Genomic DNA, 115,343 nt, shown 5'->3' on the forward strand with positions numbered 1-115,343 from the left:
AAAAGGAGCTAGATGATGAGGCCCTGCGGGTGGCGACCCGTCAGCTACCTGTCGTTGGTGGTGCGGACGCTCGTGAGCGGGCGTGATTCCGGGCACCGGCTAGGTGATACTCAAGAAATTTGCAGAATCATCACCTACTATGGGTAAGTGCTTATTCCGCTGTAGGCCTATAGGGCCTCTGGCTTATTGCCCTCGTGATGGAGGGCAAAAGAAGGGCGCAACACTCGGTAGTATATTCTCAATAAAGAATATAAATTTTTTCACAGAATCAGGATCAATGGACACCAAAGACCTCTCCCCGGCATACTTCACCTCCCTGGCAGCCCTTTTTGCAGGTGCTTTAATGGTGGGTACGAGTTCCACCTGGGTTTCGGTGCTGGGCTGGGTTGTACTGCTGGCGGGTCTAGGCCTGAATATTTTTGCCACCCTGGTGATGGTGCAGCGCCTCAAAGGTGGGCCCCTGCCCGCTATGATTGCCGGTGTGGACACAGATGCCCAGGTAGAGTATGAGGAAGAAGAGGCGTCCGTTGACACCTACCTCTATGAGCCCGAGGCCATTACCGAGTCCCAGCCCCTGGTGGCTGCCGCAACGCCCACTGCTAGTGCCGGTGATGTCGCTAGCGATGATCGTATCTTCCGCTCCCGCGCCCCGCGCCCGCACGTCCGCTAGAACCACAGAAGAGGCCCCCATGGATACCCGTTTTCTTCTTTCCCCCGCTTATCTGGTGTCAGTTGCTGCCCTGATTGTTGGTGCGATTCTCAGCGGCACAACCCTGATGGTGATTGGCTGGATTATCTTCATTATCGGCCTGGCCCTCAACGCCCTGGCCCTGGTGGTACTGGCTAACCGTGAACAGCTGTATAAGGCACAGCGGGTTGGGGTTATTCCGAAGGCACAGAAGGCTGATTCTGCTGATCAGCAGTAAAATCTAAAATTTTTTTCTCTGCCTAGCGGCAGAGCAAAGACAAGGGGCGGACGCTTACAAGCGTCCGCCCCTCTATGTATCTTCTAGGCTCTTACCCGCCTGCGCTCGGGGTGGGCAACCTTACCGAGAACACTGCGGGAAAAGTGGGCCAGGGCCCGTGCGATGTCGGGGTCTAGCCCCTCAAAGACCGTGCGCTGGACTTCGCGGGTGTAGACCGGGGTGGCTTCTCTGAAGACCTGCCGCCCCTGTGGGGTAATCAGCACGCCCTTGCCCCGTTTATCGCTGGGAACAGAGACTTTAGTAACCCAGCCGTTTTTCTCTAACACGTCAATTTGGTAGGTCAGCCGCGAGGCCGAGACATTGGTGGCGCGAGCTAAATCGCGCATGCGCACTACGCAATCTTCGTTGGTGGAATCTGTCTGTGGGGAATCTAAGATTGCTGCCAGAATCCTGTAGTCTGCCAGCTTAATCTTCACCTCTTCTTTCAAGCATCTATCGAGATGCAGATTAAGGGTTTCTAATGTGTTGGTATAGATCTTCTACAGATTTTCCTGTTCTTTGGTGAAGCGAGCCGGTGTGGGGGCTGTTCCCATAGAACCTCCTCTCCTCTCTACCGGGTGGGCAGGTGTGGTTCAGGAGACTTTACTCAGAAAATCTCTATTTGGTGCTAGCCTAACGCGCAGTGTCACCTGTATGGAATATATGTGGGAAATATTAAGACGGGTTAACGGGTCTGTGGGCCTTCACCAGCTAGGACTCCCTTTTGATTGCGCGGCAAAGAGGGTGATGATTTAGACATCTTAAAGAACAGGCGGGAGGGCATATACCCTCCCGCCTATGCGGTGTGCTTATGACGAGGCCTAGGAACCCGGCATATTCCTTTTAAGTAATTCCTCGAAAGGGGTCACGGTTAAAGCCTCTAAGCCCGGTGCCTTGTAGGCTGGCGCAGGCGCCTTCCTGCCCCGCTCTTCCTCAAGAATCCCGAAGAAGGAGCCGGCGTTGGCGTCCTGAACTGCCTGCTGCTTGGCCTCGTCTGCCCCGCTTTCGCGGGTCTGCTGGGGCGTCTGCTGCGAACCCTGCCCGACAGGCGCTGCCCCGAGCGTCCAGAGGAGCAGCTGGGCGAACTCGGTGGTGGCCTTAGCAACGCGCGGAGCCAGATTGGTGTCGGAGCCAAAATCATCGGTAGCGGCAAAGACGCCTGAGGGGGCTACGGTTGCCTTGAGGTAGCTAAAGAGCGGACGCATGGCCGTCTCCAGCATGAGGGAATGGCGGGCGGTACCGCCGGTGGCAGCAATCAACACGGGCTTGCCGGCTAAAGAGCCGTCCTCCACCAGGTCCCAGAAGCTCTTAAAAAGCCCCGAGTAGCTGGCCATAAAGACCGGGGTGACTGCGATAATTGCGTCAGCATCGCGCACCCGATCCAGGGCAGTAGCCAGCGTTCCCAGGGGGAAGCCGGTGAGGTAGTGGTTGGTGATGTCCTTGGCTAAAGAGCGCAGGGAGATATGGGTGAAGTTTGCCTCAACTCCGGCTTGGCCCAGGGCTTGCCCGGTTGCCTCGCTCAGGTTCTCTCTCACCCAGCAGGGCGGTGGTGGACGGCTCGCCCAAACTCGCTGTGACAACAACAATTGACGGGGTGCTCACGACTCTTCCTCCCTACTTGCCCTGCTCAGCCAGGTGGGCTGCGTAGCGGGGGTGGACGGGAGCCTCGGGTACACCGGCGGGGCGCAGCTTAGCGAACTCTTCGCGCAGGACGGGCACAACCTGCTCACCCAGCATGTCGATCTGGTTCAGAACTTCCTTGAGGGGCAGGCCTGCATGGTCTACCAGGAAGAGCTGACGCTGGTAGTCACCAGCGTAGTCTCGGAAGGAGAGGGTCTTCTCAATGACCTGCTGGGGGGAGCCCACAGTCAGCGGGGTCTGGTCGGCAAAATCTTCCAGGGAGGGGCCGCCTCCATAGACGGGAGCGTTATCGAAGTAGGGGCGGAACTTGGTGACAGCGTCCTGGGAGTTTTTGCTCATGAAGACCTGCCCGCCCAGGCCCACAATGGCCTGCTCGGCGCTGCCGTGGCCGTAGTGTTCGTAGCGCTCGCGGTAGAGGTTGATCATCTGGGCGGTGTGCTCCTTGTTCCAGAAGATGTTGTTGTGGAAGAAGCCGTCCCCGTAGTAGGCTGCCTGCTCGGCAATCTCTGGGGTGCGGATGGAGCCGTGCCAGGCGAAGGGAGCGGTGCCGTCTAGGGGCTGCGGGGTGACGGTGAAGGAGTTGAGAGGGGTGCGGAAGTTACCGGACCAATTGACCACCTGCTCGCTCCAGAGCTTACGCAGCAGAGCGTAGTTTTCGATGGCAAGGTTGACACCCTGGCGGATGTCTTTGCCGAACCAGGGGTAGACGGGGCCGGTGTTGCCGCGGCCCAGCATGAGGTCCATGCGGCCGTCGGTCAGGTGCTGCAGTGTGCCGTAGTCTTCGGCGATGCGCACGGGGTCGGTGGTGGTAATCAGGGTGGTGGAGGTTGACAGCAGGATGTTCTTGGTCTGGGCTGCGATGTAGGCCAGGGTGGTGGTCGGTGAGGACGCGATGAAGGGCGGGTTGTGGTGCTGGCCGACGGCAAAGACGTCCAGGCCAACCTCGTCAGCCTTCTTGGCGATTTCAACGATGGCCTTTTGGCGCTCGTATTCGCTGGGGGTCTTGCCGGTGGTGGGGTCCATGGTGACGTCGCCGACGGAGAAAATACCGAACTGCATGGTGGTTACCTTTCGAGGTGATGTGTTGTTTTGATGGTTTTAATCTACCTCTAAAAACTTTCCTTGTAAAGTAACTTGCGGTCGGTGTGTTGCGTGGGTGGGGGATGTAAAAATTTTCTATGTAAATTATTCTGACTTGTATTTTGTGTAAAAGAGAGTAGTGTGAGGGGTATAAGAAGTACATTAATGAATTATATGAAGGGTTTAGTCATGGAAACCATCTCAACCTCCCAGCAACTAACCGACGCCCTCTCGTCCGGCACCAGCGTCCTTAATATCTCCGGCCGTATCACCGGCATGCCCTCCCTCAAACTTCCCGAGGGAGTCACCCTGCGCGGCGTCACCGACGACGCCGAGCTGGCTTTCGGTGCCAAGGGGCTTCAACTCACCGCTAACAACACCGTCTCCCACCTCAAAATCTCAACCTCGGTTCAAGAACTCGCCATCTTCAACTCCGACGACGTGGAAGACTTCGGAACCCTACGCCTAGAAGATGTACGCACGGTAGGGCAGGTCTTCCTCACCGCCGCTGGCTCTAACCGGACAGGCCGCTTCGAAGCTGACGGCGTGCACGTCATCGCCGCTGACCTGCGCGGACGCACCCTGCGCCCCCATGCCTACGGCGTCGATGCCCTACAGGGCGGCTTCACCGCCTGGAACCTGCAAAAGGACGAGGACGTCGTTATCACCGCAGAACTGCTGAACATCTCCGCGGGAACCGAAGATACCCCCGTCCGCGGTTCTGGCGTGTTCGTGGGCGGTCAAGGCACCGAGGACGGCACCCCGGCAGGAGGCACCCTCGTTATCTCAGAGCTGACCACCGGTGATATCTACACCGACGGCGGCATCGCCCCCGGCACCCCCGACCTGATCTCTGGCGGTGTCTTCCTCATCTACGGCGGTATCGCTGAGAAGGTCGTCAATCGGGGGTCCACCACCACCTACGGGCAGAACGACATGGTGCTCGATAACTGGGGCCAAGCCACCGAATGGATCTCGGAAGGTCGCGTCACCTCCCACGGGCCTTCCGGCATCGGCTTCGTCAACTTCGGTGGTATCGACACCCTCGACATCCGCCAGCCCATTCTCACCACAGGTAAGGGCGCTCGCGGTTTCAACCTCTACGACGGCTACCTTAAGAAGGCTATCTTTGACTCCATCGCCACTACCGGTGACGGCTCCATCGGTATTCAGGTCTCCAAGCCGCTTCCGTCGCTGACCGTTAAGCGCGACCTCACCACCGTCGGTGGTGAGGGACTGAGCCTGGTACGGGGTGTGCAGGTCACCCTGCAGGCTATTGCCCTATCCATCAAGGACGGCGGCGAGCTCGACTCCGTCGAAGTTGGCGGCGAAATTTCCACCAGTGGCGATAATGTACCTGCCATTGAATCAGCTGGCTCGGTCAAGGCGTTTGCTGCCACCGCCGTCCGCGCAACGGGTGCCGGGGCGGACGCCGTCCGCTACCGTGCTGGATCCCTGCCTCTAGACGGCCTTTCCCTCTACGCCCGTGACGGTCAAACTGCCGCCGAAATCTAAAGCAGCCCTCACCGCCCTATTCTTTCTCTCATGACCCTAGGGATTATCTCGGGGTGAAGAGAAAAAGAATAGGGTGTTCTTTGTGACGGCGAAGGGGCCATCTCGTGTCTTCTTGTCCACAGGCATCTGACGAGTGAAAATAAGGGTTATCCACAGGCCCATCTAGGGTCACTTGAAGCCCTCGCACCTTTTTGCCACAGTAACGGCATGGAACTCAACCTCTCACACATCTGTTCAGCGATGCACACTCACCGCGAACTCAAAGAAGCAGGCATGAGCAACAACCTCATCAGTGCGAAGCACCGTAGAGGTGAGCTTATACGTCTGACCCGCGGGGTCTATCTCAATGGCGATATCGCACGACACTGCACAGGCAGTGACCGGGCCAAAGCTGTGACGGTAGCCCTTCAGAAAACCCGCCCCACAGCCGTAGTGAGTCATCAGTCAGCCGCTCTGCTGTGGGGTGCGCCGCTGATGACCCTACCTTCTAAAGTGCACCTCTCCCTCTTGGGTATCAATAAGTCGGGGCACCCGCAAACAATCTTGCATAGCCATAAGGTGAAAGAATGTTCCCTGGCCACTGATTTAGGTGGAGTCAAAGTCACGGATCCGCTAACGACCGTCGTAGACTGCGGAAAAACTATGCCCCTGCAAGAGTCGCTAGCTATAGCAGATTTCTTTTTAAAACACGGGAATCTTGAACTCGATACTGCACGGGAAGAGATTGAACAGATTACGGGACGAGGTTCCCAGAAATTACGTGTTGTGGCTGCCCTGATGAGCCCGCTGAGCGAATCACCTCTTGAATCTTTTGCCAGACTTCGCCTCTATCAGGGAGGTGTCGAACAGCCTGTTCAGCAGTTTGAAATTATTACCCCATCCGGGCGCCTGTATCGTGCTGATTTTGCCTGGCCTCACCTCAAGCTGCTTCTTGAGGTGGATGGTCTGCATAAGTATTACGGAGCCTACCGGGCAACCGATGAGCAGTTACGCAATGATGCGCTGAGGCAACGGGAATTAGAACTGGCGGGGTGGACGGTTATTCGCGCCACCTGGGGTGATCTGGCGCAGCGCCCGGAACTGTTGATCTCAAGGTTGCGTCACCTTGGCGTCCGGGTAGCCAGCCAATGACCCTACTCTTTCTCTCATGACCCTAGGGATTATCTCGGGGTGAAGAGAAAAAGAATAGGGCGGACGCCGCTAGGAGGTGCCGTACTGGTCCCGGGCCAGGCGGGCGATATGAATCGTCAGATAGGTCAGCTCATCATCGGTCAGGTTCTGCTCCAGATGCATCTCAAGCACCAGCTTCACCTTCACCGCCGTAGCGAAGGCGCGGGGGTGGGCGTCCTTCAAACTCTCAAGGAGCAGAGGGACGCTTGTGCTGGCGTCCGCGGTCTGGGCAGCGCCCGCGCGCACAAAGAGATAGCGCAGGTGCGTGACGAAACGGGCAGCGCTCATCAGCGACCGGTCCACCGGGCCGCCAAAGCCGGCCCCAATCACCTCAAAAATCTGGGCAAAGACCTCGGTCATGCGGTAGGTGCCGCCCATATCTTCCGAGGCAAACTGCGAATTAACCAGGTGCATAGCTAACGGGATCGCCTCAATCTCGGGCAGCTCAACACCCAAGCGCTCCTTGACCAGCTCCAGGGCACGGCGCCCAAACCGCACCTCCTGCGGGTACAGCTGAGACACCTCAAGAGCCAGCGGGTAATCCACCGCCAGCCCCTCCCGGGCCCGCACCACCGCATAGCTGATATGGTCAGCCACCGGCACGATAAAGGAATGAGAAATCGTAATGCCCTCGGCCTTGACCAAGAACTCAAGCTCGGTTGCCAGGCCCAGAATCTCCGATGGAATCTTAGCCAGCGACCCCGCCAAATGCTCATCGGGGGTGCCGTGCTCCGGCACGAAGGTCTGCTCAATGAGGGTGGGATCAACCATGTCGCCCTTACGCTTACCAAACGCTAAGCCGCGACCGATAACCACCATCTGCTCGCCCGTATAGGCCTGAGCCAGAGCCACATTGTTGTTATAAATACGTGAAATGCGCAACGTGACCCCCTTTCGTCTCAGGTATAAAACGCGCGAATATCCTTATCAGTCTACCGACCCACCGCCAACTACGGGATTACCTACCCGCAACCTGCCCAATAAACAGGAGTAAACTAAACCCTTTCGTACAAATAGAGAATTACCCGAACCTATGAACTCAGCACCCACCAAATCATCACCGCTCATCAGCATCGTGGTCACAGCCCTCATGCTGTTCTCCATGTTCTTCGGCGCAGGCAACCTCATCTTCCCCGCCATGCTCGGTGCAGAAGCCGGTGAAAACTTCACCCCCGCCATCACAGGCTTCCTGGTGACCGGCGTCCTCATGCCCATCTTGGCCGTTATCGCGCTCGCCGTCACCGGCCGCGACCTGCAAGATTTGGCGGCCCGCGGCGGAAAAATCTTCGCCCTCATCTTCCCTCCCCTGGTCTACCTCTCCATCGGTGCCCTCTACGCCCTGCCGCGTACCGGTACCGTCAGCTATGCCATGGCCGTAGACCCCTACCTGTCGGTGGACGGCATGGTGCCCACCCTCATCTTCTCTGCCGTCTTCTTTGGCATCTCCTACCTGCTGGCTATGAACCCCACCGGTATCGTCGACACCCTGGGCAAGTATCTGACTCCCGCCCTGGTGATCCTGCTGGGTGTGCTGGTCGTGATGAGCTTTATTACCCTGCGCACTCCCTCGGCTGCACCGACTGAAGACTACGCCACCGGCGCTTTTGCCACCGGCTTCGTCAACGGCTACATGACCATGGATTCCCTGGCAGCTCTTGCCTTCGGCATCATCGTGATTGCCTCCCTGCGTGAAAAAGGGGTGACCGGACGCAGCGAGATGCTCCGCAGCGTCGCCTTGGCCGGCGGTATTGCCGGCGTGCTTCTGGGTGCGGTCTACCTGGGCCTGGGCTATATTGGCGAGCACATCGCGGACGGCCAGGGATACAAGGACGGCGCAGCCCTGCTCACCGACGCCGCAGCCCAGACCATGGGCGGCCCCGGAGCCGTCGTCTTCGGCCTCATCGTGCTGCTAGCCTGCCTGACCACCTCGGTGGGCCTCATCGGCGCGACCAGCTCTTTCTTCAACAAGCTGGTGCCCTCGGTCTCCTACCGCACCTGGGCTATCATCTTCACCCTGATTGCCTTCGCGTTGGCGTCCTTCGGCCTTGAAGGGCTGATGGGCTTCGCTATCCCCATTATCACCACCCTCTACCCTCCGGCCCTGACCCTGGTCGTCCTCACTCTCATTGAGGCCGCCCTGCGCGCCCCCTGGATGAACCTCACCCACCGCTTCGCCCTGCTGGTCTCGGTGATTTGGGCCCTGCTCATGACCCTCAACTCCCAGGGTCTTGGTTCAAACGTGATCGAGCCCCTCATCAGCTGGGCCCCCGCCCACGCCTACGACCTGGGCTGGTTCGTACCCACTCTGGTTGCCACCCTCATCGGCGCCGCCATCGACCTGGTACAGCACCGCCGCACGTCCGCCCGCTAAGCCGGGCACCGCCCCTGTATGAGGGCAAAAAGAAAGGGTCTTGCTCCCGCATCTGCGGAGCAAGACCCTTTGCTGTAGAGAGGCCCGCGCTGAGGGGAACCACAACCATCAACGCGAGCCCGTCTAACGAGTTGCGAGGTGGTTCATTCAACTCAAATTTAGAAAGCCTCTAGGCAACCCGTCATAAAGTTTCTTCAAAAATAAACAATTGACAGCCTCAGCAAAACTCTACCCGATGAAGCTAAGGAAATAAACCTGCGGTGCTCATAAAGGCAGGTCTTTGTGAAACATTACATCTCTATGTCATTATCACGTTACCAACCAGCCTCTCACCTGTTGCTACGAGTACATCTACGCATACCTTGCCCCGCCTCACACCCGGATAAGAATCACCTGTGAAAACAGCCCCAAAGCCCCCAAATAGCGGTTAAGGTACCCCTAAACTTCCGCGGTTGGCTACCCTTAGAAGTATGAGCAGCACAGCAACCGATATCGCCAAGAACCTTCCGGCCCTTGAACACCCCGACGGGTCGCCGATTCGCGCCCTCGTGGTAGACGATGAGCGCATGCTCGAAGAGCTGGTCAGTGTGGCACTCAAAATGATTGGCTGGGAGGTTAAATCAGCGGGTGAGGGCCCCGCAGCCCTGGCTATCGCTCGCGACTGGCGCCCCGACGTCCTCGTGCTCGACATCATGATGCCCGGATTCGACGGTGTTGAGCTGCTCTCCCGCATCCGCAAGCTCTACCCCGAGGTGCCCTGCCTCTTCCTCACAGCCAAGGACTCCGTGGACGACCGCATCGTCGGCCTGGCAGCCGGCGCCGCCGACTACGTTACTAAGCCCTTCTCCATGGAAGAGGTCATCATCCGCCTGCACCGCCTGGTGCAGCGCTCCGGCGTAGCAGCAGCTAACGACGCTGAACTCGTAGTCGGCGACCTGGTGCTCAACCAGGACACCCGCGAAGTCACCCGAGGTGGCGAAGAAATCCAGCTCACCGCAACCCAATTCGATCTGCTGCGCTACCTCATGGAAAACGCTAAGCGCGTGGTCTCTAAGGCCCAGATTCTCGATAACGTCTGGAACTACGACTTCGGCGGCCAGGCCAACATTGTGGAACTCTACATCTCCTACCTGCGCAAAAAGATTGATGCGGGCCGTGAGCCCATGATTCATACCGTGCGCGGCGCAGGCTACGTCATTAAACCCGCCAACCAGTAGGACCCATGGCAGCACCTTCACAGTCTGCGGGCAGTCCTGCGCCCGCTTCGGGGCAGGAGCAGGCCCAGGACGCAGTCCCCACCGGGCTGCGCACCGCCCCCCACCTGCGCACCAAGCTCATCGCCATTCTGGTGACCATGCTGGGTATCGCCTGCCTGATTATTGGCGTTTCGAGCTACATTGCCCTCTCTAGCTCTCTCATGGACCGGGCTTACGGGCAGCTCGACGAAGCCGCCCACCGAGCGGTTTCTTTCAAACCCGGTGGTCCTGCCGGGCAAAGCAGTAGCACCGAGGTAGACGGCTGCCAGCAGTTCAACGGCCGCACCACCCTCGACGCCCCCGGCCAAGGGCCCGGTACTCTGAGCCTGTGCACCGCCAACGGCCAGACCGTGGTGGCTGGTCTACTTGACTCGGTTGGCTCCACCCAGACCCTCAGCGATGCCGACCAGCAGACCCTGCTGGCGCTCTCCACCTCTAACGGAACCGTTGAAGTAGACCTTGAGGTGGGCGAATACCTGGTTGTCATGCAGGATAACCCGGTCAGCGAGGGCGTCATCGTCACCGGCGTACCCCTGGCAGAAACCCACCGCACCCTCGCTGTGCTGGTAGCTGTGATCGCTGCCGGTTCGGTTGCCGTGATGATTGGTGCTGGTGTGCTGGGCTCCTGGATTATCCGCCGCACCATGCAACCCCTTGAGCGGGTCTCGCAGGTCGCAGCGGGTGTCGCCCATATGGACCTGGCCCTCGAAACCCTGCCCGAGGCAACCCGCGTGCAACCCGCGGACGCCCACCCCGGCGACGAGGTAGGAGCGGTTGGGTATGCCCTCAACCAGCTCCTAGACAACGTGCAGTCGGCTCTTGAAGCGCGCTCGCGCACCGAAGAGCAGATGCGGGTCTTCGGTGCGGACGCCTCCCACGAGCTGCGGACGCCCCTGGCGGCTATCAAGGGGTATGCCGATATGATTCGCTGGACCGAAACCCTCACCGACCAGGGTAAGACGTCGCTAGAGCGCGTGAACTCGCAGACCGAACGCATGTCGCGCCTGGTCGAAGACCTGCTTCTGCTGGCCCGCCTCGACGAAGGGCGCGAGCCTGAGATGACCGAAGTGGATCTGACCGAACTGCTGGTAGAAAACGTCATGGACCTGCAGGTTGCAGCCCCCTCTCATATCTGGCAACTCAACCTGCCCGAGGACGTGGTGGAGGTGCGCGGCGACCGCTCCCAGCTGCAGCAGGTGCTGTTGAACCTGCTCTCGAACGCCCGGAAGCATACGGACGAGGGCACCACGGTGACCGCCTCCCTGTCGATTTCTGCCAGCGGCCGCGAGGCCATCATGAGCGTGAGCGATAACGGCCCCGGCATTGACCCCGAGTTCAAGAGCAAGATTTTTGACCGCTTTACGCGGGCGGACGCTGCCCGCTCCGGCTCCGATGGCACCACCGGCCTGGGGCTTCCCATCGCCAAGGCCATTGTGGAAGCCCACGGAGGTTCTATCGATGTAGTCTCCCGCCCGGGGCGTACCGAGTTTACGGTGCGTTTGCCCCTGCTGGGGGCGTAGGCTGGGGGGATGACCCCTACATTCCGCGCTACCTGGCTCGTCTTTCTGGGTGGTGGAGCAGGTGCCCTGGTGCGGGCCCTGCTCCTGGCTGCCTTTCCCGTCTCTGGCACCCTACCCGTGACCGTGCTGGTGGTGAACTGGGTGGGAGCCTTCCTGTTGGCTCTGTTGACGGGCGCCCTGCTTGCCGCTGCCCCGGGAGGGGCTTTATCAGCTCGTGCTGAGGAGCTCCGTCTTACGCTGGGTACCGGCTTTCTGGGTGGGTTCACCACCTACTCCACCTTGGCCCTCGCTCTGGCTCAGCTGACCTTGGGCGGGTACTGGGGGGTGGCTGCCGCCTATGCCCTGCTCTCGCTGGTTGGCGGCTACCTGTTGGCCTGGGCTGGTTGGCAGCTCGGGGGCAGATGGGGGGAGGATCGGACGCCCGCCCCACGCCGGTAGGCCAGCTCGTGGAACGGGGGAGTAAGGCATGGTCTACCTCTTAGTCTTTATCGCCGGTGGCGCAGGCGCTGCCCTGCGCCTGTGGGTTGATGCCTGGGTTAAGGCCCTCGTGTCAAGGCTCTGGCAAGTGTCTATGCCGTTTGGGACATTCTTTATTAATGTCACTGGGTCCTTTCTTCTGGGCTGCCTTACCGGCCTTCTTGCTGCTCATAGCAGGCCCATTCCCGGTGCGGAAACTTTTGTAATTACAGAAAATCTCACCCTCATTCTGGGAGTGGGCTTTTTAGGTGGCTACACCACCTTCTCCACCGCCCTGCTCGAAACCCTACGAGCCTCCGGTAAGCTGGCCACCGTCGTCCTTGCCCTCGGCCAACTATTTGCCGCAACCGCTGCCGCCGCGGCCGGGCTGACCTTGACCGCCCTCATCTAGTCTCTCGTTATTCTTCTCTGTTATGACCCAGCTAAACCCGGTACACTCAATCACTCAGATTCTTGTTGATATATAAGGCTATGCGGTACTACTTCTACTTCTCGATTCCCGTGCTCCAGCAGGCGCTTTCCCTCTGGGCCCTGCTCATGGTGTTTATCGTGCCCGCCCTCTGGTGGTTTGGCCGCCACCTGCCCACCCGCAGGCTCCTGCGCCGCATAGCTGCCACGGGCGTCCTGGTGCTCTACGCTACCGGGGTCATCGCCTACACCTTCCTACCCCTGCCCGATAACGACGTCTTTGTCTGCCCCGACGGCTGGGGCAGCACCTACCCCCGCTTTTCTTTGGGCTGGAGCATGGAGTTCGCCGTCGCCGCCAACGACAGCCTGCTCGGCGCCCTTTTCTCCACCTACGTGCTGCAGATGCTGCTGAACGTGCTGCTCTTTGTGCCCTTTGGCCTGCTGGCCCGCTGGCGCTGGGGGGCTAGTTTTCGCACCGTGCTCTTTGCTGCCTTTGGCACTTCGCTCGCGATCGAGCTGACCCAGCTGACCGGTATCTGGGGTTACTACGACTGCGCTATCCGAACCTTTGACGCCGAAGACATCTTCAACAACACCCTGGGTGCCGTACTGGGCTGGGGTGCCCTCGCCGTGTGGCAACACCGCCATACCCTGCCGGGGCAGCTGCGTCGCCTCTTCGGGCGCTAGTGGGGCGGGTGCGTCCGCCCTTTTGATCCCCGCGGACGCCCGCCCGGTAGCTTCCCTGTCTTAGTGGGTGAACGCGCCGGTGGGGGCTTGGTCACAGCTCTTGGAAAAGAGGGCGATAAACCGCTTAAGTGTTAGGGCACTTTTACTCCTAAGCCTTGCCGCCAAAAACCCAATCATTCACACTTAAACCCAAGTGAAGCAAACTATGGGCTGAAGGATCCGGCACCTGCCGGGGCATACTGGCCCCCGACACTTGCGGAGAAACACGTGAACACTATCAGCCCCTACCTGGCCGAATTCTTGGGCACCATGATTATGGTGACCATCGGCTGCGGCGTCATTGCCACCGTCGAACTACGCCGTTCCAAGGGCCACGGCGACAACTTCTTCACCATCGCCTTCGGTTGGGGCTTTGCCGTCACCTTCGGTGTCTACGCCTCCCACGCCTACTCCGGCGGCCACCTCAACCCCGCCGTCTCTATCGGCCTGGCCGCCTACGGAGAGTTCGACTGGGCCATGGTGCCCGGCTACATCATCGCCCAGGTCGCCGGTGCCATGGTGGGTGCGGGCTTCGTCTTCCTCAACTACCTGCCCCACTGGAAAGCCACCGCAGACCGTAAAATCAAGCTCGGTGTTTTTGCCACCGTGCCCGCCATTCACAACTACTTCACCAACGCTCTCTCCGAAATTATCGGCACCTTCCTGCTGGTCTTCTCAGCCCTCTATGTGGGCGTGAACTTCACCCCCGTCCTTGAGGGTTCAGAGCTGGCGCTCAACCTGAACCATGTGCTCAAGCCCCTGGCCTTTGGCTTCCTGGTCACTGTGCTGGTGATTGGTCTGGGTGGCCAGACCGGCTTTGCCCTCAACCCTGCCCGCGACTTTGGCCCCCGCCTCATGCACGCCCTGCTGCCTATTCACGGTAAGGGGAGCTCCCGCTGGTACTACGCCTGGGTGCCGGTGTGCGCTCCCATCGCCGGTGGCATGATGGGTGGGTCCTTCTTCAGGCTCTACTACGACGGCCAGTTCTCTATCTTCCAGGTGGTCGGCGTCGTGCTGGCTCTGGCCGTGCTCGGGTTTGGCCTGTGGGCTAACAAGCACATGTACCGGTCTAAGTCGGCTGAGGTGCTGCCCCAGAGCGAGGACACCGAGGCTACTGCCGCGTCCGCTGCTGCCACCTACGTGCCCACCGGCAAAATCCCGGTCGTGCAGAAGAGGGCCTTCTGGGAGTAACCCACTCGGTGCTGTGCAGACTTCTTGGGCTGTGTGCAGGGTTTTCTCTGCACACAGCCCAAGAAGTCTGCACCGACCCTATCTAGGCGCGGTCTTGCAGATCGCTCCAGGGCTGGGTGCGGCTCACTAGATGGAGTTTGACGGTGTAGCCCGCACCCAGTTCGCTGGTGAGAGTCTCGCGCAGTCTCTCCCCCAACTGCCGCCAGACCCGGGTTGTGGGGCTGGTGGGGTCTTCTGGGTCCATGTCCATGTCCATGTCCATGTCCAGATCTTCCCAGAGATTAGCCCATTCGCTCAGCAGCTGCCGGGTTTCCAGGGCCAGCTCAAGATCTTCGGCCAGACCTTTCCCGTCTGCGTACCAGAGAGGGAAGAATTCTCCCCAGTCATTGGCAAGGGCCAGGTGCACGGTCTGCGAATGCGGCCCGATACGCCACTGGGTTACCGGGGGTAGGCCGGGCTCCTCGTAGAGATCCCTGTGAATCGCCCGCACCAGGGGTTCTAGGGAAGAGGCGGCGCGGACGTCCGCCACCTCGTACTTGCCCCTGGTAAAGGGGAGGTTTTCCTGGGCCCCTACCAGCGGGAAGCCGTAGACAATATCCCAGTTGCCGCTGCGCTGAACATACAGGGTCATGCTGTTGAGCCAACTCAGCTTCAGCACCCAGCAATCGGTATCGGTGCTGGCCACACGACGCAGGGTGGCGGGCCGGTAGCCCTGTTGTGCCTGGGAGTAGTCCCTATAGAACCCTTCGGGCCACAGGCTCTCAGGCCGTGCCCTGCTGGCGGTTGCTGCCAGGTCCCGCACATTGTCACAGGAGGGGCGGACGGGTACGAAACCCCACCAGCGCAGCGGAGAGGCGGGCAGGGCTAGGGTTAGATCGACCTCTGATACCGTCTGGGTGGCAGAGGTGAGATAGGGCAGGTTGCTACAGCGGGTCACCACCCCGGGCGTGAGCCGGGGCCAGGTCGCCGGGTAGGGCTGGTTGCCCAGTTCTCGGTCAATCAGGGCTCGGACGCCCCGGCAAAAGCCAGCGAGAAGCTCCAGCTCCTCGGTGAGTTCATCACCCGTAACGGCAGGTTGAAAGACGCCCGGGCTGGTTTCGGTTAGGACGGGGAGCCCCTCCCCGCTGAGTAGGGGAGCCGACGAAGCGGTAATCTGCCAGGTGCCGGCGTCCGCGTACTCTCCGTGCCCAGCGCGATAGAGGGCGCTGACCTGCACCCCCGCCACGGTGTCGGGGCGGTAGGTGACGGTAATCTTCCCCCGGCCGGGCGGCTGGGGCAGGTGCTGTTCCACCTCTCCCTGAAGATAGACCAGGAGGGAGGGCTCACCCGCCCGCTCAAGGCTGACGGGAACCGTCAGAATACCGGCCAGGGCCGGGTGTAGGCCCGGCGCCGACGGGTAGGGAATAAAGTGATATGGGGCACTCATAAGGCCCAGTCTAGATACCCGGCCCTATTCCTGGCTAGCCCACTCCAGCACCTTGAGCATGAAGCGGTCGCAGGCCTCAATCTGGGCCAGCTCAATCCACTCATTGGGGGTGTGAGCCTGGGCGATATCGCCGGGACCGCACACCACCGCCTGCACCCCGCCATAGAGGGCAAACTGGCCAGCCTCAGTACCGTAGGTAACCTTCTGGGCCTCCACAGAACCGGGGCGCCCCGCCCACTCGTTGGCCAGGGCAATAATCTCAGCACCGTCAGCAGTACCCAGGGCAGGGACGGCAGCCAGAAGCTCATGGGTAATACCCACGGCATCCACAAACTCGCCGGGCGCAGCGCCAGCCAGGGCCTCAGCGTCCGCCGCCCGCGCCTTGAGGGCAGGAAGAAGATCATCGGCAATCTTGGCCTCCACCTGGGCTACTACCTCGTCGGTAGTCATCTGGGGAACCGTGCGGAAATCATACTCCAGCACCACGTGCTCACCCACAATGTTGTACTGAATACCACCGCGGACAAAGTTCACCCCGCCGGTGGAATAGGGCACCACGAACCCCTCATCAAAGGGACCCTCAGCTCGCCAGGTACCGGCCAACTGCTCAAAGAAAGTAATAAATTCCGCCGCCGGTGCCAGGGCGTTAACCCCGTGAGGGCCCAGGGAGGCATGCTTGGCGATACCCTTGAAAGTCACCCGGCCGCGGTGGGCACCCTTATGGGCAGAAATAACCTGCATCATGGACGGCTCACCAATCACCGCAAAATCAGGGTTAATACCGCGGGCCTTAAAATCTCTGACCATGGCAGGCGCACCCACACAGCCAATTTCCTCATCGTAGGAAAAAGCGAAATGAACGGGCCTAGCCAGCTCCGCTTCACGCAACTGGGGCAGCAGCCACATAGCCGACCCAATAAAAGACTTCATATCCGACGCCCCGCGCCCGTATAGCTTGCCGTCCTTCACCAGGGGCGTGAAAGGGTCAGTGACCGTCCAGGCCTGGCCCTCAACCGGCACTACGTCCGTATGCCCCGACAGCACCACACCGCCGTCCGTACCACCATCAGCGGCGGGCACGGTCACGAAGAGGTTGGCGCGCTCGCCGTCCTCGCTGTAGGTGTAGTGCGGGGTCAGGCCGTGAGCCTCAAACTCAGCCGCCAGCAGGTCGAGCACGGGGCGGTTGCTGGTCTGGCTGATGGACTGCGCGGCAATAAGCTTTTCAATCCAGGGAAGAGATGCAGGGAGTGTCATAGCACCAGTCTAAAACCCCGGGCCTGCCGGGGACGCTAGATTACAGGGCTGAATGGTCGCCCAAGCCGTGGAAACGGCGAGCGTGGTAAACGGTGGGGGCTGCGTTGGCGTCGTGGCGGATGAAGTCGGTGACCTCAGCGGTAAAGACCACGGCAGGGCCCGCATTGAGGGTACCCAGGGGGCGGATGCGCAGCACCCGGCTTACCCCGTGCAGCAGGGGCTCGCCGGTGGGCAGGCGGTCCCAGGTGGAGGTATCGCCAAACTTATCGGCCTTGCTGACCGAGAAAAGCTTGGCGACCTCGATGTTATCGGCACCAATCAGGTGAATCAGGAAAGAGTCAGCGTCGATGATGCGGGCAGCCGAACCGGTGCGATCCTTGAAAGAAAAAGACACGATGGGAGGCTCAGCAGAAACCGACGACAGGGACGAGATGGTCAGGCCACCCGGCAGCCCGTCGGAGCCCTCAGCGGTGATGATGGCAACGCCGGCTGCCTGGGCGCCGAAAGCCTCGCAGAAAAGTTCGGTGGCGGTCTTCTCGCTGATATTTACCTGGGTGGTCATGGTCGGTTTTCCTTTGTGCGGCTGCTTGGGGACTACAGCGCTGGGAGCGCTTGGTCTTCAGCCTAGGACTTCAGATGCACCAAACCCTAGCCTTTCTCACATATTGCCCCTATGAGTAGAACTGTGACACTGTTACGTGCGCGGGCTGTAACAAAGAGTAGAAGCCGTAGCAGGTTAAGCAGGCAGGTGCTCGCTACCTGCTCCCGGTACAGCCGGACGCGCCCGCCCCGCCTTCGTGCGTGAAGGCGGGGCGGGCGCGTCCTTGCGGGCTCTTGTAGTACTACTTCTTCTTATTGAGCTGGGCTGCCTGGGCGCCGAACTTCTCAAGCAGCTCGGGCATATCCATGGGTGCGGTGACTACCTCAATGAAAACCAGCTTGTCACGGTTCTCCTTAGCCACCCGGCAGGCCTCGTCGAACTCGCGAACCGTAGCAGCGCGTAGCGTGACCGTGTTAGAGTCTGTGCCGCCGAAGGCCGCCGGAATCTTCGACCAGTCGTAGGCGGTGATGTCGTTGTACTGGGCCTCGACGCCGTGAATAGACCGCTCAATCGTGTAGCCATCGTTGTTAATCAAGAAGACCACCGGGTTCACGCCCTCGCGGATGATGGTGCCAATCTCCTGAATCGTCAGCTGGGCTGAGCCGTCACCCACCATCAGCACACCGCGGGAATCAGTATCGGCCATAGCCGCGCCCAGCAGGGCCGGAATAGAGTAGCCAATCGAACCCCACAGGGGCATGCCGATAAAGCGAGAATCGCGTGGGAACTTACGGGTTGCCATGCCGAAGAAAGAAGTGCCCATATCGACCACAACAGTGTTCTTCTCATCCAGGTTTGATGAAAGTACCTTCCACAGCACATCCTGCGTGAGGGCATCGTCGGTGATATCGGGCAGAGGTTCCTCGCTGGTGGGAGCCTCAAAGGGAGTGCCCTTGAGGCCCAGCTCCAGGGACACTTCCTTAACGATGTTCAGAGCGCTGGCCATGGTCAGCGGGGCGTAGTGGCGCTCGGCGATGCTGGTGCTCTCTGCCCCGATGTTAATAACCCGGCCAAAGTCTATCTGATGTGAATATATGCCGGTTGTGGTATCTGTAAATTCCACGCCAGCACAGACCAAAACCTCGGCGTCTTCTACCACTGAGCGGGTGTGCTCAGCCGATAGACCACCCACGTAAATTCCTGCAAAGTTAGGTTCGGTCTCATTGAGCACAGCTTTGCCCCACATGAGGGACGCAAAAGGGAACTTGGTCTCGGTAACCAGGGCGCGGACGTCCTGCACCGCCCCCAGGCGCTCAGCCATGATGTCTGCCAGCACCGTCACGCTCTTACCGCGCATAAAGTCGGTGACGGCCTCCTTAAAGAGGGTTTCGATGTCAGGAGAAGAAACGTGGCTATCCACATCAAGCGGACACGACGGCGGGGTAGCCGGCATGGTGGACACATCAACCGGCAGCATCAGGTAGCCCGGCTTGCGGTGGATGACGGCGGTGCGGATGACGCGGTCAATATCGGTGGCGGCGGTCGCCGGGTGCAGGGCCGCAACCGCAGCAGACACCTCGGACGCCATACGCATAAAGTGCTTGAAATCGCCATCGCCCAGGGTGTGGTGCATACGCAGATGGGAATTCTGAGCTGAGAGGCTGGGGGCACCCACAATGTGAATCACGGGTACGTTCTCGGCATAGGAACCAGCGGTCGCGTTAATGGCCGACAGCTCGCCCACCCCATAGGTTGTTACTAGGGCGCCTAGCCCCTTAACACGGGCATAGCCGTCCGCCGCATAGCCGGCGTTGAGCTCATTAGCGTTGCCCACCCAATCAAGCTTCTCATGCGCCAATACGTCGTCGAGGAAGAAGAGGTTAAAGTCCCCGGGCACACCGAAAACCTTATCAACGCCCAGCTCAGCCAGGCGATCGAGAATGTAATTACCAACTGTGTAGGTCATCATTGACTCCTTAGGAAGGTAGGAAAGCACAGCAGGTTTGTGACCTGTATCATTCATTTCTAGTCTAAAAGGGCGAACCCACCCCGGTTTGGGCGGTCAGTGTCACCACCTGGGGCGAGGGTGCATGAATCATGTTTGGAGGACTGCGCAAAGACACATGGGAAATAATGCGTGACCATCATGATTTCCCGGACTCGTACATGCTGCCCACTCGCCTCCTCAACCTGCTGCTACCTACTGTGCAGAGTTATGAACGCAGCCCTCTTCTCGTATCATCGAGAGAACTAGTTCATGGGTTGTCCTGTTTCACCTGTTGACCGGTAGAGCTTTCAGATGGTTGTATGCACCTCTCAATACAAATGGTTTGGGTAGAGGCGAGAGACTATAAACTAGAGTGCGATACAAAATGTGTAGGGCTAGACCATGTGATGTGGCAACCTGCTAGATGAAAAGAAAAGGGGTTCCTATGGGCGGCTGGGAAAACGTTACTACCCCCTTCGTGGTGTGTATTTTTATGGTTCTAGCACCAGGTCTTATGGTGGCGGTAGGTGCTCGTCAAAGAGGTATTCATGCGATAGGGCTTGCAGCGCCCCTGTCTATAGGTATTCTTGCCATAGCATCGATTGTTGCCCCCCTGATGGGTCTTTCATGGTCTTATGGGGTGGTTTTTGGCTTTGCTTTATTTTTTGCCCTTCTTTTTTGGGTGTTGACTGCATGTTTGTATAGAACAGAAGCATGGTTCAACGCTAGGTTTGCCCGGCAAGCTGGGAGTGCCGTAGAAGGTACCCGCCAACGATGGTGGTCACCTGGCGACCATTGGTGGTACATCTCAGTTGGTCTTGGCGTGTGGCTCATTATGGCAACCATGACCAGGGCTATTCGCACTCCTGAGTCGATTGGTCAGTCTTATGATGAAATTTTCCACCTGAATCTCGTTCGTTACTTTGTAGATACAGGCAACGCTTCATCGCTGGGGGCAACGGGGGTTACATCTGGTGATGAACCCGGGTCATTTTATCCCGCTGTATGGCATGCGCTCGTGGCTTTAGTCTTCCAGGCAACAGACGGGACCACCATCCCTATGGCGGTCAACGTTACCGCAGTTATAGTGGGAGCAGTCGTGTGGCCACTGTCTATGATGTACCTTGTCTACACCACTGTTTCGCTGAACCGAATGGCTGTTTTGACTGTCGGAATTTTTTCAGCCTCGCTACCAGCTTTCCCCCTGCTTCTCGTGCATTGGGGAATTCTGTACCCGAATAGCCTGGGAATCGCTTTGATTCCAGTCGGGATTGCCCTAACCGCTCAAGTTTTCCGGGTTTCACATAAGTTTTATGTGGGTGTTCCTCAAGGGCTTGCCCTGGGCCTTATGGTGGTCTTGGGGATAGCGGTAGCTCATCCCAGTGCCATGATGTCGATGTTAGCTATGATCACACCCATTGTTGTAGTTCGTATAGCCCTGCAAGTAAGAAATATTATCGATAGCGTAACCTCTCCATGGGTAGGAGGACTTCAAGTAGCTGGTCTTACTGGTTTGCTTATTGTTATCTGGATTTTGTGGGGAATTATCAGGCCCGCTCCTTACCTTAGCTGGGAGCCGCAGGCCAGTAGCGCACAGGCAGTCGGTGAATTTTTAACGAACGGCGTAATGGGTATGAATGCCTACTGGGTAACCAGTATCTTCATGCTTCTCGGTGTTTTCTTTGTGGTAAGAAACCGTGACCGCTCCCTATGGCTTGTTGGAGCATGGGCTGTAGTTGCCTATTTCTACGTTGTGGGACGGTACCTGCCTTACGATGAAGGTAGGAACGATATCACTGGTGTTTGGTATAACGATGTTTATCGAATCGCTGCACTTACACCTATTATGGCAGTGCTACTTGCAGCTCTCGGTGTTTCCCAAGTTTCTGATTTCCTAGTGCAGAAGATTAAAAAAATTGATTCTATTCTGCCTAAACTTCAACCAGTCCTTCAAAACCTTATTGCTCTGGCTCTTACCGGATTCCTTATTTTCCAGCTAGGTTCTAGTACACAGAACGCAAAGCCGTACCTCGACTATGTTGAGAAAGTGTCTAAATACTATGACCCTGAACTTAACAGCTGGCGGATTAGTTTAGATGAGCTTCAGGTGCTGGACTATGTAAAAGAAAATGTTCCCCAAGACAGTACTATTGTGGTTGATCCTGGTACAGGTGGTGCTTACGCCTATGCTCTTGCAGACCGAAAAGTAACAGCTGCCCATATGTTCCGGAATGAAAGCGACAATCAACATCTGCTGAACCTTTATTTTGATGACGTAGCAAACCACCCTGAGGTATGTGAGGCTGTGCGTGAAGAGAACGCCTACTACGCTCTTGACTTCGGTGAGGTTGGGCGCGAAGGTGAAAGTAATGGTATTGATCATTTGGCAAATCAGCCTGGGTATTCCGAGGTTTATCGGGTAGGGGATGCAGCCTTGTACCGGATTGATGTATGCGACTAGGAATTTATATTGCTACGGAGCGGGCTTTTTATAGCACTGGCACTGGCCTGTTAGACTGGGTAGGCATATAGCCTTGGGGTTTACCCGTGGGGCACTGTTTGACGAGGAGACAATCACTTTATGCCTCAGACACCGGCACCTGACGCAGAACTACGCACACTCATCATCATGCCAGCGTGGAATGAAGAAGAGGTTATTGGAGGCACTATTACGGAGCTCTACCGTATGATGCCTGAGGTTGATTTGTTGGTCGTCAACGATGGGTCGACGGACCGCACTTCAGAGATCGCCCGTCAAGCTGGTGCTTTTGTCATCGACCTTCCGTACAATATGGGGATTGGTGGTGCCCTTCGCACAGGCTATAAGTATGCCCGTCGCATGAATTATGACCGGGCGATTCAGGTAGACGCTGATGGGCAGCATGACCCGAAGGGCATTCGGACTGTTTTAGCTGGCCTGGACGACGGAACAGATATTTCCATCGGGTCCCGGTTCGCTGAGGCAACTAACTACAAGGTCAGCGGCCCCCGAAAATGGGCTATGGTCGTCCTTGCCTTCCTCTTCACCAAAATCTCTGGTGAGAAATTCACCGACGCAACCAGTGGTTTTCGTGCTGCTAACCGTAGGGCTATTGAGCAGTACTGTGAACATCTACCTGCAGAGTATCTAGGAGACTGCATTGATGCTTGCGTTATGGCAATTCGTGCAGGTTTGAGCGTCAAACAAGTTCCTGTGGAGATGCGTGAGCGCCAGGCGGGCACTCCTTCATCAAACCCGTGGAAATCGGCTATTTATCTCGTCCGTTCGTTCTTTTCCTTTGCAATGTCGATGACCCGCACGAAGACCATGGTGGGAGGCAAATAAAAATGTCAGCTAATTCATACATATTTTTTCTGGTTTTTGCTGCTGTTATTGTCTTGCTTGTTCTTGCCCAGGTGCGAAGCCAAAACATGAAGGAAAAGTATGCAGTGCTCTGGCTTATTGTCTCTGCAATTATTATTATTCTGGTAATTTTTCCGCGCCTGCTCCTCTTCTTTGCAGATCTTATCGGTATTGAATCTCCAGTAAACCTGCTGTTCTTGCTGTCGATTATCATGCTCATAGGGGTCAGTCTGCACCTGACAGCTGCCCTATCCAAGATGGGCGAAGATATTCGTATCCTTGCTGAAGAGGTAGCGATTTTGCGAGCCCAATTTGATGAGCAGCATGCAGATTCTGTAACTAAGCAATCTGTTCGCTCCCGCGACACTGACTCTCTTGAGGGGTAGCTGAGTGAACATCGCCTTTGTGGTCAATAACTACCCCCCTAAACGAGGTGGGGTGGAACAGCACGTCCATGCGCTAGGCACCCACTTGGTGCGACAGGGGCACCGCGTCACAGTAATTACTCTTGACGATACCCCCGGTAGGTCTGTTGAAGACGGTATTACCGTGTACAGGCTTAAAGAATATTTACGCGTTGAAGGTATTGTGGGATTTGCTTCCCCTGTCGGCCTATATAAGGCACTCCGGGTTCTCAAGAAAGAAAAAATTGACGTTATTTCTGTTCATACGCGTTTTTTCAGTATGAGCTGGTGGGGCGTCGTCTTGGGACGCCTCTTGAATATCCCGGTGGTGCATACAGAACACGGTTCGGGCTTTGTTGTCTCGGAGAAGGCTGTTATTCGCCTAGCAAGTCAGCTGGTAGACCGTACATTAGGTGTGCTGACACTCCGTGCAGCTTCTAAGGTGTTGGGTGTTTCTCAGCCCTCCTGCGATTTTGTTAAAAAGCTTTCAGGTGTAGACGCTGAGGTTTTTTATAACGTTTCTCCCCTGCCTATGGCTGCCCCTGAAGATGTTGTCTTCCAGCGGAAAAAGCTTGTCTTTTTAGCCCGTGTAGTTGAGGTGAAGGGCTGGCGGGCCTTTCTCGAAACTGTCCAGCAACTCCATGCAGAAGATGCTGAGATTACCGGTGTAGTGCTGGGTGCTGGGGTTGATTTAGAGAAGGCTAAAGCGTATGCCGCTGAGCTGGGTATTTCTGACGCAGTAGATTTCAAGGGCTTCGTCGATCACGCAACTGTAGCTCGCGAGCTTCGCGGCGCTACCCTGGTCAACCCCACTGTGGCGGCCGAGGGCTTCCAAACCACCATTATCGACGCCTACGTTTCGCAGGCGGCCATCGTTACCTACGATGTATCGAGCGCGAGGGTACTTAAGGACGCAGGTGCGCGGGTTCATATTGTTGAGCAGCAGGGTGTGCCCCAGCTGGCAGCAGCCGTACGTGCTGAGCTCGCCCAGGGTCCGCAGGCACACCCCGTAGAACACCTCCAGCAGTGGGGATGGGCTAGCCAGGGTAAGACCTATGAGCGAATCATTCAGACTTTTAGGCATAAGATTCACGAGGAGTTGTAGTGGAGAAGATAGAGGGAACCCTTGCCGTTATTGTTCGTAGCGGGGAACTTAATCGGTGGGTAGATGAAGCTATGAAGTCTGCCCTCCAGAGTGACGGTATTGATTTAAAGGTTGTTCTAGTTCTGAACGGACCTAACATCAGCCTTGATGCTACTCAAATACAGTCTGAGGAAGAACAGTACCCGTGGCTTACTGATAGCAGAGTTTTGGTGTTGCGCTTTAATCATTATCTGGGGATGAGCGGTTCAATCATTGAAGGTATTAAATATGTCAATACTGAATACATCGCTAATCTCGATGGTGATGATATTGCTCTGCCCCATCGTTTTGCAGAACAGCTAGAGTACCTCCAGTCTCATCCAGATTGTGTTCTAGTGGGAGCGCGTGCTCATATGATTGACGAGAACGATCAGCAAATCGGTGATTTGAAGTCTGTGGTATCGGATGACGTGCGTAAGAGCCTCTTCTTGTTTAACCCAATCCCTCATTCATCCGTCATGTTCCGTAAGTCCGCATATGACAAGATTGGGGGGCATACTCCCGGGCTAGACCAGTGTGAAGACTATGATTTAACCCTAAGAATCGGTACCTTGGGAAAAGTTGCTGTGTTGCCTGAATTCTTGGTGTTGTACAGAGTCCATACCTCCAATTTAAGCAAGGGTGCTTCACCTCGAGGGCCTCATGTGGATTGTGTAACTCGTGGCCGCCGCCAGCTCGCGAAGACTCTTGGCGTTCCCGCCGTCCTGGCATTACCCCCGCACTTGCTGTGGCGCAGTGTCCAGTTTGTGCGGGCGTCCGGGCTTATCCGCCCCCTGCACGAGTACTTCACCTACTTCAAACGTTCTTAAAACATCGAGGGGCAGCTCAGCTGCCCCTCACGTTGTATGCACTGTTAGATGACTGGTGCGGACGTCTGTGTTCGGCTCAGTACCTCCATGCCGGCAAGGTGCGCTGCCGCACCGATGACCGGGCTAGCCATCAAGGCCACAATGGTTTTAGTTTCAAGATCTAACGGTAGCAGCAGACAGCCAAAAGCAACCACAACGGTAACTACCCAGCCTGCAAGGTAGATGCGGTGGGCGCCCATCGCCAGGGCCGCCGTGCCTGACAGTGTTGTCACCGCTAGAAGGGCCGCGGCAAAAGTGAGAGCCGCGAGGAAAGCCCCGTCGAGCTGCCCGGCATACTTCTCGTAGATTTCATCGAAAAGCCAGGGACCCAGCAGATAAGCTGCTCCGGCTCCTACTGCCCCCAGAGCTAGCAAAGCCCCTACAGGTTTAAGCAGGGCAGCGGTAGGGCGCTGGGCATGGGCCAGGAAATAAGACACCGCGACACCCTGAAAAGCTTGCAGGGGCATCATGATGGGTGCGCGAGTGATGGAGATACCCAAAATAATCGCGGCCAGAAGTGCATCGGACTCTGTTTCGGCCTTCGAACTTGTTGCTTCCAAGAAGATAGGAAAGCCTGTAGACATAGCAGCCATAGCTACCGCGGTCCCCACAGCTAAAAGCATGCTCCGGTACGCCGCGCCTGGGCGTCCTACCAGACGCAAACGAGTCGCTGAGCGTACCCGGGGTGAGAAAGCCACAAAAATGAGCCAGAGGAAGGCCGTTGCCAAGAAAGAGAGCTGAAAGGCAAGCAGGCTGCCCCCAACCACAGATACAAGCAGGGTACACAGGAAACAGAAAATACCGCCGGTTGAAATCAACAGGGCATATTCTGTCCAGGAACGGGTGCCGGCCATCGCCCCAATGCAGTAGACGTGGCAGGCATATACAGCCGTCACCAGGGTAATCAGAAGTACTGTTCTCCAGTCCCCTGCTGGTAGAACGGTGCCGAGCCACACCGGTGTAAGAGCTGCAAAAATGAGAGCACAGGTGAGACCCACCCAGGTCGCTACCACGAGCGGGTTGTAGGTTCTCTGACTGGGGACAGAAGCAGAATTACCCTTGCTCAAATGATGGGAGCCGATGAGGCGCGCTGACTCTTGTTGAACCCCCAGCAAAGTCGCGAACACCAAAGAAGTAAGAGACCAAAAAACCAAAAAATCTTTGTTGTCTTCGACCGTTAAAGATCGGGCAGCTAGCCAGGTCACCAAGAAAGTAGTACCCGCGCTAATAATGGATGAAGCCGTAATAAAAAGCGACTGGCCGCGACTAATCACAGCTTCGGTATGTTCTTCGCTCACGGAATCTCTTCTTCTATGACGATAAGGAAAGTATCTCTAGCTTATCGGTCTTGCCACTCCGGAGGGCATTCTAGGGCATGCCGTATGATGGTTTTGTGCCACACGCTTTGCACCGTTACCCCTGTACTCTCAATCGCTGCAATTGCGTCTAAAGAGAAGGCATAGCTTGGAAGAGGAGGTTGCTACCTTACCGGTTAGCGTTTCGGAGACCTAACCGGTGCCTGTGGTAGACTGCCCAAGTTGCCCAGCCACCGGGTAACCACCACACCACAGAAAAGCAACATAGATGAATCGAACCAGCCACAGACATAAGCCCTTGGGTAGCTTCATTGAACAACCCAAATTCAGACCAGAAGTGCAGGGGCTCCGGTCCCTGGCAGTCCTTCTCGTGGTTATGTACCACGTCTGGTTCGGTAAAGTGTCTGGCGGTGTCGATGTCTTCCTCTTCATCTCAGCCTTCCTGCTCTCGCTGTCGTCCTTACGTAAGATTCAGGATGGCAAGCCCCTCAAGGTCGTCAGCTACTGGCTCCACGTCTTCCAGCGCCTACTGCCAGCGGCTGCAACTGTCATTCTGGCTACCCTGGTCGCCGCCTATTTCGTCATTGCTCCCTCACGCTGGGCATCCCTTTTAGCTGACGCCAAAGCAGCGCTCTTCTACTTCCTCAACTGGCGCCTGGCTTTCAACTCGGTGGACTACTACGCCCAAGACGCCACCCTCAAAACCCCCTTCCAGCATTTCTGGTCCCTCTCCATGCAGGGCCAAATCTTTATTCTCTGGCCCCTGCTGTTTGCTTTCGTAGCCTTCCTGGTGGGTTATCTGCGTCTGAAGGTTCTCCCCACCGCCCTATTTGTTTTTGGTACGGTCTTCGTTACCTCTCTTACCTTCTCCATTATCGAGACCTCTACCAACCAGTCCTTTGCCTACTTCGACACCCGCACCCGCCTCTGGGAGTTCGCAGCCGGCACCCTGCTCGCCATGCTCGTACTAGTCTGGCGAGTGCCGTCCTGGTTGAAGGTACCCATGGGTTGGGTGGGCGTTATCGGCCTTGTCACCTGCGGTTGGCTCCTGCCTGTTGAGCGTGCCTTCCCCGGTTACCTGGCCCTCTGGCCCCTGCTATCGGGTGCTTTCGTCATCGCAGCGGGTCAAACTGGCTCCCGCCTGGGCGTAGACCGCCTTCTCTCAGCTAAACCTCTACAGAAGATGGGGGCAATCTCCTACTGCCTCTACCTGGTGCACTGGCCCATTCTCATCCTGTACACCACCGCTATTGGGGAGCCTAAAGCTGGCTGGCTTGACGGAACCCTGGTTATTCTCTCCTCTATCGCGGTAGCGTGGCTCCTGCACAACCTTGTTGAAAAGCCTCTACGAGCCTGGGAAAAGAAACCCAGCCGCCACGCCCTGCGCCACGCAATGCTCAGCGGTACCCCGTGGAGTCGAAAAAAACAGAATGTCCGGGGCAACTGGAAGCGCCCGGTGGCTGTCATCGCAGTATGTTTTACTCTGGTCGGTGGCTTGGCTGTAGGAGCTACACGATGGTTGGATGCACAAATCAACGTGTGGGCGCATAACGCTTCTCTTGCAGGGACTTCCCAATTTCCTGGTGCACTGGCTATAGGTGAGACTAAAAGATACCAGAACCCTCCAATCCCTGTTATCCGTAATCAAGGGTGGGTCGATACCTCTATCGGTGAACAGTGCAACTCCTACCCCGGTATGGAAAACTCAAGCCTCAACAACCCAGAGGCTGAGGAGTACTGCTATGTGATGCAAGCAAAGAGAAGCCCTGATGCACCTACTTTTGTATTTGCAGGTGATTCGCATAGCCAGCAGTCACTGCCCTTATTTGAAGAAGTAATCCCTGACGATGCCACGGTGATTCTAATGATTAAACCTTGGTGCCGTTTGACTGTCCCAGAAGAAAGCTACTCAACTGCGGGACCTGCAGCTGATGCTGCCTGCCAAAACTACAATGCCCGAGCTCTTGAAGAAATTCAACAGTTGAAGCCCACCTATCTTGCAGTAATCTCTACTCGACCTCAAGATGGTATCCCTGATGAGCAGCCAGTCAAAGGAATTGATGGTGTAGCAAGTCTTGTAGAATCCTACGGAGGAAAAATCATATCTGTTCGTGATAACCCTCGTTTTGTTCAGAATATGTTTGAATGCTCTCAGCGTGAAAATACCTCGAGTTGCAGTGTTCCACGGTCACAGGTATTAGCATCTACGGATCCTGCCCAGCCCATTTTTGATCGTTTCTCTAACGTCTACGAAGTGGATTTATCAAATTATTTTTGCCCTGAGGGATACTGCGTTCCTGTAATAGGAAATGTGGCACTATACATGGATAATAACCACCTCACAGCGCAGTATGGTAAGACCCTTTCGAGCGCAGTGGTACAACAACTTGAAGTCCAGGGCTGGGACCCCTCAGCCGTCAACCCCACAGGCTAGCAACCACCATACGGAATACGGGTGCCCCGGCTTTGACCAGCCGGGGCGCCCGCGCATACGCTCAGGATACTACCGTACGCACACACGCCGGGCAGGTGTAGCCGAGCCGGGCGTCCGCACCCCGCAGGAAAACTATGACCGCACCCGCCACCCCGCACAAACGCCCGCGCAAGGCCGCCCTGGCCTCCTGGATCGGTTCAGCGCTGGAATACTACGACTTCGCGGTCTTCGGTACAGCCGCGGCCCTGGTGCTCAACCGCATCTTCTTCCCCGAAGACTCGGATGCCGCTGGAATCCTCAAATCCATGATGGTGCTGGGCGTCGCCTATGTAGTTCGCCCCTTTGGCGCCATGCTGATGGGCCCGCTGGGCGATAGGTTCGGACGCCGTTTTGTGCTCATGCTGACCCTCTTCATGATGGGCGGGGCCACCTTCGCCATTGGCTGCCTGCCCACCTACGACCAGGTGGGGCTGCTTGCCCCCGCCCTGCTGGTGCTGTGCCGGGTCTTCCAGGGGTTATCGGCGTCGGGTGAGCAGGCGTCCGCTATCTCAATGTCGCTGGAACACGCCCACGACCACCAGCGGGCCTTCACCACCTCCTGGACCCTGCACGGCACCCAGTTCGGTTCCCTGCTAGCAACGGCAGTCTTCCTGCCCTTTGCGGCCCTGCCCGAAGAAGACCTGCTCAGCTGGGGTTGGCGCGTACCCTTCTGGCTTTCGGCTTTCGTGCTGGTAGCTGCCTGGCTGATTCGCCGCCGTCTCGAAGAGGCCCCCTCCTTCGTTGAAACCCAGGCCCAGCAGGTGATTGACCCGGCCCGCCGTAAGGCGCCGCTGGCTCTTGTTTTCACCCGCCACAAGCGGGCGGTTGCGGTGGTGGCCCTGTGCGCCATGGTCAATACCGTGAACATGGTCTTCACAACTTTCTCAATCTCTTTTGCCACCAAGGGGCATGGAATTGATTCGGGCATTATGCTCTGGGTTCCTATTGCCTCTAACGGCCTGAGCCTGCTCGCTATCCCGCTCTGGGCTATGGTCGCTGACCGAATCGGCCGCAAACCTATCTTTGCTACCGGTGCCCTGGTCGCTGGTGGGCTCATGTTCCCCTACCTGCACGCCATCACAAGCGGCAACATTGTTCTCGTGTTCGTGTTTGGTGTGCTCATGCACGGGGCCTTCTACTCCATGGCCAACGGCATCTGGCCGTCCTTCTACGCTGAAATGTTCCCCACTCGGGTGCGGGTGACCGGCCTGGCTCTGGGCACCCAGATTGGTTTTGCCCTGTCGGGTGGTATTGCCCCTGCAGCAGCTACCGCGCTTGCCGGGGATGACTTTGCCAACTGGGTGGGCCCTGCCGCTTTCACCCTGGGTATGGCGGCTCTGGCCTGCCTGTGTGCGCTGACCGCTCGCGAGACCGGAAAGCTGACCCTGGCTGAGGTTGACCGGATGCAGGACCACTAGATTTTCTCGCAAGAGATAAGGAGGCCCGCCCCACCGTTCGTAGGTGGGGCGGGCGCCCTGGTTTTAGGTGCTAGTCGGTAGAAGAGCCAGCGTTTGCTGGGTGCTGCCGATACCTGCCGCGGGTCTAGCGGGCGAGCTTGGCCTCGATGGCCTTGCGGAGGGCCTGTGCTCCTTCGACCCAGGCGTCGAAGTCGCCGTTACCCTCAATGTCGGGCAGGGCGCCAGCTTCGAGACGGGCTGCGCGGAAGGCGCGGGCGATATCGTTGACCGAAGCCCCGTGCTTCTTCTTCATTTCGTACACGAAGGTGATACCTGCGTGGTTGATCATACGGTTGGCTGCGCGGGTTGCGATGATTTCGCTGCGCAGGGGGTGCTCGTCGAAATATGAGCCAAACTTCTCGGTAGCGGGAGCCGGGAAGTAGTCAGCCAGGACGTCGCTGAGGTCGAGATCGGGCTCATCGGCGTAGCCGCTGTTAACAAGGGCAGCGGTGAGGTCGATCTTTGCGTAGGCGGTGAGTACCGAGAGTTCGGGGCTGGTGAGGGGGACGTGGGCTTCGGCCCGGTCTGCTAGTTCGGCATCTGAGGGGAGTAGCTCAACCTCGCGGTCCAGGTGTACGGTCTCGGTCAGGTAGTCCATGAACTCGCCCGCAATGTCGTTGGTGTTGAAAGCTTCGGTGCGCTCTGCCTGCAGGAGTACGTTCTGCTCCAGGTTGGAGCGCAGCACGCGGCGGCCTACTTCTTCGACCTGCTCAGCGATGAAGTTGGCGCGGTCGCCCTCCTTGAACTGGCCCGCTTCGATAGCGCGGCCCATGAGGATCTTGAGGTTGACTTCGCGGTCTGAGGTTTCAACGCCGGCAGAGTTGTCGATGGCGTCGGTGTTGACGAGGACGCCACCCGCTGCTGCCTCGATGCGGGCTCGCTGGGTGAGACCCAGGTTGCCACCTTCGGAGATGACGCGTGCCCGTAGCTCGGGTGCGGTGATACGGAGCTTGTCGTTGGTGGAGTCACCCACCTGGCTGTTGCTTTCTTCGGTGGAGCGCACGTAGGTGCCGGTTCCGCCGGTGTAGAGCAGGTCTACGGGGGCCTTGAGCAGGGCGGTAATGAGCTGGTCGCCGCTCACGGTTTCAACGGCGCTATCAAGGCCCAGGGCCTCCCGCATCTGAGGGGTGACCTCGATGGCCTTGTCTTTACGGGAGTAAACGCCGCCGCCCTCTGAAATTAGTTCGGGCTTGTAGTCGGTCCAGTAGGCACGGGGCAGGTTGAAGAGGCGCTGACGCTCAGTAAACGATACGGCAGCGTCGGGGTTGGGGTCGATGAAGATATGGCGGGAGTCGAAGGCGCCAATCAGGCGGATGTGCTCTGAGAGCAGGGCGCCATTGCCGAACACATCGCCGGCCATGCCGCCGATACCCACCATAGTGAAGTCTTCAGCCTGAGAATCGTGCCCCAGGGCAGCGAAGTGGCGCTTGACCGACTCCCAGGCGCCGCGGGCGGTAATACCCATTTCCTTGTGGTCGAAGCCGACGGAGCCGCCGGAGGCGAAGGCGTCGCCCAGCCAGAAGCCGTTAGCGATAGAGATAGCGTTAGCGGTGTCAGAGAAGGTTGCGGTACCCTTATCGGCTGCAACGACTAGGTAGTGGTCGTTCTCGTCGAGGGCTACGACCTTTTCGGGGCGGACAATCTGCTGTTCACCCTGCTTGTCGGTGACGAGGTTGTCGGTGATGTCCAGCAGGGACTGGATGAAGAGCTTGTAGGCAGCTACACCCATCTCGTTGTACTTGTCCTGCTCGGAGTCGCGGTCGGGCAGGTTCTTGGGCACAAAACCGCCCTTGGAACCGGTGGGGATAATGACGGCGTTCTTGGTCACCTGAGCCTTCACCAGGCCGAGCACCTCGGTGCGGAAGTCTTCGGGGCGGTCGGACCAGCGCAGGCCGCCGCGGGCAACCTTGCCAAAGCGCAGGTGTACGCCTTCGAGGGCCTCACCCTCGACAAAGATTTCAAAGAGGGGCTTGGGCAGGGGAGCGAAAGAGATATCGCGGGTGGAGATTTTCAGGGCGATAGTTTCTTTGCCCTGATAAGCATTGGTGCGCACGGTGGCCAGGACGACTTCAAGCAGCTGTGCAAAGAAATCTTGGGTTTCGCCGTCCAGCTTTTCGATATCGGCGCGGACGCCGTCAGCCGCTGCGCGCTGGGAGGTGCGGCGGGCGTCCGCATCCTTGTCGAGGGCGGGGTCGAAGCCGGTGCTGAAGATGTCGGCAATACCTGCGGCGACGCCGGGGTTGCTGGCAAGGGCCTGGGCCATAAAGTCTGCGCTGAAGCTGACTCCGAGCTGCAGGAGGTAGCGGGAGTAGGCGTGTAGAACTTTGGCTGAGAGAGCTGAAGTAGGAGTAGCTGACATCATCTGCCCTTCTGATTGGGGGAGGGGCGCTGGCGCCCGGTGGAGATTCCAGCATAAGAGCGGGAGAAGAGACTGGCGATAGTGTTTTTGCAATGTGAGACTGTGTGTCTCGTATGTGAAGAGAAACTGCTGGGGTGGGCCTCCTAGGGCGGGGTACTTAATTTGCCTGTCAAAAAATAGTACACAGATTCGAGACAAATGGGAATATTTGTTCTAAAGTTGTGGGTAAGAAATATTCAAGGCAAGCGATAGTAGACAAGTGTTTCAAGTCTGTACTTAAAGGGCTTTGAGCACCTCGGTGTTGCGGTTCACTCCCACCGTCTTCCCGACTACTATGTAAGTGGAGCGCAGACCCGCGCACCCAGGTATCACAACGGAGTGACATCCGCCCAGCGAAAGGCAAACCCTTGCTCACGAACGATCGTTCAGCCCACTGGTCCGGTAGCGAAGACTGGATCAACGAATACTACCGTCACAGCTCAGCTGATGAGCTTGAAGGTTTGAGTGACCAGCAGCTTACCAGCCTTGCCCAGGCGCACCGAGCCCTGGCAGAGCAGCGGGAAGCCGGTGAAGCCCTGATCTCGGTGAGCAATGACGACGCTGGCAGCACTCTCTACATCGTTGTAGACGACACCAGCTTCTTAGTCTCATCTATTACCGCCCAAATCGCCGCAAACTGGGGCGGTATCTCGGGTCTTATCCACCCCACCTTCGTTGTAGAGCGCGACCAGAGCGGCCGCCTGGTCAATATCACCGGCACCGGCTTTAAGCAGCCCGTAGCAAGCGGTGACACCGTCTCTATGCCCATTCTGCGTGATGCTGCCACCGGCAACATCGGTGCTGGGGCCACCATTGAGTCGTGGATTGCCGTCCGCCTCACCTCCCGCGTTGAGGGCGAAGACGTTACCCATCTTGAGCAGGAAATCCGTTCCATTCTGATTGACGTGCGCCGAGCTGCCCGTGACAACGACGCCATGGCAGCCCGCACCCTTGACATCGCCGAAAAACTGGGTGAACTGGCAGATGTAACCCTGGGTGGCGCTGCCCACTACACCGGCTCCATCAACTCTGACGCCGACCCCATGACCCGCATCGAATCGGTCCAGGAATTCCTGCGCTGGCTTACCCGCGGCAACTTCCTCTTCATGGGCATCAAGGAACGCGACCTTTCAGGCCGCTCCGGCGACCTGCTGCTAACCGACCGTGACGGATCTGGCCTGGGTATTCTTGCCGATACCGGAGAAGGTGACCCCATCGTCCTCACCGGCCTGGGCCTCGAAAACGCACGTGATCCCAAGCCCCTCTACATCACCAAGGCCAACTCTCGCTCCACCGTGCACCGCCACGAGTACCTGGACTACATCGGCGTGCGCGACTTTGACCGCTCCGGCAAGATTGTGGGCGAATACGTCATTCTGGGTCTCTTCTCCCGCCAGGCATACTCTCTGCCCGCCGTTGAAACCCCCATCGTGCGTGAGCGCGTAGCTATTATGCGCCGCCACCTGGGCTACCAGCCGGGCTCCCACTCCGACAAGACCCTTGCCGGCATTATCGAGGACTACCCCCGTCTCGAACTTCTCCACGCCGACCTGCAGGAACTGACCGACACCTTCCGCGGCATCATGGGTCTGGAAGAGCGCCGCACCACCCGCCTCTTCCTGCGTCCGGACGCCTTCGGCCGCTTCGTCTCCGCCACCGTCTTCCTGCCGCGCGACCGCTACAACACTCACGTACGTCAGCGCCTTGAGGCTGTCTTCCACGAGTTCATCGACATTGAAAGCCTAGACTTCGAGGTCTACCTCTCCACCTCGTCTCTGGCTCGTATTTTCTTCCGCCTGCGCCTGGCAACCCCCAATATCATTCCGGCTCTGGACTCCAAAGCGATCGAGCGCCGCCTGCAAGAAGCTACCCGCTCCTGGGGCGAGGCAACCGCCGCTGCCGTTGAGACAGCAGCCGCAGGCGAGGGTCTGAGTGCCGAGGACGGCCGTGCAGCTGCCTCAGCCTGGTCTGAGGCTGTGCCCATGACCTACCGCGCCGACTACGAGGTAGAAAACGCCGTTGAAGATATCAACATTTTCGAATCTCTCAGCGACGAGCAGCCGGCCGCCATTCGTATGGGGGAGCGCCAGGGCCGTACCCGCATCAAGACCTACCTGGCTAGCGCCCACACCCTTACCGAGCTGCTACCCGTGATGCAGAACATGGGCCTAGTCGTTATCGATCAGAAGCCCTACGACATCACCCCGGCAGACGGCCGTAGCTTCTCCCTCTACGACTTCGGTGTTGAACTGCCCGAAGGCATCGAAGCGGAGAAGGTCGCTGCCCTCTACGAGGACGCCCTCAACGCCTACCTGCTGGGCAAGCGCGAGTCCGACAGCCTCGACCGCCTGATTCTGGCAGAAGGTCTGACCTGGGAGCAGGTCCGCGTACTGCGCGCCTACACCCACTACCTGGTGCAGTTGGGCCAGGTCTACTCGGCCGAGTTCATGTCTGACACCCTTCTGGCCTACCCGCAGGCAACCGGCCTGCTGGCGCGCTACTTCGAGGTCAGCTTCGACCCCGACGTTCAGTTCGAAAGCGACGAGCAGCGCGAGGACGCTCGTGAGCAGGTCTGGCGCGAACTGGGCAGTGTGCTCGACGCCATCCCCACCCTCGACGTCGACCGCTTCATGCGCTCCCTAGCCGCCGTCATGAAGGCGACCCTGCGCACCAACGCCTACCTGGACCGTCCTGCCCTTGCCCTCAAGGTGGCACCCGGCCAGATTGACTTTGCGCCCCTGCCCCGCCCCACCTTCGAAATCTTCGTCTACTCACCCCGCGTTGAGGGCGTGCACCTGCGCTTCGGCTCCGTTGCCCGCGGTGGCCTGCGCTGGTCTGACCGCCGCGAAGACTTCCGCACCGAGGTGCTCGGTCTAGTCAAGGCGCAGATGGTCAAGAACGCCGTCATTATCCCCACCGGCGCCAAGGGCGGCTTCTACCCCAAGCAGCTCCCCAACCCGGCCCTCGACCGAGACGCCTGGATCACCGAAGGTCGCGAGTCCTACAAGGTCTTCATCGCCTCCCTGCTCGACGTCACCGACAACCTGGCTATCGAAGCTGACGGTAGCGAAACCGTCGTGCACAACCCCCGCGTTATCGCCCGCGACGGCGACGACTACTACCTGGTTGTAGCTGCCGACAAGGGCACCGCATCCTTCTCAGACACCGCGAACGCCATCAGCGCAGACTATGGCTTCTGGCTGGGTGATGCCTTCGCCTCCGGCGGCTCTGTCGGCTACGACCACAAGGCCATGGGTATTACCGCCCGCGGCGCCTGGGAATCCGTCAAGCGCCACTTCGCTGAGCTGGGCATCGACTGCCAGACCGAAGAATTCACCGCCGTCGGCATCGGCGACATGAGCGGTGACGTCTTCGGTAACGGCCTCATGCGCTCCCGCGCCACCCGCCTGGTCGCAGCATTCGACCACCGTGACATCTTCCTGGACCCCAACCCCAAGGCCGATGTTGCCTTCGACGAGCGTGTACGCCTCTATAACCTGCCCCGCTCCTCCTGGCAGGACTACAACCCCGAGCTCATCTCAGCCGGTGGTGGCGTCTACTCGCGCGGCGCTAAGTCCATCCCGATCTCTGAGCAGGTACGTCAGGCCCTGGGCCTCGACGAAGGCGTCACCGAAATGGCCCCGCCCGAACTGCTCTCCGCCATCCTCAAGGCCCCCGTCGACCTGCTCTACAACGGCGGTATCGGCACCTACGTCAAGGGCTTCACCGAAACTCACGCCGCCGTAGGCGACAAGGCCAACGACGCCATCCGCGTCAACGGCCGCGACCTGCGCGCTCGCATCGTGGGCGAAGGTGGCAACCTGGGCTTCACCCAGCTGGGTCGTATCGAAGCTGCCCGCGCCGGCATCCTCATCAATACCGACGCCATCGATAACTCCGCCGGTGTAGAGACCTCAGACCGCGAGGTCAACATCAAGATTCTGGTAGACCGCCTGGTCACCGCCGGCGAGCTCTCTGCCGAAGAACGCGCAGGGTTCATCGAAGCCCAGCGCGAGGACGTCGGCGCCCAGGTACTGCTCACCAACGTTGAGCAGAACGTGCTGCTGCAGGCCGAGCGCCACGGTGTGGTGCCCGGTGTTGAGGCCTACATCCGTTTGATTCACGACCTGGAAGAGAACGCCGGCCTCAACCGCGAGGTGGAATTCCTGCCCACCGACGAGGAAATCCGCGAACGCTACGAAGCCACCGGTGAAACCCTTAACGGGCCTGAGCTGGCTGTTCTCGCAGCCTACGTGAAGATTCACCTCACCGCAGAGCTCGAGAAGACCGACCTGGCAGATGACCCCTACCTGGCCCGTGTGCTCACCGAGTACTTCCCGCCCGCTCTGGTTGAACGCTTCGGCGAGCACCTAGAATCGCACCCCCTGCGCAAGCAGATTATCTGCACCCGCGTAGCCAACGAGATGGTCAACCTGGGCGGTATCACCCACGTCTTCCGTGCGGTGGAAGAAACCGGTGTGGGGGTAGACGCCCTGGCACGAGCCTTCTACGTTTCACGTGAAACATTTGGCATTGGCAACTCTGCACGGTTGCATCGTGAGCTCCCTGCTTCCGTTCCTCTGGAAGGCTGGCAGGCCGTCATCAAGGACTGGCAGCGTGTGCTCGACCGCCTGGCCCGCTGGTTTGCAGCCGAACGCTCAGTCGTCGTGGGCACCCCTATCGCCGAGATGATCGAGCGCTTTAAGCCCGTTGCCGAGCTGATCCCCTCACTCAAGGACTACTTCGCGGACGATACCCGCGCCCGCGTCCGCGCCATGCGCGACCAGGCAGAAGCCTGGGGTCTGCCCGAGGAACTCATCGTCAACTGGATCCGTGAGTTTGAAGCCTTCGCCCTCATGGACGTAGTGCGTATCGCAGAAGCCAACGGCCTCTCCACCGAGCAGGTTGCCCGCGTCTACTACTCGGTCTACGACCGCTTCCAGGTTGACCTGCTACTGACCACCATCTCTAAGCTGCCTCGTAACGACCGCTGGGAGACCCTGGCCCGTTCATCCCTGCGCGATGACCTCTACGAGATTGCTGCTTCCCTGGCGCTCAACGTCGTCCAGGAGGTTGGCGAGGGCGTGGCCGCCGGAACCGAGAGCGGCGATACCGCGGTAGCCCGCTGGGTAGAGAACCACCCCGTCCGTATGGGCCGCGTGGACTCCATGCTGGCGGAGATTCAGGACGCCGCACCCGGCGCCGACGGCCGCCCCCGCCTGGCCGTCCTGCAGGTAGCCCTGCGCACCCTGCGCGGCGCGGTTAGCTAGACCTCGGTTTATACACAGCAGCCCGCCTCTCTCTTAAATCCTGCGACTGATTAGCAGGAACTTAAGAGGGCCGGGGCGGGCTTCTTTGTCTCAGTGGTATTTCTCGGGTCTACCTTTCTTAAATAGGCAATATTCTGCCGTTTTGCGGGATAGTGGCCTAGAATTATAGATAAATTGAGTGTATCGGCGAGATTTTGCCGGTTGGGAGATGCTGTGGAGCTAGGAAAAGTTGTGCGTGCCTATCGTAAAAAACTCAAAATGTCGCAGGAAGAGTTGGCTGCACTCAGTGGTATTTCTGAACGCACTCTACGTGATTTGGAGAAAGGGCGTTTGAGTGTCTCTTTGGAGAAAGCTGTAGCTGTTGCTGATGTACTGGGTCTGAAAATTCAGGTGATTGAGGCATGAGCGAACTCAAAGCTGATGTGTACAAGCAAGATACTCTTGCCGGGCACTTTTTCAGAACACCTCATACTACTGAGTTTCGTTATTCTGCTGATAAATATGAAGTCATAGCCTTGCGGTTAGCGCAGGCGAAAGACTTTTCTCGATTTTGGACAGGAACTTGGGGTGCGTCCTGCCGCAACCGCCCTCTTACTACGTAAGATGCTTCATGAAACAGAGGAGCTTGTTGAAGGGGCGACGGGTCTTCCTTTTGACTCTGCTCGCCGTAAGCAGCTAGTCAAAATTCTGAAGAACCGTCGCCTATCTCTATCGGCAGGGCTCTAAGCTGGCTTAACAGGCACCCAAACCTGCATCTGGAAATCGTCAGCTGACGGGTCACCCGGCCCATATGCCTCAAAGACCGGGCCGTTGGGCTTAAAACCTGACGCGGGTAGGAAGGTGCCCATCAGGTGGTCCACCCCGGCCATAGTACTCATGGGCACCGGGCCTTCAACGGTCGTCACCGCGAACTCACCGCCGTCCACCTTAAGGGCATTGAGACCCAGAGCCTGCGCGGTTTCCAGGTTCTCCACCAGAATCCCCGCCATGTAGTCGAACTCGCCCACCGCGTTCATACCAACAATCACCCCGATAGAATGCACCTCGGGCATGGTAACCCCCCGCGCCTCGGCATGGGCGGTCAGCTTTTTCCAGAGCTCGCCAATACCGGCACCCTGCTTCACGGTCTCGCGGAAGCCCGCAATAAAGAACTCATCCTTGTGCTCTATGCGCGCACCAATCATCGACTACTCCTTAGAAAAATGTGTGTCGGCTCTATTTTAGTGGCTACAGCCGCAACCACAGCCGCACGAGGCACCCTGCGAAGCGGGTGCAGAATCATGGCCACCCATTAGGTTGACCCGGTTGCCAATGTCGGGCCCTCCGGCAGGCTTGGGATTTACCCCTGCCAGGACGGCCGCAAATCCAGCTGGCTCGGCGGCAGGAACCGTGGCGGGGTCGTCCGTGCCACCGGTACCGCAGGCGGCTGCAGCTGCGTTAACCTTGGGCTGTTTGACCTCACCAAAGCGGGAGAAACGGCGCAGCTGCTCAGCAGTGGGGTACATGTAGGACACCTTGACTAGACCCTCTACCAGCAAGATGGGTAGAACCTCAGCACCGGCCATAGCAAGCTGATCGGCCACCGGCTCACAGTCGGTAAAGGCAGACGGGTAGGAGTCGGTGGAGTAGACGGCAATATCAAGACCCTCATCAAGCAGCTCCTGGGCTTCAGCAAGGAAGGCCTCGCGCTGGGTATCACCAGGATCGTCCGGGTTTTCGCCGATAGCGGGGATAAAAACTTCCAGGGGGGTGCTCCCCAGGGTGTCGCGAGGTGAGCGTGCCACTACTACTCCGTTCGTTGATTCGTGTGCTCTACCAAGCCTACGCCCGCTGGGGCTCGCAGAAAAGGTCAGGCAGCGCACCCCGGTTACGGGTGCGCCGCCTGTTGTGCCTTATCAGCAAGCTCTCAGTGGCCTAGTCGCCGATAAAGAACTTGCGCAGGGCTGAACGCAGGCTGCGGTCGTCCTGCTTCTGCTCGTCCTCTTCTGCCGGGGGCTGAGGCTCCACCTGCGCAGATGCTAGCGAAACCTTCTTGGCCCGGGCCGCGATGCTGGGCACAGCATCGGTATCAGTGCTCCGATACTCCTTGCGCTCCTCGGGGGTGCCAAAAGCCAGGGTGCCGATGGTATTAGCGATATTTTTCTGCTCGGGGGAGGCCGGGACGCGGGCTACACCCGGGTCTATATCGCGGATATCCTGAGCCTTCTCACCGGTGGTGACGGGCAGGTCATTGGGGAAAGCCGCTGCTGCGTAGGCACTTGCCGCCCGGCTGAGGGGGCTGGATGCGCCCTCGTCGGTAGAGCCCTGACCGTCTGCTGTGGGGGCCGCAGGTTCTCCATCGGCGCGGACGCCCGCCTCGCCCTGCTCTTCAGCGGACGGCACCGGGGAGGCTTCAGAGTCGGGGGTGGCGGACGGCGCGGGGGCAGGCTCGTCTGCCTCCTGGGTTGCGAAGAGGTTCGAAGCGTTTTCTGAGGTCGTAGTGGACTTAATAACCACCGGCGCCGCGGGAGCGATGACCGGCTCAGAATCATCCATCTGAGCGGGAGTCGGTACTGCTTCAGAAGCAGGTGCTTCGTCACCCTTGGCGGGTCCTGGGGCCACGGCGGGCTCAGGCTCTGCTGCTGATTCGGGGTCAACCTCAGCCAGAACCGCACGGTAGCGAGCCTCAGTGGGAGCTAAAGTCCAGCCCAGGAAACCGGGGAGCGCGATAGGCTCAACGGTGCCTACCCAGGCGATGGTTTGCGCTAGAGGTGATGCTCCTGCTGAAGTCTGGGGGCCAGTGGGTGCGGCTGCGACGGGAGAGCTGCTCGTGGCGTCCTGGCCTACCAGCTCGCCGGTCACAAAATCTGCCAATGACAGGGCAACCTGCACTGGCACTGACGCCTCACCCCGCTTGCGCGCAATGACCTGCCCCACGGTGCCCTGGGAGCCGGGAGCTAAATCAATGGCGTAGAGGTGGCTGGGGGAGTTGGCAATTTCAAGCCAGAGGCTGTGGTTCAGGACGGCTTGGACGGTGCCGTCCGTCTTTTCCGGTGCCTTCCAGGGGGCAGAATCCAGGGTGGACGCCCCAAAATCGGCCTGAGGGGTAGAGGCAATGACCTTCTGCCCGGCAACTTCGGCAACCACGCCGTTGCGTACCAGAGCCCGATAGAACTTGAGCTCGGGGGTGAAGGTGAACCCGCGCTGCTTCTCTTCGGCGGTGACCTCAGCGGGAGAATAACCAGAGTTATGCCCGCGGGCGAGTAAGGCGGAGCGCAGGCGTAGTCCATTATTTGAGACAGTGGCCCCTGGGTCTTCGACGGGTGTGTCGATGTGTTCAGTTTCATGTTTAGATGTAGGAGAGAGAGGCATCTGCTTGACGATGACCTGGCCACCTGGCGATGAGTTGATACGCACGTTATAGGAACCTTCGAAGGTTCCACTGCGAGCCAGTTCGTAGATGGCGACGGTGGCTGAGCGGGCATAATCAGCTGGAGGTGGGGCGCCTAAAGAGCCCGTGATGGCACAAGCAACACTATCTAGCGTGGTGTTGTGTACGGTAAAACGGACCTCCAGGGGCTGCTGATGGGCCTCTGAATGCCACTGGGTAAGGTGTGCGAGAGCTAAAAGATGCGGGGGGAGCTCGGAGTGCGAATCAAAACTCATAGACTCTATTTTTGCACGCCTTGGCGGGTGGGGGAGATAAGGCGTGCGTGGCTGGTGGGTTGAGAATAATGGGGTGGGCAGATGATGGGGCGGCTGTATTAATTTTTGGGGAGCATATGCAAGAGTGCGTATGTTTTAAAAATACAGGTTCTGGCTAGTGTTAATAGGTATTTGGGGTGATCGGGTTTTCTCTGTGGCACTCAGGTCTAGACAGGCGAAAATTTCTTCCAGTTTTTTGTCGCCGCAGTACGGCCAGGGTGCTACCATGAAAAAGATTTTTATTACTTTTAGGGGAAATTAAAAACATGACTCACACACTGTCGCGCCGTAACGTGGTCAAGGGTGGCGCATGGGCCGCTCCTGTTGTTGTAGCCACTGCCGCCGTTCCTGCCTACGCAGCTTCTTTTACCTGCCCTGGCGTTGAGCCCTCTATCTCTCATGCTGTCGACTCATCTGGCAACAACGTCACCGTCACTGTCTCTTACAACTTTGCTGATGCAGCTAGCTACCAGCAGGTTATTGTAACCTCTGGCAGTGGCGACCCCATGACTCTGGCAGGTGCCGTTGGCGGCGCTACCTTGAACCAGACTGGTGATGTCCTGACGATTAACCACGATGGCTCTGCTTCACTGGCCTTTACCGTGACCATTACTATTCCGACAGATCAGGTTGATATTGCTACTGGTACTGAGGTTTCCTTTATCTATGCCATTAATGGTGACTGCACTACTTCTACCACCTACCTCATTCCTGCGGATGTTTCTGCTCAGACACCGCCTTCGGAAAATCCTGAGCGTCAGTAAGTAGGAATTCACTTTGCTTGTGTCGTTGGGCAAGCAGAGTATGAAAATCTTTCTCGAGTGGGCAGCCCATATGGGCTGCCCACTTTTGTCTTCTGACTTTGTTTCTTTACTGGCGGGGTCCTAGAGTTGCACTCAGCCCTGTCAGCAGGGCTGATAGACCGATGGTGAAGGCTTCGTCCTGGGGTGTCTCCCCCAGCGCCTCGTAGGCTTCCGCCATGGTGGGACGCTCGGCCGCATGATCACCGGGGTCGAAGATGTCCACCGGTGCATGTATATCCGTTGCTGCCCCCAGAAGAAAAGCCTCAATAGCCTCCACGGTCAGCAGTGCTTGTCGTGGGCTCATGCCAAAGTCTGTAAAGGCAGAAGTTACTCGCTCATACATGGCCAAGGTGGCAGGGGCTTTGCGTACCGGTGTCACCGCCAGTGTCATGACCACCGCCGGCGCTACCGAAAAAGCCTGCCGGTAAGACCGGGCCCACTGCTCTGTAGCCTCAAGCCAGAGTGCCCTAGCGCCTAGGGTGCTCACCCCTCCGCTGCGCACCCGCTCGGCAGCGTCCTGAAGTGCCTGCGTATCAATTCCCTGCGCCACCTGGTCTGAAATGGCAGCCAGTACCTCATCGCGTGAGGTTACATGGTTATACAGAGAGGATGGCGCCACCCCAAGTGCCCGCGCCAGCTTTGCCATGGTGAAATCACCTTCTGTAGCCATGAGCTTCTGGGCGGTTTCAGTGATCTTGTCCGAGGTAAGTAAGGACGCACTGGGGCGCCCGGCATTGCGCGGTGAGGTGGGAGCAGGGGTCATGCATATAACGGTAGCACTGCGCCTAGGGGTGGGATTGATAGGGGAGAAAAGTGCCCGGCTTATATATTTTCGTAAGGTACTTCACAGGTCTTAGGGTTCAAGCTACACTAAAACGAACAGTATTCGTTTAGTGTAGCTAGCGCTGCAGAAAGGCTGGGCACCATGGCTCCCCAGGAAATCACCCGCGATGTCGTCATTATCGGCGCAGGCCCCTCGGGCCTTACCGCTGCCTACCGCCTGCAGCAGGCTGGGCACTCCGTTGCCGTCCTCGAAGCCCGCCACCGTGTGGGTGGTCGCACCTGGAACGGCGACCTCGACGGCGCCTTTATTGAAATCGGCGGCCAGTGGGTCTCGCCCGACCAGACCGCCCTCAAAGCCCTGCTCAAAGAGCTCGGTCTCAAAACTTTCTCCCGCTATCGCGAGGGTGACTCCATCTATAAAACCCTAGATGGTCAGGTTAAACGCTACTCCGGCGACATCTTCCCTGTCGATGAGGGTACTAAGGCAGAAATGCTACGCCTGATTGACATGATGGACGAGATTGTCGCCGAAGTGGGGGCTGAAGCCCCCTGGGCCCACCCCCGTGCTAAAGAGCTTGACTCTGTGAGCTTCCGCGAATGGCTCAAGACCAAGACCGACAGCCAAGAGGCCCTCAACAATATCTCCCTCTTTATCGCCGGTGCCATGCTGACGAAGCCCTCCCACGCCTTCTCAGCCCTGCAGGCTATCCTCATGGCGGCCTCCGCGGGTTCTTTCTCCAACCTGGTGGACGAAAACTTCATTCTCGATCAGCGCGTGCTCGGTGGCATGCAGAAGGTCTCTCTCACCCTGGCTGAAAAAATTGGGGAAGAGAATGTTATCCTGGGCCACCCCGTACGTGTGCTGCGCTGGCAGGAGGAGGGGGATTACCCCGTCCTGGCCGAAGCTGAAGACTTCACCGAGGACGGCGTCGCCAACCCCGACGGGGCCGTGAAGGTTCGTGCCAAGTACGCCATCATGGCCGTCCCGCCCAACCTCTACTCCCGCGTCTCCTATGTACCTGCCCTGGATCGCCGCCAGCACCAGATGCACCAGCACCAGTCGCTGGGCCTGGTTATCAAGGTGCACGCTGTCTACGACCGCCCCTTCTGGCGCGAGAAGGGTCTGTCTGGCACCTCCTTCGCCTGTGACAACCTGGTGCAGGAAATCTACGACAACACCAACTACGATCCGGCTACTGGCCAGGAAGAAGAGCGCGGCACCCTGGTTGGCTTTGTCTCTGACGAAAAGGCTGACCGCATGTTCACTCTCTCAGCTGAGGAACGCAAGCGTGCCATCCTTGAATCCATGGCAGAGATGCTGGGTGAAGAGACCCTGAACCCCATCCGCTACTACGAATCCGACTGGGGAGCTGAAGAGTGGACTCGCGGCGCCTACGCCGCCAGCTTCGACCTGGGCGGCCTCTCTCGCTACGGTGCCTACCAGTCAGACCCTGTTGGCCCCATCCATTGGTCCTGCTCCGACCTGGCGGCTGAAGGCTACCAGCATGTTGACGGCGCGGTTCGTATGGGTGAAAAAACTGCCGCTATGATTAGCGAAAAACTCAAGGGATAAAACATGCGTTACGTTGTCGGCTATTCTCCCTCGTCCCGGGGGCGGGACGCGCTCAATCTGGCAGTTGCTCTCGCCTCATCGCTGGGTGCTGAGCTCGATGTGGTCTATGTGCTCAAGCAGCAAAACCCGCGCCTAGCTGCCCCGCGTTCTAACTTCGGAGCCATGCTTCAGGAGCAGGCTGTGGGGTGGCTTGAGGAGGCCCAGCAGTGGGTGCCCACCAGCCTCAAGGCTCGTTTCCACCTGCGACAGGCGGAGTCTACCGCAGCCGGGTTGATGGAGTTCGCTGGAGCTATTGGGGCTGGTGCCATCATTGTGGGTGGCGCTAAGACCGGTGGCTGGCTCTTCCACTCCATCGGCTCGGTAGGTAACGCCCTGCTGCACCGGGCTTCAGTACCTGTGATTCTTGCGCCCCACAACTACGATGCGGAAACCCATATCACCCAGATTGACTGTGCGGTTTCCCCCGATATCGACTCGATTGGCCTGGTGGAAGAAGCTGTGGCTACCTGCAACCGCACCGGCCTTGCGGTGCGCCTGGTGTCCCTCATCGAGGACGCCGCCGCTGATGGGGCTGCGGCCCGTGAAGCTGAGGAGGGCGTACGGGACCTGCTGGAGCAGTCCTCCCTGGCGCCCGAGCGTCCGGACCTCATCACCGTTGCTGTTGGGCACGGAGCTAGTGTGCCTGATGCAGTGGAGTCAGTGAACTGGTCTGCTGGGTCCGTGCTCATGGCCGGGTCGTCTAAGCTGGCCCAGCGCGGCGAGCTTTTCTTGAGCTCTAACACCGCCAAGATCCTCACTCGCCTGCCGATTCCGCTGGTGGTTGTTCCTCGTGATTATTCGCCAGGACGCCGCGGTTCGGCTCAGGAGCCCTGGACCGGCTCAATTCCCGTAGTGGGCCGCTAGATTCTCATAGGTGTGCGTGCGTCGCACTGCTCGATACCTACCCGCTGGGGGTGTTGAGCGGTGCGACGCATGTTTCGTTCTGGGCTGCTTCTCTGTAAAAACTTCGTTACGCACTTCACAAGAATCACTTAAGGTTGTAGTGTAACTAACTAAACGAATGGTGTTCGTTTTCTTGTTCTGCTTGCAACCTCTGAAGGTGATAGTGAAAAGGAGTCAGCGATGACCCAACCCCCAGCTACCTCGGGAGCCCACCCCCACGGCTCTGTCGACGTCAGTGCCGCCAACAAAAAAGGCCTCTCATCGGGCAACGTCACCCTGTTCTCATCCATCATCATCGGTATCTCCGTTGTAGCTCCCGCCTACTCCCTCTCAGGTGCCCTCGGCCCCGTCGCTGCCGAAGCCGGCATCTACATGCCCGCCATGTTCCTTATTGGCTTCATCCCCATGCTCCTGGTCGCCATCGGCTACCGCGAACTCAACGCCACCATGCCCGATGCAGGAACCACTTTCACCTGGACCACCAAAGCCTTTGGCCCCTACGTCGGCTGGATGGCCGGTTGGGCCCTGCTGGTTGCCACCATCCTGGTGCTCTCCAATCTGGCCGGTATTGCCGTCGATTTCTTCTACCTCTTCCTCTCCCAGGCCCTGGGTAACCCCGACATCGCAGACCTTGCCGCTAACAACCTGGTCAATATTGCAACCTTCCTCGCCTTCATGGCCTTCGGTTGCTACATCACCTACCGTGGCCTGGACGCCACCCAGAAACTCCAGACCGTCCTCATCATCTTCCAGCTGATCGTCCTGGCTCTCTTCTCTGCCGTAGCCCTCTACAAGGCCGCCACCGGCACCGGCTTTGCCAACCTCAGCTTCAGCTTCGAATGGTTCAACCCCTTCGGCATCGACTCCTTCTCAACCCTGGCAGCCTCTATGTCCCTGGTCTTCTTCCTCTACTGGGGCTGGGACGCCGTGCTCACCATGAACGAAGAAACCGAAGGTAAACACACCACCAGCGGCACCGCAGCCGTCGGCACCATCCTGACCATCGTCGTCCTCTACCTCTTCCTCTCCATCGGCACCCTCTCCTTCGCCGGTACCAGCGAGGACGGCCTCGGCCTGGGCAATCCCGACAATCAAGAAAATATTTTCGCCGCCCTCTCCGGCCCCGTCCTCGGTTCCCTGGGCATCCTCATGTCTATCGCCGTCATGGTCGCAGCGCTCGCCTCCCTGCAGTCCACCGCCGTCTCTCCTGCCCGCACCCTGCTGGCCATGGGCTACTACCGAGCCCTGGGCCCCAAGTTTGCCCGCCTGTCTCCCAAGTACCAGGCTCCCTCCTATGCCACCATCGCCTCCTGCCTGATTGCTAGTGTCTTCTACGTAGCCATGCGTTTTATCTCAACCTCGGTGCTTTGGGATACCATCGCCGCTCTCAGCCTCATGGTCTGCCTCTACTACGGGGTGACCGCCTTCGCCTGCGTCTGGTACTTCCGCAAGACCTCCCTCAAGAGCGGTGCCCGTAACCTCTTCAACCAGTTCATTTTGCCCCTCATCGGCGGCATGATTCTGGTGGTCTTCTTCGCCCAGACCTTCGTTGACTCCATGGATCCGGCCTACGGTTCCGGCTCAGAAATCGGCGGTATTGGCCTGGTCTTTATCCTCTCTCTGGTGCTCCTGGCTCTGGGATTTGCGGTCATGTTCTACCAGCGTTTCAAGCGTCCCGACTTCTTCGCAGGCAGGGTACCCATGGATGTTGAGCACATGCTTGACCTGCCCGAATAACCGCCCTGTCGGGCGCGGGCGTCCGCCCCGGGGCGTGTGAGACAGGCTACCTGCCTGGCGGGTAGGGGGCGTAAGATAAGCAGAAGGATGGGCCTGATGGTGTGCCCATCACACAGATAGTTCACGAAAGGTGCACACCGGCTATGACCGTAGATGTGAAAGAACTCCTAGCAAAGGTACCTACCGGCCTGCTCATCGGCGGCCAGTGGCGAGACGCCTCAAACGGCGAAACCTTCGACGTAGAAAACCCCGCCACCGGTGAAGTCATCGCCACCCTGGCCTCCGCCACCGAAGAAGACGCCCTCGCCGCCCTCGACGCAGCCTGCCAGGCAGAAAAAGAAGCAGGTGAGCACGGCTGGGCCGCCACACCCCCGCGTGAACGCGCAGAAATCCTGCGCCGCGCCTTCGAACTCGTCACCGAACGGGCCGAAGAGTTCGCCACCCTCATGACCTTAGAGATGGGCAAGCCCTACGCCGAAGCCCTCGGTGAGGTCAAGTACGGCGCTGAGTTCCTGCGCTGGTTCGCCGAAGAAACCCCCCGCCACTACGGCCGCTCCCTCGACATGCCCGAGGGCACCCTGCGCATGATCACCCGCCGCAAGCCCGTCGGCCCCTGCCTGCTGATTACCCCCTGGAACTTCCCCCTGGCCATGGGTACCCGCAAGGTCGCCCCCGCCATCGCAGCAGGCTGCACCATGGTGCTCAAGCCCGCCCGCCTGACCCCGCTCACCAGCCAGTACTTCGCCCAGACCATGCTCGACGCTGGCCTGCCCGCCGGCGTCCTCAATGTCGTCTCCTCCAAGTCGGCAGCAGCTATCTCCGAGCCCATCATGAGCGATTCTCGCCTGCGCAAGGTCTCCTTTACCGGCTCCACCCCCGTCGGCAAGGACCTGCTCAAAAAGGCTGCCGATAACGTGCTGCGCACCTCCATGGAACTCGGCGGCAACGCCCCCTTCCTGGTCTTCGAGGACGCCGACCTCGACCAGGCTGTCGCCGGAGCCATGGCCGCCAAAATGCGCAACATCGGCGAAGCCTGCACCGCCGCCAACCGCTTCATCGTGCACGAATCCCTAGCCGAAGAGTTCTCCCGGAAGTTCGCCGAAAAAATGGGCGAACTTAAGGTCGGCAACGGCCTGGACGAAGGCGTTACCTGCGGCCCCCTCGTCGAAAAGAAAGCCCAGGACTCCATGGTTGCCCTCGTCGAGGACGCCGTCGCCAAGGGTGCCCGCGTACTCACCGGCGGCGAAAAGGGCGAGGGTGCAGGCTACTTCTTCAAGCCCACCGTGCTCGTTGACGTACCCCTCGACGCCCGCGTCGCCCGCGAAGAAATCTTCGGCCCTATCGCCCCCATCTTCACCTTCAAGGATGAATACGAGGCCTACGAACTAGCCAACGACACCGAATACGGCCTGGCCTCCTACGTCTACACCGAATCCATCAACCGCCTCTACCGCGCCAGCGACCATCTAGAGTTCGGCATCATGGGCTTCAACGCTGGTGTGGTATCCAACGCGGCTGCCCCCTTCGGTGGTGTCAAGCAGTCCGGCATGGGCCGCGAAGGCGCAGCCGAAGGCATCGACGAGTACTCCTCCATCCAGTACATCGGCATCCGCGACCCCTACGCCAACTAAAACCCCAAACCCCGCGGACGCCCGCCCCGGCACCGTCACCCCAGCACGGGCGTCCGCACCCCTCACCTTTTTGTAGTTACAAGAAAATCCATCACTAAGGAACCTCCACCATGGCTGAGATTGCCTACCGCCTACCCCAGCAGATCACCCTCACCGGCACCGTCCCCGGCCCCAAATCCACCGAACTAGCTGCCCGCCGCGCCGCCAACGTGCCCGCCGGTGTAGCCTCCACCCTGCCCGTCTACGCAGCGGACGCCGACGGCGGCGTCATCGTCGACGTCGACGGCAACTCCTTCGCCGACCTGGGCTCCGGCATCGCCGTCACCTCCGTCGGCGCCTCCGCCCCCAAAGTCGTAGATGCCGTGCGCGAAGCCGCCACCCACTTCACCCACACCTGCTTCATGGTCACCCCCTACGAGGGCTACGTAGCCGTCGCCGAAAAGCTCAACCAGCTCACTCCCGGCGACTTCGACAAGCGCACCGTGCTCTTCAACTCCGGCGCCGAAGCCGTAGAAAATGCCGTCAAAATCGCCCGCGCAGCCACCGGCCGCAACGCCGTCGTCGTCTTTGACCACGCCTACCACGGCCGCACCAACCTCACCATGGCCCTCACCGCCAAGGCCGCCCCCTACAAGAAGGGCTTCGGCCCCTTCGCCCCCGAGGTCTACCGCGCCCCCATGAGCTACCCCTACCGCGACGGTGACCTGGGCGGCAAGGAAGCAGCCGCCCGCGTCATCGACATGATCGAAAAGCAGATCGGCTCCGAATACGTCGCCGCAATCCTCATCGAACCCATCCAAGGCGAAGGCGGCTTCATCGTCCCCGCCGAAGGCTTCCTGCCCGAGCTCGTCACCTGGGCCCGCGAAAAGGGTATCGTCTTCATCGCGGACGAAGTCCAGGCAGGCTTCTGCCGCACCGGCAGCTGGTTCGCCTCCGACCACGAAGGCATCGAACCCGACCTCATCACCACCGCCAAGGGCATCGCCGGCGGCATGCCCCTCTCCGCCGTCACCGGCCGCGCCGAACTCTTCGACAAGGTCCAGCCCGGCGGCCTCGGCGGCACCTACGGCGGCAACCCCGTCGCCTGCGCCGCAGCCCTAGCCACCATCGAAACCATGGAAGAGTGGGACCTCAACGCCCGCGCCGCCCGTATCGAAGAGATCGCCCGCGAAAAGCTCGGCCCCCTGGTTGAAGAACTCGACATCATCGGCGAAATCCGCGGCCGCGGCGCCATGTTCGCCGTCGAATTCGTAGCAGACTCCGACTCCAAGGAACCCCACGCCACCGCCGCCAAAGACATCGCAGCAGCCTGTGCCGAACGCGGCGTCCTGATTCTCACCTGCGGGACCTACGGCAACGTCGTGCGCCTGCTGCCCCCGCTGACCATCAGCGAAGAACTCCTGGGCCAGGCCCTGGATATCTTCATCGAGGGCATCCGCTCAGTTACTGCCTAGCTCTTTGCTGGTTGTAGGCGTTCATCGCTAGGCGGTGAGCGCCTTTTTGTTTGGATTAGTGCCAGTGAGATTCATGTTTTAAGGTGTCTTGGAACTAGAATTTAGTTGGGTGACGCTAAACTATACAAGCAAGTGTCTAATTCGTGTATTTAACTATTTTTTGAGGTAGGTATATATTAAATGGTTAATAAAAAAGTTCAGTCTGTTGAGCCAAATGTTGCCGATAAGGTTAATGGTTGGCTAAAAGATTATGCAGTTGATTATAAATTGGAACAACAGCGGTTTGAAAACAGTGAGCTTGACGAAGCGCTCAGTGAATATGAATCCAAGGGTGGAGGTAAGGGAGGGAATCGACCTGACGTAAAAATTTTAAAAAATAATAGATGGCCGATCCTTATCGAGTATAAAGGATATAAAGGAAAACTTGAAAAACTGGATCCTTCTGGAAAAATTGAAAACCTAACACCAAAAAACGAGCCTCATTATAAGAATATTAAAGATTATGCTGTGAACGGCGCTGTCCACTATGCTAACGCAATCCTGCATTACACAACCTATGAAGACGTCATAGCAATTGGTGTCACTGGCTATAAAGATTCCAGTGGAGAGCTGCAGCTTGAAATTGGTGTCTACTTAGTTTCGAAGAAGAACCTGGGCGCTGGCCAAGAAATTGATAAATACTCAGACCTTTCATTTCTAGCTGATGAAAACTTTGATGATTTCATTCAGAAGGTAAAAGAACTGCAGCTTAGCCAGGATGAAATTGACCGCATCAAACAGGCGCGCGAAAATGAAATCGAAACTAGTCTGGTTCGCCTGAATAATGATATCTATCAAAATGAAAAAGGTATTTCTGAGAATGATAGGGTTTATCTGGTTGCAGCTTCTATTATTGCTACCCTTGGTGTTCCTGGAAAAGTTGAGCCCCTTGAGAAGTCAGACCTGAAATCTTCATCAGAAAAGCGCTATAGGGACGGCGATATCATCCTAGGTAAGATTAAAAATTTTCTCGATGCTAAAGATATCCCTGAAAGTAAGCGCGACCTTATTTCTCGGACCCTTGAAAATACTCTGACATCTGAGAAAATTAATGCTGTTCATAATGGAGAAACTCAGCTTAAGAGAATCTTCTCAAAAATATACGATGATCTTGGTATTTATTACAAGATTGGTCTTAGCACTGATTTTACTGGCAAGCTCTTTAATGAGATGTATAGTTGGCTGGGTTTCACCCAAGATAAACTTAATGATGTTGTGCTTACCCCATCTTATGTTGCAACCCTTCTCTCAAGACTAGCTAGGGTTGATAAAGATAGTTATGTTTGGGACTTTGCAACGGGGTCTGCTGGTCTACTAGTGGCTGCCATGAATGAGATGATTGATGATGCACATAAGAAAATCAAATCTCCTGCTGAGTTGCATCAAAAGATCGCGCACATCAAAGCAGAACAGCTTTTAGGCCTAGAAATTCTCGATAACATCTACATGCTGGCTGTCCTTAACATGATTATGATGGGTGACGGCAGCTCAAAGCTACTTAACCAGGATTCGCTTTCCTTTGAAGGTAAATACGGAGACAGTGGAGATACCTTCGCTGCGACAGCTTTTGTGCTCAACCCTCCATATTCGGCAGAGGGGAATGGCATGATTTTTGTGAAGAACGCTTTGAACCTTATGCAGAAGGGTTATGCTGCAGTGATTGTTCAAAGTTCGGCTGGTTCTGGCAAAGCTAAGAATATCAACACAGCGATTCTTGAAAAGCACTCTCTTTTAGCAAGCATTAAAATGCCAATTGATCTCTTCTTGGGTAAGTCGAGCGTGCAGACCCATATTTATGTATTTAAAGTGGGTGAAGCCCATCAGGCAGAAGATACTGTGCGCTTTATTAATTTTTCGGATGATGGCTATACACGGGCCAACCGCCGTAAATCCCGTAGCAACGTGAACCTTCGCGATACTAATAATGCCAAGGGGCGCTACCAAGAAGTTGTTGACCTAGTGCGTTATGGTAGAAAGAAGCTTAAACTTCTATCAACTCAGGATTTCTACGAGGGAACAATTGATCCCTTGAGCGGGGCGGATTGGAACCAGCTAGTTCCTGCTGACGTTAGACCTAATCTCACGGATTTTAAAAAGACAGTCGGTGATTACCTCGCTTGGGAAGTCGGTAATATACTAAGTAAAAATAATACTCGTGAAGAAAAATTTGATGAAGTGGATAAATTACTTAAGAAAAAGCTTCATTCTGTTGAGTGGAAGGAATTTTTTGTAAGGGACTTATTCAGTATTGAAACTTCGAAAAAGCGTATAAATGCTAATACTGTTAAAGTTAATGAATCTGAGGGCCACCCTTATATCGTTAGGACTTCTTTGAATAATGGCAGGAAAGGCTTTATTGAATACGATGAGGATTTCTTAAATCCCGGTAATACAATATCATTTGGTCAGGATACTGCAACAATATTTTACCAAAAAGACCCTTATTTTACTGGCGATAAAATCAAAATACTTATTCCTAAGTTTAACGAATTTGGTGCTGAAAATGCCCAGTTCTTTATTGCTGCACTTAATCGTTCATTCCAGCTTTTTGAGTGGGGTAGCTCAAGATTTAGTGTTGAGACTTTAGAGAATCAAAAGGTATTTTTGCCCTGCAGGGATTCAGAAATTGACTTTGACTTTATGGTAGAATATATTGCAGAGCTCGAGGCTGAAAAAATTGCAGAGCTCGAGGCTTATGTTATTGCTGCTGGTCTAAATTAGATTTTTGCTATGCGATTCTACAAAATATTAGCTGTCAAAATCTTGGCTGATAAATAGTGTGGGGCGCCGGTTCTGCTCAGTTCCAGGAACAGCGGATTTATGTTTCTGCTCCTGTTTGGGCACCGGCGTCCTAGTATTTTCAAGACCTCTCAATATCACGACAAAACCTTAAAACCCAGTAAACTTAGATGGTGATTGAACGTGTGACGGCTGCATCCTTTCCGTCATCACCTAACAAGGGAACTAAACCCATGAGCTACCGACTTGAAGACCCCACCACCGGTGAGGTGCTCGAAACCTTCGACACCCTCACCGACGAGCAGGCTACCGCGGCAGTAGACCGCGCCCACGCCGCCTACCTGACCTGGCGCACCACCAGCGTTGAAGAACGCGCCGCCATCGTGAATCGGATTGCTGAACTCTTTGAAGAACGCAAGCAGGAACTAGCCGAAATCATCTCTCAGGAAATGGGTAAGCCCATCTCAGAGGGCATTGAAGAAGCTGAGTTCTCCTCCGCTATCTTCGCCCACTACGCCGGGATTGCTGCAGACCACCTCAAGGACGAGCCCATCCCCTCCTCCGCTGAGAACTCCGAGGCCTACATCCAGCGCAAGCCCCTGGGCGCCCTGCTGGGTATCATGCCCTGGAACTTCCCCTACTACCAGGTTGCCCGCTTCGCCGCCCCCAACCTCATGCTGGGCAACACTATTGTGCTCAAGCACGCCGAAATCTGCCCCAAGTCCGCGCTCGCCATTGCCGAGATCATGAAGGACGCCGGGGTCCCCGAGGGTGCCTACGAGGCAGTTTTCGCTAGCCACGACCAGATTGAGGCCATGATCGGCCACCGCCACATCCAGGGGGTCTCCCTGACCGGCTCCGAACGCGCCGGTGCCATTGTGGCAGGTATCGCCGGGCGCAACCTCAAGAAGGCTGTGCTGGAACTGGGCGGCTCTGACCCCTACATCGTGCTCGATACCGACAACGTCGCTGAAGCTGCTGCCACCGCCTGGGGTTTCCGTATGTACAACACCGGCCAGGCCTGTAACTCCAACAAGCGCATGATCGTCATGGCTGATATTTACGACGAGTTTGTAGCTGAGTTGGTCAAGCTGGCCGAAGCCATGAAGCCGGGCAAGCCCGCCGAAGCAGGCGAAACCACCTACATGGCCCTCTCCTCCCGCTCGGCAGCCGAAGGCCTCAAGAAGCAGCTTGACGAGGCCGTTGCCGCCGGTGCCACCCTGCGCGTCGGTGGGCAGCTGCTGGACGATAAGAGCGCCTACCTCTCCCCGGCCGTCCTCACCGATGTGCCCGTCGGCTCCGAGGTCTACTACCAGGAGCTCTTCGGCCCCGTCGCCACCGTCTACCGGGTCGAGAGCGACGAGGAAGCCATCGAGCTGGCTAACAACACCCAGTACGGCCTGGGTGGCGCCGTCTTCTCCCAGGACGAGGCCCGCGCCCGCCGCCTGGCCCAGCAGATTGATGCCGGCATGGTCAACGTCAACACCCCCGCCGGCGAAGGCGCCGAAATCCCCTTCGGTGGTGTCAAGAATTCCGGCTACGGCCGCGAACTCGGCCCCTACGGCATGGACGAATTCGTCAACAAGCGCCTCTACTTCGTACAAAAGTAGCGCCGTACAATAAACATACGTTGCAAGGACGCAGCCGCCCGCCACCCTGCCCCCGGCAGAGTAGGCGGGCGGCGGCGTCCTTAAAAATTCCCAGCGCACCCAGCGCGCACCCCTAGGAAAACACATGACACAACCCCACTCACCCTACGACGACGCGGTCTCGCCCGAGACCTCCGTCGGCATGCGAGTCAACCAGCACACCGCCCCACCCATCGCCGGGGACGCCACCGTGCGCAAACTCCGCCCCCGCCACGTCACCATGATTACCCTCGGCGGCATTATCGGTGCCTCCCTCTTCGTGGGCTCCGGTAACGTGATTCGCTCCGTCGGCCCCGCCGCCCTCATCTCCTACCTCATCGGCGGCCTGCTGGTCTTCCTCGCCATGCGCATGCTGGGCGAAATGGCTGCTGCCCGGCCCGCCATCGGCTCCTTCATGGAATACGCCCGCGTAGGCCTGGGCAACTGGGCCGCCTACCTGGTCGGCTGGCTCTACTGGTACTTCTGGGTCGGCGTGCTCGCCTATGAGGCGGTACTCGGCGGTGAAACCATCGCGGGCTGGTTCCCCGGCGTGCCCGCCTGGGCCGCCTCCCTCGTCCTTCTCGCCATCTTTGTGGGCACCAACCTCATCTCTGTGCGCACCTTCGGTGAAGTCGAATTCTGGCTGGCCTCCATCAAGGTAATTGCCATCGTGGTCTTCTTGGCCGCCGGCCTGCTCTTCGCCCTTGGCCTGTGGCCCGACTCCACCAACACCGTCAACTACCTGTGGAGCCACGGCGGCTTCGCCCCCAACGGTTACGGCATCGCGCTCACCGGCGTCGCCCTGGTCATCTTCTCCTACTTCGGTACCGAAATTGCCGTCATGGCAGCGGCCGAATCGGAAGACCCTGCCAAGGGTATCCGCCAGGCATCCTCGACTGTTATCTGGCGCATCCTGCTCTTCTTCGTCGGCGCTATCGCCGTGATTTGTATGGTGATTCCCTGGGACGAACTACCCGAACCCACCAACGTGTCGGTCGCTCCTTTCACCCTGGTTTTCGAGCGCCTGGGCGTGCCCGGGGCCTCGGTCATTATGCAGCTGGTTATCTTCACCGCCGTTATCTCGGTGCTGAACTCCGGCCTGTACTCTGCCTCCCGCATGGCAGCAGCCCTCTCCCAGCAGGGCTTCGGCCCCGACCTGCTCGCTAAGAAGTCCCGCCGCGGCGTGCCCGTCTACGCCCTACTGGCATCCACCGTCGGCGGCGTCATTGCCTCCATCGTGAACTTTGCCGCCCCCAACTCGGGTATCTTCGAGTTCATCATGAACTCAGCGGGCCTGGTCGCCCTCTTCGTCTACGTCTTTATCGCCCTGACCCAGTGGAACATGCGCCGCAAGATGACCCCCGAAGAAGTTGCCGGGCTCAAGCTCAAGATGTGGCTCTTCCCCTGGCTCAACATCGTGCTCATCGTGGGTATTCTCTTCGTGCTGATCGTGATGCTGGGCAGCGAGTCGGGCCGCACCCAGGTCTACACCTCGCTCATTGTCACCGTAGCCATGCTGGCCCTGTGGCCCCTGGCCCGTAAGAAGGTGGCGGCGAAGAGCTAGGCCGCCTTTGCAAGGTATTCCCAACCCCACGCCCTGTCACGAAACTGCGCGGACGCCCGCCGCAGCTCGTGGCAGGGTGTGGGGTTGGGGGTTTTTAGGAATTGGCGCGGGTGAGCGCGGCGGCGACGTCGGCCAGCAGGGCGGGCACGTCGTCCTTATCCATCATGACCTCCAGGAAAACCAGCTTGTCGCGCGTGGCCTGGGTCAGGGCGGTTGCCTCCAACAGCTCGGCGGCGGTGGTCACGCGCAGCATGAGCACATCGTCCTCGGTTGCCCCCAGGGCCGCCGGGACCAGCTGCCAGTTGTAGCGGCGGATGTCGTTGTAGGGCTGGGTGGCCCCGTGAATGGCACGCTCTACCGTATAGCCGTCATTGTTAATGAGCACCACCACCGGGTTAATTTTCTGCTCCAGCATGGTGCCGATTTCCTGGAAGGTCAGCTGGGCTGAGCCGTCGCCAATGAGCAGGACGCCGCGTGCGCCCCGGTCGGCAATGGCGGCCCCCAGCATGGCAGGCAGGGTATAGCCAATGGAACCCCACAGGGGCTGGCCGATGAACATGGAGTTCTCAGGGAAGCGGCGGGAGGCCATGCCGAAGAAAGAGGTGCCCTGGTCGGCCACCACAATGTTGCCCGGTGACAGTTCGCGGGAGAGCAGGGACCAGAGGACGTCCTGGGTCAGCGGGGCGGTCATGTCAATGTCTTCGTGGGTTTCTTCATCCCAGGGCAGCAGCTCCTTGGGGGTTGCGCCGACCTCGCGGGCGACCTCCCGCACAATATCCAGGGCGGTATCGAGTGTGAGCGGGGCGTAGGTCTTCCTGCCAATCTTGGCGGTCTGGGCACCCAAGAAGACCGTGTTTTCGGGGAGGTTCTGGGAGAAACCTGCGGTGGTGGTGTCGGTGAAGGTCACGCCTGCACAAATTAGGGCTTCTGCCTGCTCCACGGCGTCCTTGGTGCGGGCAGACGACACCACCCCGGCGTAAATACCAGCAAAAGCCGGCTTGGACTCGTCCACCAGGGTCTTGCCCCACATCAGGGTGGCGTAGGGCAGGCCGGTTGCCGCCAGCATCTCGGTCAGGTTAGCCTGCGCACCCATGCGGTGAACCAAAAGGTCAGCAAGCACCGTGGTCTGCTTGCCCGCCAGCACTTCAGCCAGGTCAGCGCGGAAGGCTTCAACAGCACCGGGGGACGAGAGGGCCTTGGGCACCTCCAGCGGGCCGCTCGGCGGGGCCACCTCAACCCGGGCAACGTCGGTTGCCAGCAGAATGTAGCCGGGGCGCTTCTGAATCATCATCTCGCGCAGCACGCGGTCAATTTCGGCGGTAGCGGTGGCGTGCTCAAGGTTAGCAACCGCGCAGGACACCTCAGAGGCCATACGAATAAAGTGGGTGAAATCGCCATCACCCAGGGTGTGGTGCATGGTCAGGTGGGCGGCCTGGGCGTCCTTCGACGGAGCACCCACGATATGCAGGACGGGCACGTGCTCGGCGTAGGAGCCGGCCGTTGCGTTAATAGCTGAAAGCTCACCCACACCGTAGGTGGTCACCAGGGCGCCGATACCGCCTACGCGGGCGTAGCCGTCCGCCGCGTACCCGGCGTTGAGCTCATTCGCGTTGCCTACCCAGGTCAGCTGCTCGTGCGCAATCACATGGTCGAGGAACTGCAGGTTAAAGTCACCGGGCACACCGAAAATATCGGTGGCGCCCAGGGAAACAAGGCGGTCAAGCAGGTAGTCGCTGACGGTGTAGGTCATGGGTGGTGTCCTTATAAATCTAAGAAGAGGAGCAAGGGGTCTTTTGCATGAGATACCTGCGGGGTGTTGCCGGTATCACTTCTATAAGAATGTTAGCGGTGAATGGCTCTATGCCCTTATGTTTTGGGCGGCAAGAGTGCTAGGTTGAAGGTTTTTTACAAAAGCTCCCAGTATTGCTTTCGTGCCTTCATGGAGTGAATGACAAGTTCATTCCCGCTATCAAAGATAAGAACAACAAGCTCAAGAAGTCTGCCGTTAGTGTCGAACCCCAGGCGCAACTCCCTCCAGGGGTTCTCTTCGTCTAGGGCCTCTGAGAAGACGTACGTTTGGGTAGCTGCCAGGGTATCTTCTGTTGGTATTCCATGTTTGAGAGCGGAGTGGTGAACTGAAATCATGCATCAACCCAGGCCTGGACAGCGGCGCGGATAGCTTCTGAACGGTTAAGATGCTCAACCTCAGCTTTATGTAAGAGGGCTGCAAGGAGTTCCTCCTCCATGCGGACGGGAATGACCGATGCAGGAGCGCTCCCAAGGCTTGGGCGGCCACGTTTCTTAAATTTTTCTACTGCGTAGCCTGCTTTAGCTTCGTCAGCCCAGGCTTGAATCTGCTCTTCTGTTACCGGGGTGCCGTTGATAGTTTCCATAGCAATATCGTAATACGAAAATGTGCGCGAGAGTATAGTGGGTTTTATGACACAGCCAGACATTCTCGGTGCCCCCTACACTGCCGAAACCATCGACCTAGGCCACGACGCAGAAGGCCCCATCGTTGCCACCCTCGTCCACCGACCCGCAGATACTGGCGGGGCGGACGCAGCTCCCCACCTCCCGGCGTCCGCGCAGGGGCAAGACTGGGCGGCACAGCCCGCCGTGCTCTACCTGCACGGCTTTGTGGACTACTTCTTCCAGAAGGACCTCGGCGACTGGTGGGCAGCCCGCGGCCACGACTTCTACGCCCTTGACCTGCGCAAATACGGGCGCTCCCTGCTGCCGGGGCAGACCCCCTTCTACACCGAAAACCTCGACGACTACTTCGAAGACCTCACCGCCGCCTGGCAGCTCATCACCGGCCGCGACCGGCACCAGCAGGTTATTCTCATGGCCCACTCCACCGGCGGCCTTATCGCCTCCCTCTGGGCCAGCCGAACCGCCCCGCCCGAGCTGGCTGCCGTCGTCCTCAACTCACCCTGGCTCGACCACTTCAACAACCCGCTTGAGCGCGCCCTCATGACCGGGTCGGTGGCGGCGCTCGCGCGCTTCAAACCGCGCGCCATCGTGCAGAAGGAGCAGGAGGACGCCTACGCCCGCTCCCTGCACGCTGAGCACGCAGGCACCTGGCAGTTCAACACCGACTGGAAGACCCTCAACTTCCCACCCGTCTACGCGGGCTGGCTGGCGGCTGTGCGCCGGGCCCACCGGCAGCTACAGCGCGGCCTCGATATCCAGGCCCCTGTGCTCCTGCTAACCTCGGCCCGCTCCGGCAAACTCACAAACCCCACCGACCGCCACGACTTCGACGCCGTGCTCAACGTGCAGGGAATCCGCCGCTGGGGTCTGGGGCTGGGTAGGGACGTCACCAGCCGCGTCATCGACGGCGGAACCCATGACCTCGTCCTCTCGCCCGACCCCGCCCGCACCGCCACCTACCGGGCTATCGGCGAGTTCATCGACCGCCTCTAGGTAGCCCAGCCTGGCCTCACCTGGCGGTTAAGCGGGGGAGCAGGCAAGCTCACTCTAGACTTGCTGGAAGAAAGCTGGGGGACTCTCTACGCTTAGACCTATGACGAACCAACCGAACGAAGCAGCCCCCGCAGCTGCAGCCCCTCACTCCCACACCGGTGAAGCCCACGACATGGGCGGTGCCTACCATGAAAAACTTAACCGCCTGCGTGCAGCCGTTCTGGGTGCTAACGACGGCATTGTCTCAGTAGCCGCCACCGTAGTGGGTGTTGCCGGTGCTACCGCTAGCACCTCAGCTATCGGTGTGGCTGCTGCCGCCGCTGTGGTTGGTGGCGCGATTTCAATGGCTCTGGGCGAGTACGTGTCGGTCTCGTCCCAGGTAGATAGCCAGGAAGCCCTGATTGCCAAGGAAAAGGCTGAGCTGCGCGACATGCCTGAGTACGAGCTCAACGAGCTGACCGAGACCCTTGAAGAGCACGGCATTTCACCCGAAACTGCCCGCAAGGCGGCTATCGAGATGACCGAGAAGAACGCCCTCAAGACCCACCTGCACTTTGAGCTGGGTATCGACGATGAGGACATCCCCTCACCCTGGTCTGCTGCCTTCGCTTCGGCCGGTTCCTTCCTGGTGGGTGCCCTGCTCCCGACCCTGCTGATTCTGCTCTTCCCCGAGTCGATTCGTATTCCGGTGACCTTCGCCGGCGTGCTCGTTGCCCTGGCAATCACCGGTACCCTGGGCGCTAAGTGGGGCGGCTCCCCGCACTACGGCAAGGCCGCTGTGCGCGTGGTAGTCGGCGGTGCCCTGGCCCTGGCCGTCACCTTCGGCGTGGGCTCCCTGCTGGGTGCAACCGGCGTGGTCTAAAACTTCGAGATCGGCCCCTGATTCTTTGAACCGGGGCGGACGCCACCAGGCGGGTCTGCATGAGCAGACCCGCCTGTGTGCTTCCCGGGGGCTTGATAAAAGTTAGGCTGCCGTGCCGGGGTGCAGGCTGACGACCTCCCAGCTGAAGGCGGGGGCGTCGTCCTTACCGCAGGACGCCGGGCGCGGCGGCAGCTCAGTGCGGCGGGCAGTTGCCACCCAGGAGCGGCCGTCGCGGTGGGTGACGCGGGCGGTGTGCAGATCAGGTTCAGTGGCGGTCACTTCATCGGGGGTCAGGTCACCGGGGCCGGGGTGCTCGCCGGCATCGGCTAGGAGGGTGCGGATGGCCACCTCGGCTACTTGCTCGATGGGGGAGTGGGAGGAGCGGCCGCGCAGACCCTCCAGGGCTACCTGCCCTTTTTGGGCCTCCTGGGCCAGGGTGAGGGCCTGCTCGAAGTTCAGTCGCCCGTAGGTGTAGCCGGTGGGCAGGCTGATAGCGACCGGGGCGAAACGGTGCCCGCCGGTGTGGGAGCACTCCCAGACGCTGCCGTCCGCGAGTTGTTCGGATACAAAGGACGCAATGGGTCGGCCCCGTACCGCGCAGCAGCGGTCGCGCTTAGAGTGAGTGCAGACAAGGGTGAGTGTTTCACGTGAAACAACCGCACCGGGTATATTTCCGGGGGTTTCGAGGGGGAGGGAGAGTAAATCCTCCGCGCCTGTTACCTCAAACGAGTAGAGCCGGGCGGGTGAAAAATCCCTACCCCCGGTAACCGCAAGGAAGGCGCGGCGGCGGGCGCCGGCGTCCTTAACCTTCTGCCCCTCACGCCCGGACTGTCGAATCAGCAGCAGGCGGGCACCCACCTGCGCCATCTTTTCTTTAAGAGCGGCTGAGAGGTCTGCCCCAAAGACAGTTCCATCGAGAATATCGCGGCCCCAGCCGCCGGGGTGCTCCAGCAGAACCCAGAGTGTCTCGCGGGCAGCGGTACCCGGCAGGTTCTCATCAGTCATCAGGGAGCAGGAATCGGCAGGAATAGCGGGTGTGGTAGGGCTAGTCATGGGCATAAGTGTACGCCAGCGCGGGCTTTAAGGGGCATCGAGCGTGCGTCATATCGCCGAGAGTGCGCACGGCTGCTGCACGCTCAGCGATATGACGCACGCTCGCGCGGGATCGGGGCTGCCGGAAAAGTATTGCTTACTTTATAGAATATATATTCGTACAATATTCGAAACTTTATACTATATTTAAGGTATGAAAGCCGTTATCGTAGGCCAGCTACAACCCGGGGCGCCCTGGCCTCTTCCCACCAGCCCCATCAGAGTCCCTGCGGGTTTCCCGTCGCCTGCCCAGGATTATTCAGCCACCCATATCGACCTCAACGAGGTGCTCATCGCTGACCGTAATTCCACCTATATTTTGAGAGTAAGCGGCTCCTCGATGATTGACGCGGGGATTGCAGACGGTGACGAAATTATCGTCGACCGTTCCCGTCGACCGGTTGAGGGGTCGGTTGTGGTGGCTGCTATCGACGGTGAATTTACCGTCAAGCGTTTCCACATTGATCGCCACGGCGCTGGGTGGCTTTTGCCCGAAAACCCCGCCTACCCTCCCATCCCTATCCCTGCCGAATCGGAGTTTATGATTTTTGGGGTGGTCACCCGCTGTCTTCACAGGGTGTAGATATGACCAAGCAACAGGTTGTGCACGTTGATATTAACTCCTGCTATGTTTCCTGCGAGCGTATCTTTGACCCCTCGCTCATAGGGCGCCCGGTGGTGGTGCTTTCAAACAATGACGGCTGTGTGGTCGCCCTTTCTGCAGAAGCGAAGGCTTTGGGGTATACCATGGGCATGCCCTGGTTTCAGATAGAGCACAGGGCTCGCGCGCAGGGGGTTATTGCCCGATCTTCCAACTACGAGCTTTACGGCGAAATTTCTGCCCGGGTGATGCGGGTACTCGCTTCACAGGCGGCCGAATTTGAGCAGTACTCCATCGACGAGGCTTTCCTGACTGTGCCGATTGAGCCCGCTGCTGCCCGTACCTATGCCCGAAGCATCAAAGACCAACTGCTACGCGGCGTGGGGGTGCCAGTCTGCGTGGGGGTTGCCCCTACAAAAACCCTCGCCAAACTCGCCAATAAAACCGCCAAAAAGATTCCCGCCTTGGCGGGGGTGTGCGTGTGGGGTTGTTTGCCTAATGAACGTAAGGATGCCCTGCTGGCGGCTTTGCCGGTATCTGAGGTGTGGGGAGTGGGGCGGCGAACTACGCAGAAACTTACGGCTCTAGGTATTACCTCGATTGCCGATTTGGCGGCAGCGCGACCCGACATGATTCGAAAAAAGTTCTCGGTGGTTCTGATGCGCACAGTTTTGGAATTACAAGAAATTCCGGCGTGCGAGCTGGAAGAGCAGCGCCGCTTTAAAGACCAGCTCATCTACTCGAGGGCCTTCTCCCGACCCGTATCTGACGCAGATTCTTTACGCCAGGTACTCAGTATTTACGCACAGAAAGCTGCTGCTCGGTTGGCCCGCCACGGCCAACTAGCCGGCCTACTCACCGCCTTCTGTGGAACCGCCGTTTTCAGCTCTGGGCAGCAGCATCACCCCGCCCTACAGGTGCGCCTGCCGGGGTATACGTCCGACCCGGTCATCTTGACCCGGGCTGCTCATCAGCTCCTGAAACACGTTGACTTCTCAACTGTCGCCTATGCCAGAGCGGGTGTCATGCTGACGGATTTGCACCCTACCGGTGGGCAGGAACCCCTCTGGGGTATGGAATACCGTCACGAATCCCGAGATATCGCGGGTCTGCTCGCTCAGGTGCAGGAGCGGTGCGGTGAGGGCTCGGTGGGGCTGGGGTATGCGGGCTTAGCTCGTCCGCCGGAATGGCAGATGAAACGCGAGATGCTCTCGCCCAGGGCAACCACCCACTGGGACGAGCTGGTGAAAGTGCGGGTGGGGGAAGGTCTTGAATGGTCTAGTAGGGCTATAGGTTCAATGTAATCCTAAAGTAGAGGCAGGCCTGATATAAAATAATTTCTTCTTTTTAATATGAATAATATGGCTTTGACAAGTGAAAATTATAGAAAAACATTAAATGATAGAAAGACGTTGGTAAAATACTCTTATGAAACCTATTGGTCTTCCCTCCTTCTCCTTTGATTCACCATTCGCAGAACATGTGGTGCGGTTAGAACGTGCTAGGAGCGCGCTAAAGGTGACCCAGGGGAATCTCGATGAGCCTATTTTGTATGAGCTTAGGACTCTTTTTCAGTACCTCACAAGTATGATGTCCGCACGTATAGAGGGTAACCGCACCACCGTTGTTGATGCTCTGAACAAAAAAGTACAGGGGGAAGAAGGAAACGATGGGTTGCAGGAAATTCTTAATCTAGAGAAGGCCAGCCTCTTTATTGATGAGGTAGTAGACCAAGAATTTCATTTCACAGAAGTGTTCGTGAGAGAACTTCACCGGTTGTCTGTGCAGGGTCTGGTGCGTGAAGGTGACTCTGCACCGGGTAGCTACCGCACAACCCCTGTGAGAATCTCACAATCGCGGCATATCCCGCCTGGCCCAGAATCAATATCGGCAGATATGCGTCAGCTACTGGAGTTCATCAACCAAGACCTACCCAGTCAATACCACCTACTCCAAACCGCCATCTCCCATCACCGCTTTGTCTGGATTCATCCATTTACCAATGGGAATGGACGTGTCTCCCGCCTACTCACCTATGCCATGCTGGTTAAACAAAACTTCACGTCTGCAGGTGGTTACAGAGCTTTAAACCCTACTGTGGTGTTTGGGGCTGACCGCTCAGCCTACTACGCTCATCTGGAGCAGGCGGACTCGCTTGAGAACGAAGATCTCATTGCCTGGTGTAGTTACGTTATTCAGGGGCTCGAAAAAGATCTCGAACATATCATGACCCTGAGTAATCACGATTCGGTGGTAAAAACAGTCTATTATCCTGCACTCAAAAGGGCCTATGAAGCATCGTTGCTGACACAGGCTGAGGTAGATATCCTCATGCGTACCGCTCAGTATGGGTGGATAAAGGCCGGTGACCTTGCAGATCTCATTCCTGGATCTGCATCAACGAGAAGTCAGAGGCTGGCAAAGCTTATCGATCGTGGTCTGCTTGCTAAGGAAGAAGGAAAACGGCACTACAGTATCAAAATTATGGGTAATGTGATTACCTTATTTGTTGTGCGCCAACTCGATGCCTTGGGGATGCTACCTTCTATCCTGCGAGACTAGACAGACGCTGGCCTGTTGGTGGCGGTAGCCTAGATACATGCCTTCACCCGCAGACTCAGCCCCCGCAGAGCCGCAGCCACCTGTGCGCATCGACGCCTGGCTCTGGTCGGTGCGCGTGTTCAAAACCCGCTCACTGGCGTCCACCGAGGTCAAAGCCGGGCATGTGCGCGTCAACAGTGAGCACGCCAAGCCCTCCCAGAAAATCAAACCCGGCGACACCGTCACCGTGCGCTACCCCGGCTGGGAGCGCGTACTCATCGTGCGCAAAACCATCTCCAAGCGCGTCGGTGCACCCGTGGCCGTCACCTGCTACGAGGATATCTCCGCCCCCAAACCCGCCTACCTCACCAGCGGCGCCCTACCCCGCCGCGACCGGGGCGCAGGCCGACCCACCAAAACTGAGCGCCGCGCCCTCAACAAGCTCCGCGGCTACGAGAAAGAATAAGCTATGCCCTACACCCTGCACCCGGCCGTCCTTACCGACGTTCCCGCTCTCTCCGCCTTCGCTAGCGCGCACTTCCCCGACGCTGCCCCGCCCGTGGTGCCCCGCGAGTTCGTGGCGGCCTTTGTGAGCGAAAACCTAGATGAGGCGTCCTTCACCCGCTATATCGAAACCGGCTCCTACAGCTTCACTCTGGCCGTCAACGAAGCAGACGAGATTATCGCCTACTTCGGCATCGACCACGAGGCGCCCCAGCCTGCCGAAATTCCCGGCAACGCCGCCTACCTGAGCAAGTTCTACCTCTCCGCCGAAACCCGCGGAACCGGCCTGGCTAGGGAACTCATGGACGCCGTCATTGCGACTGCCCGCGCCGACGGCAAAGACGGCTTGCACCTGGGCACCCACCAGCTCAACCACCGCGCCCAGGCCTTCTACGAAAAGATGGGATTCACCCGGGTGGGTGAGCGCACCTTCCAGCTCACTGCCACCGAAGTCGCCCACGACTACATCTACCACCTGTCTATTTAAAACCTGAAGATTGTGCAGGTCGGTGCGGTATCATGACTCTACGCCTTGCCTTCCCCCCACTCGCTCGCAGCGGCAGGGCTCGAGGAGAATAATGAATTTTGAGATTCGCCCGCCTGTGCCCGCAGAGGCCAGAGCGTGGGAAGAATTGCGCATGACGTCGTGGCGTCATGCCTACGCGGGCACATTTACCCCCCAAATGTTTGCCAAACAGGAAGAGCAGCTAGGTGCCCGCGCCACCGGGTTCGCGGAATGGCTGGACTCTACCGGCGGCACCGGCGAGGACGTTCAGCAACAACTAGGGCAGCGCCGCCGCGCTCTGGTGGCGGTAGAAAAGTGCGCCCCGAGCAAACTGCTGGGCCTGGCCTTTGCCTCACAGATGCCCTATGAGGCGCAAAAACTTGAAATGCTCTACCTGCTGCCCGAGGCTTTCGGTACGGGAGTTGCCCAGGCTCTGCTAGGGGCTGTGCTTGACCCCGGCCCCGCCGAACTTGAGGTGCTGACCACCAACGCTCGCGCAATCCGCTTCTACGAAAAAGAGGGTTTTGCCATTGCGCGCTCTGACGAATTTGCGGGCCGTAAAACCTACATCATGACCCGGCCCTAGCGCTGATCTCGCGCGGACGCCGGTGGTAGGGTGAGAGGGTCAGGCTGGGTTTGCCCCCTGTGGAGGGCCCCGGCTCGAACCTCACCAAGGAAAACACGCTATGACCAGCTCACCCGCTGCGGCCGCGTCCGGCCGTCCGCCCCTGAATCGCGACACCACCGTCTGCATCTCCCTCTCGGGCCGCCCCTCAAACCACGGCATTAAGTTCCACAACTACCTCTATGAAAAGTTTGGCCTGGACTTTCTCTATAAGGCCATGACCACCACCGACATTGAGGCCGCCATTGGCGGTGTGCGGGCCCTGGGCATTCGGGGCTGCTCGGTATCCATGCCTTTCAAGCAGGCAGTGATTCCCCTGGTCAACGAGATAGACCATTCTGCTGAAGTGATTGGTGCAGTCAACACCATTGTGAACACCGACGGCTACCTCAAGGCCTACAACACCGACGTGATTGCGGTGGCCTCCCTGCTGGCTTCCCACCGGGTAGACCCCGCCCTGCCCTTCTTGCTGCGCGGTTCGGGCGGTATGGCGGCGGCTGTGGCTGGAGCCTTCTATGACGCGGGCTTCCGCACCGGCACCATTATTGCCCGCAATGAAGAGACCGGCCGCGCCCTGGCTGACCGCTACGGCTACACCTGGGCCACTGAGGTGGGCGAGTTGACCGCCCCCGTGATTGTGAACGTCACCCCCATCGGCATGGAGGGTGGCCCCGAGGTAGACACCCTGGCCTACCCCGTCACCGCGATTGAGGCTGCCCAGGTGGTCTTTGACGTGGTGGCTATGCCCGTTGAAACCCCGCTGATTCGCGCTGGCCGGGCTGCTGGTAAGGAGGTCATCACCGGCGGTGAGGTCATCGCCCTGCAGGCTGCTGAACAGTTCAAGCTCTACACCGGGGTCGAGGTGAGTGACGCCGATGTGGCTGAGGCTGAGGCCCAGGCCAACTAGGTTCTTGAAAGTAATCGAAACCTTCATCAGCGCGTTCTTTGCACACGCAGATGAAGGTTTCGCTTACCCATACGGACGCCGGTAGGGTGGTTTTATGCCCTCCACACAGTCTTCTTCACCCCGGCAGTCTTCGCTCAACCGTCAGATTCTTGCCCTGGCGGTGCCCGCTTTTGGAGCGCTTATCGCTGAGCCCCTGCTGGTCCTGGCTGACTCTGCCATCGTGGGTCACCTGGGCAGTGCTCCGCTGGCTGGCCTGACGCTGGGCTCAACCGTGGTGCAGACCCTGGTGGGATTCATGGTTTTTCTGGCCTACTCCACCACCCCGGCGGTGGCCCGGGCCGTGGGGGCAGGCGATACCCCCAGTGCTTTTGCTGCCGCCCGCAACGGCCTGTGGGTGGCTGCTGGCCTGGGTCTTTTCTTCGCGGTGCTGCTGGCGCTGACCGCCGACTCCCTGCTGCGTGCGCTGGGGGCGGGCGGGGACGTCCTGACCCATGCCACCGCCTACCTGCTGCCCTCCCTGGCGGGTCTGCCCGGCATGCTCCTGGTGCTGGCGGCGACCGGTGCCCTGCGCGGTTTCCAGGACGCCAAAACTCCCCTCTACGTTGCGACCACCGGCGCTGCCCTCAACGTGCCGCTGAGCTGGGCCCTGGTTTACCCGGCAGGGTGGGGTGTGGCAGGCTCTGCGGTAGCGACGGCTGTGGTGCAGTGGGGCATGGCCCTGGCGCTGACCTACGCGGTGGTTGTGCGGACGCGGGTGCCCGGCTCTGTTGCCCGCCCTTCCGGCTTATCGATGCGGACGCGGGTGCCCGGCTGGCTGCCCGACCTCGCCGGTCTTAAGGCTGTTTTTAGGGTGGGAGCCTGGCTGATGGTGCGGGCTGCCTGTCTGCGGATTGCCCTGCTGGCTACGGTCTTTGTGGTGACCAGCCAGGGGGAGAAAAACCTGGCCGCCTACCAGTTGACGATGGCTTTCTTTAACCTGCTGGCCTTTGCCCTGGACGCCCTGGCCATTGCCGCCCAGGCCCTGCTGGGTAAGGAGATGGGCGCACAGGATCTTTCAACCCGGCAGGGGCAGAGCGCGGTGGTTCAGCTCAAAAACCGCCTGGTGCGGTGGAGCCTGGCCTTTGGCCTGGTCACGGCCCTGGTTTGCCCGGCGGTCGGGTTTGGCCTGGCCTGGGTCTTTACCCCCGACCCCGAGGTGCAGCGCCTCTTTGCTCTCTCTTTGCTGGTGCTGGCGGTGGGCCAGCCCCTGGCGGCCTACGTTTTCATTCTGGACGGCGTGCTCATCGGCGCCCAGGACGTACGCTATCTGGGTCTGGCTGGGCTCTTTACCCTGGTGGCCTATCTGCCGGTGCTGGCCGGGCTGTACCTCTGGTTCGGGTCCGGTGCGGACGCTCCCGCCCCGCTTGCCGGGGGCACCTCCTGGGGCTGGGGTGGGCTGCTCGATGGCCCCACCCTGGCCTACCTGCTGCTCTGGTGCTCCTATGCCCTCTGGTACATGGGCGCCCGCGCCCTCACCCTGGGCCTGCGGGCCCGCAGTGGGGTGTGGCTGCGCTAGCCCGCCATAAGCTCAGCCAGCAGGGCCTCAACGCGATGCTCCTGGCCGGTGGCGCGCAGCAGCTCAATGCAGGCGTCCAGGGCAGCAGCACGGGACTTCTTCAGCCTCAAAGGCTCAAAAAACTCCGCCGCCAACTCATAGCGGCCAATCGCCAGCTCACTTTGCCCGGCGGCAGTCGCAGCTTCAGCGGCGACCACCAGCAGGCGGGCTGCCCGTTCCAGGCACTCGTTCTCGCGGTAGGTTTCTACCAGCTCATCCACGAGCTGCTGGCTCGCAGAGTCATCGGCCGCCAGTGAAAGACGGGCAGCGAGATCCTGAGCCTGCATCACAGTCAGAAGGTCGGGGTGGGCCGCCTGCCGAGCCAGCTCCTGTAGCTCACCCACCGGAGTACGAAGGGCTTCAAGGTCATTCACCCGTTCGGCAACCGGTGCCCACACGCGCACTACCTCGGCCAGTAGGGCAGGGGCGGCACCGCCGTCCGCCAGCAGAGGCCAGGCCGTCTCAAAGAACCCGTGGGCCTCAAGCGCCTGCGCCCCCGTGACAGGCCCACCGGCCAGCACCAAGAAAGCAGCCTCGGCATAGGCCATACCCGCCTCAAGGGAAGCCCCCGCCGCCTCATGCTCGCGGGCCACCGCCAGGTAGGACTCCACCGGGGTAAAGGACAGGGGAGTAGCGTCGGTCGCGCTCGCACCACCGGTCTGGGCACCTTCGGCGGCGTCCGCTTCGGTCAAACTAGCCGAACCAGCCCCGTCCGCCCCGGTAGGCAGCACAATGGGTGTCAGGGCATCCAGTTTGGTGGCGGCCTCCAGGGACTCCGAGAACCGGGTATTACCCGCCCGGCGGTCAAAGGCCTGCGCCAGCGGCCGGGATTCGGCCAGCGCCCAGTCGTAGAGCTCCTTCAAGGTAGACCGTTCGACCTGACCGGCAGGCCGCAAGCCGGTGGGCATATCCCCGTGGTCCTCTAAAGCCCAGGCCAGGCCAGCGACAATATAGCGCAGGAAGTTGCGGTTATCGCCGGGATCCCCTGCCAGGTCAAGGGCACGTTTGCCGTGGTCAGCCAGCAGGTCAAAGGCCGCCTGAAGGTTCTGGCCGCGGGCCAACACCTCAAACTCAACGCCCAGGTCGTCCGGATCATACTGGTCGCGGTTAGCCGCAGCCCGCAGCAGGTGACGGCCGGCTGCTTCGCCGTCCCCCAAATGCAGGTAGGCAAGGGCCAGCTGCCGGTGGGAAGCCGCAGGCTCCCGGTTACACAAATCTTCGGTGGGGGCACCCAGGCGGACGGCCGCCTCAAACTCCCCGTCGGTCACGTGGTCGCGCAGAATCCCGCCGTGCCTGCAGGAGCCGCAGTCCATCTCGTCCTCACCGTGTGCAAGCCACCGGGCGCGCCAGGTCTCGGCGGCCTCGTCCTCACCGATGTGGGCAGCCCACATGTACTCGGCCCGGTCGGGGGCCATCTCGCCCATGCCCGCCAGGCGGTAGCGGCGGCGCATCTCATCGAGCAGCTCGCGCGCCTGCTCCTTAGAGATCTGCGGGTAGGCGGTCATATCGCCGATAATCCACTTGAACTGCCAGAAGAGGGTGCGGGCGGTGAACTCGTCAAAGTGCTCGGGGTGGGCGTCGTAGAGACGCAACAGCTTAGAGAACACCGCAAAGGAGGCCGGGGTCGGCTGCCCAAAAACATAGGCCTCCACCAGGTTGAGGTAGGCCTCGGGCAGCATGGATTCGGGGCCCTCCCGCTCTAGGGTGCGGGTGATGTACTCCATGGCGGCGGTGCGGGCGCTACCGTAGGGCAGGTCGCGGGTTGCGGCAATTTTCTGGGCGGCTTCGTGGGTGGACCACACAGTCTTCTCCCTTGTTGGTAGCTATCTTTAGGGCTGGCGCAGGGCAGCTTCAAGCAGCTGGGCCAGGCTATCGCTGAGCAGGTTGGTTTCAGCCCCGCGCAGGCCCTCACCGGCGAGCATGAGGGCAGAGAGGTAGAGGGTCGTCAGACCCGGCTCAAAGGACGCGTGCTCCGGCTGATGCAGCAGGCGGCGGGTATTCTCGTTGGCATCGTTGAGCACCAGGGTGCGGGTCGGCTCGGCTGCTGTCTCGGTGAAGGAGCCGAGTAGCCCACCCCAGGCGCCGCCGGCGTCCTCGGCCTCTTGGGCTAGGTCGCGGGCGCGTTCGGCGTCCGCATCGCGCAGCAGCACCGCGGGTACCTCGGCGGGGTCAAAGGTGCGCAGCAGGACGCCGCAGTCCTGGGCGGCGAGTACGGCCCGGGCGCGCTCCAGGCCGCGCAGCACCTCGAACTCGCGTTCCATCTCAACGGCTGCCAGGGTCTGGGTGACGTCCTTGCTGGTCAGCTCTGTGACCTTCCAGCGGGGGCGGTCAGCCAGTTTAGCCAGTAGGTCGGCGTCGTAGACGTAGCCGCCGTTGACCACCCACAGCCCCTGGGCCCGCGCCACCGGAGCCACCCGGCGGTAGGCCTCGGTGGTGGGGGTGTAGAGCACCTGCCCGGTCTCTTCAATAACCTGGGCCAGCGTGGCGATACCCCCGGTGGTTTCAAAGGGCAGGGAGGACGCCACCACATCGAGCATGTCGTCGCTAGCCAGGGCCACTGCCCGCAGGGCCAAAGAATGGGTCTCGACAAAGCGGTCGCGCAGGGCGCTGGGCTCAGAAAGGGTAGCGGTAATCCAGGTTTTGAGCTGCTCACCGATCGCCTCGCGGGTGAGCAGAAGAATCTCGTCCTCGCGCAGCTGCTCGCGGGAGGCCGTCGGGGTCAGGGACTCCGAGTTCACCACGGCCCGCACGAAGAAAGCCCAATCGGGCAGCAGGGTGTCTTCGCGGGTGTTCACCAGCATGTTCTTCACGTAGACGCGGTGGCGGCCTGAGCCCGGTGACACCGCCTGCGGCAGTACATAGGCCACGCCGGTTGTACCGGTGGCGGGCACGTCGAGCTCAAGAGCCGCCAGGGGAGTGAACCCCAGGGTCTTCTCGGCGTAGTTAGTCAGGGCCAGGGCTCGTTCGTGCTGGTTGGGCTGGTGCTCGCCCTCCCCCTTCGCCCAGGGCAGGGCAGGTAGGGAAATACGGCGCCAGATCCGCTGGCCGGCAGCCCTCACCCGAACCGCCACCTCAACCGGCAGCATATCGGCGTAGTCGCTGGCCAGCGTCACCACCGTCTCCTCGGCAACCCAGTGGGCGGCGTCCGCCCGCGCCTTCAGGCGAATCGTCGTGCCGACCTCGGGAACCTGCCCGGTGGCGTCCTCACCGCCGGCTAGCTGAAGCACCTCAAAGGTGCCGTCCGCATGACCCAGCCAGCGCACCGGGGCAGCCCCCGGCAGCACGCTCTGCGAGGTGACCTCAACCGTATCGGCAATCAAAAAACAGGCCAGCAGGCCAATACCGAACTGGCCCAAAAACTCGGCGCGACCCTCGTTAAAGACCTCATCGCGCTTAGAGGTACGGCCAATCGTCGCCAGAAACTCCTCAGCCTGCTCAGCCGTCAGGCCCACACCGGTGTCGGTAATGGTGATGCCGGTGCCGTCCTCCCAGGGTTCCAGGAGCACCCGGGCGGGGGCGTCGCCGTCCTGCTCGCGGCGGGCAGTAATAGCGTCAACCCCGTTCTGAATCGCCTCGCGCAGGTAAACCTGCGGGCCCGAATACAGGTTCTTCGACAGCAGCTCAACCAGGCCACCCAAATCAACTTTAAAACGCTGTGACAAGGCTATTCCTCCCCGCCGAAGGTGGAGGCCACGGTTTCGAAGTACTCCAGCGAAGTCTGCAGGGCAGCGCGCAGGTGCTCATCAATCTGGGCGTCCGTCACCCCGCCCGCGTAAACCATGCTCAGCTCAACCGGCAGCACCACAAACCCCTGCCCCTCCTCTTCAACCCGGTAGGGGAAGACCTTGGGGAAGAGGTTCTGCTGGTTCCAGGCGTTGGTGAACTCGTTGAGGGCGGGCAGCGCCTCGAGGGGGAAGGTACCCCGGTAGCTACCGCGCACGCTCAGCAAATCGCGTGCGGGGGCGTTAGAGAGGGTGTAGTAGAAGTAGCCCCGCTCAAAATGGAACACAGCGGCCCCGTCATCGCCCAGCTCGTAATCCACCTCAAGGCGGTCAAGAGCCTGCAACATACGCTCATCGGTGAGCGGCTTAAGCAGCTGCGCGGCAGACTGGACGGACTCAAAGTACCCCATGGTTCCTCTTTCAGCGGTGGAAGATAGTGGTGCGGTTCCTTCTATCCTATAGGTTCGGGCGAAGGTGGGGTTGGGGCGAAGGGCTAGCCCGTTATTTATGGGTGACCTCTTTAACCCTCTACGCCCCTTCGTTCCTGACTCCGGGGTGATACACCGGGGTAGAAACGAAAGGGCGTAGGTTAGGGGCCTTGATTCTTTAGGCGCTCGCCAGGGCGGTCCGGCGGGCCTGGCGTTCGGCCTCTGCCTTATCTTCGCGGCGGTGGCGAATCCAGATGCTCAGGGCAGTGCCCGCAACAGCCAGAGTAATCCAGCCCAGCAGCCAGACAATACCCGTTGCAATACCGATGGAGCCACCGGCAATCAGGGAGCGGAAAGCCTCCAGCGCGTGAGTCAGCGGCAGCCAGGGATGCAGGGCTTGCAGGAAGGCCGGAGCTGTCTCAATCGGGTAGGTGCCACCCGCCGCACCAATTTGGACGACCGTCAGCATCAGAGCGATGAAGCGTCCGGGTGCATCTAGCAGGGCGATCAGAGCCTGGTTGATGGCGAGGAAGGTAATGGAGGTCAAAATGGAGAAGCCTGTCAGACCCCAGAAGTTTACCTCTTCAATGCCGACCCAGTAGTGGATGATGAGCGACATGACGGTGCCCTGGACGATGCCCATGAGCACGACCGGGACGAGTGCCCCGCGCAGGGTCCGCAGACCTGAGTGGCCGCCGCGGGCGAACTTGCTGGAGATCGCCGGGTACATCATGAAGTAGGCGATAGCGCCGACCCACAGGCCCAGGGTCATGAAGTAGGGAGCCAGGCCGTGGCCGTAGGTGGACACCTCGTTCAGGCGGGTTTTCTCAATGGTGACGGGGTCGCTGGTGACCGCGCTGAGTTCGCTGGCCTGGTCGGTGGTATAGCTGGGGACCTGCCCCACGGCGTCCCCCAGGGAGGTCGCCAGCTGGGTGTTGCCGTCCTCTAGCTCGTTCAGGCCGTTAGCCAGGGAGGACGCCCCGTCCACAGCTGAGCCTGCCCCCTCATTGAGGGTTGCGGCGCCGCTGGCGAGACTGGTGGCGCCCGATGAAAGGCTGCTGGTTCCTTCAGCGAGGGTCTGGGCGCCGTCATTGAGGGTGGCGGACCCGTTAGCCAGGGAACTGGTGCCCTCGGCTAGGGTGGACGCGCCCGATGAGAGGGTGCCGGTGCCGTCCGCTAGGGTGGATGCACCGCTGGCCAGAGTGCTGGTGCCCGACGCGAGTGAGGCTGCTCCGTCATTGGCCTGGGAGATAGCGGTGACCAGGGCGCCCAGGCTGGTGGAGAGGGTTCCTGCCTTGCTGTTGAGGGTTGCAGCCCCCTGGCTAAGGGCGTCTGCCCCGTTAGAGAGGGAGGTTGCGCCGCTTGCCAGCTGGCCTGCCCCGCTGTCGAGAGCGGACGCCCCCGCAGCCAGCTTGGTCAGGCCGCTTGAGTCGGTGCCCACCAGAGTATCTGCCCCGGTGGCGAGCTGCCCGGCGGCTGTGTCTACAGCCCCGGCCCCGCTGGCAAGGGCGGACGCCCCCGCGTTGAGCTGCTGCAGGGCAGCGAGTTTCTGCTCATCGGTGAGGTTGCCCCAGTTGTCGATGAGGGCCTGTGAGCTGGCCGAAAGGCCCTGCGCGCCGTTGGCAAGGGTGCCGGTGGCGGTGTGCAGCTGCTCCGCGCCGTCGGCGAGATTCTGGGCGCCGGTGACGGCGGCGTCCGCACCATCCGAGAGGGTGGTGGCGCCGCTTGCGAGCTGCCCGGCGGCGTCCTCAAGGCTCTGTGCGCCGCTGGCAAGGTCAGAGGCGCCGGACGCCAGGGAGCCGGTGCCCTCGGTCAGGGCGGGGAGCTGCTCGGGTAGGGCAGATACGGCGGAGTTGATCTGGCTCAGGCCGTCCGAGAGGGAGGCTGCACCGCTGGCGGCACTATCAGCACCGTTCGCCAGCGAGGTGGCACCGCTGTTCAGTTCTGCGGCACCGGAGGCCAGGGAGGACGCGCCGTTGTTCACCTGAGTCGCGCCGTCGGCTAGGGAGGCTGAACCGGACGCCAGCGAGCTAGCGCCATTGTTCACCTGAGTGGCGCCGTCCGCCAGGGTGCTTGCCCCGGAGCTCAACTCGCCGGTGCCCGACTTGAGGTCGGTCAGGCCCACCACGAGCTCGTCGGAGCCATCCTTAGCGCTGGTGGAGCCATCAGCGAGCTGGCTGGCGCCGTCCGCTGCCTGCCCCAGGGAGTCGTGGATATCGGTGAAGCCCGCGTAGATGTTGTTGAGGTACTCGGTGGACACCTGGCTGGCCAGGGTGTCGGTGACCGCCGTGCCCAGAGAGCTGGCGATATTGCCCGAGATGATGTTGGAGCCGTCATTGGTGGTGATATTTAGCTTGGCGGTCTGGGCTGCCGCCGCGTCGTTTTCAGACACTGACGCGACGTTCGCAGAGAAGTCAGACGGAATCGTCAAAATAGCCTGGATGTCACCGTTTTCGAGCTTGGTCTGCGCTTCGTCTGCGCTCATGGTCGACCAGTCAAAATTCTGTTTGCTGTCGTTGCTCAGAAGCTCGTCGGTGAGGTCTTGACCCAGGTTAAGGGTGCTGCCGGTGGCTGTGGTTGCCGGTGAATCTTCGTTCACAATGGCAGCCGGAACGGCGTCGATGGTGCCCGTGGGGTCATAGTTAGCCCAGGTTAGAATGCCTGAGTAAATCGAGGGGATGATAATGACGGCCAGCAGCACCAGGTACTTCATGGGGCTGAAGCGATGCGGGTGCAGCTTGGGGCGTTTAGCGCGTGTTGAGGGCACGGGATCTCACCTACTTTCGGCTTGTTGGGATCGTGAAAAGTCTGTTTCTCGGGTTAGGAAATCACGGCTTGCATCATCTGGGCAAGGTGTTCGCCGGTGGCTTCTGCGGTGTTTTCGCCGGTGAAGTCGGTGGCCAGCCAGCGGACGGCCAGCCAGGCGACCCCGGCGGCAACGAACTGGACGTAGTCGCTGGTGAGGTCGGGGTTCTTGGCGATGAAACGTTCGGCAACGGCCGGTCGGCTGAGAAAACGGTGGCTGAGGAAGTCGATGAGCTCGGCGACCAGGGAGGAGTTGCCCGAGATAGCCAGTACATTGCGGTAGAAATCCGCGTCGGCCTGCAGCTGCTTGAGCAGGTTGGTGCTGACCTCGCTGGTAAAGACAGCAACGGACGCAGCGGGGTCGGCTGGTAGTAGGGCGTCGAAGGCAGCGCTGAGTTTGGTGAGGGCCGCGGCGTGAATGAGCTCGTGGACGTCGGTGAAGTGCTGGTAGAAGGTGGGGCGGCTGACCCCTGCGGTCTTGACCAGGGTTGTGATGCTGAGGTTGCCGGGGTCGCTGGTGCCCAGGGCCTCGGTGGCGGCGTCGATGAGGGCTGCGCGAGAGCGGGCCGGACGCGGGTCGGCGGCGCGGGCGTCCTCTGCGGCGGGTGCCAGGGTGGGGGTCATAGCGGGTATCCTCTGCCAACAATTTTTCTTACAGATGTAAAGTTTACACTTGTAAAAAATATCGGCAAGCGGTGAGTGTGTGAGATAAGAAATAGCTGTCTAGGTAGATTATAGGCATGAGCACACTGCCCCGCCCCCTCGCCTTTGCCGCCCTGGCCTGCGGTGCTGCCGCAGCCGCGTCCGCCCTCTATCACCGCTACAAACCCCTGCCAGCTGGCCTGGATGTTACCGGGCCCTGGCGAAGCGGACAGGTAGAGCTGTTGGCAGACCTCACCTACACGGCTGACGGTGAACGCCGCTCTGATCAGCAGATTTTCACCGCTGTTGAGGGGGTCATTGAGCGGGCTACAAGCTTCTTGGTGCTCGATATGTTCCTCTTCAATAGCGACTATGACCGCTCCAGCGGGCGCACCTACCCGGCCCTCTCCCAGCGCCTTACCGAGGCCCTTCTTGCCAAGCGGGTCGCTGCCCCCGATGTGCCCATCGTGCTCATCACCGACCCCATCAACACCTTCTACGGCAGCTACCCCCTGCCTCATCTAGAGCGACTGCGGGCCGCCGGGGTGCAGGTGGTTGAAACCCGGCTAGAGGCCCTGCGCGACTCTAACCCCGCCTACTCCGGCTTCTACCGGGCAGCCCTGGCGCACCTGCCGGAGCTCCCCGCTGCGCTGCCCAATGCCCTGGCACCGGGCGGACCGCGCGTCTCTGCCAATGCCTACGCCAGGCTCTTTAACTTCAAGGCCAACCACCGCAAGGCGGCCCTGTCTGAGGCCGAGGCTGTGGTGGCGTCCGCCAACCCGCACGACGCCTCTGCGCCCAACTCCAACCTGGGTTTGCGGGTCACCGGTGCTGTGGTGGGCGACCTGCTGGCCAGTGAGCTGGCGGTTCTAGACTTTTCTGCTCCCGACCTTGCCCGTTCCCTGCGGGGGCTAAGGTTTGCTGGGGGTGTTAAGCTCCCGGGGCAGGCGTCTGAGGTGCAGTTGGTGACCGAGGGCGGTATTCGCACTGCGGTGCTGGAGCTGCTGGCGGGTGCCGGCGCGGGGGACCGGGTCTGCCTGGGCATGTTCTATCTATCGGAGCGCGCTGTCATTACCGGGCTTAAGGCTGCCGCGGCCTGTGGCGCTTCGGTGCAGGTGGTTCTCGACCTCAATATTGATGCCTTTGGCCGCACAAAAACCGGCCTACCCGCCCTGCCCGTTGCGCGAGAACTGGTATGCGCCGGGGTCCAGGTGCGCTGGTACGCCACAGGGGGCGAGCAGTTCCACCCCAAGTATCTGGCGGTTCACCGAGGGGCGGACGCACCCGCCCCGGCAGATTCTGGCGGCTTTGAGCTCCTGAGCGGGTCGGGTAATTTCACCCGCCGAAATATTTGTAATTACAACCTAGAAACCAGTCTGCGGGTGCGCGCTGCGGGCGACTCAGCCCTAGCCCAGGAGTTCTCTGCCTACTGGTCCCTGATCTGGAATAACGAACCGGTAGACGGCGCCCAAACCACCTTCACTCTGCCCTACGCAGTCAAGGCGGGCGGGGGCGTCCTAAAATCGACCCTACAAACCCTGGCCTACCGCGCCCAGGAGGCGACGGGGCTGGGGACCTTCTAGGTGCAGACAGTGCAAAAGTTTGTAATAAGTGCAATAAATGAAAACACTTGCACTTATTTCACTTAATCGATAGTCTGAGGATGTATAAATCCAAGAACCTCTACCACCAAGGAAGACGATGACCGCGCAGACTCTCAAAAACACTGCGACTATCGAAACAAGCCAAGCTGTGGCTCAAGAGGCCCATAACCTTCTCACTCATCTTGAGAAGTCACCTGCGCTGTCTGTGTCGTTGACTGTATCTGGTGAGGCCAGTGAAGTGCTGGGGCCAGAGCTGGTCGCAGCGTTGAAGGCAACCCTGTCAATCATCAGTCAAGGAGGTCAAGCGCAGGTTGTCTCCGTACCTAAGGATCTGACTACGACTGTGGCGGCCCGCCGCATCGGGGTTTCTCGCCCAACTCTTATGAAGCTCATTCGTGAAGGTCAGATTCCTGCCCATCAGGTAGGTACCCACTGGCGTGTTCGTACGGCAGATGTTGATGCTTACAGGGCGCAGCTGCTTGCTGTGAAAACTGCTGAACAGAAAGCCGCCTTCGAAGAGCTGATGAAACTTGACGAAGAGCTCGGAATTTTAGACTAAACAAAATAGAAATATCGCTACTTGTGCTACCCCACGTCTTTAGGATGGGGTGGTATGAGTAGCGATATCTATCGGATAGTTCTCGACACCAACGTGCTGATGAGCAAGACGTTGAGAGACTGGATTTTCCTTACCTGTTTGGAGACAAATAATCTTTTTTATCAGGTATATCTTTCGCAGGGTATCTTAGATGAGTTCGGTTATCACTGGCGTAAACAGCATCCACACCATGATGATGCCGTGAGGCAGCGCTATATGAAGCAGATTATGGATAGCGCGACGGGCATTGTGGAGGGGTTTAAAGTAGAAACTCCTGCCGGATATCCTGACGAGCATGACGCCCATGTTCATTCGGCCGTGCTTGCATCTACAGCGGATGCTCTCATAACCGATGATTCTAAACTGATAGCTTTTGGTCAAAGTTGCCAAGGGGAGGAAGCCCTGCCCTATGACACCATGAGTGCGGATGACTTTCTTATGCAGATGGCTCACTTCATACCCCCAGAGATTCTCGACTCGGTGTACCTAAAGCAGGAAACCTATCTTGAGCATAGGAACCCTGATGCAACTGTACCTAGCTTGCTTCGACAAGCAGGGGCTTTGAATTTTGCTCGTCACCTTCAAACGGTTGTAATTCCGCGTTTATGATGTGGGACCTGGTCTAGATGAAAACCTTATGACCTACTCTTCGGTGGACTCATGCGGGCCTAGTTGCGAGACTATATGGAGTTTTCCCTTACCCTCTTTCATCCTGCCGGGGGAGTTCTTTTATCAGCAGGCTTGCTAAGCTGGCGGTAAGAGCGGGTCAAGAAGCCTGCTACCCGATGCCAGAAAGGACGCAGCAGTGAACCCTCAGACCGACATCGCAAGCCCCCAGATCCAGAACAAGAAGCCGCACCGCAGGCTCGCCGCCCTGCCCGCACTAGCGGCGGCGGGCGTCCTTGCCCTTGCACCCCTGACCATGGTGGCAGCCGAAGCAGCAGACCTACCTGCTGCGCCAGCGTCCGGCAACATTCGCGACGACGCCAACCTGCTTACCGACGCCGAAGAGAACACCCTCAACGATCTCATCGACCAGAAAAACCGGGGCACCGACCGCGCCCGCTTCGCTATCTACACCACCGACCAAAGCCCCGGTGACCTGCCCGACTACGCCACTGACCTGGGTAACGCCTGGGGCGTTGGCGACCAGGGTAAAGATAACGGAGCTGTGCTGGTCATCGATATGGAGGGCCGTGAAACCTTCATCGCGGTCGCCGACGGCGCCGGGGACTACATCAGCGATTCCGAGGCAGAAACCATCGCCAACGACGTCCTGGGCCCCTACCTCACCGACGGCAACTATGCCGCCGGTCTAGAGACCACCATCGACGAAATCTATGCCGCCGCAGAAACCGAGAGCGCAGATAGCAACCTGATTCTCTGGGGCGTCCTGGGTACCCTGGGTGCCGTTGCCGCGATTATTGTTGGGTGGATTTTCCGTGACTACCGCAAGATCAAGCGGGATGCCGAGGACGAGATGCGCCGGGCCAAGGAGGAGAACCCCGGCCTGAGCATTCCCGACGATATGCGCCGTGACTACATCAAATACCGCTACGCCAACCGCACCGCCCCGGCAGACCCCGACCAGCGCGAGGCCGAGCTTGCTGAGCAGGAAGCGGAGAACAAGGACACCTACACCCGCTACGCCCCCACCTTTAGTGCCTGGCTGCCCCTCTATGCGACCATGCCCCACCTCTACTCGGGCAGCAACCATGTGCCAGAAAATTCGGCAGGATCAGGGGGTAGCTTCTCGGGCGGCTCATCGTTCGGTGGCGGCGGGGGCTTTAGCGGCGGCGGGGGAGGCGGACGCTTCTAGCCGCGGCAGCTCAGCCCACTCATGCTGAAGGTAATCGAAAACTTCATCTGCGCGTTCTTTGAACGCGCAGATGAAGTTTTCGATTACCTACAAGAAGCGAGTAGAAACTAGGACGCCCCCGCCCGGCTGGCCAGCTCCAGCAGGGCTCGGTGCACGGTGGTGTCGCCGGTGAGTTCCGGGTGGAAGGAGATGCCCAGCAGGTGTCCCTGCCGCACGCCGACAACCTGCCCGGCGTGACGAGCCAGGACGATGACGTCCGCCCCCACCCGGGTAACAATGGGTGCGCGGATGAAGGCGGCCTTCACTGATACCTGCCCGCCTGCATTGGTAAGCTGACCGGAGCCGTCCGCCCCGGTAGCGCCCCAGGCCAGCTCGGCCTCAGCCGAATCCACCTGGGAACCAAAAGCGTTGCGGCGCACGGTCACATCGAGCAGGCCCAGGGTCTGCTGGTCGGCGGCCGGGTCCTCAATGTCTCGGGCCAGAAGAATCAGCCCGGCACAGGTGCCCAGGGTGGGCAGGCCACCCGCAATAGCCTCAATCAGGGGCTGCCGTAGGCCAAATATCCTGGTCAACCGGTCAATAGTCGTAGACTCCCCACCGGGAAGCACCAGGGCATCCAGCCCCTCCAGCTCCTCGGGGCGCTTGACCAAAACCACCTGCGCACCCAGCTGCTCCAGCAGGGACGCATGCTCAGCGACCCCGCCCTGCAGGGCAAGGACGCCAACAACAGGGGGAAAATTCACTACCATCCACGCTCCGCCAGGCGGTGGGGGGCGGGCAGGTCTGCCACGTTGATACCGACCATGGCCTCACCCAGGCCGCGGGATGCGTCCGCAACCGCTGCGGGGTCGTTGTAGAAGGCGGTTGCCTTAACGATGGCCTTGGCACGGGCCTCGGGGTTACCCGACTTGAAGATGCCGGAGCCGACGAAGACGCCATCCGCACCCAGCTGCATCATCATGGCAGCGTCAGCCGGGGTTGCCACGCCGCCAGCAGTGAAGAGCGCGACGGGTAGCTTGCCAGTTTCGGCGACCTCGCGTACCAGCTCGTAGGGGGCAGCGAGCTCCTTGGCCTTGACGTACAGCAGGTCGGGAGCGGTAGCGTGCAGGGCTTGCAGCTCGGCAATCTGGGTCTTGATGGTGCGGATGTGCTTGGTGGCTTCAGAGACGTCACCGGTGCCAGCCTCGCCCTTAGAGCGAATCATGGCAGCACCCTCGGTGATACGGCGCAGGGCCTCACCCAGGTTGGTGGCACCGCAGACAAAGGGCACCTTAAAGGCGCGCTTGTCGATGTGATTGACGTAGTCAGCGGGGGAGAGAACCTCGGATTCGTCGATGTAGTCCACCTTGAGGTGCTCCAGAATTTGGGCTTCTACGAAGTGGCCGATGCGGGCCTTGGCCATGACGGGAATAGAGACGGCGTCGATGATTCCCTCGATCATGTCGGGGTCGCTCATGCGGGCTACGCCGCCCTGGGCGCGGATGTCGGCGGGAACGCGTTCGAGGGCCATGACGGCTACGGCGCCGGCGTCCTCTGCGATTTTTGCCTGTTCGGGGGTGACGACGTCCATGATGACGCCGCCCTTGAGCATCTCGGCCAGGCCGCGCTTGACGAGGGGGGAGCCGGTAACGGTAGTTTCTGCGGTGTTGTGTTCAGTCATGGTTTCAACTGTGCCCGCCGATATGGTCTAAGAATAGGGCCAGTTTCTAGCAAAGTTTTTAGACCATAGGTAGGGAGGCGGACGCCCGTCGGCCCGTTTTAGGGGGCAAGCTGTCCCCAAAAGCTAAAATTTTTGGCTCTGCCAGCCAGCTGATGAAGAGGTTTAGGGGACAAACCTCCCCCAAAATCTTTGAAAAAATGAGCCATTTTGCTCAAAAAACCCACCCCTGGGGACAGCTTCAAATTTTTTTCCAAAAAATTTTTTCACCAGACAAGCGCGCTTTCATAAGGGTAAATAAAATTACTTCACGAGGAAAGCGGTAGTTTTGTCCCCATCTCGCCTTGTTTTGTCCCCCAAACGTCCTATAAAGTTTTCAACCGAAGCACAAAGGGCTAACCCAAAGCCCACAGGCTCCACCCAGGAGCCACACGAACCCACTCCAGGGTTCACCCGGATTCCCCCAAGAATCCACACCCCGGCTCTCCCCAAGAGTCTCCCGTCCCAAACAAATACACACGAAAGAGACCCAAACCATGCTTTCTGTATCCCGCCGCAACTTCCTGTCACTGACCGCCGCAACCGCTGTAGCAACCGCACTGACCACCCAGGCAGCGCACGCAAACACCGGTACCGTGCTCAATGGCAACGGCCTGGCATCAGGCGTCCTGCGCTTTACCCCCCTGGCAGACGTCGCCTACACCTCCCCCTTCGCTCAGGCCTTCACCGATGCCCGCTCCTTCACCCCCATGGGCGCAAAAACCTCCGACGCTCTAGTTGAGGCAACCTACACCACCTCGCGTCCTGCCGCTGGCACCGTTTACACCCGCGTCATCGCACGACGCGTTACCACCGGGCGCGACTACTACACCGCCCTGCTGACCATCGGTAACACCGGCCAGCTGACCCTGCTGATTGAGCGCGTCATCAACAACCGCACCGTCATCCTGGGCCAGAAGGTCCTTGCGGCTACCGCCCCCACCTCAACCTTCTCTTACGAGCTGGCTCTCTCGGTGCGCGCTACCCGCCTCGTTGCCCAGGTTATCGTTGACGGCCAGGCCGTTGAAACCCTGGTGGCAAACGATAACGTCATCCCCTTCTATGGCACCCCCCAGGGCACCGGCACCGGCATCAGCGTTTACGCAGGCCGCACCGTCCCCTCCACCCACGTTGTCTCTGTCGCTAAGGCCAAGGCAGATAACTGGGGCGAGCACCGCGGTGCCCTGACCGCCTCAGGCTGGGGCAAGCTCATCTTCGAAGATGACTTCAACAACGGCGCTATCGACGGCACCAAGTGGCGCGTGCGCGATAAGTCCTACGTAGGCTACGACTCCGGTGTCAACCTCAAGGAAGCCGTCACCATGGGTGACTCCTCCACCAAGATCTGGCTGAAGAAGCTGGCCACCCCCGTCACCTACAAGGACGGTAAGTTGCGCGAATGGGCCACCGGCTACATCGACACTATGGGCAAGTTCTCCGCTGAGAGCTTCCGCCTGGAATACCGCGCTAAGCAGCCCGCGTCCACCCCCGAGCACATCGGCGCCTGGGGCGGCATCTGGATGCGCCCCAACAACACCGCTCTTCTCGGTGAAATCGACATCTCCGAGTCCTACGGCTACACCTCCGGTAAGCAGAAGATTGATATCTCTAACCGCTCTGAGGGTACCGTTCACTACGGCCAGCAGCAGGGTAACAAGGCTAAGAAGAACGCCCTGATTCCCGTACTGGGCCAGAACCTGGCCGATGAATACCACACCTGGGCAGTTGAGAAGACTCCTGCCGGTATCAAGTTCTTCTTTGACGGGGTTGAATACCTGTTCGTCTCGTCAGAGGATCCTCGCTACCAGGCCGCACTGCCTGCTGGTGAGAAGTTCAACATCCGTTTGTGCATGCAGGCAGGCAATGCCTACTGGGGCGGTCTCGCTGAGTCCACCCGGGATTGTGCAATCGAGGTTGACTACGTACGCGTTTGGGAGTACGTAGGCTAGTCAGATTCCCTGGGAAGAATCTGATGCGAGAGGGGTACCGGCGCCAGCAGCCCGGTGCCCCTTTTCGTTGTGTTTGGGATAGTGCCCGCCGCGTGTGCTTCGCGGTGGGCATTTTTCGTGGTGGACATGTTTCGTGGGGTGCGGACGCCGGTGGGCTAATATCGGGGGAGCGCGGCTTTGATGTCAGGGGAGGGTAACGTGGCGGAGTATTCACGGTTTGATCAGTTGCCGGTGAGCGTATCGCGGTCGGCGCCGGGTTCTTTGCCGTCGCAGGTGGCTGAGCAGATTCGCACCCTGGTGTTGGGTGGTTTTCTGGTGGCGGGTGACCCGCTGCCTTCCACTCGTGCACTGGCTGAGCGGCTGAATGTTTCACGTGGAACGGTTGTTTTTGCGTATGAACAGCTGGTGGGCGAAGGGTATTTAACCAGCGGACGCGGGGGCACCCGCGTAGCTGACCACCTCGCCCTGGGGGCTGCGGGGGTTTCCCGGCCGACTATTTCAGTGGGGGAGGTGGGCTCTTCGCGTCCTGCCGCCGTGGGCGGGGAGGCGGGGCTGGCGTCCGCGTGTCTATCGGCCTCGAATACCGGTCTTGTCCGCCCCGCTACCCCCGAGGTTATCGACCTTCGCCCGGGCAGCCCCGATACCTCCTTGGTGGCAAGCTCCACCTGGCGGGCTGCCTGGCGGCAGGCCGCTGCCAACCCGGGTACTGCCCACCCGCCGGCGGGATCCTACGAACTGCGGGTGCAGCTGGCTGAGCACCTGAGACTCATGCGATCGGTGCTGCGCACCCCGGACGACCTACTGGTGACTGCCGGTGCCCGCGACGGCTTCCGCCTGATTCTTACCGCCCTGCGCCGCCGGGTGCGCAACCGTCCACTTCGTATTGCGGTGGAGAACCCCGGCTACCCCTCCCTGCACCGCATACCCCTTGCCTTTGGTCACGAAATCCTACCGATTGAGGTTGATGGGCAGGGCCTCAACCCTGCCCACCTGCCTACGGGGCCTAACCGGCCCGACCTCGTCCTTATAGCCCCCAGCCACCAGTACCCGTTGGGGGCTTCCATGCCGCTGGCGCGCCGCCTGGAATTGCTGGCCTGGGCGCGCGCCCATGACGCCCTGCTGATTGAAGACGACTACGATTCTGAGCTGCGCTATGTGGGCGACCCCCTGCCGGCTCTAGCTTCTCTTGACCGCCCGCCTCTGCCGGGCGAGGCCGAGGCTCACCCGGCCCGTTGGGCCTCCGACCGGGTGGTGACACTGGGGTCTTTTGCGAAAATGCTGGCTCCCGGCCTAAACCTGGGCTATGTAGTGGTGCCCCGGCACTTGCAGGCTGACCTGCTAGAACTGCGTGCCGATTTAGGCAACCCGGTGTCATCGGTCGTGCAGGACGCCATGGCGGCCTTTCTCGCCGCGGGCGGGGTGCGCCGCCATACGGCGCGCATGCGCCGGGTTTACCGCGGACGCCGGGAGCAGGTACTCACCGCCCTGCAGGGTTTGGATGGTGCCCGGGTGCTACCCATGGACGGCGGCCTGCACGCGGTTCTTCACCTGCCCGGCATTGATTCTGCCCGGGGGAGGGGCCTTGAGGGTGAACTAGTTGAGGCCGCCCGCCTAGAAGGCGTGCTTGTGGCCCCGCTGGGGGATTACTGGTCAGCGCGGGCTGAGTCGGGCGAGGCCCTATACGGCTTGGTGCTTGGGTTTGGGGCCGTCAGTGACCGCAAGCTGGCTCTCGGTCTAGAGGGTTTGCGGCAGGTGTTGGAAGGTTACTCTGCTGGTCTAGGTGCCCATTCTGGCCGCTAGGACGTAACAGGCTGCCTGTGGCTCGGCGGCTTTCAGCTTGGCTGGTTAGACTGGTGGGGTGACTTTTGATTCTCAGCACTCCAATTCCCGGCACTCCGATTCCCAGCGCACCGACTCCGAGCTCTCTGACCCCCGCCATGCGTCCGGCGGGCGGCAACCGGACCCCAAGCGTCCTATGGATCCCGTTCTGGCAGCCGCCCTCACCGGCCCCACCCTGGTGCACGCCCTGGTTTTCCTGGCCTTCGGCCTCACCACGGTCTTTTGGCAGCAACCGACCCTGGGCGTCATTACTGTCATGCTGGGTCTTTACATGCTGGGCTATGCGGGGGCGTCCTATCTGACGGCCCAAACCCTGCGCCGCGTAGGGGACGCCAGCTCGGCCCAGGCCTTTACCTCCATCGCCCTGGTGCAGGCGGCCGGTGGCGTGCTGGCTTTTGTGGCCCCCCGCGGGGAGTTCTGGCTAACCCTGGTTGCCGCCTGCGTGCTGGGCTTGACCGGTGTGCTCAAACTGCTCGCCGGTATGCGTACTAAGGCAAGTAACCCGGCGGCCCGCGACTGGCAGCTTGAGGGTGCTATCGTGACGCTTTCGGCGGCAGCCCTGCCTGTGGTCTCTGAGATTGGTGACAAGGCCATTATGGGAACCGCCGGTGGTGGCGCCCTAGTGGCCGGTATTTTCTTGGTGATTGGTGCGCTGTCTTTGCGCGCGGACGCCCGTCGCGGCTAGAGGCTGTCGGGCAAAAGTGGTGCTCACCCCGTAGACTGGTGGAGAGTTTGTTTTCAGGAGGAATGGTCTTGGCTCAGAAGAGTGAATCACCCAATCGTGGGTTTAAGGCGCAGGTGCGCGGTCCGCTGATTATTGCGGCGGTCTTGGCCCTGGTGGCTTTCTTGGGCATCGTGGTTTTTGCAACCGGCGGTACAAATAACACCCCGAATGTGGTGCTGGCTTTGACCGTTGCTGGTGCTGTTTTTGTGGTCACCCTGGTCATGTGTGCAACCCTCATTCTGGTGGAGCGCCCCAACGACCCCGAGCTGGGTGAGGGTACCGGTATTAACCGGTCGTCTGCCAAGCTGTACGCTGAGGCCCGTGCTCGCCGCGAAGCCGAGGCCAAGCGCCGCGAGGCTGAAGAAAAGGAGCGCCTGGCCAAGCGTATTGACGAGGCTAACGCTGCCCAGGACGGCCAGCAATAAAACTGATTCCGTAAGGCAGAAGGGCCGGGGCGGGTACCAGTGGTGGTACCTGCCCCGGCCCTTTTATGGTTGAGGCACTGAGGTTCTAAAGCTCTAAAGACCTAAGGTGCCGGGCGCCCTAGGCTTTGGACTGCCCTATCCCTCGGGGCGCCCTAAATCTCGGGGTCGATGAAGACTCCGTCGAAGTAGGCCGCCAGGGCGGTGTGGTCGGTGAGGGGCAGGACTGCACCCACGTACTGGTCGGGGCGCACGATTACCACTACACCGTCCCGGGAGAGTTTGCGCTCTTCGAAGATGTCTTCATCGGGTAGGGCGCAGTAGATGTTCTCCCAGTACTCAAGCTGATAGGTGCCCACCAGGGGCCGGAAGGCCGCGGGGGTATCGGTGGTCTCGAACTCGGTGTAGTTCTGCTGGTAAATCACTACCGGCTCAATCAGGGCGTCGAAGTCAGCCCCCTCAGCCCGGTAACGGACAAATGGGGAAGCGGGGTCGCTGATAAGGAAGTCGCTGAGCTCTTTGACCTTTGACTCGGCGGACGCCGGGTGTGCAGCATCGGCGAAGACGTAGAGCCGGTAGCGGCCGTCAGCTACTGCTTCATGCCCCAGGTGGCGGGGGTAGGCGTTCTCGCGGCGGTTCACACGGGCTGAACGGAACCGCTTGCCCACGGGGAAGCCCTCAGCCAGGTGCTGGTGCTCGGTACCGCCGGTGATGAGGGAAGGCTTGTACTCGGTCATGAAACCGGCCGGGAACTCGGCGGTTTTCACGTAGAACTCTTCAAGATATTCGGGGCTGGGTAGGTCCTCGGGTTTGGTGGCCATGAGGGTGGACCACTCTTTATCGAAGTCAATCAGGTTCTGGGCGATTTCCTGACGTTCGCCGGAGTAGGTGTCGAGCAGGGCTTCGGGGGCGCGTCCTGAGAGCACATGGCCAAGCTTCCAGGCGATGTTGAAGCCGTCCTGCATGGAGACGTTCATGCCCTGGCCTGCCTTGGCTGAGTGGGTGTGGCAGGCGTCGCCGGTGATGAAGACGCGGGGGGTGCGGGTACCGCGGTCGCAGGTATCAACGTCGTCGAAGTGGTCGGTGAGGCGGTGGCCGACTTCGTAGACCGAGTGCCAGGCCACGTTCTTCACGTCGATAGAGTAGGGGTGGTAGATGGCGTTGGCGCGGTCGATGATTTCTTCAATGGGGGTGGAGCGTACGGCATGGTTGTCGTCGAGGGGGACTTCGCCCAGGTCAACGTAGACGCGGGCCAGGTGGCCGCCTTCGCGAGGGATATGCAGGATAGATCCCTTGGTAGAGGTGATAGCGCACTTCATGCGCCAGTCGGGGAAGTCTGTATTGACGACGACGTCCATGACGCCCCAGGCGTGGTTGGCGGCGTCGCCTGAGAGGGTGCGGCCAATGGACTTGCGGACGCCGGAGCGGGCTCCGTCGCAGCCGATGACGTACTTGGCGCGGACGGTGCGTTCTTCGCCGTAGTGTTCGCCGGTCGTATGGCGGACGGTGACTTTCACGGGGTAGTCGTGGTCTTCTTCAATGGTGAGCCCGAGGAACTCAATGCCGTAATCGGGGGTGATTTTGCCGGGGGAGTTGCGGGCGAAGTCGGCGAAGTAGTCGAGAATGCGGGCCTGGTTGATGATGAGGTGGGGGAATTCGCTGATGTTGTGGGGGTCGTCGGGGGTGCGGGTGGTGCGGACGATGTTGTCGGGGTTGGCAGGGTCGGGTTTCCAGAAGCTGGTTTCGGTGATGTGGTAGGCCTCGCGGATTACTTCTTCGGCGAAGCGGAAGGCCTGGAAGGTTTCGACGCTACGGGCCTGGATGCCGTCAGCTTGGCCGAGTTCGAGGCGGCCTGCCCGGCGTTCGATGATGCGGGTGTTGATCTGGGGGAATTGGGAGAGCTGGGCGGCGGCAATCATGCCAGCGGGGCCGGAGCCGACGATGAGGACGTCCATGGTCTCTGGTAGTTCATCTGCGCGGTTGATGCCGTAGCCTGCTGGGTCTTCAAGGCGGGGGTCGCGGGAAATGTAGCCGTTGTGGTGGAAATGCATGGTGCTCCTTAGGGAGTGGGTGCGGCGCTGCACCCCAGCAAAGATGTGATGGGTGACACTTGCTCTGAATCATATACGATATGCAGTGGGGGCGGCAAGGGTTGTCTGAGACTTATCGCGGGGTGGCTGTAAGCTTTTGCAAAAACCCCTTGCTGTGACGTGAGTTACTTGCTAGTGTGTGAAAATGATATACGATTTCAGACAAGGTTGATAGAGCTCAACGAGGAGACTCCATGACTGCTACCCCCTCCAACCGAGATTCCCTTCCCGTCACACCCGGCAAGATTATCGCCGTGCACGTGGCCTACGAATCGCGTGCAGCTCAGCGCGGGCGGCGTCCGGCTCAGCCCTCCTACTTCTTCAAGCCCACCAGCTCCCTGGCCGGCTCCGGTGCCCCCGTTGAGCGTCCGGAGGGTACCGAACTCCTTGCCTTTGAGGGAGAAATTGCCCTGGTCATCGGCACCCCTGCCCGCCACGTTTCCCTCGAAGACGCCTGGAACCACGTCGCCTATGTGACTGCCGCCAACGACCTGGGTATCTACGACTACCGCCCCGCCGACAAGGGCTCCAACGTGCGGTCCAAGGGCCGTGACGGCTACACCCCCCTTGGCCCCGGCCTCATCGACGCCCGTACGGTGTCAGAAGACCAGCTACGCATCCGCACCTGGGTTAACGGCGAACTCGTACAGCAGGACGACACCGCCGCGGCCAACATGATCTTCCCCTTCTCCCGGTTCGTCGCCGACCTCTCCCAGCACATGACCCTCGAAACCGGCGACGTCATCCTGACAGGCACCCCCGCAGGCTCCTCCGTCATTGTTCCCGGCGATGTCGTCGAAGTGGAAGTAGACGCCCCCACCGCCCCCGGAGCCCCCACCTCGGGCCGTCTCGTTACCCCCGTTATCGCAGGTCGAGGCGACTTCAACGAGTCCATCGGCACTCTACCCGCCGTTGACGAAAAGCAGACCGAAGAGGCCTGGGGCTCCCGCGAAGCTGCCGGGTTCCCCCCGCTGGAAGAACAAGAAAACTTGCAGGCCGCGTCCGCTCTGACCCCCGAACTCCGCCGCCTCCTGCAGGCCGTACCCACTGCCGGTCTATCGGCCCAGCTCCGCGCTCGCGGTCTCAACAACGTCGTTATTGAGGGCGTCTACCCCCAGACCCCCGGCACCAAAATCGTTGGCACCGCCAAAACCCTGCGCTTTGTGCCCAACCGCGAAGACCTCTTTAAGGCCCACGGCGGTGGCTACAACGCCCAAAAACGCTGCTTTGACGAGGTGGCCGAAGGAGAAATTATCGTCATTGAGGCCCGCGGGGAGTCCGGCTCCGGCACCCTGGGCGACATCCTGGCCCTGAGGGCGAAAGGACGCGGGGCCGCCGGCGTCATCACCGATGGCGGGGTGCGCGACTACGCGGCTGTCAAAGAAATCGGCCTGCCCGTCTTCACCCAGGGTCCCCACCCCGCTGTTCTGGGGCGTAAACACGTGCCCTGGGAAGTCGATGTGGCGGTGGCCTGTGGAAACGCCACCGTCCTGCCTGGCGATATCATCGTTGGTGATGACGACGGAGCCATCGTCATCCCGCCCGCTATCGCAGCCGAAGTTGCCCAAGCCGCCTTCGAAAAAGAACAGGAGGACGCCTGGGTCGCCGAACAGGTTGCAGCCGGTCACCCCGTCGATGGGCTCTTCCCACCCACCGGTAGCTGGAAAGAAAAATACAAAGCCTGGCTAGCTCAGAACCCACCAGCTCAGCCCTAACCCGCTAGGAACCACCGTGAACATCGATCTCTACCCCGGGCAGCCCATGCAGGTGACCCTCAACTACGAGAAGGGTCTATCTAAAGCCGAGACTGCCTACACCTGGGTCCGCGAAAAAATCGTGAACGGCGATTTTGCAGCTGGCCACCGCCTGGTGCTGGCCTCTATCGGCCGTGAACTCGATATGTCGGTGGTTCCTGTGCGAGAGGCTATCCGCCAGCTTGAAGCAGAAGGCTTGGTCACCTTCGAACGGAACGTAGGTGCCAGGGTCGCCATGGTTGATAGCTCCGCCTACGTGGAGAGCATGCAAACCCTTGGCATTCTAGAAGGGGCAGCCACCGCCCTAGCCCTGCCCCACCTGACCGCTGAAGACATTGCTGCGGCTCGCGACTACAACCGGCAGCTTGCCACCCTCCTTGAAGACTTTGACCCCAAAACCTTCACCGACCTCAACCACCGGTTCCACCAGGTTCTTACCCACCGCTGCCCCAACCAGCACCTCGTAGACCTGGTCGGGAGCGAATGGAACCGCCTCGGCAACCTGCGCGAATCAACCTTCTCTTTCGTGCCCGGCCGCGCTGCCGAATCGGTGGCAGAACACGAACGAATCATTGACCTCATCGACCGTGGCGAGTCAGCCCAGGCCATTGAACAGGCCGTGAGAGAACATCGCCAAGCGACCCTCACTAGCTACCTCAGCACCATCCCCGAGCCGGTATAACCAGCCCACCGGCGTCCGCCCCTCACACCGTACAAAGGAGTTACCCGTGAGCACCACTGAAACCACCCCCTCACCTGCTAAGCCCGCCGGCCTTCCCGAGCGTATCCAGCACTACATCAACGGCCAGTTCGTCGACTCCATCGACGGCGAAACCTTCGACGTGCTCGACCCCGTCACCAACCAGCCCTATATCCAGGCTGCCTCGGGCAAGAAAGAAGACATTGAGGCTGCCGTCGCCGCCGCCCGCACAGCCTTCACCGAAGGCCCCTGGCCCCGCATGCTTCCCCGCGAACGCGCCCGCGTGCTCATGAAGATTGCCGACATCGTCGAATCCCGCGAGGACGCCCTTGCCCAGATGGAATCCTTCGACTCCGGCCTGCCCATCACCCAGGCCAAGGGCCAGGCCCGTCGCGCCGCCGAAAACTTCCGCTTCTTTGCCGACCTCATCGTCGCCCAGACCGACGACGCCTTCAAGGTCCCCGGCCGCCAGGTCAACTACGTCAACCGCAAGCCCATTGGCGTCGCCGGCCTGATCACCCCCTGGAATACCCCCTTCATGCTGGAGTCCTGGAAGCTAGCCCCCGCCCTGGCAACCGGCAACACCGTCGTCCTCAAGCCCGCTGAATTCACCCCCCTTTCGGCCTCCCTCTGGGCCGGAATTTTCGAAGAAGCAGGCCTACCCGCAGGCGTCTTCAACCTGGTCAACGGCTTCGGTGAAACCGCAGGTGACGCCCTGGTCAAGCACCCCGACGTCCCCCTCATCTCCTTCACCGGCGAATCCAAGACCGGCCAAATCATCTTCGCCAACGCCGCCCCCTACCTCAAGGGCCTCTCCATGGAACTCGGTGGCAAGTCCCCGGCCATCGTCTTCGAAGACGCCGACCTCGAAACCGCCATCAACGCCACCATCTTCGGCGTCTTCTCCCTCAACGGCGAACGCTGCACCGCAGGCTCCCGCATCCTGGTCCAGCGCAGCATCTACGACGAATTCGTCGAACGCTATGCTGCCCAGGCCAAGCGCGTCAAGGTCGGCCTGCCCTCAGACCCCGCCACCGAAGTCGGCGCCCTGGTGCACCCCGAACACTACGAAAAGGTCATGTCCTACGTAGAAATCGGTAAGACCGAAGCCCGCCTCGTCGCCGGAGGCGAACGCCCCGCCGACTTCCCCGAAGGCAACTTCGTCCCCCCCACCGTCTTCGCCGACGTCGCCCCCGACGCCCGAATCTTCCAGAAAGAAATCTTCGGCCCCGTCGTCGCTATCACCCCCTTCGACACCGACGAAGAAGCCCTAGAACTCGCCAACAACACCAAGTACGGCCTCGCCGCCTACATCTGGACCTCCAACCTGCAACGCGCCCACAACTTCTCCCAGGCCGTCGAAGCAGGCATGGTCTGGCTTAACTCCAACAACGTCCGCGACCTCCGAACCCCCTTCGGTGGCGTCAAAGCCTCCGGCCTCGGCCACGAAGGCGGCTACCGCTCCATCGACTTCTACACCGACCAGCAGGCCGTCCACATCAACCTCGGCGAAGTCCACAACCCCGTCTTCGGCAAGGCCGACTAATACCCACCCCACCTCCGCGGCCGCCGGGTGCGCACCGTAGCCTCCCGGCGTCCGCCCCACCCAAGAAAGCAAAAACCCATGTCACCTACCTTTGTTGACTACCCCGTCATCGTTCCCGACGAGAACGCCCCCGACATCGTCCGCTGCGCCTCCATGGAACTGGTCGTCACCGACCTCGAACGCTCCCGCAACTTCTACGTCGATGTGCTCGGCCTGGTCGTTACCGAAGAAGACGACAACACCATCTACCTGCGCTCCCTGGAAGAATTCATCCACCACAACCTGATCCTGCGCAAGGGTGACGTTCCGGCTGTGGCGGCTTTCTCCTACCGCGTCCGCACCCCCGAAGACCTCGACAAAGCCGAAAAGTTCTACACCGCCCGCGGCTGCGACGTCCGCCGCAAGAAGGACGGCTTCGTCAAAGGCCTCGGCGACTCCGTGCGCGTGCTCGACCCCCTCGGCTTCCCCTACGAATTCTTCTACGACGTCGACCACGTCGAACGCCTAGCCTGGCGCTACGAACTCCACACCCCCGGCGCCCTCGTCCGTCTCGACCACTTCAACCAGGTCACCCCCGACGTCCCCAAAGCCATCGAATACATGGAAGACCTCGGCTTCCGCGTCACCGAAGACATCCAGGACGAAGCCGGCACCTCCTACGCCGCCTGGATGCGCCGTAAGCCCACCGTCCACGACACCGCCATGACCGGCGGCGACGGCCCCCGCATGCACCACGTCGCCTTTGCCACCCACGAAAAGCACAACATCATCGCCATCTGCGACAAGCTCGGCGCCCTGCGTCTCTCCGACCACATCGAACGCGGCCCCGGCCGCCACGGCGTCTCCAACGCCTACTACCTCTACCTACGCGACCCCGACGGCCACCGCGTCGAAATCTACACCCAGGACTACTACACCGGCGACCCCGACAACCCCCGCGTCACCTGGGATGTCCACGACAACCAGCGCCGCGACTGGTGGGGCACCCCCGTTGTCCCCTCCTGGTACACCGACGCCTCCCGCGTGCTCGACCTCGACGGCAACCTGGTACCCCTGGTAGAGCGCACTGATGACTCCGAAATGGAACAAACCATCGGCGCCGACGGCTTCTCCTACACCCGCGCAGGCGAAGAAGACATGCCCGACTGGAAGAAGGGCGAATACAAGCTGGGGCACCAGCTGTAGGGGTTTTCTATGCTCACCAAAGAACAGCTCACCAAAATTGCTGATGACTTGGCCGAGGCCGAGGCCAATCGCACCATGATTCCGCGCCTGACGGCCACCTACCCCGACATGACCGTTGAGGACTCCTACGCGGTGCAGAACATGTGGCGGGCCCGGGGCGAGGCTGCTGGCCGCCGCCTTATCGGCCGCAAAATCGGGCTGACCTCCAAGGTTATGCAAGAGGCCACCGGCATTACCGAACCCGATTACGGGGCGATTTTCGCCGACCAGGTTTACGAAAACGGCTCGGTTATCGAGCACTCCCAGTACTCCAACGTGCGTATTGAGGTTGAGCTGGCTTTTGTGCTCAAGGACGACCTGACCGGCCCCAACGTCACTATTTTCGACGTGCTGCGGGCCACCGAATATGTGGTTCCAGCCCTAGAGATTCTGAGCTCCCGCATCGAGATGGAGGGCCGCACCATCGTCGACACCATCAGCGACAACGCTGCCCTGGGCGCCATGGTCTACGGGGGCAACCCGGTTGACCCGGCCTCTATTGACCTGCGCTGGGTTTCAGCCCTGCTCTACCGCAACGAGCAGATTGAAGATACCGGGGTAGCCGCCGCCGTCCTTAACCACCCGGCCAACGGTGTTGCCTGGCTGGCCAACAAGCTGGCTGCCCACGGGGATTCCCTCACAGCCGGTGAGATTATTCTGGCCGGTTCTTTCACCAAGCCCATGTGGGTGCACCTGGGTGATACCGTCCACGCCGACTACGGGGACTTAGGGGCAGTAACATGTCGCTTCGTCTAGAGCCCCCTTTCGGTCGGTACCTACAGACCCTGGGCCGCCCGGCAGCGGGCATGTGGGTTTGCTCGGGTTCGCCGGTGGCCGCTGAAATCTGCGCGGGCTCCGGCCTGGACTGGCTGCTCATTGACGGTGAGCACGGGGTTGTCAGCCTGGAGACTGTGCAGCAGCTTCTGCAGGTCATGGCCGCCTACCCGGTGCAGACAATGGTGCGCCTGCCCTCCCTGGACGTTGTCGCTGTTAAGCAGTTCTTGGACGCCGGTGCCCAGAACCTGCTCATTCCCATGGTCGATACTGCCCAGATGGCCCAGGACGCGGTCGCTGCTACCCGTTACCCCCCGGCGGGGGTGCGCGGGGTGGGGTCTGCCCTGTCCCGTTCAGCCCGTTGGGGCGGGGTGCCCGGCTACCTGACTGAGGCCGAGAAGTACATTTCGCTTTTTGTGCAGATTGAGTCGGCGGCTGCCGTGGCGAATGCTGAAGAGATTTGTGCGGTGGACGGCCTGGCCGGGGTTTTCATCGGGCCCTCAGACCTGGCTGCCTCGATGGGGTTGCTGGGCCAGCAGAACCACCCGCAGGTGGTGGATGCCGTGAAGCGGGTTATCGAGATAGCTCGTGCTGCCGGGGTGAAGGTTGGCGTGAATGCCTTTGACCCGGCGCAGGCAGAGGACTACCTGGCTGCCGGTGCTGATTTTATTCTGGTGGCTGCTGACGTGCAGCTTCTGGCTTTAGAGTCTAAGAAGCTGGCTGCCCGCTTTGTCCAGGACGCCACCCCCGGCTCCGCCGACGTAGGATACTAGGTACCTAGTCAGAAAGGATTGATGGAGTCTACCCAGGATATGCCTCTGGCTGCCTTTGAGGGTTACTTGCTGGAACATAATCTGGTGGGTGGTGAACCTCAGGTGGTGACGATTACTTTCCATATGACTAGATGAACGGGGCAGGAATGGCCTGGAAGTCATGATTTGGTTTTACTCGCTCATCAAGAAGTCTTATGTGCCGATGCAGGATATTTTTTGGACTGACTACTAACTCTACTTTTCACACATGTAACATGAAGCTCATAGGGTGATTCACACCAGCCATCGCGTAAGTAGCTTCGTTGAGAGTATGCTTCGCCCCAGATTTTTGAATAAACCTCAGCGTTATTTTTGAAATATCTGTGGGCGGGCTGAATCTGCGCCCGCCTAATACCTAGAATGATGAAAGTAAATATTCAATCTAGGAGGGGAGCACTGTGTCGTCTACCGCTATCTCTGAAGAAGTTGTCCAGAAAGTCTTAGATTTTTACAAGAACAAGGAAATCCACCGCCGTATTCATGCCGACCGGGTCCCTAACTTCTGGTCCATTATTGAATATGGCCGTAAGTCCTACGAGACCCGCTATTCCCGTATGCTGCGATGGCTTCTGGACCCGACTGAAAACCACGGGCTGAAGGACAGGTTCTTCAAGGCCTTGATGAAGGAAATCAAGGGTGAAGGTCTACCTCTAATGGACCTTAAGAAAACTAAAACAGAAACCGAGGCTTTGGCCAATCTCGATATTCTCTTTGTCTCTGAAGACCCCAAGCTGACCCTAACCATTGAGGCAAAGCACTATGCAACGGAGCACAGCTCTGGCGAGTACGACTCTCAGTTAGAGAAGTATTTTGACGCAATCCACAAACAGTACCCCGACTACCAGAATCACTTTATCTACCTCACCATTGCTGGAAATCCGCCTGAAAAGACCGATAGGAACAAGGACAAGGACTACCTCCAGCACTATAAGACTCTCAGTTTTGAGCAGCTCTCCGAACTCCTAATCGATCTTGAGCAGGCTGCGGAGTCTTTGGACACAGCCAAGATTATTCGTGATTTCCGCTGGGACGTGAAGAAATCAATCGAAAATCATGACTCTAATGTTCGGGAAATCGTTGAGAGCTACGGCTTCAAGGAGGTCCGGGGACAGCTAGTAGCATTCAGTAGCTATCTTGAAGGTGAAAGCGATGAGTTCAGAGAGGACATTGAACGGAAGCTTCCACAGGATATTCAAAAGCGTTACCTGGTAGAAGCTATTAGTCTGATTCTGGATAATATCAGTCTCCAAGATCATACCCCCTCACCTGTAGCACAGAAACTCGCCGGGATGATTTTTAAAAAGCTCACTGACGCTGAAAAGACCTTGGAACTCAAGGAACTCCTGGGGGAAGAATTCGATGACTTTATCTATAAGAAGGCACAATCAACCCGGCACCCCGGTCAGGGCGTGCGCTTGAAGCTGGCCGATGCAGACTACTTCTACAGTATTTATCTCTCTAGCGGCAAGGCCAAAAAGAACCAAAAGAACAAGGAACGCAAGACCATTTTCCCCAACGACGGAATACATATCGATATGTATCATCTTGATGCAGAGAAAAAGGAACCTGTGGGCGTGCGCCTCAACCCCGATAACTTCCGGATTGATATTCGGGATCTGCTTCAGCACAAGAGCTACTCCTGCCTCGGTATTGAGGATGTAGCAGACTTCCTCACCTCCGAGGAAAAGGTGCAGCACTTCCTGGACAGCCTGCCTAAGTACCTGGCTGAGTCCATCAAGGAACGCAAGAAGCAGCTAACTTCCTAGTCCTAGGGTAGAGAAACAGCCTACCCTCTGAGACAAAAGAGTGGGCTTTTACCCGGTGGATAACTGTTGACAGCGGTGTCCCCGGTAGGCCAAACCGATGAGTGGAAGTACCTCGGCGCAGGTTCTACCGTGCTTGTTTCTTCGAGACCAGAGCAGTAAGTAATAGCCCTGGCTACAGCAAAGATCAGGGGCAGGATGCATACCTAAGAGTATGAGGAAATCAGCCCCAATATTAGGGTCTGAAGATTCGCGCACACTTCCGTCAATGAGGCGGCTTATTCATAAGGAGTAGAACCTGTCAGGTAGATAACGGCTCCGCCGACGTGGGCTACTAGGGCTGAATCCAGCGTCCTTGCTCCTCGGTGAAAGTAAGAAAAAACTTCATGAGCACGTGCAAAGAACGTACTCATGAAGTTTTCTCTTACTCTCGATAAAAAGCTACTTACCCCGAAAAACCGGCGTCCGCTTCTCCGTGAAAGCCGCGAACCCCTCGGCGTAGTCCGCAGAGGAGCACAGGTCGCCCTGGGCCTTGTTCTCAGCTTCAATAGACTCCCAGAGGCCCACCCGGGCGTCGCGCACCTGGGCCACCAGCTGCTTCGATGCCACAAAGGCCCCGGTTGCCCCAGCCGCCACCTTGGCCACCTTCTCGCGGGTAAAGTCCAAGAGCTCCTCGGCGGGAACAGCCCGGCTAAAGAGCCCAGCAGCCACCGCCTCAGCCCCAGAAATCAGGTCAGCCGTATAAATCAGGTCCAGGGCCCGGTGGGCACCCAGCCGCTCCACAAAGAGGGCGTGCCCACCAGAATCCAGGGTGGCGCCCAGATTGGCAAAGGGGGAGCCAATCTTGGCGTTCTCAGCCACATAGACCACGTCCGTCGCAATAGCCAGACCCAGCCCAACGCCCAGGCAGGGGCCTTGCACCGCCGCGAAAGTCGGGGCAGGGAAGGTGCTTATCTTCTTCAGCAGCGGGGTTACCTGACCGGCCAGGTAGCCGTAGGCGTCGTCCTCAGCAGGCACCAGACCGGCGATGTCGCGCCCGGCGCAGAAACCGCGCCCCTCCCCGCGCAGAAGCAGGGCGCGGACGCCTGCCGCAGCCGCCTCGTCGTAGGCGGCAGAAAGCTCGGCCAGGGCAGCCTCGTTCACGGCGTTCATCTTTTCGGGGGCGTTCAGCACAACCTCGGCAACGGCGCCCTCAATGGTCAAATCAATCAAGGCTACACCCTTCCTAAGCGTCGAAGTCCACGGTCACGGCGTCGGAGCAGGGGCGGGTCTGGCAGGTGAGAATGTAGCCGGCCTCGACCTCGTCCTTTTCCAGGGCGTAGTTTTCTTCCATCTTCACGTCACCTGAAACAACCTTGGCGCGGCAGGTTCCGCAGACGCCACCGGCACAGGCGAAGGGCACATCAGCACGCACGCGCAGGGCGGCGTTAAGAATGGTTTCGTTGGCAGAGATGGGGGACTCAACGGAGGACGAGGTGCCGTCCAGGTTGAAGGAAATAGCGTAGTTGGCACCAGACGGGTCAGCTTCCACGGCCCGGCCCTGCTGGCCTGCGGGGGCTTCAGGCTTGCCGGTGGTGAAGAGTTCGAAGCGGACGTCGTCCTCGCGCACACCGCGCTCGGCTAGGGTGTCGCGGCAGAGCTGCACCAGCTCGAAGGGGCCGCAGAGGAACCACTCGTCGGCCTTGTCCACCTGAATGACGTGGTCCAAGATAGCGTTGAGCTTCTCATCGTCGATGCGGCCGCTCATGAGCGGATTGATCCGCTGTTCACGCGAGAGCACATGGTGGACGGCGAAGCGGGTGGGGTAGCGGTCCTTGAGGTCGCCGATTTCTTCGGCGAACATGACGTCCATGGCGGACTTGTTGGCGTAGACCAGGTCAAAGGTGCTGGTGGGGCTGGCTTTGAGCACGGTGCGGGCGATGGCGATGATGGGGGTGATACCGGAACCGGCGGCGAAGGCGACCATGTGCTCACCCCCTGCCGCGGCGGCGTCCTCAGCGATTTTGTCGGGGTCGTTGAGGCTGGTGATGGTGCTCTTGGAGACGAAGGCACCCTGGGGGTTCATGACGTCAATCTGGTAGCCGGGTTCGAGGGTGTCGTTGGCCCAGTTGGAGAAGAGGCCGCCGAAGTCGCGTTTGATGGCCACGCGGATTTCGCCGGGGACGGGCTCGGCGCAGATGGAGTAGGAGCGGCGGACTTCTTGCCCGTCAATCTGGGCGCGTAGGGCGACGTACTGGCCGGGCAGGTAGTCGTAGTCGGCGGCGAGTTCGTCGGGCACAGCGAAGGTGACTTCAACGGAGTCTTTGGTGAGTTTACGGACGCCCGCCACGGTCAGCGTGTTAAAGGTGGCGCGGCGGCGGGTGCTGGTGTCGGTCATGGCGTCTTCCTCGGGTCTAGTGAATCTTGAAGTAGTCGAAGGGCTCGGAGCAGGCCTGGCACTGGTAGAGGGCCTTGCAGGAGGTGGAGCCGAAGCGGGTGAGTTCGCGGGTGGCCAGGGAGTGGCAGCGGGGGCACTTGACGGCCAGACCCAGGCTTACGGGGCCCGCGGCAGCTGTGCCGGTGGGCGGGGCGATGCCGTACTCGGCAAGGCGGGCCTTGCCGGCCTCGCTCATCCAGTCGGTGCTCCAGGCGGGGGAGAGGACGGTTTCAACGCGCGGGGCCGGGTAGCCCTGGTCGGTGAAGACCCGGCGGACGTTGGTGGTGATAGCGTCCATGGCCGGGCAGCCGGAGTAGGTGGGGGTGATGACAACCACCGGCTGGTCGCCCTCGTAGCGGGTGGCCCGCAGAATCCCGAGGTCTGCGGTGGAGAGAACTGGGATTTCGGGGTCGGCTACGCGGGCGGCAAGTTCCCATAAGGCGGAGTCAGAACCGGCCGGGGCGGGCACAGAGCTCTCGGTTTCTAGGGCTGGAGCGGTGTAGCCGGAGTCGGCGTCGAAGCCAAAGCTGAAGTCGACTCCGGCGCTGGCCTGCTCGCTGGTGAGAGAGTCGCCCTGGTGCTGGTGGGGCGGACGGTTGCTGCGGCTATTCACGGGGCACCTCCTTGTGCTGGCCTACTGGGAATTACCAGGTGGCGCCGGGGTGGGCGCGGGCCAGGACCTGCATTTCTGCCAGGATGTGGCCGCGGGCCTCGCTCATGACGCCGGAGCGGTCGCCGCCGCGGGCCTGGGGCACGTCGGGTACCTTCAGCTGGGCTTCTTCGATGATGGCGTGCAGGCGCTTTTCGAAGTTCTCGCGCAGGGTGGAGGGGAGCACGGCGATGCCCGGTAGGGCCGCTGCGTCGTCGAAGTCGTAGAAGAGTTCGTCGATGTAGGGCCACATGTAGTAGAGGCCCTCTTGCATGCGGCGGTTAGATTCTTCGGTGCCGATGCCCAGTCGCAGAGCCCAGGCGGTGGCGTGGTCCTGGTGGTAGGCGACCTCTTTGAGGGCCTTGGCTGCGATGGCGGCCAGGGTGGGGTCTTCAGACTTCACCAGGGCTGAGTAGAGCTCGTACTGGTAGTAGCTGAAGATGAGCTGGCGGGCGATGGTCTGCCCAAAATCACCGTTTTCTTGTTCTGCCAGGCGGGCTGAGCGGAACTCTTCTTCGTCGCGGAAGTAGGCCAGATCGTCCTCGGTCTTACCCCAGGCGGTACCCGCGTAGGTGAGGAAGAAGCGGGCGTGGCCGATCAGGTCGAGGGCGATGTTGCCCAGGGCGATGTCTTCTTCGAGTTCGGGGGCCCGGGAAATCCAGTGGGCCAGGCGCTGGCCCAGCATGAGGGCGTCGTCGCCCAGGGCCAGGGCGTAGCGGGCTACCTCTTCGCTGGCCTGCACACCGGAAGCTGCGATATCTTCGGCGACGATGGATTCGCCCTCGCTGTGGCGGGTCGCTGATTCGAAGGATGCGTAACTCATAGGTGCTTTACCCCTTCGCTCTTGGTGTAGTAGGTGGCGTGGCGGTAGCTCTTGCCCTGGGATGATTCAAAGAAGCCGCCCTTGGAGTCGGGATCGGAGGCCAGGATAGCTTCGGCGGGTACAACCCAGACGCTGGTGCCCTCGTTGCGGCGGGTGTAGAGGTCGCGGGCGTTGCGCAGGGCCATGGTGGCGTCGGGGGCGTGCAGGGAGCCTGCGTGCACGTGGGAGAGGCCGCGGGATGAGCGGACGAAGACCTCCCAGAGGGGCCATTCGTTGGATTCTGGCAGATGGGCGATGTTCTCGGTCATGGTTAGGCTCCTAGCAGTTCGGAGTGCTGTTCTGCGGTTTTGCGGGCGTATTCGGCGGCGGCTTCGCGCACCCAGGCCCCTTCTTCGTGGGCGGCACGGCGGCGCTGCATGCGCTGGACATTGCAGGGGCCGTTACCCGAGATGACGGAGTTGAACTCGTCCCAGTCCAGGGGCCCGTAGTCGTAGTGGCCGCGTTCTTCGTTCCATTTGAGGTCGGGGTCGGGCAGGGTGAGGCCGAGGGCCTCTGCCTGGGGGACCAGCATGTCGATGAAGCGCTGGCGTAGTTCGTCGTTGGAGAAGCGCTTGATGTTCCAGGCCATGGACTGCTGGGAGTTGGGGGAGTCGGCGTCCGGCGGGCCAAACATCTGTAGGGCGGGGCCGTAGAAGCGGTTGACGGCGTCCTGGGCCATTTTCTTCTGGGCAGGGGTGCCGTGGGAGAGTTCGTAGAGGATTTCCCAGCCCTGGCGCTGGTGGAAGGATTCTTCCTTGCAGATACGCACCATGGCTCGGCCGTAGGGGCCGTAAGAGGCGCGGCAGAGGGGCACCTGGTTGCAGATAGCGGCCCCGTCGACCAGCCAGCCGATAGCACCCATATCTGCCCAGGTGCGGGCGGGGTAGTTAAAGATAGAGGAATACTTAGCGCGGCCTTCGAGCAACTGCTCATTGAGGATGTGGCGGGGGGTGCCGAGGGTTTCGGCAGCGGAGTAGAGGTAGAGGCCGTGACCGGCTTCGTCCTGCACCTTAGCCATGAGAATGGCCTTGCGCTTGAGGGAGGGGGCGCGGGTAATCCAGTTGGCTTCGGGCTGCATGCCGATGATTTCGGAGTGGGCGTGCTGGGAGACCTGGCGGGTGAGGGTCTTGCGGTACTTTTCGGGCATCCAGTCGCGGGGTTCGACGCGGGAGTCGTCGGCGATGAGCTTGTCGAAGTAGGCCTGCTCGGCTTCTTCGTTGAGGACGTTCTCGCCCGCCTGGGCGGGGGCGTCGGCGACGGGGGAGAGGTCGGGGTTCTTCGTCGTTGAAGTCATGTCTGGCTCCTTGCGGGTGCGGGCTGCTCGGGGCGAGGCAGCCCCATCTGCGCTAATTACTGACCGTTCGTTCAGAATATAGTCTTGAGCGCATCATGGTCAAGCGTAATCTTGGGATTGGCCTCTATGCACCCGTCTAATTTTTCTGTATCGTGTGAGCTGATGCACAGAAATCTGTGCGCCCTCATGGAAGGAGGCTTCGATGACGAAGCAGTTAACCCACTACGTCGGCGGCGCCCATCGCCCCGGAACCTCAGGTCGTTTCGCCGATGTCTACAACCCCAGCACCGGCCAGGTGCAGGCCCAGGTGCCCCTGGCGTCCGCTGACGAGGTGCGCGATGTTATCGCCAACGCCGCAGAAGCCCAGGCCAAGTGGGCTGCTACCAACCCCCAGAAGCGCGCCCGTATTCTGCACCGCTTCGTGGACCTGGTCAACCAGAACGCCGACGAACTGGCCGAGATGCTTTCGCTCGAACACGGCAAGACCGTAGCCGACGCCCACGGTGATATCCAGCGCGGCCTTGACGTCGTCGAATTTGCCACCGCCGCCCCCCACCTGCTCAAGGGCGAATACTCCGACTCCGTAGGTACTGGCATCGACGTGTACTCCATGCGTCAGCCCCTGGGTGTGGTCGCTGGTATCACCCCCTTTAACTTCCCGGCCATGATTCCCCTCTGGAAGTGCGGCCCCGCAATCGCAGCCGGTAACGCCTTCGTCCTTAAGCCCTCAGAACGTGATCCCTCCGTGCCCCTGCGCCTGGCTGAGCTCTGGACCGAGGCCGGCCTGCCCGACGGCATCTTCAACGTGGTCAACGGCGATAAGGAGGCCGTTGATACCCTGCTCGATGACCCCCGCATTAAGGCCGTCGGCTTCGTTGGCTCCACCCCCATCGCCCAGAGCATCTACGAGCACGCCGCCCGCACCGGCAAGCGCGCCCAGTGCTTCGGCGGTGCCAAGAACCACCTGATCATCATGCCCGACGCAGACCTCGACCAGGCGGCCGACGCCCTAATCGGCGCAGCTTTCGGCTCTGCCGGTGAACGCTGCATGGCTATCTCGGTGGCCGTGCCCGTTGGCCAGGCCACCGCTGACGCCCTGGTTGAAAAGCTGGTCGAGCGCACCAAGACCCTCAAGGTCGGCCACGCCCTTGACCCCGAGGCAGACTTCGGCCCCGTCGTTGCGGCCAGCGCCCTCGAACGCATCGAAGGCTATATCGCCGCCGGGGAGAAGGAAGGCGCTGAGCTACTGGTGGACGGACGCGGCGTTAAGGTCGAAGGCCACGAGGGCGGCTACTACGTCGGCGCTACCCTCTTCGATAAGGTCACCACCGATATGTCCATCTACCGCGAAGAAATTTTCGGCCCCGTCCTTTCCGTGGTGCGCGTCGATGACTTTGAAGATGCCCTGGCCCTGCCCACCAACCACGAGTTTGGCAACGGCGTTGCCATCTACACCCGCGACGGTGATACCGCCCGCGAATTCGCCCGCCGCGTCGATGTGGGTATGGTAGGTGTGAATGTGCCGATCCCCGTGCCGATCGCCTACTACACCTTCGGCGGCTGGAAGGCCTCCGGCTTCGGCGACCTCAACCAGCACGGGCCCGACGCCTTCCGCTTCTACACCAAGACCAAGACGGTAACATCCCGCTGGCCCTCAGGCATTAAAGAGGGCGCCAGCTTCGTCATGCCCACCGGCAACTAAAGGAGGCCCACCGTGACCGATACGCCCGGCACCCAGCCGACCGAGAGCGTCCTGACCGAAAAGCGCGGCAGCCTGGGGGTTATCACCCTCAACCGCCCGCGCGCGGTCAACGCCCTCAACGCCGAGATGATGGAGCTGATGAACGCAGCCCTGGACGACTTCGAACAGGACGCCGGCATCACCGCCGTGCTCCTGCGCGGCGCCGGTGAACGGGGTCTTTGCGCAGGCGGTGACGTGGTAGCCCTCTACAAGGCCACCGGCGAAAACCCAGATCAGGGCGTGGACTTCTTCCGAGTGGAATACACCCTGGACCTGCGTATTTCCCGCTACCCCAAGCCCTTCATCTCCCTCATGGACGGCCTGGTGCTGGGCGGCGGCGTGGGCGTCTCAGCCCATAGCTCCCACCGCATCGTCACCGAACGCACCCGCACCGGCATGCCCGAAACCGTCATCGGCTTCTGCCCCGACGTGGGCGGCCTCAACATCCTGGCCCGCGCCCCGCAGAACCTGGGCACCCTCATGGCCGTCACCGGCCTGCACGTGACCGGGGCGGACGCGCTCGCCGTCGGCATGGCTGATTATTTCGTGCCGTCTGAGAAGCTTGATGACCTGGTCGCTGCCCTTGAGAAGGTCGAGGGGGCGGACGCCGTCACCCGCGTTATCGAGGGCTTTGCAGCTGACGCACCTCCCTCCCAGCTCGTGGAGAACGCCCACTGGATTGAGGGTGCTTTTGCCGCCGATACCGTTGAGGAGATCCTTGAGAAGGTCCAGGCGGTGGCTGATTCGGGGGCGGACGGCGCCGAGTTCGCCGGTACGGTTCTGGCGGCCCTGCAGAAGAATGGGCCGACCGGCATGAAGGTGGCCCTGGAGGCCGTGCGCCGGGCCGGTAGCCAGAGCCTGGCAGAAACCCTGAACCAGGACTTTGTGACCTCCTGTAACGCCCTGGCCCATCACGATATGCGCGAGGGTATCCGGGCCCAGGTGGTCGATAAGGACCGCAACCCGCAGTGGTCCCCTGCCAGCCTGGCGGAGGTCTCGCGCGAGAGCATCCTGGCCTTCTTCACCCCCACGAAGGCGGGGGAGCTGGGGCTAGCCTAAAGACGCAGTTACCCCACCACGAATGTGACTCATATTCCCGAAAGGGTGTTGTTTTAACGCCCGCTTGGGAATATGAGTCACATTCGTTGTAGAGAAAGATAGCTCGCCTAGCCCTTGAGGTCTGGGAAGTCCGTGTCGGCGAACTCGTGGCCGTAGCCCTCGGTGGTGGTGCGGGCGGCCAGAGCTGCTGCGGTCTTCTCGCCGTGGCGGCCGTGGAACTCGTTCTCACGGGCCCGCAGTTCCACACGGCGAATCTTGCCCGAAATAGTCTTGGGCAGCTCGTAGAACTCGATGCGGCGCACCCGCTTGTAGGCAGCCAGGTGGTCGCGGGCGTACTTGAGAATATCCTTCGCGGTCTCAGCCGTTGGCTCATGCCCAGCGGCCAGCACAATGTAGGCCTTGGGCACAGCCAGGCGGATCTCGTCGGGTGACGGCACGACCGCAGCCTCAGCCACAGCCGGGTGCTCAATGACCACGGACTCCAGCTCAAAGGGGGAGAGCTTGTAGTCGGAGGCCTTGAAGACGTCGTCGGCACGGCCTACATAGGTGAGCACCCCGTTCTCGTCCCGCTCGGCAATATCGCCGGTGTGGTAGAAGCCCCCGCGCATGGTGTCCTCGGTTTTTTCGGGGTCCCCCTTGTACTGGGTCATGAGGCCCAGTGGGCGGGCATCGCCCAGGCGGATGCAAATCTCACCCTCGGTTTCAGAAATCTCATCGGTAGCCGGGTCAATCAGCACAATGTCGTAGCCGGGCAGGGGCTTGCCCATAGCACCAATCTTGATGGGCTGGCCGGGTGTATTGGCAATCTGCACGGTGGACTCGGTCTGCCCAAAGCCGTCTCGAATATCCACACCCCAGGCGGTTTTCACCTTGGAAATTACTTCGGGGTTCAGCGGTTCACCTGCGGCAACGACCTTGGTGGGCGGGGTTGCCAGCTGGCTCAGGTCAGCCTGAATGAGCATGCGCCAGACGGTGGGCGGGGCGCAGAAGCTGGTGACCCCGAACTTTTCCATGTTCTGCATGAGGGCGGCAGCGTCGAAGCGGGAGTAGTTGTAGATAAAGACGGTTGCCTCAGCAATCCAGGGGGTAAAAATGTTGGACCAGGCGTGCTTGGCCCAGCCGGGTGAAGCCACATTCAGGTGCACGTCACCGGGGCCCATACCAATCCAGTACATGGTCGAAAGGTGGCCCACCGGGTAGGAGGTGTGGGTGTGCTCCACCATCTTGGCCCGTGAGGTGGTGCCCGAGGTGAAGTACCAGAGCAGGGGCTCGTCGCCCCGGGTGGGGACATCCGGGGTGAAATCGGTGGGAGCGGACGCCGCGTCCAGGTAATTCAGGTGGGGGTGCTTGGTCAGGGCCCCCTCAGTCTTACCGTCTGTTTCAATCACGGTGAAGTTACCTTCAACCCGCTCGAACTTGGGCGCGTTCTTGCTGTTGGTAATCACCCACTCAACCGTGCCACGGCTAATGCGTTCATCGAGATCAACGGGTTCAAGCATCTCGGTGGAGGGTATGAGAATAACGCCTAGTTTGATACCGGCCAGCATGAGCTCCCAGAGCTCCACCTGGTTGCCCAGCATGAGAATTACCCGGTCACCGCGCTTCACGCCTACCGACCGTAGCCAGTTGGCTACCTGTGATGAGCGCTGAGACATTTCTGCATAGCTCACGCTCACGCTGGAACCGTCTTGTTCCGCGATAATCAGGGCGGGGGCGTCCTTGCGTTCCTCGCTAGCAGCTACCTGATCAAACCAGTCGAGGGCGAAGTTGAAATGCTCAAACCGGGGCCAGGTGAACTGTTCGCGCGCGGCGGCATAGTCCTCGCGCAGGGCGACAAGCTGATCGCGAATGGTGCGGAACTCTTCGGTAACGCTCATGAGTAACCTCTTTCGGCAATAAACCACACAAAAATAGTGGCATGGGTCACGATAGGGTGCTGTGAGTCACTATAGGGGAGGGGTGGCACCCCTGCCAAGACCCTGTGGAAAAATCAACGACAGCAAGCCTGTCTGTGCGTAACGAACCAATTAATTCCCTCAAAAGCTACCCGGCAGCCCCCAAGGTGGAGTACATTCAGAGCTAAATATGGCTTGACTCACACAAAAAGTGCGGGTGAACCCCGCCCGTGAGTTGCACACGACGACGTTGCACAGGAGAGCTACCCTATGAACACCCACATCCGCGGAATGGTCAAAAACCCACCCGAAAAGCCCCTGCCCTTCCCCGACATCGACCCCTTCGGCGTCCTCAACCTGCTGCCCGACCACGAAAAAGAGTGGTTCTTGCGCATCCGCACCTACCTGCAAGAAGAAGTACGCCCCCAAATCGTTGACTACTGGAACACCGAAGAATTCCCCCTGCACCTGCTCGAAGGCATGGCCGAGGTGGGGCTGGCTCGCCTCGAAACCAGCGGCACCTCCTGGCTCTTCCGCGGTCTGGTCTACGCAGAAGTGACCCGGGTGGACGTCTCGCTCTCAGCCCTGGTCGGTATTCACAACGAGCTGGTGCTCGGGATGATCAATATTCTCGGCTCTGACGAGCAGAAAGCTGAGATGCTCTCGAAACTCGAAAGCTTTGAACTCACCGGCGCCTTTGCCCTGACCGAGCCCGACCATGGCTCCGATATCGCCGGCGGCCTCGAAACCAGTGCCACCTTTGACGGCGAAAACTGGGTCATCAACGGCGAAAAACGCTGGATTGGCATGGGTACCATCGCCGACTTCGCCCTGGTCTGGGCCCGTGATACCGCCGACCAGCAGATTAAGGCCTTCATCGTACCCACCGACGCCCCCGGCTATGAGGCCGAGAAAATTCGCAACAAAATCGGCCTGCGCGTCATGCAGAACGCCCACATCACCCTCACCGACGTGAAGGTGCCCGCTAGCGCCCACCTGCCCGGGGCCGTCAACTTCGACGCCGCCAACGAGATGCTGCGCAACTCCCGCGCCTGGGTGGGCTGGCAGGGCTACGGTATTCAGCTGGGTATCTTCGATATCGCCCGCGACTACGCCATCACCCGCCAGCAGTTCGGCAAGCCCCTGGCTAAGTTCCAGCTCATCCAAAAGAACATCGCAGAAATTATGAGCAACACCCAGGCAGCCCTGGGGCTCATGATGAACTGCGCCCGCATGCAAGAAAACGGAACCCTCGATATGGTTCACGCCGCCATGGCCAAGGCCACCACCACCAAGTTGGCCCGGCAGAGCGCCTGGCTGGGCCGGGAAATCCAGGGTGGCAACGGCATGACCACCGACTACGAGATGGCCAAGTTCTTTGGGGACGCCGAAATCCTCTACACCTACGAGGGCACCTACGAAATCAACTCCCTCATCGTGGGCCGGGCCCTGACCGGCTACTCAGCCTTCGTCTAAAACCCTCACCTCCCACCTGAAAGAGAGCACCATGGATCTCACCAACACCACCGCCCTGGTCACGGGCGCAGCCTCGGGTATCGGAGCAGCAACCGCCCGCGCCCTGGTTGCCCGCGGCGTGTACGTCTACGGCCTCGACCTTCCCGCCGGTATCGAGAAGGCCGGGGAGGTTGAGGGCGTCACCTTCCTGCCCGGCGACGTCACCGACTACGCTGCCGTTGAAGCTGCCTTCGAACGGGTGGGGCAGGACGAGCGCCCCCTGCGTACCGTAGTCAACTGCGCCGGTATCGCCCCGGGGGCCCGCGTCCTCTCCAAAAGGGGGCCGCACGACCCCGCCCTCTTCGCTAAAACCGTCAGCATTAACCTCAACGGCACGTTCAATGTGCTCACGGCCGGGGCGGCCCTGATGGCCGCCCAGGAGCCGGTGGAAGGCACAGCCGGGCGGGGCGTCATTATCAACACCGCCTCTATCGCCGCCTATGAGGGGCAGATTGGTCAGATAGCCTACGCGGCATCAAAGGGCGGGGTCGTAGCCCTGACCCTACCCGCGGCCCGAGATCTGGCCAGCTCAGGAATTCGCGTGAACACTATCGCCCCGGGCATCGTGGACACCCCGCTCATGGCTGGCATTACCGAAGAGTTCCGCGAAGAACTCGCTCAAAACGTACCCTTCCCGCAGCGCCTCGCGGCCCCCGCTGAATACGCCGACCTGGCTGTTTTTATCGCCGAGCATGACTACATCAACGGCGAAACAATCCGCATGGACGGCGCCCTGCGCATGGCCCCCCGCTAGGCCGCACCCCGGAACCGACGAGACAGAATAGCCCACCTTATAAGGGAGAAGAAGATGACCACCACACCCACTATCGCTTTTATCGGCCTGGGGCACATGGGCGGCTACATGGCAGCCAACCTGGTTTCTGCAGGCTACACCGTGCACGGCTTCGACCTAGTGCCCGCAGCGCTCGATGCCGCCCGTGACCGCGGAATCCAGGTCGCTGCCAGCGGTGAAGAAGCCGTTGCCCAGGCCGATATCGTCATCACTATGCTGCCTGCTGGCCAGCACGTTCTGGGAGCCTACGGCGGACGCGAGGGGCAGGGAGGTCTGCTAGCTGCGGCCAAGCCCGGCACCCTCTTCGTGGACTGCTCCACCATCGAGGTAGAGCACGCCCGCCAGGCAGCCGACCTAGCTGTGCAGGCCGGCATGCGGGCCGTCGATGCCCCGGTCTCCGGCGGTATGGTGGGGGCCGAACAGGGCACCCTCACCTTCATGGTGGGTGGCGCTGAGGCGGACGTAGAGCAGGTGCGCCCCCTGCTTGAGGTGATGGGCAAGAAGGTGGTGCACTGCGGTACCAATAGCACCGGCCAGGCCGCCAAAATCTGCAATAACATGCTGCTGGGCATCACCATGGTGGGCGCCTCCGAGGCCTTCGTGCTGGGCGAGCGTCTGGGGCTCGACGCCCAGGTGCTCTACGACGTCATTTCCACTTCGTCCGGCTACTGCTGGGCGGTCAACGTCAACTGCCCGGTGCCCGGTCCCGTGCCCGGGTCGCCCGCTAACCGCGACTACGAACCGGGATTCGCTACCGCCCTCATGAGCAAGGACATGGGCCTGGCAGTTGCTGCCCTCGACACCGCAGGGGTTAACGGCGAACTCGGCAAGCACGCCGCAGATATCTATACTCACCTGGTAGAAGAAGGGCGTGGCACCAAGGACTTCTCAGATGTCATTAACGCCATTCGCGAGGCCGACGGCTCACCCGTCTCCGGTATCTAATCCGCCCACAGCAAGGAGAAACACCCGTGACTACCTACGAGAACATTCTGGTTGAAACCCGCGGCCGGGTGGGGCTGATTACCCTCAACCGTCCCAAGGCCCTCAATGCCCTCAACGATGCCACCATGCGCGAGGTTGTTGCCGCCGCAACCGACTTTGACCGCTCACCCGAGGTGGGGGCCATCGTCCTGACCGGTAGCGAAAAAGCGTTTGCCGCTGGCGCCGATATCAAGGAGATGTCGTCCCAGACCTACGCCAGTATGTACGCGGCCGACTGGTTTGCCCACTGGGACAACCTCACCCGCCTGCGCACCCCCATCGTGGCTGCCGTGAACGGCTACGCCCTGGGCGGCGGGTGCGAACTAGCCATGATGGCCGACATGCTGGTTGCCGGTCCCTCCACCAAGTTCGGCCAGCCCGAAATCAACCTGGGGGTTATCCCCGGCATGGGTGGTTCCCAGCGCCTCACCCGCGCTGTGGGTAAGGCTAAGGCCATGGACCTCTGCCTGACCGGGCGCTTTATGGGGGCGGACGAAGCCGAGCGGGCAGGGCTGGTATCCCGCCTGGTGGAGCAGGACGCGGACGTCCTCCCCACCGCCCTTGAGATGGCAGAAACTATCGCTTCTAAGTCAAAGTTTGTGGCCCAGGTCTGCAAGGAGGCCGTCAATGCCGCCTTTGAGACCACCCTGGCCCAGGGTGTTGCTTTTGAGCGCCGCACCTTCCATGCTCTTTTTGCAACCGAGGACCAGAAAGAGGGCATGGCTGCCTTCGTTGAGAAGCGGGAGGCTGATTTTAAGCACCGCTAAAGTGTTGCGCGTCTCACCAAAATGTGACACAGTTGGGTTGAGTGAATAACTGACCAAATGGTCACTAAATACTTTGGAGGCATAGTGAGCGCAACCCACCCCATGCTTGAACGCGATCACGCCAGCGACTGGATGGGCATTCGCGTGCTCACCGCCCAGCTGGGTCACGCCATCATCGAAATGGACATCAAGCATGAGATGGTCAACGGCTTCGGCATCATCCACGGTGGTATGACCTTCGCCTTTGCAGACACCGCCTTCGCCCTCGCCTGCAACCACAGTGACCCCGAGCTCTACGCCCAGAGCATCACTGTGGGGGCAGGCGTTGACGTTAACTACATCGCCTCAGCCTACGAAGGGCAAACCCTACGAGCAGAAGCGAACCTCACAGCACAGTACGGGCGCAACAGCATCGTTGATGTGACCGTCACCTGCGGAGACAAACTCATCGCCGAGTTCCGCGGTCGTGGTCGCTCCATCAAGCCCCCAACAGCCACGGAAGGACACCAGGCATGAGCACCTACAAGGCCCCCTCTTGCAGCGTAGAGAACCCCTACACCCCGGCCCCCCGAGCCGCAGACCCCGGCGCCCCGGACCCCGAGGAGCTGATGAGCCGCGACCAGATTGAGGCCCTCCAGTTCGAGCGCCTGCGCTGGACCCTGCACTACGCCTACGAAAACGTACCCGCCTACAAGGAACTCTACGACGAGCACGGTGTACACCCCGGTGACTTCAAGGAGCTCGACGACCTCAAGCTCTTCCCCTACACCGACAAAGAATTCCTGCGTAAGGCCTACCCCTTCAAGGCCTTTGCCGTGCCCATGAGCGATGTGCGCCGCATCCACGCGTCCTCGGGTACCACCGGCCAGCCCACCGTCGTGGGCTACACCGAAAACGACATCGCCACCTGGAGCGCCCTGGTAGCCCGCTGCTTCCGCTTCTCAGGCATCAAGCCTGGCTACAAGGTGCACAACGCCTACGGCTACGGCCTCTTCACCGGTGGCCTGGGTGCCCACTACGGTGCTGAACGTCTGGGTGCGGCCGTCATTCCTATGTCTGGCGGCCAGACCGAGAAGCAGGTGCAGCTCATTCGCGACTTTGAGCCCGATGCGATTCTCTCCACCCCCACCTACCTGCTGACCATCGCTGATGCCTTCCGCAAGCTGGGTATCGACCCCAGGGAAACCTCCCTCAAGACCGCTGTGCTGGGTGCTGAGCCCTGGACCGAAGAAATGCGCCGCGAAATCGAGGTCACCTTCGGCACCCTCAAGGCCTGCGATATCTACGGCCTGTCTGAGGTCATGGGCCCCGGTGTGGCCGGTGAGTCCTTTGAATCGCAGGACGGCTCCCACATCTGGGAGGACCACTTCCGCCCCGAAATTATCGACCCCTTCGACGACACCGTGCTCGATTTGGGCCGCCCCGGCGAACTGGTCTTTACCTCCCTGACCAAGGAAGCCCTGCCCATCATCCGCTACCGCACCCACGATCTGACCCGCCTGCTACCCGGTACCGCCCGCCCCGGCCACCGCCGTCTGGGCCGTATCACCGGCCGAAGCGACGACATGATTATCCTGCGCGGCGTCAACCTCTTCCCCTCCCAGGTCGAAGAGCTGGCCCTGCAGCAGCCCGAGCTGTCGCCCCACTTCGCCCTGGAACTGACCCGCCCCGGCCGCATGGACGAAATGACCGTGCGCATCGAACGCCGCGAAGAGTTCACCCTAGAAGCCGCCGAAGAAGCAGGTAAGCGCCTGCTGCACGACATCAAGACCAAGATTGGCTCCACCTGCCGCATCGAGGTGCTGGACCCGGACGTCCTGCCCCGCTCCGTCGGCAAGATTCGCCGTATCTACGACTACCGCAACAAGCCCAAGGGCAACGAATAAACCTACTCGCCTGCGGGCAGGTTTGTTAGCATGTAGGGAGCTCCCGTGCGGGGGCTCCCTACCCGTGTGTGAGAGGAAGATGCTGTGAGCACTCGCCAGTCCCAGCCCGCCAAGCGCGGCCGCCCCGGCTATGACCGCCAAGAGGTACTGCGCCTGGCCGTAGAGGTCTTCAACGAGCACGGCTACGACGCCACCAGCATGGACATGCTCGCCAAGCGCCTGGGGCTAACCAAGAGCGCTATCTACCACCACGTGGCCAGCAAGGAAGAGATTTTACGCATCGCCCTCGACCGTGCCCTCGACGCCCTTGACGAGGTGTTTGAGGCTGGCGAGAGTTTAGAGGCGGACGCCCGCGAGCGGCTTGAATTCGTGGTGCGCCAGACCGTGTTTGTGCTGGCTGAGCACCTGCCCTATGTGACCCTGCTGCTGCGTTTGCGCGGTAATTCCCCGGCCCAGCAGGCTGCTCTCGATAAGCGCCGGGCCTTGACCGGCCGCCTGGCGGCCCTGGTGGATGCTGCCCAGCAGGCTGGGCAGGTGCGGCAGAGCGCGGACGCCCGCACCCTGGCCCGCCTGATTTTCGGCATGATTAACTCCCTGGCGGTCTGGTATGACCCGGCCCGTGGTGGCGACGTGGAGGCCCTGGCCGATACGGTCGTCGATATGGCCTTTCGGGGGATTGCGGCAGGCCCCCGCCCCTAGAGGTGGTGCAGGGTATCGTAGACCTATGACTGAAACCCACTCCGTACCCACCTTTCCTGGCCTGAGCCCGGCGGGGGCGCGCGTCCGCTCCACCAATCGTGGGGCAGAAATGCCCAGCCCGACCGGTAGGGGCACTACCGGTATCAATAAGCAGCCGGTAGATTCGCTGGAGGTTTTTGCCCCGGCGCCCGGCTATGGGAACGGCTCCGGTGTGAGCGGGGATTTCGTGGGGGACGCCAAGCACCACGGCGGTGCTGACAAGGCGGTCTATGCCTTTGCCCGGGAAGAATTGGATTACTGGGCCGAGCGCTTAGGTGCTCCCTTGGGCAACGGGCAGTTCGGTGAGAATCTGACCACCGAGAGTATTACCTGGAGCCGGGTTCTCATCAACCAGCGCCTGGCGGTGGGTACGGCCGTGCTTGAGGTGTCGGTGCCGCGCCAGCCCTGCCGCACC

At 60.0% G+C, this 115,343-nt stretch carries 99 protein-coding genes (2 of these 99 cut by a window edge); 66 read left to right on the top strand and 33 right to left on the bottom strand.

Features of this window, described 5'->3' with window-relative positions; all coding sequences use genetic code 11:
• The 3 genes from ACRCJM_RS05980 to ACRCJM_RS05990 form a co-directional block, all read left to right on the top strand.
• Positions 1 to 86: the 3' end of a cation:proton antiporter gene (locus tag ACRCJM_RS05980; RefSeq protein WP_272878703.1), read on the top strand. 1,114 nt of this gene lie to the left of the window's left edge; the window shows 86 of its 1,200 coding nt (coding positions 1,115-1,200); its start codon lies off the left edge, out of view; its stop codon occupies positions 84 to 86.
• Positions 87 to 277: 191 nt separating this feature from the next.
• The gene (locus ACRCJM_RS05985; protein WP_237187053.1) at positions 278 to 670 is read left to right on the top strand and encodes a hypothetical protein; all 393 of its coding nucleotides are present in this window, start codon (positions 278 to 280) and stop codon (positions 668 to 670) included.
• Between the two features lie 19 nt (positions 671 to 689).
• Positions 690 to 926: a hypothetical protein gene (locus tag ACRCJM_RS05990; protein WP_431464182.1), complete on the top strand. Its 237-nt coding sequence runs from the start codon at positions 690 to 692 to the stop codon at positions 924 to 926.
• An 83-nt stretch (positions 927 to 1,009) separates the two neighbouring features.
• On the opposite strand, the gene ACRCJM_RS05995 is transcribed toward ACRCJM_RS05990, so the two are convergent.
• From ACRCJM_RS05995 to ACRCJM_RS06005, 3 genes are all read right to left on the bottom strand, one after another.
• Positions 1,010 to 1,402 carry a MarR family winged helix-turn-helix transcriptional regulator gene (locus ACRCJM_RS05995; RefSeq protein WP_431464183.1) on the bottom strand — a complete coding sequence of 131 codons (393 nt, stop codon included), beginning with the start codon at positions 1,400 to 1,402 and terminating at the stop codon, positions 1,010 to 1,012.
• 384 nt (positions 1,403 to 1,786) lie between these two features.
• On the bottom strand, positions 1,787 to 2,500 hold the full coding sequence (locus tag ACRCJM_RS06000; protein WP_431464184.1) for a CE1759 family FMN reductase: 714 nt from the start codon (positions 2,498 to 2,500) through the stop codon (positions 1,787 to 1,789).
• 79 nt (positions 2,501 to 2,579) lie between these two features.
• Positions 2,580 to 3,665 carry an LLM class flavin-dependent oxidoreductase gene (locus tag ACRCJM_RS06005; RefSeq protein ID WP_431464185.1) on the bottom strand — a complete coding sequence of 362 codons (1,086 nt, stop codon included), beginning with the start codon at positions 3,663 to 3,665 and terminating at the stop codon, positions 2,580 to 2,582.
• Between the two features lie 210 nt (positions 3,666 to 3,875).
• On the opposite strand from ACRCJM_RS06005, the gene ACRCJM_RS06010 reads away from it, so the two are divergent.
• Positions 3,876 to 5,201: a hypothetical protein gene (locus tag ACRCJM_RS06010; protein ID WP_431464186.1), complete on the top strand. Its 1,326-nt coding sequence runs from the start codon at positions 3,876 to 3,878 to the stop codon at positions 5,199 to 5,201.
• Between the two features lie 207 nt (positions 5,202 to 5,408).
• Positions 5,409 to 6,332: a hypothetical protein gene (locus ACRCJM_RS06015; RefSeq protein ID WP_431464187.1), complete on the top strand. Its 924-nt coding sequence runs from the start codon at positions 5,409 to 5,411 to the stop codon at positions 6,330 to 6,332.
• A gap of 69 nt (positions 6,333 to 6,401) precedes the next feature.
• On the opposite strand, the gene ACRCJM_RS06020 is transcribed toward ACRCJM_RS06015, so the two are convergent.
• Positions 6,402 to 7,253 (bottom strand): PRD domain-containing protein, encoded by an 852-nt coding sequence (locus ACRCJM_RS06020; RefSeq protein ID WP_431464188.1) that lies wholly within the window; start codon positions 7,251 to 7,253, stop codon positions 6,402 to 6,404.
• Between the two features lie 151 nt (positions 7,254 to 7,404).
• Between ACRCJM_RS06020 and brnQ the strand changes: the two genes are divergently transcribed.
• The 7 genes from brnQ (at position 7,405) to ACRCJM_RS06055 (ending at position 14,320) form a co-directional block, all read left to right on the top strand.
• Entirely contained in the window at positions 7,405 to 8,742 is a 1,338-nt protein-coding gene (brnQ, locus tag ACRCJM_RS06025; RefSeq protein ID WP_431464189.1) for a branched-chain amino acid transport system II carrier protein, read from the top strand.
• Positions 8,743 to 9,212: 470 nt separating this feature from the next.
• Positions 9,213 to 9,959, top strand: a complete 747-nt coding sequence (locus tag ACRCJM_RS06030; RefSeq protein ID WP_431464190.1) for a response regulator transcription factor — start codon at positions 9,213 to 9,215, stop codon at positions 9,957 to 9,959.
• 5 nt (positions 9,960 to 9,964) lie between these two features.
• Positions 9,965 to 11,518, top strand: coding sequence for a sensor histidine kinase (locus ACRCJM_RS06035; protein ID WP_431464191.1), 1,554 nt, complete (start codon positions 9,965 to 9,967; stop codon positions 11,516 to 11,518).
• Between the two features lie 9 nt (positions 11,519 to 11,527).
• Entirely contained in the window at positions 11,528 to 11,956 is a 429-nt protein-coding gene (locus ACRCJM_RS06040) for a fluoride efflux transporter FluC (RefSeq protein WP_431464192.1), read from the top strand.
• A gap of 28 nt (positions 11,957 to 11,984) precedes the next feature.
• Entirely contained in the window at positions 11,985 to 12,386 is a 402-nt protein-coding gene (locus ACRCJM_RS06045; protein WP_431464193.1) for a fluoride efflux transporter FluC, read from the top strand.
• Positions 12,387 to 12,466: 80 nt separating this feature from the next.
• Positions 12,467 to 13,090 (top strand): VanZ family protein, encoded by a 624-nt coding sequence (locus ACRCJM_RS06050; RefSeq protein WP_431464194.1) that lies wholly within the window; start codon positions 12,467 to 12,469, stop codon positions 13,088 to 13,090.
• Between the two features lie 267 nt (positions 13,091 to 13,357).
• Complete coding sequence (locus ACRCJM_RS06055) at positions 13,358 to 14,320, top strand: MIP/aquaporin family protein (protein WP_431464195.1); 963 nt, start codon at positions 13,358 to 13,360, stop codon at positions 14,318 to 14,320.
• Between the two features lie 82 nt (positions 14,321 to 14,402).
• On the opposite strand, the gene ACRCJM_RS06060 is transcribed toward ACRCJM_RS06055, so the two are convergent.
• The 4 genes from ACRCJM_RS06060 to ACRCJM_RS06075 all read right to left on the bottom strand — a co-directional run bounded on the left by ACRCJM_RS06060 (position 14,403) and on the right by ACRCJM_RS06075 (position 19,507).
• Complete coding sequence (locus ACRCJM_RS06060) at positions 14,403 to 15,746, bottom strand: hypothetical protein (protein WP_431464196.1); 1,344 nt, start codon at positions 15,744 to 15,746, stop codon at positions 14,403 to 14,405.
• A gap of 24 nt (positions 15,747 to 15,770) precedes the next feature.
• Positions 15,771 to 17,000, bottom strand: coding sequence for an acetylornithine deacetylase (locus ACRCJM_RS06065; protein ID WP_431464197.1), 1,230 nt, complete (start codon positions 16,998 to 17,000; stop codon positions 15,771 to 15,773).
• 40 nt (positions 17,001 to 17,040) lie between these two features.
• Positions 17,041 to 17,562: a flavin reductase family protein gene (locus ACRCJM_RS06070; protein ID WP_431464198.1), complete on the bottom strand. Its 522-nt coding sequence runs from the start codon at positions 17,560 to 17,562 to the stop codon at positions 17,041 to 17,043.
• A gap of 280 nt (positions 17,563 to 17,842) precedes the next feature.
• Positions 17,843 to 19,507, bottom strand: coding sequence for an alpha-keto acid decarboxylase family protein (locus tag ACRCJM_RS06075; protein ID WP_431464199.1), 1,665 nt, complete (start codon positions 19,505 to 19,507; stop codon positions 17,843 to 17,845).
• A 466-nt stretch (positions 19,508 to 19,973) separates the two neighbouring features.
• On the opposite strand from ACRCJM_RS06075, the gene ACRCJM_RS06080 reads away from it, so the two are divergent.
• The 5 genes from ACRCJM_RS06080 to ACRCJM_RS06100 all read left to right on the top strand — a co-directional run bounded on the left by ACRCJM_RS06080 (position 19,974) and on the right by ACRCJM_RS06100 (position 25,228).
• On the top strand, positions 19,974 to 21,989 hold the full coding sequence (locus ACRCJM_RS06080) for a DUF6541 family protein (protein WP_431464200.1): 2,016 nt from the start codon (positions 19,974 to 19,976) through the stop codon (positions 21,987 to 21,989).
• Positions 21,990 to 22,109: 120 nt separating this feature from the next.
• Positions 22,110 to 22,853, top strand: coding sequence for a glycosyltransferase family 2 protein (locus tag ACRCJM_RS06085; protein ID WP_237237552.1), 744 nt, complete (start codon positions 22,110 to 22,112; stop codon positions 22,851 to 22,853).
• A gap of 2 nt (positions 22,854 to 22,855) precedes the next feature.
• A complete protein-coding gene (locus tag ACRCJM_RS06090) occupies positions 22,856 to 23,257 on the top strand; it encodes a DUF2304 domain-containing protein (RefSeq protein WP_237237553.1) in 402 nt (133 codons plus the stop codon).
• Between the two features lie 52 nt (positions 23,258 to 23,309).
• The gene (locus ACRCJM_RS06095) at positions 23,310 to 24,380 is read left to right on the top strand and encodes a glycosyltransferase family 4 protein (RefSeq protein ID WP_431464201.1); all 1,071 of its coding nucleotides are present in this window, start codon (positions 23,310 to 23,312) and stop codon (positions 24,378 to 24,380) included.
• Positions 24,380 to 25,228, top strand: a complete 849-nt coding sequence (locus ACRCJM_RS06100; protein ID WP_237222014.1) for a glycosyltransferase — start codon at positions 24,380 to 24,382, stop codon at positions 25,226 to 25,228. Before ACRCJM_RS06095 ends, ACRCJM_RS06100 begins: the two co-directional genes overlap by 1 nt.
• A 44-nt stretch (positions 25,229 to 25,272) precedes the next feature.
• Here ACRCJM_RS06100 and ACRCJM_RS06105 read toward each other — a convergent pair whose 3' ends face one another.
• Positions 25,273 to 26,565: a hypothetical protein gene (locus tag ACRCJM_RS06105; protein ID WP_431464202.1), complete on the bottom strand. Its 1,293-nt coding sequence runs from the start codon at positions 26,563 to 26,565 to the stop codon at positions 25,273 to 25,275.
• A gap of 286 nt (positions 26,566 to 26,851) precedes the next feature.
• Here ACRCJM_RS06105 and ACRCJM_RS06110 point away from each other — a divergent pair, with 286 nt between their 5' ends.
• Together ACRCJM_RS06110 and ACRCJM_RS06115 are read left to right on the top strand one after the other, a co-directional pair.
• Positions 26,852 to 29,017, top strand: coding sequence for an acyltransferase family protein (locus ACRCJM_RS06110; protein WP_431464203.1), 2,166 nt, complete (start codon positions 26,852 to 26,854; stop codon positions 29,015 to 29,017).
• 134 nt (positions 29,018 to 29,151) lie between these two features.
• On the top strand, positions 29,152 to 30,474 hold the full coding sequence (locus ACRCJM_RS06115; RefSeq protein ID WP_431464204.1) for an MFS transporter: 1,323 nt from the start codon (positions 29,152 to 29,154) through the stop codon (positions 30,472 to 30,474).
• A 124-nt stretch (positions 30,475 to 30,598) separates the two neighbouring features.
• Here the strand turns inward: ACRCJM_RS06115 and ACRCJM_RS06120 are convergent, their stop codons facing one another.
• On the bottom strand, positions 30,599 to 32,875 hold the full coding sequence (locus ACRCJM_RS06120; RefSeq protein ID WP_431464205.1) for an NAD-glutamate dehydrogenase domain-containing protein: 2,277 nt from the start codon (positions 32,873 to 32,875) through the stop codon (positions 30,599 to 30,601).
• A gap of 404 nt (positions 32,876 to 33,279) precedes the next feature.
• On the opposite strand from ACRCJM_RS06120, the gene ACRCJM_RS06125 reads away from it, so the two are divergent.
• The 3 genes from ACRCJM_RS06125 (at position 33,280) to ACRCJM_RS06135 (ending at position 38,783) form a co-directional block, all read left to right on the top strand.
• On the top strand, positions 33,280 to 38,181 hold the full coding sequence (locus ACRCJM_RS06125) for an NAD-glutamate dehydrogenase (RefSeq protein WP_431464206.1): 4,902 nt from the start codon (positions 33,280 to 33,282) through the stop codon (positions 38,179 to 38,181).
• Positions 38,182 to 38,394: 213 nt separating this feature from the next.
• The gene (locus ACRCJM_RS06130; protein ID WP_237196053.1) at positions 38,395 to 38,586 is read left to right on the top strand and encodes a helix-turn-helix transcriptional regulator; all 192 of its coding nucleotides are present in this window, start codon (positions 38,395 to 38,397) and stop codon (positions 38,584 to 38,586) included.
• Complete coding sequence (locus ACRCJM_RS06135) at positions 38,583 to 38,783, top strand: hypothetical protein (RefSeq protein WP_431464207.1); 201 nt, start codon at positions 38,583 to 38,585, stop codon at positions 38,781 to 38,783. The genes ACRCJM_RS06130 and ACRCJM_RS06135 overlap by 4 nt, the downstream gene beginning before the upstream one ends.
• A gap of 120 nt (positions 38,784 to 38,903) precedes the next feature.
• Here the strand turns inward: ACRCJM_RS06135 and ACRCJM_RS06140 are convergent, their stop codons facing one another.
• From ACRCJM_RS06140 to ACRCJM_RS06150, 3 genes are all read right to left on the bottom strand, one after another.
• Positions 38,904 to 39,365 carry a GyrI-like domain-containing protein gene (locus tag ACRCJM_RS06140; RefSeq protein WP_431464208.1) on the bottom strand — a complete coding sequence of 154 codons (462 nt, stop codon included), beginning with the start codon at positions 39,363 to 39,365 and terminating at the stop codon, positions 38,904 to 38,906.
• A 36-nt stretch (positions 39,366 to 39,401) separates the two neighbouring features.
• Positions 39,402 to 39,965, bottom strand: coding sequence for an arsenic metallochaperone ArsD family protein (locus ACRCJM_RS06145; RefSeq protein WP_431464209.1), 564 nt, complete (start codon positions 39,963 to 39,965; stop codon positions 39,402 to 39,404).
• Between the two features lie 130 nt (positions 39,966 to 40,095).
• On the bottom strand, positions 40,096 to 41,826 hold the full coding sequence (locus tag ACRCJM_RS06150) for a hypothetical protein (protein WP_431464210.1): 1,731 nt from the start codon (positions 41,824 to 41,826) through the stop codon (positions 40,096 to 40,098).
• Between the two features lie 305 nt (positions 41,827 to 42,131).
• On the opposite strand from ACRCJM_RS06150, the gene ACRCJM_RS06155 reads away from it, so the two are divergent.
• Positions 42,132 to 42,629, top strand: a complete 498-nt coding sequence (locus tag ACRCJM_RS06155; RefSeq protein WP_431464211.1) for a hypothetical protein — start codon at positions 42,132 to 42,134, stop codon at positions 42,627 to 42,629.
• Between the two features lie 106 nt (positions 42,630 to 42,735).
• Here ACRCJM_RS06155 and ACRCJM_RS06160 read toward each other — a convergent pair whose 3' ends face one another.
• The gene (locus ACRCJM_RS06160) at positions 42,736 to 43,431 is read right to left on the bottom strand and encodes a TetR/AcrR family transcriptional regulator (protein WP_431464212.1); all 696 of its coding nucleotides are present in this window, start codon (positions 43,429 to 43,431) and stop codon (positions 42,736 to 42,738) included.
• 162 nt (positions 43,432 to 43,593) lie between these two features.
• Here ACRCJM_RS06160 and ACRCJM_RS06165 point away from each other — a divergent pair, with 162 nt between their 5' ends.
• The 8 genes from ACRCJM_RS06165 (at position 43,594) to ACRCJM_RS06200 (ending at position 56,758) form a co-directional block, all read left to right on the top strand.
• On the top strand, positions 43,594 to 45,024 hold the full coding sequence (locus ACRCJM_RS06165) for a flavin monoamine oxidase family protein (RefSeq protein ID WP_431464213.1): 1,431 nt from the start codon (positions 43,594 to 43,596) through the stop codon (positions 45,022 to 45,024).
• 3 nt (positions 45,025 to 45,027) lie between these two features.
• Positions 45,028 to 45,927, top strand: coding sequence for a universal stress protein (locus tag ACRCJM_RS06170; RefSeq protein WP_431464214.1), 900 nt, complete (start codon positions 45,028 to 45,030; stop codon positions 45,925 to 45,927).
• A 219-nt stretch (positions 45,928 to 46,146) separates the two neighbouring features.
• Positions 46,147 to 47,703: an APC family permease gene (locus ACRCJM_RS06175; RefSeq protein WP_431464215.1), complete on the top strand. Its 1,557-nt coding sequence runs from the start codon at positions 46,147 to 46,149 to the stop codon at positions 47,701 to 47,703.
• Positions 47,704 to 47,846: 143 nt separating this feature from the next.
• Positions 47,847 to 49,334 (top strand): NAD-dependent succinate-semialdehyde dehydrogenase, encoded by a 1,488-nt coding sequence (locus ACRCJM_RS06180; protein WP_431464216.1) that lies wholly within the window; start codon positions 47,847 to 47,849, stop codon positions 49,332 to 49,334.
• Between the two features lie 110 nt (positions 49,335 to 49,444).
• Positions 49,445 to 50,788 carry a 4-aminobutyrate--2-oxoglutarate transaminase gene (gene gabT / locus ACRCJM_RS06185; protein ID WP_431464217.1) on the top strand — a complete coding sequence of 448 codons (1,344 nt, stop codon included), beginning with the start codon at positions 49,445 to 49,447 and terminating at the stop codon, positions 50,786 to 50,788.
• A gap of 180 nt (positions 50,789 to 50,968) precedes the next feature.
• Positions 50,969 to 53,548 (top strand): restriction endonuclease subunit S, encoded by a 2,580-nt coding sequence (locus ACRCJM_RS06190; RefSeq protein WP_431464218.1) that lies wholly within the window; start codon positions 50,969 to 50,971, stop codon positions 53,546 to 53,548.
• A gap of 251 nt (positions 53,549 to 53,799) precedes the next feature.
• On the top strand, positions 53,800 to 55,176 hold the full coding sequence (locus ACRCJM_RS06195) for an NAD-dependent succinate-semialdehyde dehydrogenase (protein WP_431464219.1): 1,377 nt from the start codon (positions 53,800 to 53,802) through the stop codon (positions 55,174 to 55,176).
• A 124-nt stretch (positions 55,177 to 55,300) separates the two neighbouring features.
• Complete coding sequence (locus ACRCJM_RS06200; RefSeq protein WP_431464220.1) at positions 55,301 to 56,758, top strand: amino acid permease; 1,458 nt, start codon at positions 55,301 to 55,303, stop codon at positions 56,756 to 56,758.
• A 94-nt stretch (positions 56,759 to 56,852) separates the two neighbouring features.
• Here ACRCJM_RS06200 and ACRCJM_RS06205 read toward each other — a convergent pair whose 3' ends face one another.
• The 3 genes from ACRCJM_RS06205 to ACRCJM_RS06215 all read right to left on the bottom strand — a co-directional run bounded on the left by ACRCJM_RS06205 (position 56,853) and on the right by ACRCJM_RS06215 (position 59,151).
• The gene (locus ACRCJM_RS06205) at positions 56,853 to 58,508 is read right to left on the bottom strand and encodes an alpha-keto acid decarboxylase family protein (RefSeq protein ID WP_431464221.1); all 1,656 of its coding nucleotides are present in this window, start codon (positions 58,506 to 58,508) and stop codon (positions 56,853 to 56,855) included.
• Positions 58,509 to 58,663: 155 nt separating this feature from the next.
• A complete protein-coding gene (locus ACRCJM_RS06210; protein WP_431464222.1) occupies positions 58,664 to 58,903 on the bottom strand; it encodes a toxin in 240 nt (79 codons plus the stop codon).
• On the bottom strand, positions 58,900 to 59,151 hold the full coding sequence (locus tag ACRCJM_RS06215) for a ribbon-helix-helix domain-containing protein (RefSeq protein WP_431464223.1): 252 nt from the start codon (positions 59,149 to 59,151) through the stop codon (positions 58,900 to 58,902). The genes ACRCJM_RS06210 and ACRCJM_RS06215 overlap by 4 nt, the downstream gene beginning before the upstream one ends.
• 46 nt (positions 59,152 to 59,197) lie before the next feature.
• Between ACRCJM_RS06215 and ACRCJM_RS06220 the strand changes: the two genes are divergently transcribed.
• Both ACRCJM_RS06220 and ACRCJM_RS06225 read left to right on the top strand, forming a co-directional pair.
• Entirely contained in the window at positions 59,198 to 60,187 is a 990-nt protein-coding gene (locus ACRCJM_RS06220; protein ID WP_431464224.1) for an alpha/beta hydrolase, read from the top strand.
• 100 nt (positions 60,188 to 60,287) lie between these two features.
• On the top strand, positions 60,288 to 61,049 hold the full coding sequence (locus ACRCJM_RS06225) for a VIT1/CCC1 transporter family protein (RefSeq protein WP_431464225.1): 762 nt from the start codon (positions 60,288 to 60,290) through the stop codon (positions 61,047 to 61,049).
• Between the two features lie 102 nt (positions 61,050 to 61,151).
• On the opposite strand, the gene ACRCJM_RS06230 is transcribed toward ACRCJM_RS06225, so the two are convergent.
• Positions 61,152 to 62,102, bottom strand: coding sequence for a sucrase ferredoxin (locus ACRCJM_RS06230; RefSeq protein WP_431464226.1), 951 nt, complete (start codon positions 62,100 to 62,102; stop codon positions 61,152 to 61,154).
• 193 nt (positions 62,103 to 62,295) lie between these two features.
• Between ACRCJM_RS06230 and ACRCJM_RS06235 the strand changes: the two genes are divergently transcribed.
• From ACRCJM_RS06235 to ACRCJM_RS06270, 8 genes are all read left to right on the top strand, one after another.
• Complete coding sequence (locus tag ACRCJM_RS06235) at positions 62,296 to 62,724, top strand: LexA family protein (RefSeq protein WP_237196083.1); 429 nt, start codon at positions 62,296 to 62,298, stop codon at positions 62,722 to 62,724.
• Positions 62,725 to 62,726: 2 nt separating this feature from the next.
• Entirely contained in the window at positions 62,727 to 64,046 is a 1,320-nt protein-coding gene (locus tag ACRCJM_RS06240; protein ID WP_431464227.1) for a Y-family DNA polymerase, read from the top strand.
• Positions 64,047 to 64,170: 124 nt separating this feature from the next.
• Positions 64,171 to 65,304: a Fic family protein gene (locus tag ACRCJM_RS06245; protein WP_431464228.1), complete on the top strand. Its 1,134-nt coding sequence runs from the start codon at positions 64,171 to 64,173 to the stop codon at positions 65,302 to 65,304.
• Between the two features lie 37 nt (positions 65,305 to 65,341).
• On the top strand, positions 65,342 to 65,749 hold the full coding sequence (locus ACRCJM_RS06250; RefSeq protein WP_431464229.1) for an RNA-binding S4 domain-containing protein: 408 nt from the start codon (positions 65,342 to 65,344) through the stop codon (positions 65,747 to 65,749).
• Positions 65,750 to 65,752: 3 nt separating this feature from the next.
• Positions 65,753 to 66,274, top strand: coding sequence for a GNAT family N-acetyltransferase (locus ACRCJM_RS06255; protein ID WP_431464230.1), 522 nt, complete (start codon positions 65,753 to 65,755; stop codon positions 66,272 to 66,274).
• 91 nt (positions 66,275 to 66,365) lie between these two features.
• Positions 66,366 to 66,878 (top strand): GNAT family N-acetyltransferase, encoded by a 513-nt coding sequence (locus tag ACRCJM_RS06260; protein ID WP_431464231.1) that lies wholly within the window; start codon positions 66,366 to 66,368, stop codon positions 66,876 to 66,878.
• A gap of 100 nt (positions 66,879 to 66,978) precedes the next feature.
• Positions 66,979 to 67,824 (top strand): shikimate 5-dehydrogenase, encoded by an 846-nt coding sequence (locus tag ACRCJM_RS06265; protein ID WP_431464232.1) that lies wholly within the window; start codon positions 66,979 to 66,981, stop codon positions 67,822 to 67,824.
• Positions 67,825 to 67,918: 94 nt separating this feature from the next.
• Positions 67,919 to 69,379 (top strand): MATE family efflux transporter, encoded by a 1,461-nt coding sequence (locus ACRCJM_RS06270; protein ID WP_431464233.1) that lies wholly within the window; start codon positions 67,919 to 67,921, stop codon positions 69,377 to 69,379.
• Here the strand turns inward: ACRCJM_RS06270 and ACRCJM_RS06275 are convergent.
• The 5 genes from ACRCJM_RS06275 to ACRCJM_RS06295 form a co-directional block, all read right to left on the bottom strand.
• Positions 69,376 to 71,220: a hypothetical protein gene (locus tag ACRCJM_RS06275; protein WP_431464234.1), complete on the bottom strand. Its 1,845-nt coding sequence runs from the start codon at positions 71,218 to 71,220 to the stop codon at positions 69,376 to 69,378. The two genes, ACRCJM_RS06270 and ACRCJM_RS06275, sit on opposite strands and share 4 nt — an antisense overlap.
• A gap of 27 nt (positions 71,221 to 71,247) precedes the next feature.
• The gene (locus ACRCJM_RS06280; RefSeq protein WP_431464235.1) at positions 71,248 to 73,080 is read right to left on the bottom strand and encodes an HSP90 family protein; all 1,833 of its coding nucleotides are present in this window, start codon (positions 73,078 to 73,080) and stop codon (positions 71,248 to 71,250) included.
• 2 nt (positions 73,081 to 73,082) lie between these two features.
• The gene (locus ACRCJM_RS06285; RefSeq protein ID WP_431464236.1) at positions 73,083 to 73,550 is read right to left on the bottom strand and encodes a YbjN domain-containing protein; all 468 of its coding nucleotides are present in this window, start codon (positions 73,548 to 73,550) and stop codon (positions 73,083 to 73,085) included.
• 196 nt (positions 73,551 to 73,746) lie between these two features.
• On the bottom strand, positions 73,747 to 76,335 hold the full coding sequence (locus ACRCJM_RS06290) for a YhgE/Pip family protein (RefSeq protein WP_431464237.1): 2,589 nt from the start codon (positions 76,333 to 76,335) through the stop codon (positions 73,747 to 73,749).
• A 53-nt stretch (positions 76,336 to 76,388) separates the two neighbouring features.
• Positions 76,389 to 76,997 carry a TetR/AcrR family transcriptional regulator gene (locus ACRCJM_RS06295; protein WP_237186646.1) on the bottom strand — a complete coding sequence of 203 codons (609 nt, stop codon included), beginning with the start codon at positions 76,995 to 76,997 and terminating at the stop codon, positions 76,389 to 76,391.
• 116 nt (positions 76,998 to 77,113) lie between these two features.
• Here ACRCJM_RS06295 and ACRCJM_RS06300 point away from each other — a divergent pair, with 116 nt between their 5' ends.
• The 4 genes from ACRCJM_RS06300 to ACRCJM_RS06315 all read left to right on the top strand — a co-directional run bounded on the left by ACRCJM_RS06300 (position 77,114) and on the right by ACRCJM_RS06315 (position 81,036).
• Positions 77,114 to 78,598, top strand: a complete 1,485-nt coding sequence (locus ACRCJM_RS06300; protein WP_431464238.1) for a phospholipase D-like domain-containing protein — start codon at positions 77,114 to 77,116, stop codon at positions 78,596 to 78,598.
• 118 nt (positions 78,599 to 78,716) lie between these two features.
• On the top strand, positions 78,717 to 79,178 hold the full coding sequence (locus ACRCJM_RS06305; protein WP_431464239.1) for a helix-turn-helix domain-containing protein: 462 nt from the start codon (positions 78,717 to 78,719) through the stop codon (positions 79,176 to 79,178).
• Between the two features lie 54 nt (positions 79,179 to 79,232).
• Positions 79,233 to 79,826 (top strand): PIN domain-containing protein, encoded by a 594-nt coding sequence (locus ACRCJM_RS06310; RefSeq protein WP_431464240.1) that lies wholly within the window; start codon positions 79,233 to 79,235, stop codon positions 79,824 to 79,826.
• A gap of 196 nt (positions 79,827 to 80,022) precedes the next feature.
• Positions 80,023 to 81,036, top strand: a complete 1,014-nt coding sequence (locus tag ACRCJM_RS06315; RefSeq protein ID WP_431464241.1) for a TPM domain-containing protein — start codon at positions 80,023 to 80,025, stop codon at positions 81,034 to 81,036.
• Between the two features lie 107 nt (positions 81,037 to 81,143).
• Here the strand turns inward: ACRCJM_RS06315 and pdxT are convergent, their stop codons facing one another.
• Positions 81,144 to 81,785, bottom strand: a complete 642-nt coding sequence (pdxT, locus tag ACRCJM_RS06320) for a pyridoxal 5'-phosphate synthase glutaminase subunit PdxT (RefSeq protein ID WP_431464242.1) — start codon at positions 81,783 to 81,785, stop codon at positions 81,144 to 81,146.
• Positions 81,779 to 82,696 (bottom strand): pyridoxal 5'-phosphate synthase lyase subunit PdxS, encoded by a 918-nt coding sequence (gene pdxS, locus ACRCJM_RS06325; protein WP_431464243.1) that lies wholly within the window; start codon positions 82,694 to 82,696, stop codon positions 81,779 to 81,781. The genes pdxT and pdxS overlap by 7 nt, the downstream gene beginning before the upstream one ends.
• A 533-nt stretch (positions 82,697 to 83,229) precedes the next feature.
• Here pdxS and ACRCJM_RS06330 point away from each other — a divergent pair.
• The 4 genes from ACRCJM_RS06330 to ACRCJM_RS06345 all read left to right on the top strand — a co-directional run bounded on the left by ACRCJM_RS06330 (position 83,230) and on the right by ACRCJM_RS06345 (position 87,669).
• Entirely contained in the window at positions 83,230 to 84,681 is a 1,452-nt protein-coding gene (locus ACRCJM_RS06330) for a glycoside hydrolase family 16 protein (protein WP_431464244.1), read from the top strand.
• 198 nt (positions 84,682 to 84,879) lie between these two features.
• Positions 84,880 to 86,481: a PLP-dependent aminotransferase family protein gene (locus ACRCJM_RS06335; protein WP_431464245.1), complete on the top strand. Its 1,602-nt coding sequence runs from the start codon at positions 84,880 to 84,882 to the stop codon at positions 86,479 to 86,481.
• A 58-nt stretch (positions 86,482 to 86,539) separates the two neighbouring features.
• Positions 86,540 to 87,205, top strand: a complete 666-nt coding sequence (locus tag ACRCJM_RS06340; protein WP_431464246.1) for a hypothetical protein — start codon at positions 86,540 to 86,542, stop codon at positions 87,203 to 87,205.
• Between the two features lie 68 nt (positions 87,206 to 87,273).
• On the top strand, positions 87,274 to 87,669 hold the full coding sequence (locus ACRCJM_RS06345; protein WP_326503739.1) for a hypothetical protein: 396 nt from the start codon (positions 87,274 to 87,276) through the stop codon (positions 87,667 to 87,669).
• Between the two features lie 152 nt (positions 87,670 to 87,821).
• Here the strand turns inward: ACRCJM_RS06345 and ACRCJM_RS06350 are convergent, their stop codons facing one another.
• A complete protein-coding gene (locus ACRCJM_RS06350) occupies positions 87,822 to 89,717 on the bottom strand; it encodes an FAD-binding monooxygenase (protein WP_431464247.1) in 1,896 nt (631 codons plus the stop codon).
• A gap of 233 nt (positions 89,718 to 89,950) precedes the next feature.
• On the opposite strand from ACRCJM_RS06350, the gene ACRCJM_RS06355 reads away from it, so the two are divergent.
• The 7 genes from ACRCJM_RS06355 (at position 89,951) to ACRCJM_RS06385 (ending at position 98,332) form a co-directional block, all read left to right on the top strand.
• Complete coding sequence (locus tag ACRCJM_RS06355; protein WP_431464248.1) at positions 89,951 to 91,471, top strand: fumarylacetoacetate hydrolase family protein; 1,521 nt, start codon at positions 89,951 to 89,953, stop codon at positions 91,469 to 91,471.
• A 46-nt stretch (positions 91,472 to 91,517) separates the two neighbouring features.
• Positions 91,518 to 92,192 (top strand): GntR family transcriptional regulator, encoded by a 675-nt coding sequence (locus ACRCJM_RS06360; RefSeq protein ID WP_431464282.1) that lies wholly within the window; start codon positions 91,518 to 91,520, stop codon positions 92,190 to 92,192.
• 46 nt (positions 92,193 to 92,238) lie between these two features.
• The gene (gene hpaE, locus ACRCJM_RS06365; RefSeq protein ID WP_431464249.1) at positions 92,239 to 93,756 is read left to right on the top strand and encodes a 5-carboxymethyl-2-hydroxymuconate semialdehyde dehydrogenase; all 1,518 of its coding nucleotides are present in this window, start codon (positions 92,239 to 92,241) and stop codon (positions 93,754 to 93,756) included.
• A gap of 78 nt (positions 93,757 to 93,834) precedes the next feature.
• Positions 93,835 to 94,941: a 3,4-dihydroxyphenylacetate 2,3-dioxygenase gene (hpaD, locus tag ACRCJM_RS06370; RefSeq protein ID WP_431464250.1), complete on the top strand. Its 1,107-nt coding sequence runs from the start codon at positions 93,835 to 93,837 to the stop codon at positions 94,939 to 94,941.
• 9 nt (positions 94,942 to 94,950) lie between these two features.
• Positions 94,951 to 95,736 (top strand): 2-oxo-hept-4-ene-1,7-dioate hydratase, encoded by a 786-nt coding sequence (gene hpaH / locus ACRCJM_RS06375; protein WP_431464251.1) that lies wholly within the window; start codon positions 94,951 to 94,953, stop codon positions 95,734 to 95,736.
• Positions 95,721 to 96,527 (top strand): HpcH/HpaI aldolase family protein, encoded by an 807-nt coding sequence (locus ACRCJM_RS06380; protein ID WP_431464252.1) that lies wholly within the window; start codon positions 95,721 to 95,723, stop codon positions 96,525 to 96,527. Before hpaH ends, ACRCJM_RS06380 begins: the two co-directional genes overlap by 16 nt.
• A gap of 437 nt (positions 96,528 to 96,964) precedes the next feature.
• On the top strand, positions 96,965 to 98,332 hold the full coding sequence (locus tag ACRCJM_RS06385; RefSeq protein WP_431464253.1) for a PD-(D/E)XK nuclease family protein: 1,368 nt from the start codon (positions 96,965 to 96,967) through the stop codon (positions 98,330 to 98,332).
• Between the two features lie 438 nt (positions 98,333 to 98,770).
• On the opposite strand, the gene ACRCJM_RS06390 is transcribed toward ACRCJM_RS06385, so the two are convergent.
• The 6 genes from ACRCJM_RS06390 to paaA form a co-directional block, all read right to left on the bottom strand.
• On the bottom strand, positions 98,771 to 99,541 hold the full coding sequence (locus ACRCJM_RS06390; protein WP_431464254.1) for an enoyl-CoA hydratase/isomerase family protein: 771 nt from the start codon (positions 99,539 to 99,541) through the stop codon (positions 98,771 to 98,773).
• A 13-nt stretch (positions 99,542 to 99,554) separates the two neighbouring features.
• Complete coding sequence (paaE, locus tag ACRCJM_RS06395) at positions 99,555 to 100,706, bottom strand: 1,2-phenylacetyl-CoA epoxidase subunit PaaE (protein WP_431464255.1); 1,152 nt, start codon at positions 100,704 to 100,706, stop codon at positions 99,555 to 99,557.
• A gap of 16 nt (positions 100,707 to 100,722) precedes the next feature.
• Positions 100,723 to 101,214 (bottom strand): 1,2-phenylacetyl-CoA epoxidase subunit PaaD, encoded by a 492-nt coding sequence (gene paaD, locus ACRCJM_RS06400; RefSeq protein WP_431464283.1) that lies wholly within the window; start codon positions 101,212 to 101,214, stop codon positions 100,723 to 100,725.
• A 175-nt stretch (positions 101,215 to 101,389) separates the two neighbouring features.
• Complete coding sequence (gene paaC / locus ACRCJM_RS06405; RefSeq protein ID WP_431464256.1) at positions 101,390 to 102,217, bottom strand: 1,2-phenylacetyl-CoA epoxidase subunit PaaC; 828 nt, start codon at positions 102,215 to 102,217, stop codon at positions 101,390 to 101,392.
• Positions 102,214 to 102,525: a 1,2-phenylacetyl-CoA epoxidase subunit PaaB gene (gene paaB / locus ACRCJM_RS06410; RefSeq protein WP_135013116.1), complete on the bottom strand. Its 312-nt coding sequence runs from the start codon at positions 102,523 to 102,525 to the stop codon at positions 102,214 to 102,216. The genes paaC and paaB overlap by 4 nt, the downstream gene beginning before the upstream one ends.
• 2 nt (positions 102,526 to 102,527) lie before the next feature.
• Positions 102,528 to 103,550, bottom strand: coding sequence for a 1,2-phenylacetyl-CoA epoxidase subunit PaaA (gene paaA, locus ACRCJM_RS06415; RefSeq protein WP_377127032.1), 1,023 nt, complete (start codon positions 103,548 to 103,550; stop codon positions 102,528 to 102,530).
• Positions 103,551 to 103,752: 202 nt separating this feature from the next.
• Here paaA and ACRCJM_RS06420 point away from each other — a divergent pair, with 202 nt between their 5' ends.
• Together ACRCJM_RS06420 and ACRCJM_RS06425 are read left to right on the top strand one after the other, a co-directional pair.
• Positions 103,753 to 105,252, top strand: a complete 1,500-nt coding sequence (locus tag ACRCJM_RS06420; protein WP_431464257.1) for a CoA-acylating methylmalonate-semialdehyde dehydrogenase — start codon at positions 103,753 to 103,755, stop codon at positions 105,250 to 105,252.
• A gap of 12 nt (positions 105,253 to 105,264) precedes the next feature.
• Positions 105,265 to 106,350: an enoyl-CoA hydratase/isomerase family protein gene (locus tag ACRCJM_RS06425; RefSeq protein WP_431464258.1), complete on the top strand. Its 1,086-nt coding sequence runs from the start codon at positions 105,265 to 105,267 to the stop codon at positions 106,348 to 106,350.
• A 107-nt stretch (positions 106,351 to 106,457) separates the two neighbouring features.
• Here the strand turns inward: ACRCJM_RS06425 and ACRCJM_RS06430 are convergent, their stop codons facing one another.
• Positions 106,458 to 108,227, bottom strand: a complete 1,770-nt coding sequence (locus ACRCJM_RS06430; protein ID WP_431464259.1) for an AMP-binding protein — start codon at positions 108,225 to 108,227, stop codon at positions 106,458 to 106,460.
• Between the two features lie 288 nt (positions 108,228 to 108,515).
• Between ACRCJM_RS06430 and ACRCJM_RS06435 the strand changes: the two genes are divergently transcribed.
• The 8 genes from ACRCJM_RS06435 to ACRCJM_RS06470 all read left to right on the top strand — a co-directional run.
• Positions 108,516 to 109,721 carry an acyl-CoA dehydrogenase family protein gene (locus ACRCJM_RS06435; RefSeq protein WP_431464260.1) on the top strand — a complete coding sequence of 402 codons (1,206 nt, stop codon included), beginning with the start codon at positions 108,516 to 108,518 and terminating at the stop codon, positions 109,719 to 109,721.
• A gap of 31 nt (positions 109,722 to 109,752) precedes the next feature.
• The gene (locus ACRCJM_RS06440; protein ID WP_431464261.1) at positions 109,753 to 110,514 is read left to right on the top strand and encodes an SDR family oxidoreductase; all 762 of its coding nucleotides are present in this window, start codon (positions 109,753 to 109,755) and stop codon (positions 110,512 to 110,514) included.
• A gap of 54 nt (positions 110,515 to 110,568) precedes the next feature.
• Positions 110,569 to 111,498 (top strand): 3-hydroxyisobutyrate dehydrogenase, encoded by a 930-nt coding sequence (gene mmsB / locus ACRCJM_RS06445; protein ID WP_431464262.1) that lies wholly within the window; start codon positions 110,569 to 110,571, stop codon positions 111,496 to 111,498.
• Between the two features lie 26 nt (positions 111,499 to 111,524).
• Positions 111,525 to 112,304, top strand: coding sequence for an enoyl-CoA hydratase (locus ACRCJM_RS06450; RefSeq protein ID WP_237196140.1), 780 nt, complete (start codon positions 111,525 to 111,527; stop codon positions 112,302 to 112,304).
• Positions 112,305 to 112,388: 84 nt separating this feature from the next.
• The gene (locus ACRCJM_RS06455) at positions 112,389 to 112,820 is read left to right on the top strand and encodes a PaaI family thioesterase (RefSeq protein WP_326503720.1); all 432 of its coding nucleotides are present in this window, start codon (positions 112,389 to 112,391) and stop codon (positions 112,818 to 112,820) included.
• Entirely contained in the window at positions 112,817 to 114,190 is a 1,374-nt protein-coding gene (locus tag ACRCJM_RS06460; protein WP_431464263.1) for a phenylacetate--CoA ligase family protein, read from the top strand. The genes ACRCJM_RS06455 and ACRCJM_RS06460 overlap by 4 nt, the downstream gene beginning before the upstream one ends.
• Before the next feature lie 84 nt (positions 114,191 to 114,274).
• A complete protein-coding gene (locus tag ACRCJM_RS06465; protein ID WP_237186730.1) occupies positions 114,275 to 114,889 on the top strand; it encodes a TetR/AcrR family transcriptional regulator in 615 nt (204 codons plus the stop codon).
• 25 nt (positions 114,890 to 114,914) lie between these two features.
• Positions 114,915 to 115,343 carry the 5' portion of an MOSC domain-containing protein gene (locus ACRCJM_RS06470; RefSeq protein ID WP_431464264.1) on the top strand. 264 nt of this gene lie beyond the right edge of the window, so the window shows 429 of its 693 coding nt (coding positions 1-429); its start codon is at positions 114,915 to 114,917; its stop codon lies off the right edge, out of view.

Origin of the sequence: Rothia sp. L_38 (genome assembly GCF_050689125.1) — a bacterium.
GTDB lineage: Bacteria > Actinomycetota > Actinomycetes > Actinomycetales > Micrococcaceae > Rothia.

Bases quoted from the DNA above. Each gene is read 5' to 3' on its own strand.
- ACRCJM_RS06035 (WP_431464191.1), top strand. From the start codon at position 9,965: ATGGCAGCACCTTCACAGTCTGCGGGCAGTCCTGCGCCCGCTTCGGGG.
- brnQ (WP_431464189.1), top strand. From the start codon at position 7,405: ATGAACTCAGCACCCACCAAATCATCACCGCTCATCAGCATCGTGGTC.
- ACRCJM_RS06115 (WP_431464204.1), top strand. From the start codon at position 29,152: ATGACCGCACCCGCCACCCCGCACAAACGCCCGCGCAAGGCCGCCCTG.
- ACRCJM_RS06165 (WP_431464213.1), top strand. From the start codon at position 43,594: ATGGCTCCCCAGGAAATCACCCGCGATGTCGTCATTATCGGCGCAGGC.
- ACRCJM_RS05990 (WP_431464182.1), top strand. From the start codon at position 690: ATGGATACCCGTTTTCTTCTTTCCCCCGCTTATCTGGTGTCAGTTGCT.
- ACRCJM_RS06245 (WP_431464228.1), top strand. From the start codon at position 64,171: ATGAAACCTATTGGTCTTCCCTCCTTCTCCTTTGATTCACCATTCGCA.
- ACRCJM_RS06295 (WP_237186646.1), bottom strand. From the start codon at position 76,997: ATGACCCCCACCCTGGCACCCGCCGCAGAGGACGCCCGCGCCGCCGAC.
- ACRCJM_RS06135 (WP_431464207.1), top strand. From the start codon at position 38,583: ATGAGCGAACTCAAAGCTGATGTGTACAAGCAAGATACTCTTGCCGGG.
- ACRCJM_RS06430 (WP_431464259.1), bottom strand. From the start codon at position 108,227: ATGAGCGTTACCGAAGAGTTCCGCACCATTCGCGATCAGCTTGTCGCC.
- ACRCJM_RS06215 (WP_431464223.1), bottom strand. From the start codon at position 59,151: ATGGAAACTATCAACGGCACCCCGGTAACAGAAGAGCAGATTCAAGCC.
- ACRCJM_RS06050 (WP_431464194.1), top strand. From the start codon at position 12,467: ATGCGGTACTACTTCTACTTCTCGATTCCCGTGCTCCAGCAGGCGCTT.
- ACRCJM_RS06250 (WP_431464229.1), top strand. From the start codon at position 65,342: ATGCCTTCACCCGCAGACTCAGCCCCCGCAGAGCCGCAGCCACCTGTG.
- pdxS (WP_431464243.1), bottom strand. From the start codon at position 82,696: ATGACTGAACACAACACCGCAGAAACTACCGTTACCGGCTCCCCCCTC.
- ACRCJM_RS06180 (WP_431464216.1), top strand. From the start codon at position 47,847: ATGACCGTAGATGTGAAAGAACTCCTAGCAAAGGTACCTACCGGCCTG.
- ACRCJM_RS05985 (WP_237187053.1), top strand. From the start codon at position 278: ATGGACACCAAAGACCTCTCCCCGGCATACTTCACCTCCCTGGCAGCC.
- ACRCJM_RS06070 (WP_431464198.1), bottom strand. From the start codon at position 17,562: ATGACCACCCAGGTAAATATCAGCGAGAAGACCGCCACCGAACTTTTC.
- ACRCJM_RS06090 (WP_237237553.1), top strand. From the start codon at position 22,856: ATGTCAGCTAATTCATACATATTTTTTCTGGTTTTTGCTGCTGTTATT.
- ACRCJM_RS06120 (WP_431464205.1), bottom strand. From the start codon at position 32,875: ATGATGTCAGCTACTCCTACTTCAGCTCTCTCAGCCAAAGTTCTACAC.
- ACRCJM_RS06440 (WP_431464261.1), top strand. From the start codon at position 109,753: ATGGATCTCACCAACACCACCGCCCTGGTCACGGGCGCAGCCTCGGGT.
- ACRCJM_RS06360 (WP_431464282.1), top strand. From the start codon at position 91,518: ATGCAGGTGACCCTCAACTACGAGAAGGGTCTATCTAAAGCCGAGACT.
- ACRCJM_RS06235 (WP_237196083.1), top strand. From the start codon at position 62,296: ATGAAAGCCGTTATCGTAGGCCAGCTACAACCCGGGGCGCCCTGGCCT.
- ACRCJM_RS06220 (WP_431464224.1), top strand. From the start codon at position 59,198: ATGACACAGCCAGACATTCTCGGTGCCCCCTACACTGCCGAAACCATC.
- paaE (WP_431464255.1), bottom strand. From the start codon at position 100,706: ATGACCGACACCAGCACCCGCCGCCGCGCCACCTTTAACACGCTGACC.
- ACRCJM_RS06045 (WP_431464193.1), top strand. From the start codon at position 11,985: ATGGTCTACCTCTTAGTCTTTATCGCCGGTGGCGCAGGCGCTGCCCTG.
- ACRCJM_RS06200 (WP_431464220.1), top strand. From the start codon at position 55,301: ATGACACAACCCCACTCACCCTACGACGACGCGGTCTCGCCCGAGACC.
- ACRCJM_RS06065 (WP_431464197.1), bottom strand. From the start codon at position 17,000: ATGACACTCCCTGCATCTCTTCCCTGGATTGAAAAGCTTATTGCCGCG.
- ACRCJM_RS06085 (WP_237237552.1), top strand. From the start codon at position 22,110: ATGCCTCAGACACCGGCACCTGACGCAGAACTACGCACACTCATCATC.
- ACRCJM_RS06285 (WP_431464236.1), bottom strand. From the start codon at position 73,550: ATGGGGTACTTTGAGTCCGTCCAGTCTGCCGCGCAGCTGCTTAAGCCG.
- hpaH (WP_431464251.1), top strand. From the start codon at position 94,951: ATGCTCACCAAAGAACAGCTCACCAAAATTGCTGATGACTTGGCCGAG.
- paaC (WP_431464256.1), bottom strand. From the start codon at position 102,217: ATGAGTTACGCATCCTTCGAATCAGCGACCCGCCACAGCGAGGGCGAA.
- ACRCJM_RS06175 (WP_431464215.1), top strand. From the start codon at position 46,147: ATGACCCAACCCCCAGCTACCTCGGGAGCCCACCCCCACGGCTCTGTC.
- ACRCJM_RS06010 (WP_431464186.1), top strand. From the start codon at position 3,876: ATGGAAACCATCTCAACCTCCCAGCAACTAACCGACGCCCTCTCGTCC.
- ACRCJM_RS06060 (WP_431464196.1), bottom strand. From the start codon at position 15,746: ATGAGTGCCCCATATCACTTTATTCCCTACCCGTCGGCGCCGGGCCTA.
- ACRCJM_RS06075 (WP_431464199.1), bottom strand. From the start codon at position 19,507: ATGACCTACACAGTTGGTAATTACATTCTCGATCGCCTGGCTGAGCTG.
- ACRCJM_RS06270 (WP_431464233.1), top strand. From the start codon at position 67,919: ATGCCCTCCACACAGTCTTCTTCACCCCGGCAGTCTTCGCTCAACCGT.
- paaB (WP_135013116.1), bottom strand. From the start codon at position 102,525: ATGACCGAGAACATCGCCCATCTGCCAGAATCCAACGAATGGCCCCTC.
- ACRCJM_RS06300 (WP_431464238.1), top strand. From the start codon at position 77,114: ATGAGCACACTGCCCCGCCCCCTCGCCTTTGCCGCCCTGGCCTGCGGT.
- ACRCJM_RS06005 (WP_431464185.1), bottom strand. From the start codon at position 3,665: ATGCAGTTCGGTATTTTCTCCGTCGGCGACGTCACCATGGACCCCACC.
- ACRCJM_RS06350 (WP_431464247.1), bottom strand. From the start codon at position 89,717: ATGCATTTCCACCACAACGGCTACATTTCCCGCGACCCCCGCCTTGAA.
- ACRCJM_RS06260 (WP_431464231.1), top strand. From the start codon at position 66,366: ATGAATTTTGAGATTCGCCCGCCTGTGCCCGCAGAGGCCAGAGCGTGG.
- gabT (WP_431464217.1), top strand. From the start codon at position 49,445: ATGGCTGAGATTGCCTACCGCCTACCCCAGCAGATCACCCTCACCGGC.
- ACRCJM_RS06205 (WP_431464221.1), bottom strand. From the start codon at position 58,508: ATGACCTACACCGTCAGCGACTACCTGCTTGACCGCCTTGTTTCCCTG.
- ACRCJM_RS06210 (WP_431464222.1), bottom strand. From the start codon at position 58,903: ATGATTTCAGTTCACCACTCCGCTCTCAAACATGGAATACCAACAGAA.
- ACRCJM_RS06255 (WP_431464230.1), top strand. From the start codon at position 65,753: ATGCCCTACACCCTGCACCCGGCCGTCCTTACCGACGTTCCCGCTCTC.
- ACRCJM_RS06225 (WP_431464225.1), top strand. From the start codon at position 60,288: ATGACGAACCAACCGAACGAAGCAGCCCCCGCAGCTGCAGCCCCTCAC.
- ACRCJM_RS06240 (WP_431464227.1), top strand. From the start codon at position 62,727: ATGACCAAGCAACAGGTTGTGCACGTTGATATTAACTCCTGCTATGTT.
- ACRCJM_RS06380 (WP_431464252.1), top strand. From the start codon at position 95,721: ATGTCGCTTCGTCTAGAGCCCCCTTTCGGTCGGTACCTACAGACCCTG.
- pdxT (WP_431464242.1), bottom strand. From the start codon at position 81,785: ATGGTAGTGAATTTTCCCCCTGTTGTTGGCGTCCTTGCCCTGCAGGGC.
- ACRCJM_RS06435 (WP_431464260.1), top strand. From the start codon at position 108,516: ATGAACACCCACATCCGCGGAATGGTCAAAAACCCACCCGAAAAGCCC.
- paaA (WP_377127032.1), bottom strand. From the start codon at position 103,550: ATGACTTCAACGACGAAGAACCCCGACCTCTCCCCCGTCGCCGACGCC.
- ACRCJM_RS06460 (WP_431464263.1), top strand. From the start codon at position 112,817: ATGAGCACCTACAAGGCCCCCTCTTGCAGCGTAGAGAACCCCTACACC.
- ACRCJM_RS06195 (WP_431464219.1), top strand. From the start codon at position 53,800: ATGAGCTACCGACTTGAAGACCCCACCACCGGTGAGGTGCTCGAAACC.
- ACRCJM_RS06155 (WP_431464211.1), top strand. From the start codon at position 42,132: ATGACTCACACACTGTCGCGCCGTAACGTGGTCAAGGGTGGCGCATGG.
- ACRCJM_RS06330 (WP_431464244.1), top strand. From the start codon at position 83,230: ATGCTTTCTGTATCCCGCCGCAACTTCCTGTCACTGACCGCCGCAACC.
- ACRCJM_RS06080 (WP_431464200.1), top strand. From the start codon at position 19,974: ATGGGCGGCTGGGAAAACGTTACTACCCCCTTCGTGGTGTGTATTTTT.
- ACRCJM_RS06015 (WP_431464187.1), top strand. From the start codon at position 5,409: ATGGAACTCAACCTCTCACACATCTGTTCAGCGATGCACACTCACCGC.
- hpaD (WP_431464250.1), top strand. From the start codon at position 93,835: ATGTCACCTACCTTTGTTGACTACCCCGTCATCGTTCCCGACGAGAAC.
- ACRCJM_RS06265 (WP_431464232.1), top strand. From the start codon at position 66,979: ATGACCAGCTCACCCGCTGCGGCCGCGTCCGGCCGTCCGCCCCTGAAT.
- ACRCJM_RS06305 (WP_431464239.1), top strand. From the start codon at position 78,717: ATGACCGCGCAGACTCTCAAAAACACTGCGACTATCGAAACAAGCCAA.
- ACRCJM_RS06110 (WP_431464203.1), top strand. From the start codon at position 26,852: ATGAATCGAACCAGCCACAGACATAAGCCCTTGGGTAGCTTCATTGAA.
- ACRCJM_RS06230 (WP_431464226.1), bottom strand. From the start codon at position 62,102: ATGACTAGCCCTACCACACCCGCTATTCCTGCCGATTCCTGCTCCCTG.
- ACRCJM_RS06170 (WP_431464214.1), top strand. From the start codon at position 45,028: ATGCGTTACGTTGTCGGCTATTCTCCCTCGTCCCGGGGGCGGGACGCG.
- ACRCJM_RS06355 (WP_431464248.1), top strand. From the start codon at position 89,951: ATGACTGCTACCCCCTCCAACCGAGATTCCCTTCCCGTCACACCCGGC.
- ACRCJM_RS06310 (WP_431464240.1), top strand. From the start codon at position 79,233: ATGAGTAGCGATATCTATCGGATAGTTCTCGACACCAACGTGCTGATG.
- ACRCJM_RS06040 (WP_431464192.1), top strand. From the start codon at position 11,528: ATGACCCCTACATTCCGCGCTACCTGGCTCGTCTTTCTGGGTGGTGGA.
- ACRCJM_RS06190 (WP_431464218.1), top strand. From the start codon at position 50,969: ATGGTTAATAAAAAAGTTCAGTCTGTTGAGCCAAATGTTGCCGATAAG.
- ACRCJM_RS06150 (WP_431464210.1), bottom strand. From the start codon at position 41,826: ATGAGTTTTGATTCGCACTCCGAGCTCCCCCCGCATCTTTTAGCTCTC.
- mmsB (WP_431464262.1), top strand. From the start codon at position 110,569: ATGACCACCACACCCACTATCGCTTTTATCGGCCTGGGGCACATGGGC.
- ACRCJM_RS06160 (WP_431464212.1), bottom strand. From the start codon at position 43,431: ATGACCCCTGCTCCCACCTCACCGCGCAATGCCGGGCGCCCCAGTGCG.
- ACRCJM_RS06140 (WP_431464208.1), bottom strand. From the start codon at position 39,365: ATGATTGGTGCGCGCATAGAGCACAAGGATGAGTTCTTTATTGCGGGC.
- ACRCJM_RS06420 (WP_431464257.1), top strand. From the start codon at position 103,753: ATGACGAAGCAGTTAACCCACTACGTCGGCGGCGCCCATCGCCCCGGA.
- ACRCJM_RS06030 (WP_431464190.1), top strand. From the start codon at position 9,213: ATGAGCAGCACAGCAACCGATATCGCCAAGAACCTTCCGGCCCTTGAA.